We start from the raw sequence: 111086 nt of genomic DNA, 5'->3' as shown, positions 1-111086 counted from the left end.
GATTCGGCGAGATGCGTCTCGAAGTCCGGCGCGAATCGCTCGTTCGTGCTCACGTACACCTCGTCGATCCGATCGTCGTCCTCGAGCGATCGGAAGATCCGATCGATGACGGTCGAGTCGCCGATGGGGAGAAACATCTTGGGTCGATGTTTCGTGATCGGCCACATCCGGGTCGCGTACCCACCTGCCAAAACGACGGCCTTCATGCCCCGGAATTCAGTGGCAGTATGTAAGTCACTTACCCTTTCTTCGGCGGTCGATTGGCGACCCAGAGACCGAACAGCTATCCCTCATCGGGCGCTTTTGACGGGTATGCGAGAAGCCGACGAAACGACGCGACAGCGGCTTGCAGACGAACTGCGAGGCGAGGCCGCGACTCCGAGCGAACTGGCGGTCGCCCTCGATCTGACGCCCCACGCGGTCGTTCGACACGCCGAACACGTCGCTCGATCCGTCGATAGCACCGACGAGGAGTTCCTCGTCGCGCCGCCGACGTGTCGAGACTGCGGGTTCGACGGCTTCGACGACCTGCTCAACCTCCCCTCGAGGTGTCCCTCCTGCAAGAGTGAGGCGGTCGACGAACCGGTACTGACCGTCGAGTGATCGCCGCCACCCGCTCGACACGTCCGGATCCACGCGTACACGTCTCAGTCCACGCGCGAACGTTCGCGCGGCGGAACCGTCGCCAGCCCGTGACAGTACCAAGAAGCGGAACGAATTGCCGTCGTTTCGACACTCATATTTAGTATGCAGGCTAGGTCCAGAGACGTGAACCGCCGCGGTTCGAGGAATCCATGACTACGCCTGCTCACCCGTCGTCCGATTACGCCGAGTTAGCACTGGCAGCGCTCGAGTGGCTCGAGTCCCGGGACGAACTACCGGAGACGGTCGACGAGACGCTCGCGGTGCTCGCCGATCAGCGACGCCGACTCCTGCTCGAGGTGATGGACGAGTACGGCGAGTCCATCACGCTCCCGGACGCCGCAGAGGAGGTCGCAAAGCGGGAGGCGGGCCGGCCGGTCGCGGCGCTCTCGGCCGAGGAGGTTGCCAACGTCTACATCTCGCTGTATCACGACCACCTCCCGCGACTCGTCGGCGCGGACTTAGTCGAGTACAATCAGGATCGAGATCTCGTCTCGCCGGGCCCGCTTCGAAACGTCGAGTAACCGACTGCCGTCTCGAATGTACGACCGTTCGGTCAGAACTCGACGTTCGAGGTCGACGCTCGGTCGGCCTCGTCGGTCGGAATCGGTCCGGGACCGAGGAGGTCGTACCCCTCGTCGGTGAGGTAGACGTCGCCGTCCTCGACGGCCACCTCGAGGGCCGTGAGATACGCGCCCTCGCAGGGACCGAACGTGCAGACGCCCGAATCGGCCTCGAAGTACGCGCCGTGGTTCTCGCAGATTATTTCGCCGTTTCGCATCGCCGCGCCGGTCCCCTTGTCGAGTTTGATGTGCGTGAAGTGCTGGCAGTAGTTCAGCCAGCACTCGAGTTCGCCCGCCTGGCGAACGAGAATCGCCTCCTCGACCTCGTTCGCGTCGCCGTCGGTCTCGACCACGCGAAACACGAACGTCGATTCCTCGGGAACCGCCTCGAGTGCGGTGATTCGGCGTGTCGCGTCCATCGCCGGTGGCTTTCGCTCGAGTCGTGGTCAACGTTTCGAAGACCGGCGGGCGGTGACCGTTTCGAACCCGTCCGGAGGTCCGTGAGGAACCGGTCTATCGACGACGGGCGAGTCCGACACGCTTATTCGCCGAGGCCACCGAAAACGGTGTAGTGAGTACCGACACGCCCGACCCGACCGAAACCGAAGCGTTCGAGCGGGTCTGTGAAACGCTCGTCGAGCGGATCATCAACGGCGAGGTCGAGCGCGATGAGGTCGAGAAGGCCAAACTCGAGGCCTGCTCGGAGCACTCGGCACCGAAAGTGCCCAAAAACTCCGAACTGCTGGATTACGCCCCCCAGGAGTACCGCGAGGATTTAGAATCCGTCCTCCAGCGCAAACCGGTTCGAACCGCCTCCGGCGTCTCGCCGGTGGCGATCATGACCTCGCCCGAGCGGTGCCCGCACGGGAAGTGTCTATACTGTCCCGGCGGCCCGGACTCGGAGTTCTCGAGTTCCCAGAGCTACACGGGTGAAGAGCCGGCAGCCGCTCGCGGCGTGCAAAACGACTACGACCCCTACGGGCAGGTGACCCTCCGACTCGAGCAGTTACGCGAGATCGGTCATCCGATCGACAAGGTCGAACTGATCCTCATGGGCGGGACGATGACTGCCCGAAGTCACGACTACCAAGAGTGGTTCGTCAAGCGAGCGCTCGAGGCGATGAACGACTACGACGTGGACAAAGAACCCGAACCCGCCCAGGGCGTGAGCTTTGCAGAAGATCCCGAGGAGTACGAGTGGAAGTATCTCGAGGACGTCATCGCGGAGAACGAGACGGGCGACGTCCGGAACATCGGGACGACCTTCGAGACGAAACCCGACTGGTGCGATCCCGAGCAGATCGACCGAATGTTGGACCTCGGCGGCACGAAAGTCGAGGTCGGCGTCCAGACGACCTACGAGCGGATCAACCGCGAGATGCACCGCGGCCACGGCGTTCAGGCGTCGATCGAGGCGAACCAGCGCCTGCGAGACGCGGCCTTCAAGGTCGGTTTCCACATGATGCCGGGTCAGCCGGGCATGAGCAGGGAGATGTGTCTCGAGGACTTCCGGCGCATCTTCGAACAGGAGCAGTGGAAGCCGGATTACCTGAAGATCTATCCGACGCTGATCGTCCGCGGGACGGCGACTTACGACTGGTGGCACAAAGGCGAGTACGACCCCTTAGACAACGAGGAAGCCGCGGAACTCGTCGCCGAAATCAAGGACATGATCCCGCGATATACGCGACTCCAGCGGGTCCAGCGCGACATTCCGGCGGACTACATCGACGCCGGCGTCTGGAAGTCGAATCTCAGACAGCTCGCACGCAAGCGCATGGACGAACACGGCTGGGAGTGTGACTGTATCCGCTGTCGCGAGGCCGGGATGAACGAGGCGGAACCCGACCGCGTCGAACTCGACGTGATGACTTACGAAGCGAGCGGCGGGACCGAACACTTCATCAGCTTCGAGGACTTCGATCAGGACCTGCTGATCGGCTTCTGCCGGCTTCGATTCCCGAACGAACCCGTGCGGGACGAACTCAAGAACGCGGCGCTGGTCCGGGAACTGCACGTCTACGGCTCGGAGGTAACGATGGGCGAGGACGGCGAGACGGACCAGCACCAACATCGGGGCTACGGCCGCAAGCTGATGAACCGGGCCGAATCGCTGGCCGCGGACGCCGGCTACGACAAAGTGAGCGTCATCTCCGGGATCGGCGCTCGAGAGTACTACCGGAACAAGCTCGGCTACCATCAGGACGGGCCGTACGTGAGCAAACGGCTCTAACCCGCGACGACGGCCCGCCCGCTCGTTTTTGACTTCACTCGATTCGTCGACGGTTGTAGTCCGTCAAACATCGTCGAGAACCGCGACTTCCGGACGAAATTCGCACACCGATTGGCATAAAATTTATAACCGGTGGTGGAGTATTAGCAACTGCCGACGATCGTCGGGAAGCATTGTCATCCCCCCACAACGACAATGTGATCGCACATCCCGTTCACGGTCTGGGTGGGACACGCCCCGTGTCCCGCCTGAGAAGTGTTCACCGACTCGCTCGGGTCTCCCCCTGACCCGAGTGAACCGACCGTTTTCCCGTCCATACGCGAAGCGTCGTCACTGACGTCGCTCGTCGTCGATCGTTACCTCGAGTTCGAGCACGCCGAGGTAGGACGGTGCGCCGCCGCCACTCTCGCGAAATTCCTCCGGTGATGAGTCGACGTATCGGTAGAACTCCGACTGGGTCTGTGGGTAGTACGTCGAGCCATCGTCGTGATGTAACAGCGCCGGCGAGTCGGTCTCCTCGAGGTCGCTGGCGAACGAGTCCCACTCGAGTGACTCGTAGAAGAAGATGCCGAAAGAGAATCGACCGGCGCCGACCGCCGTGTCCTTCGAGGAGAAGTTTTTGGACTCCTCGAAGGCGAACTCCTCGTCGCTCACCCACGCGATGGCCGCGACGTCGTCCGCGGTGAGGAGGTAGGCGTCCCACTCCTTCGACGCGTCGAAGACGGCCCAGGTGCTCCGGGGACCGACCGCGTCGAGTTGGACGCTGAAGGCGGGATCGTCCCGCTCTGTGTCCGGTTCGCGGATGAAAGTCGCATCGTAGCCGGGGACCCGAATCCCCCGGTCGTGATAGACGACGCCGTCGATATCCATCCCGAGGTCGACCTCGAGTTCGTCGATCGCCTCTCGGACCGAAACCGCCTGCTGGTCGTCGATCCGGTCGAAAAACTGCGGGAGTCGGTAGATGTCCGACCAGCCGTCTCGATTTCCCGTCATCTGTCGCGAGAGCCTCCGTGACTTCGCTCGAGCGGGTGGTTTGCGAGTGCGCAGAGCGCTCCGTTCATGTGTTCCCAACGGAGACTGCGACTGATTAGCTTTCTGAATGCGAGACGAAGGACCCCGCGAGCACGGCCGTGTTTGGGTCGCGTCAGTGTATCGGTAGCCGACTCGGCTCACAGCGCTGGGTCCGAAGGGAACGGCTACTGAACGCTAATCGCGCCCATGCGTTCGTAGCGTCGGCCAACGGTAGAAGCGTGAGAACCAATCGTTTGGCTACTCGAGAGTGTTCGTAATGACAATACCGGGGTTTTACTCCCGCGTTCGGTGGGAATCAGGTGCTCCCCGCGAGCAGTGATACGAATGGACGAAACGAAGACAAGCGAGCGAGAACAGTCCCGGTATAACCGACGATCCGTGTTACGGGCGACAGGAATCGCCGCGGTGAGCGGCGCGCTGGTTACCGGATCCGCGACGGCACAGGTATCCGACGACGTTCCAGATTCGACGACAGAGAGCTACGAGGACACACTCGAACAGGCGGAGGCGGCGGAAACCGCCGCCGACGAATACGATTTCGACCCACCGGATCAACCGGACAATCCGACAGACGGCTTCTCGGACGACGGGGCGACGGAATACGATTCAAAAGAACTCTCACAAACGGTCACGAACGAATCGGTCCAAACGTCGAACGAGTCGGTAGAGATCTCCGACGTTACGTCGGACGACGAAACGGCAGTGACCGAAAACGTATCGACCGACCCGGCAGATACCTCGAGTTTCGCCTCCGACGAATTAGCCGCGCTCTCGGAGTTAGAGTTCGACCTCTGGTAACGGGTTCGGGGGCCACATCCCCACTGTTCGACCGCCACCGGACCAGCACTGTCCCGCTCGAGGCATCGTCGTACGGAACGACACGCCTTTTGGGCCGCACCAAGCAGGTTCGTGTATGGATCCGAAGCGGGAACTCACCAGCGTCGACCTCGCCGCTCTCGTGCGCGAACTGGGCGCCTACGAGGGTGCGAAAGTCGACAAGGCCTATCTCTACGGCGACGACCTCCTCCGACTGAAGATGCGGGATTTCGACCGCGGTCGCGTGGAACTCGTCTGCGAGGTCGGAGAGACGAAGCGCGCCCACACGGTCGATCCGACGCGGGTTCCGGACGCCCCCGGACGACCGCCGCAGTTCGCGATGATGCTCCGAAACCGGCTCTCCGGTGCCGACTTCGCGGGCGTCGAACAGTTCGAGTTCGACCGCATTCTCGAGTTCGTCTTCGAGCGCGATGACGGCACGACGCGGATCATCGTCGAACTGTTCGGCCAGGGCAATATCGCGGTGACCGACGGCGAGTACGAGGTGATCGACTGCCTCGAGACGGTCCGTCTCAAGTCCCGGACCGTCGTCCCCGGCTCGCGCTACGAGTTCCCCGACTCGCGGACGAACCCGCTTACGGTCTCCCGGGAGGCGTTCGACCTCGAGATGGAAGACTCAGACACGGACGTCGTCCGGACGCTCGCGACGCAGTTGAACTTCGGCGGCCTCTACGCCGAGGAAATCTGTACCCGCGCGGGCGTCGAGAAGGCACTCGATATCGACGACGCGACCGACGACGAGTACGACGCGATTTACGAGGCCATCGAGCGGCTCGCGCTCGACGTCCGGAACGGGAACTTCGATCCGCGAGTGTACCTCGACGCCGAAGAGAGCGCGGGGGGAGGCGACGCCACCGAAGACGAGGGCGACAACGGGGCGGGCGACCAGTCCGCAAACGGCGTCGTCGACGTCACCCCATTCGCGCTCGAGGAGCACGCGGCCCTCGCCGGCGAGTCCTACGACAGCTTTCTGACGGCGCTGGACGACTACTTCTTCCGACTCGAACTTGACGACGAAGAGCCGGACCCGACCACCCAGCGGCCGGACTTCGAGGAGGAGATCGCAAAGCACGAGCGGATCATCGAACAGCAGGAGGGGGCCATCGAGGGGTTCGAACAGCAGGCCGAGGCCCAGCGCGAGCGCGCGGAGTTGCTGTACGCAAACTACGACCTCGTCGACGACATCCTCTCGACGGTGCAGACGCAAAGAGAGCAAGACCGTCCGTGGGAGGAGATCGAGGAGCGATTCGAAGAGGGGAAAGAACGCGGCATCGACGCCGCCGAAGCGGTCGTCGACGTCGACGGCAGCGAGGGGACGATCACCGTCGATATCGACGGCGAACGGATCGACCTGGTGGCTCGAGACGGCCTCGAGCAGAACGCCGATCGACTCTACACGGAGGCCAAAGAGATCGCGGAGAAGAAAGAAGGAGCGCTCGCCGCCATCGAAGACACCCGCGAGGACCTGGCGGACGCGAAACGGCGGCGCGACGAGTGGGAGGCCGACGACGGCGACGAGGACAGCGACGAGGACGACGAGGGGAAGGACCGCGACTGGCTCGCGGAGCCGTCGATTCCGATCCGTGAGAACGAGCCGTGGTTCGATCGGTTCCGGTGGTTCCACACGAGCGACGACTTCCTCGTCATCGGCGGGCGCAACGCCGATCAGAACGAGGAACTGGTCAAGAAGTACATAGAGCGCGGCGACAAGGTGTTGCACACGCAAGCCCACGGCGGCCCCGTCACGGTACTCAAGGCGACCGATCCGAGCGAGGCCTCCTCGGGCGACATCGAGATCCCCGACTCGAGCATCGAAGAAGCCGCGCAGTTCGCGGTCTCCTATTCGTCGGTCTGGAAGGACGGTCGCTACGCTGGCGACGTTTACGTCGTCGACTTCGATCAGGTGACCAAGACCCCCGAGAGCGGCGAGTACCTCGAGAAGGGTGGCTTCGCCGTCCGGGGCGACCGGACCTATCACGAGAGCACGCCCGTTGGCGTCACGGTCGGGATCCAGTGTGAACCGTACACCCGCGTCATCGGCGGCCCGCCCGCAGCAATCGAACAGCGGGCGGTGACGACCATCGATATCGAACCCGGCAGGTACGCGCAAGCCGACGCGGCAAAGCGGCTCTACCGGCGGCTCCGAGAGCGGTTCGAGGACGAATCGTTCGTCCGAAAGATCGCCAGTCCGGACAAGATCCAACACTTCATGCCCCCCGGCGGGAGTCGGATCGCCGAGGAGTAGCCGTTTCGGAGACGGGCGGCGATACCGGATGGGACCGAACCGGTTCATGCTCACCGTTTATACGTGCTCGCGGCCCACTTCGTGATAGAATGTGCGCGGACCTCGACGACGTCGATCGAGCGATTCTGTACGCTCTCCAGCAGGACGCGCGAAACAATTCCAACGCCGATATCAGCGACCAGGTCGGCGTCTCTCCGAGTACGGTCGGAAAACGGATCACGAGTCTCGAGGAGCGAGGGATCATCCAGGGGTACAGCCCGGAAATCGACTACGAGAAAGCCGGCCTCCTCCTCGAGGTGCTGTTCATCTGTACGGCACAGATCGCCGAACGCGAGGCGCTCGTCGAGGCGGCCCACGAGATCGACGGCGTCGTCAACGTCCGCGAGATCATGACCGGAACGAAGAACGTCCACATCCACGTCGTGGGTGCGTCTAACGACGACATCACGCAGATCGCGGCGAGGCTCGACGAACTCGGATACGAGATCACTGACGAGATTCTGCTGCGGAACGAACGCGACTCGCCGGCCTCGGTCTTTCTCGAGTCGTCCGGCGAGGAGCACAGTATCGAACACGAAAGATAATCTTGTTTTAAACCGTTCAGTGAACGGATCGTTTCGATCGATCGCGGCTGAAATCCGGAATCGGTCGTATTCGCCTTGTTTACGAAGGTTTCGTGCTCGAGTATTCCCGAGTCTTTATGACGAATCGAGCCCTGGAACCGTAGCGATGGAAACAACACTCACCGGCACACTCGAGACGCGGTCCGACTCGGAGCCGCTCAGTGTCAAAGTGGTTCGAGAGGTTGCTCAAAAGGAAGGAGTCGATCCAACGGAACTCGACGCCCCGCTGTACGACGTCATCAACCCCGAAGCGCTCGACGAACTCTTCGAGCCGAGGCGGAACGGCGAACCGCGCTTCGGTGCCGTCACGTTCACCTACCACGGTTACGATATCGTCGTCGAACACGGCGACGACGACGGCGGTCTGACGATCACGCTCGAGGACTCCGGCGCGTCGCCGGGCTCTGCGAACGGGAGCCCCGATCGATCGGGCGGCGATTCGGCGCCGAACGCGAGCCACTACTGTCTGGACTGCGACTGGAAGCTCGACGACGAGGGGTATTCGACGAGCGAGCGGTCGGGGCTCGCCATCTCCCACCACGTCGAGACGGGACACACGGTCGAGGCGGCCGATTCCGACGAGCGAAGCGCCTCGAGCGATGCAGTCGAGGGGACTGCGAGTCCGGTCGACGCACTCGAGGACGCCGAAGACGAGCCCGCGGTGGCCGTGTCCGACGATTCGGTCGTCACGAACTGAGAACGGACCGACGACGCATTCACAGCGCGCTCGAGAATCTTCTGCAAGCGAGTACAACCTTTGTAGGGACGCGGTTCCTACCCCGAGTCGATGCAACAGGAATCGATCCCCGTCACGGTCCTGTCGGGAACTCTCGGGGCCGGAAAAACGACGCTGCTCAACCACCTCCTTCGCAACGCCGGCGAGAGGGACCTCGCCGTGGTGGTAAACGACATGGGGGCGGTCAACGTCGACGCCGAACGCGTCGCGGCGGACTCGGGGCTCGAGGTCGGCGGGGGCGTCGCCGAGCTATCGAACGGCTGTATCTGCTGTGAGCTTCGAGACGACCTCGAGTCCGCGGTCGTCAGACTGGCTCAAAACCGGGAGTTCGACCGACTGATCGTCGAACCCTCGGGCATCTCCGAGCCCGATTCGGTCGCGCGACTCTTCACGACGGCCTCGCGCGTCGCGGCCCGCTACGAGATCGACGGGCTGGTGACCGTCCTCGACACGCGGCGATTTCTCGACGCGTTCGAGGGCGAATCGACGCCCGAGCGCCGCGGACCCGATTCCGAGGCGGACGGAGACGACGCGGTTCGCCCGCTCTCCGATCTCTTCATCGAACAGATCGAAGCCGCCTCGACGGTGCTTCTCAACAAAACGGACCTGTGCGATCGAGCCGAACTCGAGCGCGCGGAGCGACTCGTGAACGCGCTCCAACCGGCGGCGGACCGGATCCGAACCGAGTTCAGTGCGGTCGATCCGGACCGACTCTTCGGCGGTGATCGGTTCGATCCCGCCGACTTCGGCGAGCGGGCCGGCTGGCGGCGCGCGCTCGCCGACGAGGATCGCAGCGAACACGATCACGACGCTGCCAACCACGGCAACGGTGAAATCGACCACGATCATCACCACCCGGACGACGTCTACGGCGTCGAGTCGTTCGTCTTCCGCGAGCGACGGCCGTTCCACCCCGGACGGTTTCGCGAGTTCCTTCGGTCGTTGCCGTCGAACGTCGTCCGATCGAAGGGGACCGCGTGGATCGCGGGCCACGACGTGAAAGTCGACATCAGTCAGGCGGGACCCTCGATTCGCTCGAGCGTCAGCGGGCCGTGGATCGCCTCCCTCTCCGAGGTCGACCGGGAACTGTACCGTTCGAACCGTCCGGACCTCGAGTGGGACGACGAGCACGGCGATCGGCGGACGGAGCTCGTCTTCATCGGCACGGATATAGAGTCCTCGAGCCTTCGAGCGGATCTCGAGTCGGCACTCGCCACCGACAAGGAACTGGAACGAGCGACGGGACTCGAAAATCCCTTCCCGAACGATTCGGACGACGAGTACGTGCTTCGCGAGCCGTAGCCCCCATCGAACCCCGACACAGTAACGACTAAGTGATCGACGGCCGCCAGTTGTGCCATGAGCGACGCGGACGACGACCGAGCCGGCTTTCGGGAGGGCCTCGAGTCCTCCCCGGGAGACCCGCGGGTCGTCGCCGTCCTGAACGCGATTCTGTCGATAACGTTCGCCTGGCTCCTCGTCTGGGGCGGGAGCGTCGTCGGCGTTCTCGAGTACGGACTCGCGACCGTCGGGCTGGTCGCCGCCGGACTGTTCGTGTTCACGTTCGTGATGAGCGACGCCTCGTCTTGACGGCTCGCGAGGTCCACGCGCTGGTTCGGAACCCGAGAGACTCACCCGCGATTCAGGTACTCGATCGCCTCCTCGTCGGTCACCTGCCCGAACGTTCGATAGTACTGGCCGACGGCGCGGAAGTCGGCGGGAGTTTTCAGCGCGACGACCTCATCGGCTTCGTCCTCGAGGTTGGCGAGTGAGTCGGGCGGGCCGACCGGAACGGCGAGGGTAACGCGGGCCGCGTCCGCTTCTCGGACCTGTCGAAGACAGGCGATCGCGGTCGCGCCGGTCGCCACGCCGTCGTCGACGACCACCACGTGTTTGCCCTCGAGATCCGGTAGTCCGGGCGTCTCGCGGTAGCGGTCGGCTTTCTCGCGCGCGTTCGTCGCCTCCTCGCTGCGGATCGACTCGAGGTACGAGTCGGAGACGCCGAGTCGCTCCACGAGCGGGTCGTTGAGCCAGACGCTCCCCTCGCTCGCGACCGCTCCCACAGCCAGTTCCGGGTTGTTCGGCGCGCCGAGCTTTCGAGCGACGACCACGTCGAGGTCCGCCTCGAGCGCGTCTGCGACCGGTCTCGCGACCGGCAGCGCGCCGCGGGGAATGCCGAGGACGATGTCGGCGTCGATCCCCCGGCGCTCGAGTTCCGCTGCGAGTCGGTCGCCGGCGTCGGTTCGATCCGCGAACATCGGATGGGCATACGACGCCATCGTACTAGGTTCTTGGGCCGGAACTGGCGTGCTCCTCGGGTCGGAACTGGCGCGCTCGTGAGACCCGTCGCTCGAGACCGAATCGTCACGAGCGGACCGGCCGGGTCGCGTTACAATCCCATCTCGTGACAGATATTATGTGGCTGGCCGTTCCTCGTTTTGGCGTGCCACCACAGATAACCGAAATCGAGTCAGTCGAATTTTCCTACGAACTGTCGGACGTCGGAACTGACGGCAACGGGTTCAACCTGGTCTACGAGCCCGGTTCGACGACGACGCGGAAACTGTTCGCACTCAGCATCGAAACCGACGCCGGGATCACCGGCGAGTACGTCGGCGGCAACTCGCCGGCGGCCGCACAGATCAACACGTTCGCGGACTACCTCGTGGGCGAGAACCCGCTCGAGCGCGAACGCCACTGGAGCGAGATCAAACGCGGCCTGCGAAAGTACGACCGGATGGGGATCGGACCGGTCGACATCGCGCTCTGGGACTTCGCCGGGAAGTACTACGACGCGCCGATCCACGAACTGCTCGGCACCTACACCACCCGGCTCCCGGCCTACGCCTCGACCTATCACGCCGACGACAACGGCGGGCTGGACTCGCCGGAAGCCTACGCCGACTTCGCCGAGGAGTGTCTCGAGCTCGGCTATCCCGGCTTCAAAATACACGGCTGGGGCGGCAGCGACGCAGCCAGGGACATCGACCGGGAGGTAGAGACGGTCCGCGCCGTCGGCGAGCGCGTCGGCGACGAGATGGACCTGATGATCGACCCTGCCTGCGAGTACCAGACCTACGGCGACGCGCTCAAAGTCGGGCGGGCTTGCGACGAACAGGACTTCTTCTGGTACGAGGATCCCTACCGTGACGGCGGCATCTCCCAACACGCCCACCGAAAGCTCCGGGAATCGCTCGAGACGCCGATCCTCCAGACCGAACACGTTCGCGGGCTCGAGCCTTTCACCGACTTCATCGCCACCGACGCGACGGACTTCGTCCGTGCGGACCCCGAATACGACGGCGGGATCACCGGCGCGATAAAGCGCGCCCGGATCGCCGAAGGGTTCGGGCTGGACGTCGAGTTTCACGCGCCTGGACCCGCCCAACGCCAGTGTCTCGCCGCGATTCGAAACGCGAACTACTACGAACGCGCGCTGGTCCACCCCGACTGTGCGAACACCCAGCCGCCGGTCTACCGCGGCGAGTACTCCGAAGCCCTCGAGTCGATCGACGACGACGGAACCGTGCCGGTACCTGACGGTCCCGGGCTCGGCGTCGAGTACGACTGGGAGTTCATCGAGGAGAACGCGATCGGACGCCGAGTGTACAACTAAGCTCTGCGGTCGGCGCGAGTTTCGAGCGTTCGCTCGACCGCCCCCGTGAGGAGTTCTCGATAGCGTTCGAAGTCGGCCTCGAGGGCGACGGAGCCGTTCGGTTCTCCGTCCGTGACGTCGGTCGCGTCACAGACGAGCGCGCCGCGATCGAGATCCGAGTCGGTGCCGACCTGCATGTGGTAGCGCTCAGTCTCGAGAACACTCTCGTCGACGAGCCCCGCGATCGCCAGCGCGTCGTGGATCGCCGTCGTCTCGTACTCGTACTGCTCGAGCTGGTCGCCCGAGTAGTAGGTGAACCACTCGACGACCGAGCGACCGAGGGCGGTCGATTCCGGCAGCGAGTCGATCCACTCGCCGGGGACGTTCGCGCCATTGGTCACGTCCAGGCCCACGATCGTCGGCTGCGCGTCTCGAACGACTCGCGCGGCCGCCTCCGGATCGGACCGGAAGTTCGCCTCCGCGAGCGGCGTGACGTTGCCGGGGACGAACGCCGCGCCGCCCATGACGATCAGTTCGTCGAGCAGGTCCGGGAGGTCGGGTTCGATCGCGAGCGCGAGCGCGACGTTCGTCAGCGGGCCGATCGCCGCGAGCGTCAGTTCGCCATCATACTCCCGCGCCTTCTCGACGATGAACTGCGCACTGTGTCGCTCGAGCGGCTCCGTCGCGCTCGTCGGCTCGGGCAGTTCGCCGCGGATCCCGCCCGCGCCGTGGATGTGCTCGGCCGTCTCGAGTTCGGCCGTGAGCGGCAGCGTCGCCCCCTTCGCGAGCGGGACGTCGGTCCGGTCGAAGCACTCGAGGAGCGACCGCGCGTTTCGCGTCGTATCGGCGAGCGACGCGTTGCCGTGGACGGTACTCAGACCGACGACGTCGAGTTCGTCGCGCTCGAGGGCGAGCAAGAGCGCCAGCGCGTCGTCGCACCCGGGATCGGTATCGATCAGGAGCGGCCGAGGCATGCCCGTACCGTCGAATCGACGAGAGTTAAAGGAACTGGACCGGGGATTCGTACCCTCCGACGGCGAGGAGCGCCAATCGCGCGACCACGCCCCTTTTTGGTGCCCTCCTCCAACAGGCCAGTGTATGGTCGATGTCCTCGACAACAAGCGGGCTGCGACGCGGTTTCGGATCCTCGTCCAGATCGCCGAGCGCCAGCCCGCGGTCAGCCAGGGAGAGATCGCAGCCGACGTCGGGGTGACGAGCCAGGCGGTCAGCGAGTATATCCGCGACCTCGTCGACGACGGCCTCGTCGAGAAGGAGGGGCGCTCTCGCTATCGCGTCACCAACGAGGGCGTCGACTGGCTCTTTACCACCGCCGACGACGTTCGACGGTTCGCGGATCACGTCACCGGCGACGTCCTCGACGCGATGAGCGAAGCCGCCTACATCGCGACCGACGATATCGAGGAAGGCGAGACCGTCACCCTATTCGTTCGGGATGGCCTCTTGCACGCGAAGGCGGGCGAGGAGGGGCCGGCAACTGGTGTCGCGACGACCGACGCCGAGGCGGGAACCGACGTCGGCGTCACCAGCTTCGAGGGCGTCATGGAACTCGAGCCCGGCTCCGTCACCGTGTTGCAGGTACCCGCGGTCCGCGCCGGCGGGAGCCGCGCCATCGCGGACGAGTTCGTCTCCGAAACCTGTGATGGCGCCGACCTCGTGGTCGCAACCGGTGTCGAAGCCGTCGTCGCCTGCCGACAGGCCGGCACCGATCCGGCCGTGAACTTCGCCGGCGGCGAGGTCGCCGCGGACGCCGCGGAACGCGGCCTCGAGGTGGTCGCCGTCGTGACGATCGACTCGGTCGGTCGGGTCACGGACGCGCTTCGAGACGCCGGTGTGGCGTACGAAGTGCTCGAGGGGTAACTCGCTTCCTCGCGTCGTCTGAGCTACGGGGTGTTGCCCACGATCACGTGCTGTAAGTGGACGTACTCCGCGAACGACATCGGGGCCCGACGTTCGACCTTCTGTTGGATCTCTTTGGGATCGAGGTCGATCGCCAGTTCGCTTTCGACCGCGTCCACGTCGAGGACGGCGGTCGACATCCCGAGAAGGAGGTGTTCGCAGGCCATCGTTTCGATCGTCTCCGGATCGGGCTCGTCCGCGCCCTGAGACTGTATCTGGGCCGCCTCCTCGAGCGACAGCGACGGCTGCTCGTCCGTCCCGATTGCCTCGAGGCGCTCCTCGTCGATACCCGTGAGCATCGAGACGTGCTCGAGGCCCGCGGTCTCGAGTATCTGGACGAACTCCTCGTCGTACTCCGCGCGAAGTTCCGCCGGCGAAGCCGGAACGGACATCCGCTGCTCGTAGAACATACCGGGTCGAACGGGAAACGCACCAATATGGGTTGCCATCGAGGCCGACCGGCGAGCACCACGCGGCCGCGTCTCGTCTGGGCGAAACCGGTCGCGAGCGAGACGTATTCGTTGGAGGAACGCGCGTCAATCACGAAAACAGCCCTCGAACCGCCTCGAATAGCGTTCTATCGCGCGATGTATCCGTATCGTCGTCCGCGCGTGACGACGTGCGTGCCGGCCCATCGGAACCGGTCGACGGCTGCTCAGTCGCGCCAGCAGTTCGTTTTGCGGAGGCGCGCCGACCTGGTTCGTCACCGGTCCCGGTGAGTTCGGCGAGTTGCGCTTCGATTCGACGGTGACCGGTAGTACTCGAGTCGTCGAGGGAGCGGCGGCCGGGGTTCGCGTCCGCTCGAGTCTGATCGTCGCTGCTGGCGACGAACCGTTGGTCGTCGTCGATGACCGGATCGAACGCCGGCGGGATGGGTTCGGACGTCACTCGCTGCTCGATCGCCGAATCCGAATCGGTATCGCGACCGGTTCCGCGTTCGGGTTTCGACTGGTAACGGCCCGCTTGCGAATCGCGGAGCAAGGCTCTCGAGACGACGAGAGTCGCCCCCGCGTCGGTTCGGGTATCCTCGAGCGCGTCGACGCGACCCTCGAGTCGGTCCACGGTCGCGACGGCGGCGTCGGCGCGCCGTTCGACGGCTTCGTTGACCGATCGGACGTTCCCCACGTACCCGCACAGCGCCTGCGTGCTCCCCTCGAGGCCGGCGACGCGGGCGCTGAGGTCGTCGATCCGATCGTTCAGACGTTCGACCTCGTCGGCCAGCGCGGCCCGCTCCGGGAGGTCGCTCACCGGCCGCTCCGCGTCCGCGAGTGTTCGTTCGACGGCCGTGAGTCGCCGCTCGACCCGCTCAAAATCGCTCATGGGCGCTCTGGCCGCGTCACGTTACTTAAACGTCCGCCCGATCGGCGCAGAGTCACCCCGCAACGTTCAACAGCCCTCCCCCGCATGATAGTCGTATGAAAGTTGCCCTGATCGGGGTGGGCCAGGCTGGTGGAAAGGTCACCGAACGGCTCGTCCGGTTCGATGCTGACATGGGGTTCGACGCGATTCAAGGTGGGTTCGTCGTCAACTCCGCGAAAGCAGATCTCCAGTCCCTCGAGTTCGTCGACACGCAGCTGATCGGTGCAGACCGCGTCAACGGCCACGGTGTCGGCGGCGATAACGAACTCGGCGCAGAGATCATGCAAAGCGACATCGACCAGGTGATCGGCGGTCTCGACGGACGGATCACCTCGAGCGCGGACGCGATATTCGTCGTCGCCGGGCTCGGTGGCGGCACCGGAAGCGGCGGCGCGCCAGTGCTCGTCAACAACCTCCAGCGGATCTACGACATTCCGGTCTACGCGCTCGGCATCCTCCCCGGGCGCAACGAGGGTTCGCTGTACCAGGCCAACGCCGGACGGTCCCTGAAGACGATCATCCGGGAAGCAGATTCGACGCTGCTGGTCGACAACGACGCGTGGCACGAACAGGGCGAGAGCGTCGAAGGCGCGTTCGAGACGATCAACGAGAACATCGCCCAGCGCGTGGGCTTGCTGTTCGCCTCGGGCGAGGGAATGGACGGCGTCGGCGAGAGCGTCGTCGACTCGAGCGAGGTCATCAACACGCTCCGGGGCGGCGGCGTCGCTGCGCTCGGATACGCGAGCGAGCTCGCGGCCGACAACAGCGAGGAGAACATCCGAACGGTGATGAACGTCTCGAGGCAGTCCCTGCTGACGGGGACGAGCCTTCCCGACGCGACGACCGCCGATTCGGCGCTGCTCGTCATCGCCGGCGATCCCGACGTGATTCCGCGAAAGGGCGTCGAAAAGTCCCGACGCTGGCTCGAGGACGAAACGGGCAGCATGCAGGTTCGGGGCGGCGACTTCCCCTTGCAGAGCGACCGAGTCGCTGCGCTCGTATTGCTGGGTGGCGTCGAACGGTCCGATCGCATCGACGAGTTCATGGAACGCGCCCGCGAGGCACAGAAACAACAGGACGAGCCGAACGAAGACCCCGCCGAACAGTTTGCCGACGACCGACTCGAGAACCTGTTCTAGACCGAATCGGGCCGTCTCGGTGTCCCGTTTGCCGAACCCGTCGTACGAGCGGGGCGGGACCGAGGGTCGGCGACGAGACCGATAATCGGTGGCGAAACCGATTACCGGCGGCGGTTCGTTCAAGCGCAGTGGTGGCCTTATCGAATCGTCGAACGGTCGTCGACCCCCTCGTCGCCGACGACGGTGATCGTGACCGCCCCGCACCGACACTCGTAGGCTCGACGCGTTCCCCCGTCGGTTCGCATCGAGAGCATCAGTCGATCGTCCTCGAGCGACTGATCGCAGCGTTCGCACGTGCAGGTGAGCTCGTCCAGCATACCAGATACTTCGCTGGAGCGTACGTTAATCCCCGTTAACAGGAGAGTGAAAGTGAAAGTGGAACGGATACCGATCGAACCGCGTTGCGTTCGGTGTTTCCAACGTCTGCTATCGAAGGTTGTCACACGTGAGCCGGCCTGACCTGACGAACAGTTAATGTAGGGCCTACGAAGTATGGCTTTAACGACAAATCTCCCGCTCGAGCTGCGTCCGTTTATATACAATTGCCCACCCCGTGGTAATACTCAACACACGATATGGGCTTCCTGCTAACGGTTTTCAGGGGGTGTTGCACCGGTACATTTAAATTACATGCGACAGTAGTTACGGGTACCAGAACGCCATCGGGGCGCGTATCGCTCGACGAACGATGACAGGAAATCTTATTCACCGAGATTTCGCAGGTCCTGAGCGAACGCTGTCGCCGATGCGGGAATGGCACAGAGGGTTTAGAAACACATGGTAGACGAATCCAAAAACATCGAACTCACAGAAGACGACCTCGAAAACAAATCGAAAGGCCAGCTCATCAAGATGGCCGGCCAGCTCCGAGATCGGCGAAACGATCTCAACCAGATGGCCTCCGAGCGGGCATCCAGCCGCGACGACCTGAACGCGAAGACACGCGAGAAGGTCGACGAGGCACAGGAACACCGCGAAAAACGCGACGAGCTCAACGAGAAGGTCCAAGAGCACAAAGAGAGCCGCAACGAGCTCAACGCGGAAGCGAACAAGCTCTTCGACCGCGTCGAGAAGCTCAAATCGGACATGGAACTCGACGAAGGAAAGGACCTCGAGGAGCTCGAAGAGGAGATCGAACAACTCGAGTTCAAACAGCAGACCGAAGTCCTCTCGAGTGAGGAAGAACAGGAGCTCATCGAGAAAATCGAGTCCAAGCGCGAGGAGTACGCAGAGCGCAAGGACAAACTCGATCAAAACGACGACCTCGAAGAACTCGTCGAGGAAGCAGAAGAAGTCCGATCGGAGGCCTCTCAGCACCACCAGAAGGTCACCGAACTCGCGGACAAGGCCCAAGAGCATCACAACGAGATGATCGAGGCCTATCGCGAGGCCGACGACATCCGCGACGAAGCCGACGAGATGCACGAGTCCTTCGTCGAGGCCCAGGAAGCGGCCGACCAGCACCACGAGGACTTCGTCCGCGTCCAGAAGCGCCTGCGCGAACTCGACAAGAAAGAGGAAAAAGAGCGCAAGTCCCAGCGGGACAAGAAAAAGGAGGAGGCCAAGGAGGAAGCCGAGGAGATCTACCAGAAGTTCAAGGAAGGAGAGACCCTCGACACCGAGGACCTGATGAAACTCCAGAAGACCGGCCTGCTCTAAGGACGTCTTCTTCCCGCGTTTCCGTTTTTCGACGCTCGATTCGTCTTTTTCGCGCCAGTTCGAGAGAGCGGCCGCTGTGGGGCTGTTGAAGCCTCTCTCGGGAGTGAGAACTCTCTCCCGGAATCGAGTTCTGTCAACGTCGGAACGGGGCTGTAACAAGAACGCGTCGCGCTAGGTGACACCTCGAGAACCCGACTACGCCCGACCCAGACACGTTGCCGTCGCCGACGTGTGGCCGCGGTTGAACGAGGTGATCTTGATCTCGATCGCGTCCGCGACGTCGACGTCCGACGGGAGGTCTTCGACGAAGACGACGAACCCCTCGACTTTGGTTACCGCCTGACGCTCCCCCGAATGGTGCTCGGTGAATTCCTCGACCCCCACCGTCCGTTCGTCGCCGATAGCGACCGGCGGCTCTCGCTCCTGAGCTTCGCGATGGCTCTCGAGCGAGTCCCGTCGATCGCTCGAGGGACCCCGGAACCGCTTGATCAGCCACGATCCGACGACGAGAACGGCGATGACGCCGAGCGCGAGCGATGCTAGGACGATCATACCACAACGAAGTGGGCTAGCACCTCTTTGCTGTTCTGATCGGGCGTGGCTCGTCCAGGAAGTCGACGACGAGAGCAAACCGGTGGGAGTCTGACAAAGCGACGATCAGGACCGATGAGACTTCGTCAGATCGATCGTCTCGACTGACTCGGGGAGCGCCTCGAGCACCCTCGCTGGCCAGTCCAGATGTCCCAATCCGAACTCGCTGTCCGGGTTGGACTCGACCAGTCGAGCGACGCCCGCCGCGGCGGCCTCGAGCGCGCCCCGGTCGACGCGCGTCGGTACCTCCGCGGTGAGCGGATAGCTCTTCGAAAGCGCCCGCGGGAACGGGCCGAACGGCGGTTTGACGCGCCAGGCAGCCTCGTATTTTTCGGGGCCGTCACCGTCGCCTTCTGTGAGAAACACCGAGTCGGGAACCGGGAGGCGCTCGAGTCGCCGCCGGTGGCGCAGCACTTCCGGCCGCCGAGCGCTCTCGTGAGAGGCGTAGAAAAAGGCCCCCTTCGAGACGGGGTCGGTCGCCTCGAGCTGGTCGGCGTGGTCCAGAAGCGTCCGGTAGCCGTCGAGCATCGTCGGGTGGGCGCGAGCGCGCTGTTCGACGAGCTCGAGGAGGTTCCCCGCTCGGATGGCCTGTTTGATCCGGCGGATCTCCCCGAAGGTCACGTGGAGGTTGTGAGCGGCCAGCGTCTCCTCTCGCTCTCGGTCCGGAAGCTCGCGCACGTCCGCCGGATCGTGGGACGAACAGACCGGACACGAACACGGGAAGTACTCGATCTCCTCGAGGTGCTGGGTCCCGCGGACGGTGAGATAGCGGTCGTCGCGGGCGTACAGCGCGTAGGCCGCCGAATCGAACAGGTCACAGCCCATCGCGACCGCGAGCGCGAACATCATCGGGTGGCCAGCCCCGAAGAGGTGAACCGGCGCGTCGGCGCCTAGACCGCGTTTGGCGGCGGCGACGACGTCGATCATGTCGTCGTAGCGGTACTCGTTCATGAGCGGGACGACCGCGCCGACGGGGAAGACGTCGAGGTCAGTCGAGTTGGCGTGCCGGGCGGCCGCCTCGCGGAGGTCCGGATGCGTCGACCCCTGGACGGGCGCGTTGATCAGCATGTCGCCGACGTCGACGGCGTCTGCGACCTCGAGTCGCTCCTTGGTCGTCTCGAGGTCTTCGGCTGCGCGCTCGCGGGAGACGTCCGGCGGGGTCGGAATGTCGACGGGCGTCCCGATATCGGAGCCGATGTCTGCCTGAAACTCGAGGATCTCCTCGGTCGTGACCGTAATCTCGCCGTACTCCGAGAGCTGAAACGAGCCCGAGTCGGTCATGATCGCGCCCGGGAACTCGAACATGTCGTGGAGGCCCTCCGAGAGCGCTCGCTCTCGAACGTCGTCGGTGTTGTAGATGATGTAGGAGTTCGTGATGAGTATCTCCGCGCCGAACTCCTCGGCGAGTCGACGAGGGGAGATCGTATCGAGATTCGGGTTGATAACCGGGAGCAGCGCTGGCGTTTCGACGGTGACGCCGGCTCGAGGAACCGTGAGTTCGCCGATACGTCCCCCCGCATCGCTGTTCCGGAGTTCGAAGCACTCGCGCATCTACCGTCTCTTTGCGAGCGAAGCGGTAAACGTTCCGTTCTAGCCCCAGAAAGTCCCGAGCACGAATCCGGCTCGACCGGCATCCGCCGGGTGCGGTCGATCGAACCGGCTCAGTCCCCGCGGTCGTCCGCGAAGAGCCGGTAGTACGAGAGTGCGAGCACGACGCGACCGTCGCGAATCGCACCGTCGGCGACGGCGTCGGTCAGTTCCTCGAGCGAGGTCGTCGCGACGCGGATGCTCTCGTCGCGGTCGAGTCGCTGGGCCGCCGTCGGCTGACAGCCGCGAGCGACGAAGAAGTTGACGACCGCGTCGGTGAAGCCGTTCGCCGGCTCGACGCTGACGAGCGACTCGAGGCGATCGGCTTCGTAGCCGGTCTCCTCGCGGAGTTCCCGTCGAGCGGCCGCCTTCAGGTCGTCGTCGCCGGGTTCGATCCCGCCGGCGGGGAGTCCGTAGTTGACTCGCGAGACCGCCTGTCGCCACTCTTCGATGCAGACGACCTCGCCGTCGGGCGTCAGCGGGAGGATGCAGACGCTCGGCGGCTCGGTGAGGTAATCGAACTCGGTTTCGGTCCCGTCGGGGAGCTGAACGGTCTCGTTAACGATATCGAACCCCGGACAGGAGTAGGCTACCGCGCTGTCTTTGGTCTCCCACGAGAGCGAATCGTCCGTCATATCGGCCGATAGGCTGGTCGACTGGAAAAAGACAGCGACGGCGACTCAGGGACGGTTCTCGATCGCAGCGCAGCCGGGCAGACAGCGGTGCCAATCGAACGAAACACCCTGTGCAGGGCGTACACGCTCTATAACAAAGCCGTAGACGAGTCACTGTCGATATTCAGAGGGTGATCCATGGACCAGCTTACAGGATTCCAACGCGACCTGTTGTACGTCATCGCGGGAATGGACCGGCCGTCCGGCCAGGAGATTCTCGACGACATCAACAGGTACATCGACCAGCCAGTGACACACGGTCGGCTGTACCCGAATCTCGATACGCTCGTCGAGTTCGAACTCGTCGAGAAGGGGGAAATCGACCGCCGGACGAACTACTACGCGTTGACCCCGAAGGGGCGACGCATTCTCGAGCAGCGCCAGGAGTGGATAGAACGGTACGTCGACGCCTGATCGCCAGCGTGTCGCCACTCCCCATTCATCCGGACACGACCAACGTAGGTCGGTACGGATCCAGTGGCACTGCCGCCCGCTGATGGAGATCGTTAGTAACCTGACTCAGCGGCCGTCGTTTCGTTGCCACTCGTCTCGCCGTCACCCGTCTCGTTCTCGGCAGATGTCGTCCCATCCGCGGCGTCTGCTCGGCCGTCCGAATCGTCACCGCCGGTCTCGTCGCTCGAACCAGCGTCGCCCGAAGAGCCGCTTTCTTCGGCCTCGGAGAGGACTGCCATCGGCCCGTCCTCAAGAACCGTCACGTCGAACGCTGTCTCGTCGTCTGTGGCCTCGAGGTAGCCGATCGCAGCCACGGTGTAGGCGCCGCCCTGCTCGAGCGTGACCTCGAGACTGGCGACCGCCTCGTCGGTCCGGCCGGAGTCGTCGCCTGTTTCCGCCGCGGTATCGTCGACGCCGGTCTCACCGTCGTTCGTTCCTGTTGCAGTCTCGTTGCCAGCAGTCGCGGTCTCGTTCCCATCGATTGCCGTTTCGTTGCCAGCAGCCACCGACTCGTTACCATCCGTTTCGGATTCGTTTCCGCCCACAGCGGTCCCGCCACCCGTCTCGACTCCCTCAACGGAGTCGTAATCGGGTGCCTCCCCACCGGCGTCCGGTTCGCCGTTCCCGTCCGCCGCGGGGAGAACGTCGAGCGCGTAACTGCCCGCGGGAAGCGCGACGTAGTTCGTCGCGGTGCCGAACGAAACGTTCTCGAAGAGCTCCATCGCGCCGTCGTTCCCGACGACGTCGACGGCTGGCGCGTCCGGCGACGCGTGGACGAGTCGAACGAGGGACGACCCGGCGTCGGTGAGAATCAGCGGACTGAACGACTCGTCCTCGAGTTCGCCGACCGCCGCGACCGTGTAGAACGCGCGTCCGAAGTAGACGCTGTCCTCGAAGACGACGGTCTCCGAGTCGCCGGCCGCAGTGATCGTTAGCTCCGCCGCTCCGGGTTCGATCTCGAGATACGGCGACACCTCGTCGTACGAGATCGACTGGAGGACTCGCTCCCCGTCGACGTAGACGTCGACGGCCGGTGCGTCCGGCGAGAAGTGAGCGATCCGGACCGCCGCGACCGCGTCCGGAACCTCGTCGCTTCCCTCGTCCTGCGCTCGCTCGTCGTCTTCGTGTTCGCCCACCGCAAGCGCCGATCCAGTCAGTGTCGCTCCCGCTCCCAGTGCGCCAATAGCCGCCATCGTCGCGCGTCGTGTTGTCGTCATAATGCACCGGATAGTGGGAACGACCGGTCCAAAAGGGAGCCAGACGGTTGCCGAAATTGTCCCGGCCTTTCCCCGGTGAATCTCGCGTAGGCCGAGACTGACGAGCGCCGGATTCGCCGTAAGCGACCCGTAAATCAGAAAGTCACTCCCTACTCGTCTTTCCGTATCGAGACGCGATCGAGATCCGCCTCGAGATCGGCTATCTCGTCGTTGAACGATTCGACGAACGCCTCGACGTCGGGCGCGAGTCGACGGAGTTCGGACGCCGAAGGCGGACCATACTGCGAGAGGAGATACGTCCCGTCCGACCCGCCGACCCGAAGGTAGGACACTTCGCTCCCGTCCCACTTGAGTTCCCAGCGGGTTCCCGAGATCGTCGTCGAATAGGTGCCGTACTCGCCGTCGTAACGCTGTAATTGGCCGGCCATCTCGGTCCCAACGTCGCGGATCTGCCGGACGATCCGATCCCGTTCCGCGACGAGGTCGGCAGCCGACTCGATCGCCGGAAACTCGTCTGGAACGTCCGCGAGCACGTCGTCGAACGACGCGACGTACTCGTTGTAGGCTTCGATGAACGTCCCGTAATCGTCCATCGCCCGCTCGAGCGCGTCGGGCGCCGGCGGCTGTTTGGTCGAGATGACGTACGTCTCCTCGCCCGAGTTCGGATCGAATCGGAGATACTGGATATCGCCCGCCTCGTACTTGACCGTCCACGTCGCGGCCGCAGTCTCGAAGGACTCCTGACCGTAGTCGCCGCCCTGTAACAGCGCGAGTTCCCGAGCGATCTGTCCCGCATGCGAGCGGACTCGAGCGACCACCTCGTCGCGTCGCTCCGTGACCCCCTCGGTCGTATCGACGTCTTTCTCAGTCCCATCAGTCATTCGTCTCGAGAGAGGTGGCCAGCGCCGGTAACGGTTGCGTTCGTCGTGGAATCGGCCGTCGTTCGCCGGCCAATCGCTTCTCGAGGACGCCCACGGTTCGCCGGCGTTTCCCAAGCCGCGCTCGAGCGGTACGACCTCGAGAACGCGGGTACGGCCAATCCGACGGCTGCCGCTCAACGATGACGAAATGAGAGTCGAAACGCCTCGCTGTCGCTCGGCGTTCGTTGAGTGCGGGAAAGGTAGTGGGCCGGCGCGAATTCGAATCGCGGTTACGGCCACCCGAAGGCCGAAGGATACCAAGCTACCCCACCGGCCCGCATTCGGTGGAAGTTCGTCCACGCGTTTAACCTTTCTGAATGGGTGACGGCACGGACTACCGGCGGACACGATACAGCCCCCGGAATACCGACGGCCGCGATACAGCACAGCGTTTCGTTTTTCGGTTCGACTATCGCTCCGACCGCTCGAGACTCCGCCGGACTCGAGCCGCTGTCCGATCGAGCGTACTCCTTCAAAAGCGCGTGTAGCCGTCGGTGTCGAGACAGTGGTGGGCCACGGTGATCGCCTGATCGGCGTGGAGCCGCGTCGGCCCGAGTCGGAGCCGCCGGTCCGCGTGTGCCTCGAGGAGTCGCTGTTCGGCCGCCGTGAAATCGTGGTGATCCGAGAGGACGAATACGGGGTCGGTCGGCACGGACGCGTCGACGACGGCCTCGCCGTCCTCGTGTAACTGAACGACCGTGCTGTCGCTCGAGACTGCCTCGAGCGTGGCTTCGAACCCACGTCGGTAGAGTTCGACGCCGGGGCTCGGTTCCGCGGGGAGCGAGCCGATCGCCTCCTCGCGGTGCTCGAGGGCCGTGCGGACGAGCGCGGCGGTCGATCGTTCGTCGGGGTGGAGGTTTCGGAGTTCGCTCCCGTCGAACGTGATCGTCAACTGGTCTCGGATCACGAGGTGGACGCGGACGTCCTCGCGGATGCCGTGGGAGGTCACGAACGAGGCGGTGATCGAGCGACACAGTGCGTCGAGTCGCCCGGCTCCGCCGGCGAGGTCGTCGAGCGAGAAGTCCGGGGTCGTCGGCACGTCGTGTCCGAGGAGGACGAACTGGCGCATACCGAAGGGGTGGACTGCCGGGTGCAAAGCCCCGGCGGTTCGGAACCGCAATCGCTGTGAGGAGACGGGATCGTTACGTGTGGGATTCCGATACTCGAAACCGGGCGAGAATCGACCGCACGTACACGAAGCCGGGTTTGCCGTCGGAGTACCAGACGACCGCCGCGAACGCGAACAGTCCGAACTGGAACAGTTCGTACGGGCCGAGGGTGTAGTACGTGAGGATCGCATCGAGCAGGCCGGCGACGGGCTCTTCCGGAGGCGGTTCGACGAACGGCCAGAGGAGGTACGCCAGCCCCGAGACCTCCCCACCGAAGACGGCCGGCGGGACGTCCGTCAGCAGGTGGACGACGTGTCCGACGAGGAACGCTATCGCCGCCTCGAGGCCCCCGAATCGATTCGCGATCGCGTAGACGACAACGGTGAGCACGATCGCGAACACCACGGAGTGACTCAGCGTTCGCCCGCCCGGGAGCACGTCGAAGTTCCAGGCCAGCGGTTTGTCTATGAGGTCGGGAAACTGCGAGCCGATCGCGAGTGCGATCGCGGGCGCGGCACGCGGCGGGCGGTCGAACCGGCGGTGCGCGAAGAGACTGTACAGCAGGTACGCGACGCCGAGGTGTCCCCAGGGCCACATGAGTCTCTCTCCACGTTCTCGAGGCACGGAAATAGCCGTGTCGACTCGTGTTCCGCCGCGCCGACTCCCGATACTCGAGTCGTTGGCCGGTTCCCGGCGACCACCTGCAGGTGCATGGCCAACGCCTTCCCTATCGACGGGCGGAGTCTCCCGATATGGCAACGACGCAATTCGATGGCAATCAGTTAATTGCCCAGCTCGAAGGCCGGACGTGTCCGTCCTGCGCCGACGGACGGCTCGAGCGTGGCCGGTACAAGGGAAACGAGGCGGTCGTCTGCGATACGTGCGAGACGCCTCGGGCGCAACTGTGGTAACATGACAGAACTCGAGATTCCAGCGGACGCCGACGAGCGAGAGGCGATGGAGTTGGTGGACGATCTGGTCGATATCGGCGACGTCGTCGAAGTCGAGAGCTACTCGATGACCGACAGCAAGCGAAAGCGATTGAGCGGCGAAGTCACGGGGAGTCACACACCCGACTCTGGGCCGGCGTACCTCGAACTCGACGGCCAACCGGTCGGCGAGGGAAGCATCCCCTACGAGGATATCGAAACCCTGACTCGAAAGACACAACGTTGACACGACCGCGACCGAGGACCCGGTCAACCGAGCGCTTCGACACGTTTTAGCCGTCGGTACCCCTCGAAACGAACACGTGGTGACGACCGTTCTCACTCCGCTCGTTGGAGCCGTCTTTGGAATTGCGCTTGCCGCCCCGCCGGGGCCGATGAACGCGATCATCGCCGAGGAGAGCGTGCTTCGCGGCTGGACGGCCGGGTTCAAGGCTGGGCTCGGCGCGATGCTCGCGGACCTCGTCTTTTTCGTCGGGACGCTCGCGGGCGTGGTCGCAATCATCGACCAGTACCCGATCGTCAGACCCGCGCTCTACCTCGTCGGCGGCGTGCTCATGGTCTACTTCGCCGTCGGCGCGTTTCGGGATGCGAGATCTGCCACCGGCTTCGTCGAAGACGCGGGCGAACCCTCGAGGGGATTCCGGAAGGCGTTCGCGCTGTCGCTGACCAACCCCTACCAGATCGGGTTCTGGCTCACCGTCGGCGTCGGCCTCCTTCGACCCGGCACGCTCGACGTCTTCGCTCACGTCCCGGGGATCGGCTCGATGCTTGCGGGCGCGCTGGTCGTCCAGACGGGGTCGGTCGGCCTGCTGGTCGGGTTCTTCGTCGGGATCGTTTGCTGGATCGTGAGCTATCCCGCGGCGCTGGTCTCGATCGGACGACGCGTCGACGCGTTCGCACCGACCGTCTCGCTGCTGAGCGGGGTGGTACTCGTCGCGTTCGGTGCTATCTTCCTCGCAGCGGGCGCTGGCGCGATCGTCTGAGATCGGCCGAGAAGCGGTGGCGGTGCTGGCGGTATCTGACTACACGCGACTCGAAATGTGAGTGCTCCCTCGCGCGAACGTGCGTACCCCTTCGAGCGACTCTCGGCTGGGACGCGCTCGAGAAAGCGATCGGCTCTCCCTAGCCGATGTACCGCAGATCGTCGTCGGTCGGCAGCTCCATCGACTGCTGTTGTTGCTGTTGTTCCATCTCCTGAATCTTGCCGATCACGTCTTCCATCTCGTCGGCGCGCTCGTCGAGCGAATCGTACGCGAGGTCGAGCCCGACTGCCTCCTCGAGCACCTCGAGCACCGCCCGGGCGCTTTTCGGGTCGACGAGGTAGCCGCTCGTTTCGCCCATCAGACACGCCGCGTCGAATCCGCGGCGCGCGCCCAGCCCGAGCAGGAGTCCGCTGACGCCGACGATGCCGCCCGCGGGTTCGTCCTCGCGGAACTCGACGCCGGCCTCCTCGAGCGAGTCGCGGCGGGCCTCGTCGGTGACCGCGCCGATGACCGCGTACTCCTCGATGAGCTCGCCCGTCGGAACGCCGCCCAGCGAGTAAATGTCCGTCGTCTCGAACTCGGCTGCGATGTCGAGAAACGCGCTGGTGAGCCCGTAGTGGCCGGCGTTGGTCTGTGCCTGGTGATCGCCAGTGAGGACGAGCAGATCTCGTCCGTCGGGGTTCGACACCGCGTGGATCGACGCGCAGGTCAGTTCGGCGATGCCGTCCTCGATCGTCACCTGCGGCGGGAACTCGCGCGAGTAGACGCGTCGAATCAGCGTGCTCTCTTCGTCGAGTTCCTCGAGAAGGTGTTCCGCTGCGAGCGTTCCGACGTGTCCGACGCCAGGTAGCCCTTCGACGAGAACGGGGTCGTCGACTTCGGCCTCGGCAACGACGTCGACCTCGAGTTCGTCCATACCGTATCAGCGACTGCGACGCTTAAGAGCGCGTCGGTACTCGCCGTACTGATCGGTCGGATCGAAGGGAGCCGGCGCGCTGTTGACGGCGTCTGCGCCACACTCGGGACAGGTCGTAGAAAGGGTGTAGATCGGGCGTTCGTGTGTCTCTTCCCACACCGAACAGACCCGAATATCTGATTTCATCGTTGTGTCCGTCGCTCGTGTGCCGGTCGATTACTCGTCGTCGCTCTTGCGTTCGCGGTGGTACTCGCCGCTGCCGCCGTGGTCTTCGATCGCCGCCACGGCGCGGTCCGCGCTCGCCTCGAGCTGTGACTCGGCGGTTTTGTAGTTCGGCGCGCGGACCTTGATGCGGTACTCGGGCGCGCCGACGTAGACGACCTCGAGTTCGACCTCGTCCGGGACGCCGCCGTTCCCCTCGGCGGCCTCGAGCGCGTCGCGGATGCCGTCGACGCCCGACTGGGAGGGATTCTCGAGATCGACGTAGCCGGTGACGTTGACGTACGGGACCGAGACGTTTTCGCGGGCGGTCTCGACGATCGCGTCGACCTCGTCTTCGGAGAGATCGGTGTCCTCGAGCGCCTCGGCGCCGTGAATCGCGGCCTGCTTGAATCCGTTGTAGAGGCTTCCGTGGACGCCGATCAGTTCGTTCGCGATCGCGGTGTAGGTCTCGTCGTCGCTGTCTTCTGCCAGCGCCAGGCCCATCCAGTTGTCGGCCTTCTGCTCGTTTTTCCAGTCCTGGATCTTGTCCGAGCGCTGGTGGTCGTTGACGTCTTTCAACGAGAGATCGATCTGTTCGTGGGACTCGTCGACGTCGAGGACCTTACAGACGACGATCTGGCCTTCGCGGACGTGATCGCGGACGTTCTTGATCCAGCCGCTTGCGACCTCGGAGATGTGGATCAGGCCACGTTTGTCCTGATACTCCTCGAGATCGACGAAGACGCCGAAGTCCTCTATCTCGTCGATCTTGCCGACGACGAGCTCGCCGGTGTCCGGCCAGCCACTGTATTTCATCGTGATTCGACTGTCTCGACGATCTCGTGGTCGATATCGGCCTTACCACCGGTCGGTCGAGCGAGCGTCGTTCCGCAGACGGCACACGCGACTTCCGTGGCGGCTTTGCCGAAGACGATCTGTTCGTTCTCGCAGTCTCCACAGCGGACGGTGTAGTATGATCCTGCCATCGTAATCACTCCTGGAACTCGATTCTGCCGGCTCGCCATCCCTCTCGGAGGTGGGCCTTGCCGCACTCGCCACAGCGGTACTTGAGGTCGGTCTTGTTCGTCGGTTTGTTCCCACTGGGAACCTTCGAGAACTTCCCGGAGTTACCGATCGTGGACGTCCGTCGTCGTCGCTGTCGGTCGGCAACCTTTTTCATTCCGGTCTGTCGGCCGGTTCGGACCTTCTCGACTTCGTGTTGATGGTGTTCGTTACAGTGCGGACAGTACGTATTGAATCGGCGTGGCATCTGCATGGTTAGTTCACTTGGAACGGGCTACGATTGCGCCGCTTAAAACCCGTTTGGTTCGTCGGCGCGAGATCGGACGACGGGACGCCAACGACTCGCAGTTCCGACTGCGAACCCGATCGCGGGAGGAGATCGGGTAGGTGTCGAAGGCGAACCGGTAGCTGACGCCGGCACCCTACCTTTTCGATTCATGTGATGGCCTCTGATTCATATTGTTCATACGCGCGTGGCCACCAATCGACCTCGAGCCGTCCATGAGTCTCGAGCCGACCTCGAGCCCTCACTGGCCCGATCGTCCGGAAGACGCCGCCCCTACGGACCGACCGCTTCGAAGCGTTTAATCCACCACCCGCCGAATCGCCGGGTATGAAGCGGCTGATCATCCACGGCGACCCCGGAATCCGAAAGGGGGCTATCATCGATTACGACGGGGAGGAAGTCGTCTGCTTCGGAATCAATCGCAACGGCGAGTGGAATGGCCCGGAGACGGTCCAGCTGTGGTGTACGATCGGCGACGAATCGGAGTACGGTGAGTTCGAGCGACGAGAGTTCCTTCCCCATTTCTTGGAGGTCGATCGCGTCGACGCCGAGACCGTCGACGTGATTCGTCCACAGGGCGATCTCGCCGTATAACGCCAGACCGACTGGCCATCGATCGGTGCTATCGGGTCCGAAAACAGATGACACAGCCGTCGGCTGACCGAAAGGCAGTTATTCTCGCTGGGCCCAGTACCCGAGACGGTCGAGTGCGACCGAAACGATGAGTAAATCGGTTACCGAGATTCTTCGAATGCGTCTGGCTGCCCTGCGCTCTCGAGCGCTGTTTGTACAGTTCGCTGGCGTCGGCTTGGTCGGAACAGCAGTCGATAGTGCTGTCTTCTACGGGCTCGTATCGCAAACAGCGCTCGGACTGGTCGCCAGTAAGGCCGTCGCCTGGACGCTCGCGATCGGGGCCATCTTCGCGATAAACGAGTGGTGGACGTTCGCCGCGTACGGAAAGACCGGCTCTCGAGCGTTCTTGCGTCGACTACTCACGTCGTATCTGGTCCGATCCGCGGGATTTCTCGTGACGCTTGCGGTGCTGGCCGTGCTGGTACGGTGGTTCGACGTCTGGTTCGTCATCGCGAACCTGATCGGAATCGGCGTCGGCTTTTTCGTCAACTACATCTGTGAGAGCATCTACACGTGGCGGGTCCACCAGAACTAAGCGAAAAACCCACAGACGGTAACCGAATCACAACCCTTAACTAGCCGACCCGGATATGATGTGATAGCGGGATGGGATAGCCAGGAGATTCCGGCGGGCTCATAACCCGCAGACCGGTAGTTCAAATCTACCTCCCGCTATGTTTTAGCGCGAACAAATTCGTGAGCGCTATCCATTGCATGAGTAGTTTGAGCCAGAGGAGTCGCAGCGTCCGAGCGAAGCGAGGATGACCGTCTCCTTGAGGTTCAAATCTACCTCCCGCTACTTTTCAGGGATTCAATATTGAACGCCGAGCGTAGCGAGGCGTGAGATGGAATCCCTGAAGATAGTATAGAGTAGATATGAAGTAGACAACGAGAGAGCGAAGCGATCGAAGTTGACGTAGTTCAAATCTACCTCCCGCTACTTTTCGACGTAAATCGCCTCGAGATTGACCCGGAGGCAGTTCTCAGGCCGTTACGTATCGAGGGACCGACGAGATCTCGCGCCGTTTCACGTCTCGCGCCGGTCAGTAATAGCGAGATAGGCCGTCTCAAATTACTTGCTCCGATCACACTCACGCGAGTTATTTTCCGATGATAGAGGGGAAATGAACTTCTGTATGAACGTCGTGACCGAACTGCGCGTGGGACCGACAGTCAATGACCGAGGCCATCCGGTCGCTCTCGAATGTGCATATATATGGGCCGATATGGGCTGATTTGAACATCAATACACAAGAAACTTCGGTCGAATTCTCTCGAGTTTTACGTAGACACCATGGACAGAATCAGTAACTATTGGGCTCGAATGCGAAGATCGACACAATAGAATCGGAAGAAACGATCGGTAATCGGTACTTATTTATACTCCCACAGAGGTACGTGTGTTGTAGTATAACATGAACGATTATGCTCTGTATGAATGACGGAGTTATGCTGATCGAATTAGCCAATAACACGATGGAATTCAGATAGAGCATCAAAGTGCAAACTTAACTGGAGAAATAACAGATGACCTCACAAATCGACTCACGCGAACCAGTACTCGACCGACGCCGCGTTCTCAGTGGGATTGCGGCGACAGGAATCGCCAGTGTCGCAGGCTGTCTGGGCGGCGACGGCGAGGAAGCCGACATCGACGAGGCCCTAGAGCGCAACGAAATCGATATCGACGAGATCGTCGAGGGGGGCACCCTCGAGTTCGCGATCCCGCGAAACGGTATTTCGGACTACGACCAGGCACAGAGCACCCAGGCCGAAGACACGGTCGTGCTAAACGCCGTCTACGACGGGTTGTTGAAGATCAACGCCGACGCCGAGGCCCAGCCGTGGCTGGCCGCGGAGTACGAAGCCAGCGAGGCCAACGACGTCAGCGTCGTCGACTATCAGGACTATATGATCGAGATCGAACCCGCCGAAGTCGAAGACGGTGTCCCAGTGTTCGAACTCGAGGACGACACCAACCTCGTCTTGATGCAACATCCGGACGATCTTCCCGCAGAATCGGGGGAATCGATTCGCGTGTTGACACGCAACGAGGCCGCCGCCGCCGTCGCGGACGGTGTCTTCGGCGTCCGAGTCGAGGGACGACTCCACGAAGGAATCGAGTTCCACAATGGCGAGGAACTCACCGCCGAGAACGTGGTTCGGTCCTACGACAGGTACGTCGGTTCGAACAATCAGGGGCAGTATTACGATAGTTTCCTGCACGCCGAAGCGCCCGACGGGGCCGACGGCTATCAGTTCGAACTCTACGCCCAGGAAGCCGACGCCGCAGCGTTCCTCGAGTTACCACCCGTGGTGTTCCCCTCGGAGCACTTCGACGTCCCGCCCGGCGAACTCGACCCGCGAATCAACGAAGACCGGGTGCCGATCGGCACCGGCCCCTACGAGGTCGCCGAGTTCGAGGGCGGTCAAGAACTGCGCCTCGAGCGGACGGACAACTACTGGGTCGAGTCGGTCGGCCTCGAGAACATCCCGTGGTACGACGGTCCGAGCGATTTCCCGGCGGGGCCAGTCATCGACGAGATCAACATCCGTTTCGTCGAGCAGGGATCCGGTCGATCCAACGCGCTCGAGGACGGCAGCATCGACGTCGCCTACGAACTCCCCTCCGAAGCCCGCAACAATTTCCAGACGTCGGACGAGTACGTCGTCTCCGCGACCGAGGCCCTCGGCTTCCAGTTCATGCAGTTCCCCATGGACGACACCGACCCCGGTGGCGCGTTTTCCGAACGGGCGGTTCGACAGGCGGTGAGCGCCCTTATCCCACGCCAGCAGATCGTCGATATCGTCGCGCAGGGGTGGGGCGACCCCGCACAGGTCCCGTTTCCGGAGCCCGCGGCCGATCTGGGGACCTCCCAGCCGTACAACGAAATCGTGGATTCGGACTGGGCGTACAACGTCGAACCGAACGTCGATGCCGCCCAGTCGCTTCTCGATGACGCCGACGTCGAGACGCCCGTCGACGTGGTTCTCGAGACGAACGCCGACGACGAAGCGCGGATCGACAAGGTGCAACTCATCGTCGATCAACTGGACGAGACCGACCTGTTCAACGCCGAACTCGAAACGCCGGCGCCGCTCGGCGACTGGACCGTCGACCTCTACCAGGAGGACGCCCGGACGGACAGTTCCGAGCGCAACGCTCCTGCCATAATCGGCCTCGCGGGGACGCCGGATCCACACGGGTTCGTCGAAGCGATCACCGACCCCGACAACTACAACGGCTGCTGTAACTTCTTCTTCGCGGAGGGAGTCCTGCCCGAGGACTTCGTCGATCAGATGCGCGGGTGTCGATACGGGGTCGAAGTCGCCGAGGATCAGGATGCTCGCCGACAGGCCTACGACGAGTTCTGGCCGGAGTACGCCGACATGATGGCGAACACGATCATCGACTACTCGTTGAACACCGGCACGACGAACACGGACGTCGTCGGATTCAACGCCCACCCGCAGACGCAGATGCTGCTGAGTTACGCGCTGTACAACCCCGCAGATGAACAGCTCATCTACCTCGATCGATAAGATGCTGGCGACCGATCAGAGGGGAGACGTATGAGTATGCAACGGTACATCGCACGGCGAATCGTAACCTCCATCCCGGTCCTCATCGGGGTTTCGGTGGTGACGTTTGGGCTCATGCACGCCGCACCGGGCGACGTCGTGAGCCAACTCGTCGCCTCTAACCCCAACGTATCGGCCGCGGAAGCCGTCCGTCTCCGCGAGGAGTTCGGCCTGAACGACCCGATCTGGGTGCAGTACATAGATTGGATGCGAGGCGTCTTGACCGGCGACTTCGGCGAGGTCTACTCCTCAGGTCGGGATGCCGGAGCGGTCATCTGGGCTCGACTGCCCGAAACGCTCGTTCTCGGGGCGTTCGGCTGGATATTCGCGATCGCGATCGCGATCCCGAGCGGGATCTACGCGGCGGTCAACAAGGACCAACTCGGCGACGCCGCCAGCAGATTCGTCGCGCTCTCGGGGATCTCCATTCCGAACTTCTGGCTGGGGCTCATGCTGATGGCTGTTTTCGCCGTCCAGTTCAACCTGTTTCCCACGCTGGACCCACAGACCGGGTTGCTCTCCCCACAGATGCTCTGGTGGTTGATCCTGCCGGGCGTGACGATCGGGACGGCTGCAGCGGCGAACGTGATGCGGATCATGCGCACGTCGATGGCCGAGGAACTGAACAAAGAGTACGTGACCGCCGCGCGTGCGAAGGGCCTCCCCGAACGGACCGTTATCCTCAAACACGTGCTTCGAAACTCGCTGATTTCCGTCACGACCGTTGCAGCGTTCCTGACCGCGGGGCTCGTCTCCGGGTCGGTCGTGGTCGAAAACGTGTTCTCCTGGCCGGGTCTCGGCCAGGAACTCGTGTCGGCGATCCAGCTCAGAGAGATGAACCTGATTATGGGGATCACCCTCCTGACCGGGGTCGTCATCGTACTCGCTAACTTGCTTGCAGACATCGTATACGCGGTGCTCGATCCGCGAATCAGGGACGAATATTAACAACCTATGTCAACAAAACGAGGACGAATACGGATCTCGGGATTCGAGACCGAACGCATCGAAGAACACGAATCGACGGGCGTTCGCGAGGACGAGTACACCGAACCGGAAGGGATACTCCACCGGATCGTCGGCCGACTCCTGCGGGACCGACTCGCGCTCGCGAGCATCGTGATCGTCGTGCTGATGGCGGTCGCCGCGCTGGTCGCTCGCCCGTGGACCGTCTTCGGAGTCACCGTGCAACCGCTCTCGCTCGCGCCGTTCGACCCGACGGAATCGGCGGTCGCCGGTCCCCACGAAATGCCGTCTGCGACCCACCTGATGGGGACCGATCGGCTGGGCCGAGACATCTTCTCTCGAGTGATGGTCGGCGGCCGGTACAGCATCTCGATCGGACTCGTCGTGACCGTGATCGCCTCGGTCGTCGGCGTGCTCTACGGAAGCGCCGCTGGATACTTCGGCGGCCGCGTCGATACCGTGTTGATGCGGGTGCTCGATCTGGTGTTCGCGTTCCCCGCGCTCGTGCTCGCGCTGGTTCTCGTCGCCCTGTTCGGCGGCGGGTTCTGGCCGCTCGTCGGCGCGTTCGTAGTGGTCGGCTGGGCGTCGTACGCACGTATTATCAGAGGGGAGATCCTCAAGGTCAAACAGAACGAGTACGTGATGGCTGCGAAAGCACTCGGGGCGCGAGACCGATCGGTGGTGTTGCGCCACATCATTCCGAACGCGATCGCACCGGTGGTCGTCCAGGCGACCCTCAGCGTCGGCACCGTCGTCATCGGCGTCGCCGCTCTCGGCTTTCTCGGCCTCGGGTTCGACCCCGGGACGCCCGAGTGGGGAACGATGCTCGACGGCGAGCGCGACACCCTCGCGACGGGCGCGGGCGGGACCTGGTACTGGTGGGCGACGGTCTTTCCCGGCCTGATGATCTTCCTGTTCGTCATGGCCATGAACGTCATCGGCGACGCGATCAACGACGCGCTCGACACGCAAGTCGGCGACGTCGGCCGCGGAGGTGGCGGCTGATGGCGCTGCTCGAGGTCGAGAGTCTAACGGTGTCGTTTTACACCTCGGAAGGCGTCGTGACGGCCGTCGACGACCTCTCCTACGAGATCGAAGCCGGCGAGAAGTTCGGCGTCGTCGGCGAGAGCGGCGCGGGAAAGAGCGTGACCGCACTGTCGCTATTGCGTCTCATCGAGAGCCCCGGCGAGATCGAGAGCGGCTCGATCAGGTTCTGCGATGGGGACACCGTCGAATCGCTCGAGGAGTCCTACCCGGACAGCGTCGTCGACGTCGAACGCCTTCGACGCGAGTCGTCGTTCGACGATGTCATCGACCGACTCGAGCAGCGCGGCGTTTCGGGGGCGGACCTGACCGGTAATCTCGAGCACGAGGGAGCCGACTTGCACCGACTCCACGCCGACGGCGAACTCGACATGCGAAACGTCGTCGACCGGGGGTACGCGGTCGACCTCGGGCTGATCGGCGAGGAGGACTTCATCGTACACGACGGGGAGACCCACTACGTGGAGTTGCTCCGCGCGCCGGAGGCGGCGGTTCGGCGACTCCGTGGAAACAACGTTGCGATGATATTCCAGGACGCCCAGACCGCGCTCAACCCTGTCTACACCGTCGGCGAGCAGATCGCCGAGGCGATCAGACACCACCTCGACTACGACGACGAAGCGGCGAAGACGCGGGGGATCGAGTTACTCGACACGGTCGGCATTCCGGACGCCGAAAACCGCTACAGCGACTACCCGCACGAGTTTTCCGGCGGCATGCAACAGCGGGCGGTCATCGCCATGGCGCTCTCCTGTGATCCCGACGTGATCATCGCCGACGAGCCGACGACGGCGCTGGACGTGACGACCGAAGCGAAGATCCTCGACCTGCTCGAGGAGTTGACCGACGAGTTCGATACCGCGGTCCAGCTCATCACGCACGACCTCGGCGTCGTCGCCGAGCTCTGTGATCGGGTGATGGTGATGTACGCGGGCCAACCGGTCGAGAAGTCGCCGGTCGAGGAGCTGTACTACGACCCGAAGCATCCCTACACCGTCGGCCTGATGAGTTCGATTCCGCGCATCGGCGACGACCGCGACCGACTCCAGACGATTCCCGGGACGATGCCAGACCTGATCGAGACGCCGTCGGGCTGTCGCTTCCACCCGCGCTGTCCATACGCGGAGCGAAGTTGCCAGCAGACCGAGCCCCGACTGGTCGAGTTCGACGACGCCGACGGGCGGGGACGGTCGGCGAAGTGTCTCGAGTACACGGGCGACTTAGAGGAGGGCCTCGAGTACAGCGTCACCGTCGAGAGCGAACACGTCCCGAACGAACGGATTCCGGGTGAACACAATGACTAACGAGCAGCGGCCGATCCTGCGGTCGACCGGACTGACGAAACACTACGAGAACACCAACGGCTTCGTCGACACGCTACTCGGCCGGTCGGAACTCGTCAAGGCGGTCGACGGCGTCGACCTCGAGTTGTACCCCGGCGAAACGCTGGGAGTCGTCGGCGAGAGCGGTTGCGGGAAGACGACGCTCGGCCGATCGCTCCTGCGACTCATCGAACCGACCGAGGGATCGATCACGTACACCAGACGGACGGAAACCGGCGAGCCGCGGGAGGTCGAACTCACGGATCTCTCGAGTTCCGAACTGCGCGACCTCCGGACGGACCTCCAGTACATCTTTCAGGACCCGTTCTCGAGTCTGAACCCGCGTCTCACGGTCGGGGACATCATCGGCGAACCGCTCGACATCCATGACATCGCCGACGGCGAGGCGCGCAACGAGCGCGTTCAGGAACTGCTCGAGACCGTCGGCCTCAATCCGAGCCACGTCCACCGGTATCCCCACGAGTTCTCCGGCGGACAGCGCCAGCGGATCGGCATCGCCCGAGCGCTGGCGGTCGATCCCGAGATCATCGTCTGTGACGAACCAGTGAGCGCCCTCGACGTGAGCGTCCAGGCCCAGATCCTGAACCTGCTCGAAGACCTCCAGGAGGAGTTCGACCTCTCCTATATCTTCATCGCCCACGACCTGAGCGTCGTCGAACACATCGCGGACCGGATCGCGGTCATGTACCTCGGCGAGTTCGCCGAAGTCGGGACCACCGAGGAGGTGTTCTCGGAGCCGTACCACCCCTACACCGAGGCGCTGCTCTCTGCGATCCCCGAACCGGACCCGCTCTGGGACGGCGAGAAGATCCTCCTCGAGGGACAGGTCCCGTCACCGATCGATCCGCCCTCGGGCTGTCGGTTCCACACGCGGTGTCCCCGGGTCATCCCGCCCGAGGAGTTCGACCTCGAGCAGTCGGCGTGGCGGTCGGTGCTAAGCTTCAAGCTCCGCGCCGAGGACGCAGACGCCGTCGACGAGCTCGTGACGATAACCGACGAGTCGGCCCGAGAGGACGTGACTGCGCTCTCGAGGGCGGACATCGACGAACTCGTTCGCTCGGAGTTCGGGATCCCGGACCCGCTATCGGACCCCGCCGCCGAGGAACTCCTCGCGAGTTCGATCGACGAGTTGCACTCGGTCGACAGCGCCGCCGCGGCGGCGACGCTCGAGGAGCGGTTCGTCTCGCCGTGTGAGACGACCGAGCCGTCGTCCGTCGACCTCTCGCGGACCCACGCGATCGACTGTCTTCGCTACGAGGACGGGGACGCGCACCGACAGGCGGGAACCGCCGGAGCCAGACAAGACGAAACACTCGCCGACGATTGAGACAGGATCGAGACGGCCTGCTTGCCAGTCTCGCCCGTCGAACCGCGATCGAACTGCGATCACGTCGGTCCCTCGCCGCCGGAAACGGTTGAACCCTCGGAAGGATTTTGCCTCCGGAGCTCCCTCTCACTGGTAATGCGTCGGATTTACGAGTCGAACGCGATCTCCCGGGACGACGATCAGTTCACGCCGTCCGAACGCTCGTCCGCGTCGGATCCGCAGGCCGCACGAACGATCAACGGATCGGCCTGGAGCAAGCGCCTCGTTCCCCATCGGCTCCGCCGCCGTGCCGTTTCGGTGGACGTTTCGACGCCGGTGACGACAGTTGCTCCCGAGACGCCGATTCCGTTCACGGTGACGATGAAAAACGCGTTGCCGATCCCGATCACGATCAGAACGCGCTCTCCGATCCGCTGGACGTGGTCTATCGACGACGCGCCGGAGGCCTCGAGAACGACGCGGCGGGAGCCGCCGGACAGGCCGGGTGAACTCCACTTCGACCGCGGCGAGCGGCGGCAGTTTCGCAGACGGTGGCCCCAGCGGTTCAAAGTCTCCGATCGGGAGTGGGCGCCCGCCGAGCCGGGCGAGTACACGATCGGCGCGGTCATCAACGTCGACGATCCGGACCGATGGGGCTTATCCGACGAGACGACGGTTCGGATCGAATCGTGAGAGTACCGTCCTCGACCGATGGCACCGTGTGTCGTTTTCCACTCGCTTGAGGTTCAACTCGCTTAGCAGTAGATAGTGTTCGATCAATTCATTCAGATTGGTACTTAAAAATACTTGAGTGATTCGGTAATTACGATGACTAGCAGTGACGTAAGTCACATACAGCAGAATCGGACTGTGAGCTAAGCAATTCTACGTGTGTAGCGATTTATCACTATCCATTAGAACCAATAAAGTATATTAGATTCCAAACATGACCATCTACTATAAGCATGGGATCAGACAGAAAACAATTCATTATAATCCTTTTATCATTCGCCCTTGTAGGTGGTGTGAGTATAGTACGTCTTATAGAAAGGAATTTGAGTTTAAATATGTGGGCCTTTATTGGAATGTTATTAATAGCCACTTTCCTTCTTACAGGGCCATTTGTATGGTTCGTACGTGATCAGATTTCTTCCGAACATCAATATTATCTTCGAGTTATTTCATTGGTCGTTGTATTCTTTGTCGCGGTCGTACTTAGCGTTGAATTATCTCTTAGGTCTCAGTCTGAGCTTCTCTATACGGTAATCCTTGGGACCGTTTTTGGGTATGCACTCAAGTTAATTGTAGAGCGGGTTGTTATATGATATCTGCAAATTATTATTGGTGTGAGAATGAATAAGGGAGATCGACCCTGTCCAGTTCTGCACCTCCTCGATCAGCGTCTTTCTGTCGAGCGTTCTGGCGAAACGCTCGACATGCTTATGTAGCGACCGATACGAGACAACAAGTTCAGGTTCTAACTAGCGGATACTCACGTTGAACTGGAGCAACGAATAGAACGCGAACATCAGTTGCTCGAGGCCGATCCTTGCGTTCGCGAAGATCGTGCCGGTCTTATCGTTGAACGTGCGTCCACAATTTTCACAGCGATACTGCTTACTCTCGATAGCTACCATACTTGATCACTGATTCAGACCGGCAGCGCGGGCCCTGAAAGCCCTCGTGCAAACGAACCTGCTGGAGCAGGTTCGCGGCGCTCGTCTCTGAGCAAAAGACTTCAACTGGGAACATAATCAGGTGATGCTATTGATCGATTGTCTCTTAGCCGTCAAAGGGCAACGAGACATCAGAATCATCTTGTTCACGTGGTCGGAAAGTACATCGACATCAACTCTTTTTCGGAACGAAAACGACGCTGTGGCGATAAACAAACCTATCGTGCTAAACTCACGCACTATATTCTGCAGGCGGTTTTTGGTATATTTCGTGTAGGTCGATAGCCTCTTCGGTAACTGCTTCCCCTGTACTTACCGTGTGTTTCATGCCAACTCTAAAGAAAGAAATCGTGCTCCCAACTACTGGTACTCTCCGACTGACCTAGTTCTCGACCGGTCCCTGGTCCGTATCAGTCTCGATATCTCTGTCTTCGCTAGAACTACCGTCTTCGCTGGCGACCCTGTCATCACTCGTGTAACTGCCGTCACTCGAGTCGGGGCTTTCACCTATATTCTCGTCAGGCGGTACTGTCCGCCGATCATCCTCCGCAGGCGGGCGCTCGTCGTCCGCGCTCCGAGTCGCTCCGATGCCTTTCAACGCGAGATCGACTGACGCATCGTCGTCGACGCCGGACGGGCGGGTCTCGAGCCGCCGGTGGACGCGATCCGGCAGCACGGTCTCGGTCAGCCGCGGCGTCCCCGGAACGAGATACCCGCGGAGGTAGATCGCCGCCCCCGAGACGGCCGCCAGCGCGGTTCCGAGGACCGCCGCGCCGACGCGGTCGGTCCTCGAGAGCGCGACCGTCGTGGCCGCGGCGACGAGGACGGCCGCGATCGCGACGTTCAGGAGCGTACAGGGAGTGCACCGATTCTCTCCGGTGTAGTCGGGCTGGCGGAGCCGATCGATCGAATCTCGGACCGTCATCTCCCCGGGATGGAATCGGCGGAGAACTCGAGGAATCGGCGATCGCACTCGCCGCAGCCGACCGTCACGACCTCGGTGTCGCCACAGCAGGACTCGACCGTCTCGTCGCCGATCGCCACCGGTCCCCCACAGAACGGGCAGTCGTCTCGAAAGGATCGCAGCGACTGCAACAGCCGGTGGCGCTGTCTGGGCGGGACCTCGTCCCACCGGTCGGTCTCCGAGCGCAGTTCCCTGTCCACCGCGACGTCTAGCTCGAGGGCGGCTTCCGACGGCCAGTTGCGAACCGTCGTTCGCGTCTTGTAGGCCGTGTACGGCCGATCCGCCACCGTCACGTTTTCTTCTGTCACGCCGAACATGTCCGCGATGTCGCCCGTCTCGACGCCCGTCGAGCGGACTTTCTCGAGCTGTCGGTCGACTCTCGAGACGAACGCAGGAGTGAACTGGAGGTTCTCGCCGTCCTCGGTCGGCTCGACGACCGCGAGTTCGCGGAGGAAGGCCTCGGGGTCGACGGCGTTTGCTCTGCGATAGGCGATTCGGTCCGCCGCCGATTCGTCGCGTGCCATACGTTGACGACCGAGGCGAGCACAAAAAATCATTCGCCGACCGGCTCACCGCCGCTCGAACCGCGCTCTCGAGTCGGTCTCGCGGGCGTCGAGGGCGTCGGTGATCGCGTCGCCGATCAGGTTTATCGACAGGACGAACGCGAAGATCGCGCCGCCCGGGAAGACCGTCACCCACCAGTGAATCCCGCCGCCGGGGCCCTGCACGATCGCGTCGCGAGCGCCCTCGAGCATCGTCCCCCACTCGGCGGTCGCAGGCGGGAGGCCGAGCCCGAGAAAGCCGAGCGACGCCACGCCGATGACGACCGTCCCGATGTTGAGCGTCGCGAGGACGACGACCGGCGGGACGGCGTTGGGAACGATGTGTCTGAACAGGACCGACCGGTCGCTGGCGCCCAGGGCCTTGGCCGCGACGACGTACTCCGTCTCCTTTACCTCGAGCACTTCCCCGCGGATGACTCGAGCGTAGCTCGCCCAGCCGAAAAGCGAGAACGCGAGGACCAGTTGCCAGTAGCCGTTGCCGAATAGCGCGACGACGACCAGCGCCAGCACGAGGCCGGGAAACGCGAGGATCATGTCGACGACGCGCATCAGGGCTTCGTCGACCCAGTCGCCGTAATACCCCGCGACGGAGCCGTACGCGATCCCGATGGCGCTCGTGATCGTCACGACGACGAGCCCGATCGAGATGCTGTACCGCCCGCCAACGAGGACCCGCGAGAACACGTCGCGTCCGTTGCCGTCGAGACCCATCGGATGGGCCGCCGACGGCGGGTCGTACGCCGAGACGTCCTGCGTGAGCCACAGCATATCCGAGGGGGGATACGGTGCCAGCGAGACGGGCTGGACGGGCACGCCCCAGAGTTCGATCGGGCGGGCGAGGATCGATGCGAGCGACATCGAGCAGACGATCAGGAGCCCCACGAGGGCCTCGCGGTTTCGAGCGAACCGCGAAAGGCCGCGCCGCCAGCGCGAGGCGTGTTCGGACCGGGCGTTCGAGTGCCGCTCGAGTGAGGTGTCTCGAGCGCTCCCCGTCCCATCGGCCGAATCGCCTCGAGTCTCGTCTCGCTCTGACTCGAAGCCGCGGATTCGAATCCGACCGCGGTCGGCGCGCCCCTCAGTCATATCTGATCCTCGGATCGAGCACGGCATAGATGATGTCCGCGAGGAGGTTACAGACGACGACGGCGACGGCGGTGAGCAGCGTGATCGCGACGACGAGGTTGATCTCGTGGCCGTGGATCGCCGCGACGAGTTCGCGGCCGAGCCCTGGCCAAGAGAAGACGACCTCGACGACGACGGCCCCGGCGACGATGCCCGCGGTCAGCGTCGCGACGACGGTGACGACCGCGCTCAGCGCGTTCCGGAGCGCGTGCTTGCAGACGACCTGACGTTCGGGGAGGCCCTTTGCACGCGCGGCGGTTACGTACTCCTCGTTCAGTTCCTCGGCCATCGACGTGCGGAGGACGCGCATGATCGACGCGCACGTCGCCGTTCCGATTGTCACGCCGGGTAACACCAGGTGCCACAGCGTTTCCGGGTGGGTGAGTGGTTCCCGCGGCGGCCGAACGTCCCACCACCCCGCCCAGAGGACGAACACGAGGACGAACAGGAGACCGAGCCAGAAGTTCGGGATCGACACTCCCGACAGCGCGAACACGCGGCTGACCGTATCGCCCACCGTCCCCTTTCGAACCGCGGCGTAGATCCCCGTAGGGATCGCGATTCCGACCGCGAACAGCCAGCCGAAGACGCCCAGCGCGACGGTCTCGGGCAATCGTCTCCCGACGACCGCGGAAACCGGGCGATCCGTCCCGTACACCACGCCGAAGTCGCCGGTCGCGACGTTCCCGAGCCAGGTGAGGTACCGCCGCCAGACAGGGCCGTCGAGGCCGTACTGGGCACGGAGCTGGGCCTCCTCGGCTGCGGTCACGCTCGGGTTCTGCGCGACCATTCGACTCACCGGATCGCCGGGCGTCAGCGAGACGAGCGCGAACGTGAGCATCGAGACGCCGAGCAGGACTGGGACGATCAGCAGTATCCGCCGCAGGACGAACCGTCGGAGCGTCATTGGACGTTCGAATCGTACCCCCGGTCGTCGATCACCGTTTCGATCAACTCGATCGCGGCCTCCGTATCGAAGGCGTTTTTCTCCCGGAGATCCGCCTCGAGGGCCTCGTAGTCCGCCGTCCCGGTTTCGCGCGCTATTTTCGGCAGCATCGTCCACGCGGGCTCGCCCCAGCCGTCCAGGAGCTCCTCGACGATCCGCTTTCGCGGAACGAGGTGATTGACGGCCCGGCGAAGTCGCGCGTCGTCCCACGGCTCGACGGTGACGGGGTACTGGAAAAACTGATAGCCCCCGCCCTGGATCGAGTCGACGACGTAGCCGTCGTCGTCCTCGTAGGCTTCGAGCGTCGAGGAGACGAGCCCGAACGTGAGGTCGATTTCGTCGTTCTGGAGCGCGACGGAGCGAGTCGAATCGCCCGAGATGATTTCGACGTCGACCGCGTCGACGACGGGGCCCGCCGGAAACGACTCGGGGCCGTCGTACCACTCGAGGGCGTCGATACCCTTCCGCTCGAGCCAGTAGTCGTCGGTTTTGCGGGCCCGGAAATACCGTTCGTCCTCGAAGGTCTCGAACTCGTATGGGCCGGTCCCGATCGGCGGCGTGTCCTGAAGCGGATCGATCCCGTTGGGGGGCAACTCCGCCTGCTCGAGGGTGTGAATCCGAAAGGTCGGGAGCTCCCGCTCGGCTTCGGCGTCCGGCACCTGCGCGTAGATGTCGACGACGTACTCGTCGACCGCCTCGACGTGGAGGACCGAGTCGAACGTCTGTGCGGCGACGTCGGAGTTCTCGTAGCGCTTTGCGGTCGCGACGACGTGATCGGCGGTCAGTTCCTCGCCGTTGTGGAACGTGACGCCCTCGTGTAACTCGTAGCGATACTGCATCCCGTAGACGCCCGCTTCGACTGCTTCGGCCGCGTCCGCGGGCGTGAGCACGCTAACCTCATCGTCCGCGATCCGGTCGTCGTCAGGGTGGACGACGATGGCCTGAACGTCGCCATCGCCGTCGAACTCGAGGACGCCCTCGTCGTCGGTCGGGACGGGGCGCATGTACGGTTCGTACGCGCGCCGGTCGATGTCCTGAACGTCGACTAACTCGTATCCCTTGGCGAGCCAGGGGAAGACGTTTCCCTCGGCGTCGAGGGTGGTCAGGCCCTCGAACAGCAGCGACTGTGCAGACGTGGAGTAAATATCCGTGCTGTAGGGCGGGTCGAAGGACTCGATGTTCGCGTCCATTCCGTATCGGAGCGTGCCGCCCGTTCGGTGGGCCGACCACTCGTCTCCGGTTGCGCCGGCGGCGTCTCGATCGATCCAGGTGAGGACGCGATCTGACGGCGAGTAAAGCGCGTAGTCGAGCGTCCCCTCTACGAACGGGTACGGCGAAAAACCACGGACGTCGGTGTTCCTGACGTACTCTTCGGTGATGTAGGTGATAACGGAACTGCCGCGGAACTCGGCCAGTTCGTGCCAGATCTCGTCGTACCGGCGCGCGCGAAGCGCCGGATTGTCGACGACCTCGGTGCCGAAGCGGGCCTGGTCGATCATCGCGTCGAGTTCGTCGTACCCCAGCCCGTTCAGGTTGCAACACTGCCCCTGATTTTCGGTTCCGTGAAGCGGATCGCAGTAACTCTCCGGGTTGAACGTCCCCGAGATGCTGAGAAACGGAACGTTACCCTTGGCCGCGTATTTCGGCTGGAAGATGCGCTCGAGGAAATCGTCGAGTTCGTACTCTTCGATCTCGACGTCGAAGTAGCCCGTCTGCTCCATCACCTGGGCGATCGCGGCGGTCCAGGCGATGCGATCGGTGTTGTCCGCGTCGACTTCGAGCCGGACCGAGAGCGGAAACGAAATCGCGTCGCTATCGTCGTCGAGACAGCCCGCCGCACTCGAGAGAAGCACCGAACCAGTGGCACCGAGCAGCTGCCGACGGGTCGGACGGTCCCCTGACCGATCGTTTTCTGAGTTCACGAACCAACCGCGTGACTCGCGTACACATCAAGGTGTTATCTCAGGCCGAATTAAAGATTGCGTCGGTCGCCGCTCGAGCGGTGCGATCAGTCGCCGTCTTCGTCGACGATCACGACCTCCCCGTCGACGACGTCGACGTTGACGAGGGTTTTGACGTGGTGATCGACGTCTTCGACCTTGTTCTCGCCGCCGACCTTCTTGATGACCGCGACCGTGTCGACGACCTCCGCGCCGATCTCGTCGAGCGCCTCGAGGACCGCGGCCAGCGTGCCGCCGGTCGAGAGCACGTCGTCGAGGACGAGGACGCGTTCGCCCTCGCGAACGTCGTTGATGTACATCTCGTTTTCCGAGTAGCCGGTCTGCTGGGAGATCGCGACTTCGTCTTCGAGTCCGTACTCTCGCTTTCGAATCACCGTAAGCGGGATATCAGTCATCAGCGAGACGGCGGTGGAGATGTGAATCCCCATGGCCGCCGGCGTGACGATGCGGTCGACCTCCTCGAGTTTCGCCTTTCGGATGATCCGGATGACGATCTCACGTAACAGGCCCGGATCGAGTTTCGGCACCCCGTCGCTGATCGGATGGACGAAGTAGTGGTAGCCGTCTTTCTCGATGATCGGGGCCTCGAGTAACGACCGCTGTAACTTATCCATGTCGTGGATGGGTCGGTTGGGGAGTAAAAGTTGACGATCCACGGATCGTCGGGCGGATTCGTTGCCGATCCGATAGTTCGAGACCGTCGAAACCGGTCGCCGTTAGCTCGAAGGGTCGTCCCCGAGCACGACGGCGAGCGAGTCGGCGATCTCCGCGCCGAGGTCGGCTTTCGTCCCCTCGTAGCGGGCCGCGTTCTCCTCGTGGACGAGCAGCGCCCGCGTTCGGTCGGAGCCCATCACGCTCGCGTCGTTGGCGACGACGAACGCCAGGCCCGCCCGCGCTAACGTCTCTCGAGCCGCTTCGATCATCGCCCCGTCGTCGCCGCTCGTTTCGGTCTTGAAGCCGACGATCGGCAGCGTCGGCTGGCTCTTTCTCACTTCGTCGATAACCTTCGCCGTCGGCTCGAGGTCGAGGGTTCGTTCCGCCCCCGAACGAAGCTTCTCCTCGCTTGGCTCGAGCGTGTAGTCGCCGATCGCCGCCGTCGAGACGAGCGCGTCGGCCGCCGAACACGCCTCGAGCGTCGCCTCGAGCAACTCCGCGGCGGTTTCGACCTGCTCGACGTTCGCATACGGAAGCGCCACCCCGTCCTCGCCCGCCGAGAGACCGGCGACCGGCGACGACCCCTCGAGCGAGTGTGGTCCGACGTGGCCGTGGACGAGCGTCACGTCCGCACCATGGACGTAACAGGCCCGCGCGACGGCCCGCCCCATCCGTCCCGACGATCGGTTCGTCAGCACGCGGACGGGATCGATCGGCTCGCTCGTCGCGCCGCTGGTGACGACGACGCGTTCGCCCTCGAGCGGCCGCTCGCCCGTGGCTCGAGCGGTCTCGCAGACGATGGCCGCCTCACTGGCGATCTTCGCTTTCCCCTCTTCGATCCGCGGATCGACGAACGAGACGCCCCAGTCTTCGACGGTGTCGATCGCCTCAAGAACCCCCGGGTGGTCGTACATCGGTTCGTGCATCGCGGGGGCGATCACGACCGGCGTGTCCGCGCCCAGGGCGGTGGTTGCGCAGGTCGTCACCGGCGTGTCGTCGACCGCCCCGGCGATCTTTCCGACCGTGTTCGCGGTCGCCGGCGCGATCAGCAGGACGTCGGCCCAGCCGTCGTAGCCGCAGAGGTCGACGTGCTCGACGCCGCCCGTGATCTCGGTGACGACGTCGCGATCGGTGGCGAACTCGAGCGCCCACGGGTGGACGATGCCGCGAGCGCTGTCGGTCATCACGGCGCGAACGCTCGCGCCCCGGCGTCGCAACTCGTGGGCGAGTTCGACCGTTTTGACGGCGGCGATCGATCCGGACACTCCGAGCGCGACGTTGACTCCCTCGAGCATTCGTTTGCCTTTCTCGGGGGAGGTATGTTAAGCGTAGCGAGGCTCCGCAGATGGTACCCCTCGATTGCTCGTCACAGCCGCCGATTCACTCGGCATGCGAATACAGGCGTCGATGGCAAGCGCGTTGGAGCCTGCGTCCGAGTGATGAATTCTATTCAACCGAGTCCAACGATGAACAGCGCCAAAACGCCCCTCGAGGAGCAAGTGATCGTGATCACCGGCGCGTCGTCGGGGATCGGACTGACGACCGCGCGGATGGCAGCGGATCGAGGGGCGCGCGTGGTACTCGCCGCGCGCAGTGAGGACGCGCTCGAGGCGTTGTGCGAGGAAATTATCGAGGACGGCGGCGACGCCGAGTACGTCGTCGCCGACGTGAGTGACCGCGACGACGTACGCGAGATCGCACGCGTCGCCGAGGACGTCTACGGCGGCTTTCACACCTGGATCAACGGTGCTGCGGTCCCTATCTACGGTAGACTCGAGGACATCCCCGTCGAGGAGATGCACGAACAGTTCGAGACCAACCTCTGGGGAGTCGTCTATGGCTCGCTCGAGGCCGTCGATCGACTGAAAGACCGCGACGGAACGATCATCAACATCGGCAGCGTCGTCTCCGACCGCTCCCTGTTGTTTCAGGGTAGTTACTCGGCGTCCAAACACGCCGTCAAAGCCTTCACCGACGCGTTACGGATGGAACTCGAGGACGCGGGCACACCCATCTCGGTGACGCTCGTTAAACCGGGTTCGATCGACACGCCGTACCCCGAGCACGCGAAAAACTACATGGACGACGCGGCGACGCTTCCGCCGCCCGTCTACGCACCGGAAGTCCCTGCACGAGCGATCCTCCACGCCGCGGAACACCCACAGCGCGACGTGACCGTGGGCGCGGGCGGGAAACAACTGTCCGTTCTCGGCCAGTACGCCCCGAAGCTGATGGACGCGCTCATGAAGGCGGTGTTCGCCGATCAGCAGCGAGCGGATCAGCGACCGCTACCGCGAGAGCACAACACGCTCGAGGAGTCGTCGGGCTCTCTCGCGGACTCCGCGGACGGTCTCGAACAACGGGGGAGATACGACGGCTATGTCGCCGACTCGAGCCTCTATACCAGAATTCGACAGCGAGAGAAAAATCGAACCTCGATACTGGGCGCGGCTCTCCTCGCCGGGATCGCGGCGTACGCGGGATACAAAAAGCTGCGAAAGGGGAGCCACCGGAGTTCCGACTGAACGTCGACAGAGCAGACAGGTCGCCGGTCCCGAACGCGATCACCGAAACGGCTCCGACAGCGCGAGTGGGGGCAAACAGAACACGACGATCGTCGAGCGTACCGGTGAGGGATTCAGACAGTCATCCCGCGAAATTGGTCCGTAGACAGGATTCCGTATTACTCCCGGTCGACGCTGGGATGCATCGTCGGTTTCTCCGCGAGCGGTTCCGCGAAGGCCTCGAGGATCGTCTCTCGGGCCGCTGCGTCACGTTCTCGTCGTTCCTCGTCGTCGATTTCCTCACAGCCCGGTGGCACGTCCCGACCGCGGCCGGTGAAATAGCCCTCGGGGACGACCCAGTCGTGATAGAAGTTGACGTCCGAATCGTGGATCGCCGAAAGCGCGACCTTCGCGCCGTGGCCGGCGGCGACGATCGTTTGGTGTGGCTCGCCGGCGACCCGTCCCGCCGCGTAGACGCCCTCGACGGCGGTTCGGCCGTCATCGTCGACGCTCACGTAGTGTTTGCTCCCGCGCTGGATACGGCCGACATCGAGGGGAACCAGGTACTCGCTGTCCGACCACGAGGCCGCGATCACCCGCTCGGCCTCGATCGGGTCCCCGCCGTCGGTTTCGAGGACGAACCCCGATTCTGGATCCGTCTCCTCGATCCGCTCGACGCTCGAGACGCGCCCGAGTTCGACGGTGACGCCCGCGCTCTGTGCCTGTTCGTGGACGAGACGCAGGTACCGCCGGGCGTCGACCCCGTCGGGAAAGCCCGGGTAGTTCTCGAGGCTGGCGTTGCGCGCGAGGATCGATTCTCCGCCGTCGACTACGATGGTGTCCAGTCCCGCTCGAGCGGTGAAGATCGACGCGGCGAGTCCGGCGACGCCGCCGCCGACGATACAGATGTCTCGCATGCGCCGGTGTTCTCGGCCGGCATATAGAAATGTAGTGAAACGGGCTGATCGACGGAATGGATCGCTCGAACTGACGGGCGCGGATAGCCAACTAACGGCGCAAACGACCGGTCGCGACCATTCGAAAATCCTTACGTTCGGCGGTGCCATAGCCGGATCGTGGACAGGATCCTCCTCAGCACCGTCGCCCACCGGCCGCCGGCGGACGTGTTCCCGTTCGTCGTCTCCTTTACCGACTATCACCGATACACGGAGCACCTCGAGTCCGTTCGCAAGCGCCGCGAGGGCGACGAGAACGGCGTTGGCTCGGTCTACGACCTTCGGCTCACCTGGTGGAAACTCGGGTACACCGCCCGCTCGGAGGTCGTCGCCGTCGACGATCCCCACACGCTCGAGTGGGAGCTTCGCAAGGACCTCGACGCCCGCGGCACGTGGCGGGTCGAGGCCGAGCCCGAGGCGGCCCCGGACGGGGTCGAAACGGCCAGCCGGATCTACTTCGAGGCGGTCTACGACCCTCACTCGGCTGACGGAAACGCGATCTCGCTGCCGCCGTTCGTCTCGCTCGATTGGGTCGTCGGGAAGGTACAGCCGCGACTTCTCGAGGAAGCACGCGGCGTCGTCAGGCGGCTGGTCGCCGATATCGAAGGGGAGCAACGAGACGTCGAACTGACGGTTCACGAGATGCCCTGACCGACCGGATTCGACCGATCGGTACCGTTCAGTACCGCTCGGAACCGACGAACCGGGACCTCGCGGCTCTCGTCAAGTCGACGAAATCCAACTCTTGTCGAGCCGACAAAATGCGACCTCGACGATGGAAACGGACTTACACCTCCGTCGAATAGCCGTTCGTATGTTGCAGGTGGCGCTCGCGTGCGCGTAATCATCGTCGGAGCGGGCGAAGTCGGTTCGAACATCGCGGCGGGGCTCGCTGACGACCACGAGGTCGTCGTCGTCGACACCGACGAAGAGCGCATCGAATCGCTCACGTACTCGCTCGACGTACTCGCCATCGAGGGCGACGGAACGACGCGGGGAACTCTCGTGGAGGCGGACGTCGAGGCAGCGGATATGGTCATCGCGAGCACCGACATCGACGAGACGAACATCGTCGTCTGCGGCGCGGCCAAAACCCTCGACGACCCGTTCACGATCGCTCGCGTGAAGGACACGACGCTGTTAGAGACCTGGGAGCACGCCGAGGGCGCGTTCGGCGTCGACTTCATGGTCTGTACGAACCTCCACACCGCAGAGACGATCGTGAAGATCGCCGGCCTCCCGAACGCACACGACGTCGATACCTTCGGGGACGGACTCGTCCAGATGGCGGAGTTCGAAATCGAGCCGGACAGCCCGATCGCCGGCGACACGGTCGCGAAGGCCGATCGATACGAATCGCTGACGTTCGCGGCGCTCTTTCGAAACGGCGACGTCGTTATCCCGACCGGCGAGACGGTCATCGAAGCCGGCGACGCCGTCGTCGTCATCGGCTCCACCGAGAGCGTGCGTCGCTTCGCCGGGTCGTTGACCCCAACGCCGACGCTCGAGGACGCGAGCGAGATCGTCATCGTCGGCGGCAGCGAGATCGGCTATCAAACCGCCCGACTGTTCGAGGAAGAGGGACTCTCTCCGCGGCTGATCGAGCAAGACCACGACCGCGCCCGCGAACTCGCAGAGTGTCTGCCGGACACGCTGGTGTTAGAGAGCGACGCGACAGACATCGACTTTCTCGTCCGCGAGCACATCGACGAGTCGGACATCGTCGTCGCGGCGCTCGACAGCGACGAGAAGAACCTGCTCGTCTCGTTGCTCGCAAAGCGCATCGGCGTCGAGCGAACCATCGGCATCGTCGAGTACGGCGAGTACGTCGACCTCTTCGAGACCGTCGGCATCGACGTCGCGGTCAACCCGCGGCTGGTCACCTCCGAGGAGATCACCCGGTTCACCCACGCACACCGCACCGAAAACATCGCGATGCTCGAGTCCGACCGGGCAGAGGTCCTCGAGATCGAAGTCGGTCAGGACAGTCTCCTCCACGACAACCGAATCCGCGACGTGATCGCGGATCTCCCGAACGGCGTGGTGATCGGGGCGATCGCTCGAGACGGCGAACTGATCACCCCGCGCGGCGAGACGACCGTGGAGGCGGGCGACCACGTCGTCGTCTTCGTCGAGACGGACGTACTCGGCGAGGTCTCCGACGCGCTCTGAGCCCGCGACTCGCGGGCCACAGGATTCTTTCTGGGGTAGGCGGGGTCGGCTCGTCTCCTTCTGGATCGGCTCTATTCGTCGATTAGTTCCGATCTCGAGACATACCGTGAACCCGAACGGTGGAGTAACCGCGGGATATTAACCCGTCGGTGCGGTAGAGTGTGTCATGAGCGAGGTACGAGTTGCGGGTGTCGGCCTGACGCCGTTCGGAAACGTGCCCGAGCGGACGAGTCGGGATCTCTTCGGGCAGGCGAGCATCGAAGCGTTCGACAAAAGTGGGGTGGCCCGGTCCGACGTCGACGGTGTGCTCTATGGAAATTTCATGGGTGAACTGTCCGAGCATCAGGGCCATCAGGGGCCGCTGATGGCCGAGGCCGCGGGGGTACAGGCACCGGCGACCCGGTACGAATCCGCCTGCGCCTCGAGCGGCGTCGCGGTCGCCGACGCGGTAAAGCGCATTCGAAACGGCGAGGACGACGTGCTCCTCGTCGGCGGTGCAGAGCGGATGACGAACCTCGGAACCGCAGGCGCGACCGAAGCGCTCGCCATCGCCGCCGACGACCTCTGGGAGGTCCGCGCCGGGACGACCTTCCCCGGCGCCTACGCCCTGATGGCCCAGGCGTACTTCGAAACCTACGGCGGCGAGCACGCGGACCTCGCACACATCGCCGTGAAGAACCACGACAACGCCCTCGAGAACGAGAAGGCCCAGTACCAGCGCGCGATCGAGGTCGAGGACGTACTCGAGGCCCCGCAGGTCTCCTCGCCGCTGGGGTTGTACGACTCCTGTCCGATCTCCGACGGCGCGGCGGCGCTCGTGCTCACCAGCGAATCATACGCCGAGGAACACGACATAGACGCTCCGGTCGCGATCACGGGCACCGGACAGGGCGGCGATCGGATGGCCCTGCACGATCGGGACTACCTCGCGCGCTCGCCCGCCGCTCGCGAGGCGGGCGAAGAGGCGTACTCAGACGCCGGAATCGACGCGAACGACATCGACTTCGCCGAGGTCCACGACTGCTTTACGATCGCGGAGGTGCTCGCCATCGAAGCCCTCGACATAGAGTCGATCGGCGAGGGGATCACCGCCGCTCGAGACGGACGCACGACCGCGGACGGCGAGACGCCGATCAACCTCTCGGGCGGTCTGAAGGCGAAGGGCCACCCCGTCGGCGCGACCGGGGCGTCCCAGATCGCCGAAGTCACGTCGCTGCTCGCGGACGAACACGCAAACAGCGACGCCGTCCCCGACGCGACGACCGCGCTCGCGCACAACGCGGGCGGAACCGTGGCGTCTGCGACGGTTCACGTACTGGAGGTGGTCGAATGAGCGAGATTAGAGACGCCGGATTCGACGACTGGCTCGACGCCGCCGAGGAGGGCGAAGCGTACTTCCTCGAGTGTGCCACCGGACACGGATCGCTTCCGCCGCGGCAAGTGTGTCCGGAGTGTGGGTCGACTGAACTCGCGCGCCAGCAGTTGCCCCAAACGGGGACGATTGAGACGTTCACCGTCACCCACGTCCCGACGCCGTCGTTCGAGGACGACGCTCCCTACGCGACCGCGATCGCGGATTTCGGCCCGGTTCGACTAACCGGGCAGGTCGCCGGGATCGATCTCGAGTCGATCGAAAACGGCCTCAAGGTCGAGATTTCGGTCGCCGTCTCCGAGACGACCGGTGAGCGAGTGCTGACGTTCGAACCGAGATAGAACGGGCGGCCGGCCGTTGGAGACCGACGCAGATCAACCGGACTTATTCCTCGAGGTACTCACCGGCTAACAGCTCGACGCGTTCGCGAGTCTCTGCTGGAATCGCTTCCGGCGGCGTGTTGATCGTGCCCTCGAGCGCCGACCAGGCGTGACTCTCGAAGTCGTCGGGCATCGTTCGGATCGCGCGCTCGATGACCGCGTTGATTGACTCCTGATTGGCCTCGGCGTTCTCGAGGACTTCCTCGAGGGTGACCTCGCTGTCTTCCTTCCAGACGTCGTAGTCGGTGACGCCGGCGACGGTGGCGTAGCTCAGTTCAGCTTCTCGAGCGAGTTTGGCTTCGGGGATCGCCGTCATCCCGACGACGTCCCAGCCCTGCTCGCGGTAGAACTCGCTCTCGGCTTTCGTCGAAAACTGCGGGCCCTCGATACAGACGTACGTGCCGTTCTCGGCGACCTGGGCATCCGTCGCCTCCCGCGCGGACTCGGCGAGGTGGGCGACCATTTCGGGGCAATAGGGCTTGGCGAAACCCATGTGGACGACCATGCCGTCCCCGAAGAACGTCGGCGAACGGTGTTTGGTGCGATCGAAAATCTGGTCGGGGACGACCAGCGTCTGGGGCGGCAGGTCCTCGCGGAGGCTGCCGACGGCGTTGGTGGCGATGACTCGATCGACGCCGGCCGCCTTGAGCGCGTAGATGTTCGCCCGGTAGGACACGTCGGTCGGCGTGTGCTGGTGGTCGCTCCCGTGTCGCGGCAGGAAGGCGACCTCACGCCCGCCGAGTTCGCCCAGCGTGACGTCGTCGGTCGGTTCGCCGTAGGGGGTCGAGATCGATTCGGTTCGCGTGTTCTCGAGAGGCAATGCCTCGTAGATTCCGCTGCCGCCGATGACGCCGATTGTCATGGCACAGCCTGCGGCGGGAGTCAACTAAACGATACGGGTTCATTGGGCTGCGATTGCACAGGCCCGCCTCGAGGCGAGAATCTCCGCGCTCAGAGGAAAACAGCACAGTTGTGATGCGGGTTGTTGCCAATGGCTACGAGCACTCATATAGGTGGCATGCGATTTCAGGTCGTAATGCTCTCCGACCGCTCCTCGAGCGAGAGCGATCTCACCGACGGGTCGCTCGTTCGTCCGATGTTCCACCTAGCGTGGCCGCTCGTGGTTATCCAGCTGTTGCAGGTCGCCTACAACGTCGGCGACACGTTCTGGCTGGGTGCACTCTCTCCGGACGCGGTCGGCGCGCTGAGTCTCGCCTTCCCGCTGATCTTCTTTCTGATCTCGATCGGCGGCGGGTTCACCGCCGCGGGCGCGATCCTCATCGCCCAGCACTCCGGCGCGGAAAGCGACGAGGGCGGCTTGATCGCGGGACAGACGATCTCGTTTATCACGCTAATCGCGATCGCCATCGCCGTGATCGGCTTTCTCGCGACCGACTCGATGCTGGCGCTGTTGCTGGCCGACCCCGAAACCGAGGCCGCGATCATCCCGCTGGCCAGCGAGTACATGCGCGTGTTCTTCCTCGGCATGCCCTTCCTGTTCGGCTTTTTCATCTTCGTCTCGCTCATGCGCGGGTACGGCAACACCCGCGCGCCGATGGTCGTGATGTTCGTCAGCGTCGTCTTCAACCTCGCGGTCGACCCCGTGTTTATCTTCGGCGTCGGCCCCGTCCCGCGACTCGAGATGGCGGGCGCGGCGGTGGCGACCGTCCTCTCGAGGGCCATCGCCACTGTAATCGGGTTCTACGTCCTGTTATACACCGACGTCGGACCCGAGATCGAAGCGAGTCACTTGCTTCCGCGAGCCGAATATATCTCCGAAATCACGCGACTCGGCGTTCCGACGGCCCTCGAGCAGTCGATGAGTTCGCTGGCGATGATCGCGATGACGGCGATGGTCTCGATGTTTCCGCCGGCGGTCGTGACGGCCTACGGCCTGGGTAACCGCCTGATCTCGCTCGCGTTTCTCCCGGCGCTGGGGATGAGCCAGGCGACGGACACCATCGTCGGCCAGAATTTGGGTGCGGGCAAGCCCGAACGCGCGGCGCGAGCGACGTGGCTCGCCGCGGGCGTCATCGCCGCGGTCATGGCCGTCGGCGGCGCGATCGCGTTCCTCGTCCCGGAACCGATCGTGTCCGTGTTCCTCACCGCGGACGTCGAGGGGCGGGCGGCGACCGTCGACTACGGGACGACCTACCTGCAGGTCGCCGCGCTGATGTTCGTCTTCATGGGCGTCATGCAGGTGTTCCTGGGCGCGTTCCGCGGTGCGGGTAACACGAAGACGGCGCTGGCGTTTTCGGTGATCGCGCTGTGGTTCGGCCGCGTGCTCGTCACCGTCTTCCTGCTGTTCGTCGCCGACTGGGGGACGACCGGCATCTGGGTCGGCGTCCTCGTCGGCGACGTGGTCGGCGCGATAGCGGCGGGTGTGTGGTTCACTCGAGGCACGTGGAAGCGGTCGCTGATCGACAGTAGCGACGACGGAGCAGAACAGACGGACTCGAGCGATGTGGAACCGATCGTCGAATAGCAAGGCGAACATGATCGGGTTCACACTAGCTAAATTTCTGTTGTAGATCCCGAAATACGGATCGAATATAATTTATAGAGCATACCGATGACGCCAACGCTTCCGAAGAGCAAAAATCCGAGAATTCCAATGGAAGAAAACCCCTGAGAGAGGAGTAACGCGCAGGCTGCAATCCAGACTGCCGACAAAAACAGCATAGTCCAATCAGACAAACCAAAGACATCCGTTGACGATTGATCCATCCAGTTAGCGAGTCTCGTTCCGAAATAGAACGTCAATAATAACATGCCAAGGACGACATCTACAATCCAGTTTCCGGTGGGGTCGCCCTGTAGAGCGCTCTCTATCCCTGGCTGCATTACTATCCCAGCCGTCGCTATGAGGAGAATTCCCCAAATGACGTTCTTTCGTCGATATAGAGAGTGTCTGATTTCATCTTCCATAGATACGATCTGATATTATGAAAACAATTGCAGGTATAATATGTAATAGTTACCCTCCATTTCCAAAACAGAAATATATGAATATAAAATATATTTATTTATATAAACTTTTATTTAGTACTGCCAAAAAGGAGCGAGAATTATTGTGAAGAGACGATCGGCGTTGTCGTTACGGGAGCTATTGGATTGACGTTCATTTCGATGACTACACCGCAACCGTCGTTTTCGATCCCAATCCAACCCATGTACGCGATAATTATCGCACCCACGATCGCAGCGACAGGACCTGCGAGAACTCCTGCGGAAATGACTCCCTTCTCGACGAGAAGGCCATAAACCGCTGCACCAGAACCGCCGATTTCGATCAGTCCTCTCACATCTTTTATAACACCATCAGAGATCCATAATTTCACCTCTTTATTAACTCCGGATACCTCGTTATCGATGTCATAGTCGTTCTTATTACATGGCATTATTCATCACCTCCAGCAATCTTAGACGGACTCGCTTGTATGTCAACGACTTTTGATTCTGTCTGATCGTTAGATGCTGTACTTATCCCTTCAGACGCGTTCCCCTCGAGACTGACATGACCGTTTTCGATTGCTTGATTGAATTCTTCAACAGTAGCAATCAATGCATTATACTTGTTTTTATCGAGGGCATCGTTGTCGAGATCAGTCTCAAACTGACCGTTTTCTACCCAGAGTTGCCTGTCTTGTGAAGCGGATGTATTGGCGGCAGCTACACCACTTCCACCGACCAGGGCACCGATGGACACTCCAGTTATTTTTAATATTCTTCTTTTGCTAAGTTTCTTTCTATCAGATATTACTAACTATACATTAATATTATACAATAAAAGTCCTTCTCCAAAGAGGTAAATAGATGGTCGGGATCAGTAGAATACAACACGTTTGTTTACGGACTCTCCCTTCCTGGTCGACTTCCTGTTTCGCTCGGTAGTAACGAGAGAGGGACCCTAGTTCGTGGTGCAAATACGGTAAAGATTAGAGTGTTCGATTTCATTGCACTTTACCGCTTCTTGGAGATGTTGACCAAGCAGAACAGGCCGACTTAGTGGCCGAATCAAGGATAGATTTTTCCACCCGTCATCGGCCTTTGCTGATACGAATCGTGGTTCTAACTGATTTCTCGTTTCGGCACTGACAAAACGCGCTGGATACGGTTTATATCCCAACGCTTGGGAATCCTCGCGATTTAGCGCGAGGAGGATGTCAACCGTTTAGTTGTCAGGACGTACCTGCCACTCGCCCGACGCGGTCATCTCGAGGAGGTCCCGACGCTCCATCTCGGTCAGGACCTCGGTCAGGCGGTTGGGCTGGGCGATCTCCATCTCGATGCGTTCGACGTCGTGAACGTGGTTGAGGTAGTGTCGAATGTCCGCTTTGTCGTAGGACTCCTGCTCGCCTTTCTCCATCGCGCTCGTGATCAGATCGATCATGTCCTCGATGAAGTTCCACGGGTAGACGACCCAGGTCCACTCCTCGAGTCGCTCGCCGACGTAGTCGGGGTCGAACTCGCTGGTGCCGAGCAACTGGAGGGTCGCGGTCCGGACGGTATCCGCGTCGCGGTCGGTGACGTACTCCTGGGCTCGCTTGATCGAGCCGCCGGTGTCGGCGATGTCGTCGATGATGAGAACGTCCTTGCCTTCGACGCTGCCTTCGGGCATCGGATATCGGACCGTCGGCTCGCCGCTTTTCTCGGCGGTGCCGACGTAGTGTTCCATCTTCAGGCTCGTCAGGTCGTCCAGTCCCAAAAAGTCACAGACACATCGGCCGGCGAACCAGCCGCCCCGGGCGAGCGCGACGATGACGTCGGGTTCGAACTCGTCGTTTCGAACGTCCTCGCTGACGTCTCGACACAGACTGTAGATGTAGTCCCAGTTCGTCACTGTACACTTGAAGTCGTCCGGCAAGTCGGACATTCTCTTGACTCCTCCTGGCCGGTGAGACGAAGCGCGCCCCCTTAAGTGAGGTGAAATGGCTGGCGTGCCGATCGAACCGGCAGATTCCCACTCGAGCTCCCGTCGTTGATTGAACCCATTTAAAGTCACCAAACAACTATATTCTCTCGGAACTAGCCATTGGTTATTGCAGAGCGTGACTCCATACCATGACAACGACCCAGGACTACGAGTACCTCCTCGAGTGCGAGAACGTGATCGGCGTCGAGTACGACGAGCAGGCGGACAGCGTAACAGTTTTCGTGTCACAGAAGGTTCCGCCCGAGGACCTCGACCCGAAAGACGACGTAAAAACCCGCGTGCGCGATTCCGACGGGGTCGACATCGACATCGAAATCGTCGACTGCGGATACGGTGAGACCAGGACCGGCTTCGACGCGCTGTCGGTTCTCGAGCCAAAGCCCGAGGCCGCCGAGAACAGACAGGACAGACATCGACCGGTACATGCCGGCGTCAGCGAGATCAACGCCGAATCGTCGGCGGCCACGGCCGGTCCGTATCCGGCGCGTCTCGAGGACCCGTCGGCGGCGATCTGGAGCGACCGCGCCGAACCCGGCGACCTCGTCCGGCTGTCGAACAATCACGTCTACGCACGCTCGAACGCCGCGCAACTGGGCGAACCGATCCTCCAGCCCTCGCCCCAGGACGGCGGCCAGTCCGGTGAAGACGAGGTCGGCGAACTGCTCGGCTACGTCGAAATCGGCGACGGCGCTCTCGTCGACGTGGCCGCGCGGTCCGTTCGCCCCGAGGACGAATCGAGGACCGCGTTCGGGCTCGAGGAGTCGTGGCCCACCGATATCCGGCGCGAGAACTACGACGAACTCCGGGGCGAGACGGTGATCAAGAGCGGCCGGACGACGGGCGTGACGAGCGCCGACCTCGAGGCGACGAGCGCGAGCGTTCGGGTGAACTTCGGCCCCGAGCACGGCCCGGTCCTGTTCCGAGATCAGCTCGTCGCGGGGTACATGTCCGAAGGTGGCGACAGCGGATCGCCGGTCTTCGCCGACGATAGCGGCGAACTCGTCGGGTTGCTCTTCGGCGGCTCCGCGGAGCGGACGATCCTGAACAAGATCGCAAACGTCGAGGCCGAACTCGGCGTCGAGGTGCTTACCGAGGAGCCGGCATCGGGCGGCGAGAGCGGCCGCGGCGACGACGAAGCCGACCTCGTGGACGAAGAGATCCCGATTTACACGACCACGTTCGATCGAACCCTCGAGTTCGAGTTCGTCGACGGCGGCCTCGAGCCCACCGCGATCACGTTCGACGAAAAACCGCGCGCCGGCGAGCCCGTCGAAGTCACGGTCACCGTCCTCGCGGCCGAGAGTGGCGAGTACTGGCTCGAGGTGAACGACGAACGGCAGACGTTCTCGCTCGAGGACCGAGAAGAAGTCACGAACGAGGCCATTCGAGGGGAGGTAACGACGACCGTGGCGGTTCCCTCCGAGAAGGACATGAGCCTCGACGTTCGATTGCAAGGCGGACTCATCCGTCGTTCGTGAAGCGTCAGGGCCGCAATTCAGGGTTGTCCGAAAGTGAGGTGGCCTCGGAGGCGCTCGCGTTCTGATTGGTTTCTCGAGAGTGAACGCTATCGGAGTGATATATCCACCAAGCAGTCTCAGGACAGCGAGAATGGGCAAACAGGTATTAGTCGACTGATTTGCGTCTCTCTCTCTCTCTCTCGAGCATCACCACAGCAATTTTATAACCTAGTAATATAATCTAGTTATCGATGCCGACGACCCAGCTTCAGAGAGCCCGCGATGGAACGATAACGCCCGAAATGAGACGCATCGCCGAGCGAGAGAACCGCGACCCGGAGTTCGTTCGCGAGCAGGTCGCCGAGGGACAGGCGGTGATCCCGGCGAACACGAACCACGAAACGCTCGATCCGATGATCATCGGACGCGAGTTCTCGACGAAGGTCAACGCGAACATCGGCAACAGCGAGACGACGAGCGATCTCGAGGAGGAACTCGAGAAGCTTCACACGGCGGTCCACCACGGCGCGGATACGGTGATGGATCTCGGCACCGGTTCCGACCTCGATCGCATCCGCGAGGCGAACGTCGAACACTCGCCGGTACCGATCGGGACGGTGCCGCTGTACGAGGCGGTCAAACGCGCCGGTAGTCCCGAGGAGCTGACGACGGACCTGCTACTCGAGGTGATCGAAAAGCAGGCTGCACAGGGCGTCGACTACATGACGATTCACGCCGGTATCCTCGCCGAGCACCTGCCGCTGACGGAGGGACGAAAAACGGGTATCGTCTCCCGCGGCGGGTCGATCATGGCGAAGTGGATGGAAACCCACGGCGAGCAGAACCCGCTCTTTCAGGTCTATGACGAGATTTGCGAGGTCTTCCTCGAGCACAACGTGACCTTCAGTCTCGGCGACAGCCTTCGGCCGGGAAGCATCGCGGACGCATGCGACGAGGCCCAGTACGCCGAACTCGATACGCTTGGTGAGTTGACCCGACGCGCCTGGGACCGCGGCGTGCAGGTGATGGTCGAAGGACCGGGACACGTCCCGATGGACAAGATCGCGGAGAACGTCGAGCGCCAGCAGGAGGTCTGCGACGGCGCGCCGTTTTACGTCCTCGGACCGCTGGTGACCGACATCGCGCCGGGCTACGACCACATCACGAGCGCGATCGGGGCGGCGATGGCCGCCAAGGAGGGCGCGGCGATGCTCTGTTATGTCACCCCGAAAGAACACCTCGGATTACCCGACGAAGCCGACGTCCGCGACGGACTCGCGGCCTACCGGATCGCCGCCCACGCCGGCGACGTCGGAAACGACCGACCGGGCGCTCGAGACTGGGACGACGCCCTCTCGGAAGCGCGATACGCCTTCGACTGGCGCGAGCAGTTCTCGCTCGCGCTTGATCCCGAACGAGCCCAATCGGCCCACGACCAGACTTTGCCCGAAGACAACTACAAGGAGGCCCGCTTCTGCTCGATGTGCGGGGTCGACTTCTGTTCGATGCGGATCGACCAGGATGCCAGGGAGGACGGCGACATGAAAGATCTCGAGCGAAACACGGATCTCGAGGCATCGGCGGCAGCAGACGTGAACTTGCCGCCGACCGGGACGCACCGATTCGACTCGGACGTATTATCGGAGGTCGAAGTCGGCGAGGAGTCGTCGGTTGAACACGCCGAAAACGACTGACTGCGCCGTCAGTTCGTTCTCTATCGTCCGGCGTTCGAAGATCGCGGGACCTCCCTCGAACCGTGAACTAACGCAGGTATCGACGATAGTCGCCACTGAAAGTCATTGTACGTCCGATCGCAAGATTGCTTCGCGATCGGTGTGTAAATCGTCTCAGTGGCTACTATAGCACCAACAAACGCCAGAAAAGTAGCGAACGGATAAGTTCCTCGGCAGGGTTCACGTACCAACCCGGTTCGATACTTTACGGGTAGCGACATCCACGCCAGTAGTAAACGAAACGATGAGGACGGCGGCCGGAAACATTACGTAGGGATATCCAACTAAGATATCCGACTCGCCACCTGTTCCCAGTAGTCCCCAAAACGTGAGGGCAGTCACAGCGAACAACCCGACTAACGCGCCCACATTTCCACGGGTTGCAAAAATGTACACCGGGACTCCGGCCTGAAGCGCCACCAGCGGAACGACGATCACGAAGACCCAGAGGAGATACTGGAATCCGAAGACACCGGATGCGAACGTATCATGTACGTATCGCGGGCTAAGATAAACCACAGAACAGATCACGACGTACCAGACACTGCCGGCTGCAGCGCCGCCTTCCGGAGTGTCGGCTCGTTTCTGAAGGAAATACAGTCCTAAGAGGGCAACGGATGCGAGCACGATCGAGACGGCCGCATTGACCGGCCTGCTTCCAAAGACCGGGTCAATACTTCCCTGCATACTATTTCAGTACTGTTGGCGTGCAGATAATTACTACGTTATACCGGACAGAAAGGAGGACATCCAATACTGCCACCATCGTCTTTGATATCGCCCTCGATATAATCGTAATTGCCGGAGGCGGAGTCGATATTTGCGTTTCCTGCGTATTTTGTTTTCACGTCTGTCCACTCGTCCGACACCTCCTCGCGTGTCTCCGACGCTCTCCAGTTGACACCACAGCCGATACCGACCCATTCGCAGCCCTGGTTGTGATCCGGCGGGTCTCTGTGGCCTGCACCGATAACCTCTAGATTGGCAACGCCGGAGAGATCATAGGCTCGAACGTGATACTGGGTCGGTACCGAACTAGGAGGAATATTCCTTTTTATGTGTTCGTCCTGTGCCTTGACCGTGTCTTCATCCTCGAAGACGTATTTGTCACTGGATGGCCATGGCGCTCCCCACCCTTCATCCTGCATATCATCCTGTATGTCCGACGCATCTTTTCCATTATCCCATGCAAGATTAATCGGTGCTGTTCGTTCGGCAAGGTCGTCCCGATCAGACGGGTTGTTTCCATTGTACGTATACTTCGAACAATCTGCAGCAAGTAGCGGATTCGATTCTGCCTGCGAGGAGAGAGAGTCGTCGGCTAAAAGTGCGTCCCGCATCCGCATCTCCTGGGCATAGTGTTGCTCGACAGTCCCCAGAATTGCTGTATCTTCATATTCAACCACGTCCGGATCGTCCGTTTCTGAAAGCTGAGATTTGGCTGCTTGTTCAGTATCTTTGAACATCTCTCCGTCAATCCTCATCTCGTCCCTCCCGAAGTCAACTGTATTGCCTGGCCTGACTTCGGGATTATAACTACCGGATTCGGTACTCATCGTAGTTGATTTACTTTCCGAATCCACTGATATCGGATCAGTTTCTTCAATCTCGAATTTGACTTCTCGAATGTATCCATCCGCTTGGGGAATCCGACGAATGGTACGCACCCCTCTGGCCCGAACAGGGAGACTCACAGCCTTTGTTCCCTGGACTGGTGTTGCTCCGAGAGACAGTAGGCCTCCCATCGCAACAGTTCCGAACAGTTTCAGTGCGTTACGGCGACTTCTATTTCCTATCGGCATAGGAACCAGTCACATAACCCAATTATTAAATTTTGATATTACTACAAAATATATATTGTAACTAGGATTGGTATCTATATAGTTTAAATTTTTAAAATATGGTTTAGTTTATATGTGGTCGCATAATGAGAGTGTCACGAGGCAGTTTATCGATCAAGAACGGTATTAGATATAGACTCCCCTGAGGGAAACCAGTGCGCCAGGACAGTCACAAATTCGTGACCGGTTGGAATTGGTCCAATGGATACTATATTGGTCACAGTCACGAAAAACTCGCAGTAAACCCATCTAACGAAACATGATTGGTCCGCTATCGATGACTACTCGACGAGGAACCGTACTCGCAATGGTATCGACGGCCTGTAGGTGAGTAGATAGCGTCGACCTGCGTGGTCGAGTGCCGGTATCGTGGCGACGGCGGTGGATTGATACGCCGCCTGCCCTACCGACTTCGTATGGAGACGATTCGGATCGTCCAGGTCGACGCCTTCACCGACGAACCGCTTTCCGGCAATCCCGCCGGCGTCGTGCCGGACGCAGACGGCCTCTCGGCCGCGCAGATGCAGTCTATCGCCGCCGAGATGGCCGTCAGCGAGACGGCCTTCCTGCACTCGAGCAACGATCCGGACGCCGACCGCCGCGTGCGGTATTTCACCCCAACGCAGGAGGTAGATCTCTGCGGGCACGCGACGATCGGCTCCTTCGCACACCTCCACGACGACGGACTTGAGCCCGGAACGACCGCCCTCGAGACGAACGTCGGCGTCCTCGAGATCGAGGTCGGGGAGGACGGCACAGTCTGGATGACGCAGGACGAGCCCCAAATTCGCGAGGCCGATGTCGGTTACGACCGCGTTGCCGACGCGCTGGGGGTAAGCCAGGCCGCGCTCGAGGGGGCCAGCGACGATATTCCGCTCGCGGTTTCCTCGACCGGCCTGCCGTTCTTGATCGTGCCGATCACCTACCTCTCGGACCTCGGCGACGCCGACCCGGACATGAACGCCGTCGAGGAACTCGCCGATTCGGTCGACGCAGCGGGCGTCTACTGCTTTACCTTCGACGCGCTCGACCGCGACTCGACGCTGCACGGCCGGATGTTCGCGCCCGGCGCGGGCGTCCCCGAGGACCCCGTTACGGGCACCGCGAGCGGCGCCGTCGCGGCCTACCTCGATCGGTTCAGCGCGTTCGACGACGACCTCCCCGAGGAACTGCACCTCGAGCAGGGCCACTACGTCGACCGGCCGGGGCTGGTCCGGGTCCGCCTCGAGGACGGCGTGCGTGTCGGCGGACGAGGCGTTACCGCGCTGGACGGAACGATCACCGTTCCCGACATCGAGGAAGACGACATCCTCGAGGCCTGAGTATTACGGCGGCGAGAAATGATCGGTGAGTTTCGGAGCGGAGACGACGGCGGGCGGTGGCGTCGTCGGTGATAGAACCGCGATCAGTTTCGGGGCTCGTCCGACTCCGACGGCGCGTCCTGGTCGTCCGCGTCGGTCGCATCCGGTCGATCCGTCTCGGTGGATGACGACGGCGCTTCGTTCTCGGTCTCGGTCGTCGTCTGTGGATCCTGTGGGTGTGATTCGCTCGGAGCCCGTTCGCCGGGCCGTTCCGAGTTCGAACCGTCAGGTGACGAAAACTCGAACCCGGATTCGGCCGGCTTACCGGATTCGGATGCGGAGCGCTCGGCCGGGTTGGACTGTGACTGACCGGTCGTTTCGGACCGATCCGTCGCCGACTGCTGACCGGTCGCCGCTGAACTGGCAGTCGCTCCCGGTTGCTGGGCAGTCGTCGCTGAACGGGCGGTCGACTCCGATCGTTGGACGGGCGTCGACTCGAGGGCGTCCTCCTCGTCGAAGGCGGCCGCGTGCTCGGTCCGTTTCAGTTCCTGGACGCTTCGGCGGGTCTCTGCGACGTCCTCTTCCATCTCAGCCAGTCGCTCGTCGAGCGCCTCGACGACCTCGCTCTTGAGTCGCCCGTGGTCGAAGCGCTTCGCGGCGGCTCGCCCGGACGCTCGAGGGAGCGACCAGAACAGCGCGTAGGTCTTGCCTATCTGCCAGACGATGAAGCCGACCGCTGCGAGCGCGAGCGTGAGTATCGGATTCGCGTTCTCGACCGCGGTCTGGACGTTCCTATCGACGACCAGCGTTTCGATCGATCCCCAGAACCCGAGGACGAAGCCGAGGAGGGCCAATCCAGTTCCGAGAACCATTGCGCCCGCCGTGAGCGCCCGATTGAATAGCGTCCACTTCGCAGCGTTGGAGAGTTCCATGGTCTGACCAGTAACTCGAGTTCTATAATCGCTGTGGGATACTGTTCAACGGTCGAACCAATACCGTCAGGGACAGATCGACCATTGTTGAAGCGGCGAAATCAGCGGGCCGCGGAGATACTCATTCGGTCCCGAGTAGTCTCTGTGAAGTATGTTCGCAACCTTCTTTATCGGACCTGCTGTCCACGCAAATAGAGATGGCTGTACTCTGGCTGGACGAGATCAGCGCCGACGACCTCGAGACGGTCGGCGGCAAAGGTGCTTCTCTCGGTGAACTCACGGGGGCGGGCTTGCCGGTCCCACCGGGATTCGTCGTCACGGCAGGTACCTACAGATCGTTTATCGAAAACGCCGATATCGACAACGAGCTCTTCGACGTCGTCGATGTCGACACCGACGACTCGAGCGCGCTCGCGGACGCGGCCGACCGCGCCCAAGAGCTCATTCTCGAGACGCCGTTCCCCGAGGCCCTCCGCGAGGAGATCCTCGAGGCCTACCGCGGGGTCGGCGACGGCGAGGCCTTCGTTGCCGTCCGCTCCTCGGCGACGGCCGAGGACCTGCCGGACGCCTCCTTCGCCGGCCAACAGGACACTTACCTGAACGTCACCGAAGACGAGTTGCTCGATCGCGTGCGGGAGTGTTGGGCCTCACTGTTCACCCAGCGGGCGATCTACTACCGCCAGGAGCAGGGCTTCGACCACTCCGCGGTCAACATCGCGGTCGTCGTCCAGCAGATGGTCGACGCCGAGAAATCGGGCGTCATGTTCACCAGCCACCCCTCGACAGGCGATCCGACGATGATCATCGAGGCCGCCTGGGGACTCGGCGAAGCCGTCGTCTCCGGCGCGGTCTCACCCGATAATTACGTCGTCTCGCGAACCGAGGACGACGTCGACGTCACCGTCGCAGAGAAGAAGGTCATGCACGTCAAAGACGAGGAGACCGGAGAAACCGTCGAACGCGAGGTTCCCGAAGACAAACGCACCGAGCGGGTGCTCTCGGACGACGAACTCTCTCGGCTCGTCGACCTCGGCGAGCACGTCGAGGATCACTACGACACGCCCCAGGACGTCGAGTGGGCGATGACCGACGACGAGGACTTCATGCTTCAGTCCCGTCCGATCACCACGATCGAGGAACCTGAAAACGCCAAAGTCGAGGCGGCCGATTCCGGAGCCGTCAACGCAGCCCAAGGCGTCACCGACGGAAGCGGGAGCGTCCAGACCGCCGAGAGCGGCTCCGAGAGGGGAAGTGACGCAGGCGAGGCGTCGGAGGCCACCGGCGAAATCATCGTCGACGGGCTGGGCTCGAGTCCGGGCACCGTCAGCGGGGCCGCACAGGTCGTCACGAAACTCGACGACCTCGCGAAGGTCGGCGAGGGCGACATAATCGTCACCGAGATGACCATGCCCGACATGGTCCCGGCGATGAAACGCGCCGCGGGTATCGTCACCGACGAGGGCGGCATGACCAGCCACGCCGCCATCGTCTCACGCGAACTCGGCGTCCCCGCCATCGTCGGCACCACCAACGCCACGACCGTGCTCGAAGACGGCCAACTCGTCACCCTCGACGGTGACAAGGGCGCGGTCCTCGAGGGCGAGACGGTCGACCCCGAAGAGGAGACCGAACCGGTCGAAGAGGTTCGCCCGCAGTCGCCGGTCAAACCGATGACGGCGACGGAAGTCAAGGTCAACGTCTCCATCCCCGAAGCCGCCGAACGCGCGGCCGCGACGGGCGCCGACGGCGTCGGCCTGCTGCGCACCGAGCACATGATCCTCTCGCTGAATCAGACCCCCGAGAAATTCATCGAGGAAAACGGTACCGACGCCTACATTAAGGAATTGATTCAGGGGATCCGAACCGTCGCCGACGAGTTCTACCCGCGGCCCGTCCGCGTGCGCACGCTCGACGCGCCCAGCGACGAGTTCCGCCAACTCGAGGGCGGCGACGACGAGCCGGTCGAGCACAACCCGATGCTGGGCTACCGGGGCATCCGTCGCTCGCTCGATCGAACCGACGTCTTCGGCCACGAACTCGAGGCGTTCGCCCGGCTCTACGAGATGGGCTACGACAACGTCGAGATCATGCTCCCGCTGGTCAACGACGCCGAAGACGTCTACCGCGCGAAAGAGCAGCTGAAAGCCGCCGGCATCGACCCCGAAAAGCGCAAGTGGGGCGCGATGATCGAGACGCCCGCCGCAGCACTGAGCGTCGAGGAACTGGCCGAAGCGGGTATCGACTTCGCTTCGTTCGGCACGAACGACCTCACTCAGTACACGCTGGCGGTCGACCGCAACAACGAGCACGTCGCGGATCGCTTCGACGAACTCCATCCCGCGATCTTGCGCCTGCTTGAGGACGTTATCGAGACCTGCCGCGAACACGATATCGAAACGAGCATCTGCGGCCAGGCCGGCTCGAAGCCGGATATGGTCCAGTTCCTCGTCAACCAGGGAATCAGCTCGATCTCCGCGAACATCGACGCCGTCCGCGACGTCCAACACGAGGTCAAACGCGTCGAACAGAAGCTCCTGCTGGATTCGGTCCGCTGACTCGAGCGAATTGGCCGCGACCTGGTCGCGGCCGCTGGTACTCCGCTCGTGATCGACTCGAAACCGCTCGCACGGTGGCCGACCACACGTTTCTGCGTGGAAACGCAACGAATAAATCGCTGAGAAACAGTTACAGTGTATATGCAGGTCGAGCCGCAGACGTTTGACCGGGTGCTGTCCTCGATGTGCACCGAACCGCACCCGGACGCGCGTACGGCGGCCGAACGCTTTCTCGCGACGAACCCCGGCGACCCGGGAACGTACCCGGCCATCACCGAACTCGAGGAGGAAGCGGTGTCGACGCTCGGCGAGATAGCGGGTCTCGACTCGCCCGCGGGCTACGTCGCGAGCGGCGGGACCGAAGCGAACATTCAGGCAGTTCGAATCGCCCGCGATCGGTTCGAGAGCCGAGACGCGGGTCGTCTATCGAACCGATCGGAAACGGAGATGCCGAACGTCGTGATGCCCGAATCCGGACACTTCAGTTTTCAAAAGGCCGCGAACGTCCTCGGCGTCAAGTTGCGGATCGTCCCCACCGACGAGGACCACCGGGCCGACCTCGAGGCAGTTCGCCACAGCGTCGACGAGCGGACGGCGCTCGTCGTCGGCGTCGCGGGAACGACCGAGTACGGTCGCGTCGACCCGATTCCGGAACTGGGCGAGATCGCCCGGTCGGTCGACGCGCTCTTTCACGTCGACGCGGCCTGGGGCGGATTCGTCCTCCCGTTTACCGACTACGAGTGGAACTTCTCGCACGCGCCGATCGATACGATGGCGATCGATCCCCACAAGATGGGACAGGCCGCGGTCCCCGCCGGCGGATTGCTCGCACGCGACGAGACGCTGCTCGACGAACTCGCGATCGACACGCCGTACCTCGAGTCGACGTCGCAAGCGACGCTGACTGGGACCAGATCGGGCGCCGGCGTCGCGAGCGCGGTCGCCGCGATGGAGGCGCTGTGGCCCGGCGGCTACCGGCGCCAGTACGCCCGGTCCCAGCGCAACGCCGACTGGCTCGCCGACGCGCTCGTCGCGCGCGGCTTCGAGGTCGTCGAACCGACGCTGCCGCTGGTCGCCGCCGACGTGCCGGTCTCGACGTTCGACTCGCTTCGACGCGAGGGGTGGCGAATCTCTCGGACGGCGACCGACGAGATGCGGATCGTCTGTATGCCCCACGTCACGCGGTCGATGCTCGAGGCGTTCATCGCGGATCTGGATCGGCTCCAGTGTCGCGCGAGCGTGCCGGTCATAAGCGACGACTGAGCGGAGCTGATCGGCAGTGACGAATGCGCCACCGTACTAACGGATCGATACACGTTTTTCGATCCGCTCGAGAAAGGTATCCAACAGAGAGCGATGGACCACTTCGACTGGATCGCGGTCGGCGGATTCGCGCTGTTGACAGCGAGTTCGCTCGCGATCGATGCGATCATCGTCGCGGCCGCCTTCGGCGGCTTTTTGCTCTCGCTCGCCTCGAGACGGCTCTACGACGGCCGACCGTGGGAGGCGCTCGGCTGGCTGTTTCTGGTCGGCTCTGCGCTCACGCTCGTCGTAGAGCCGGGGGGCGTCGCCTTCGTCGCCGGCTTCTTCGGGCCGATGGCCGTCGGCGTCGGGTTACTCTTCGCCGGTCGCCTCGAGTGGCTCCCGAACGTCTGGACCGTCGACGACCGGATGCCGGAGTAGCCCGCTGTGGCGAGCGAAACCGGAAACGATTGCCACACCCGCGAGCGGAAACCGGCGGGTTTTACGCCCTCGGCCGACTCAGCACACGTATGAGCCACGACGAGTTTCCGACGGAGCAGCCGGCGGTGGTGACCTGCGGGTTGCCCTACGCGAACGGCGACCTGCACGTCGGCCACCTGCGAACGTACGTGGGCGGCGATTCGTTCGCCCGCGCCCTCGAGACGCTCGGCCAGGAGACGGCCTACGTCTCGGGATCGGACATGCACGGGACGCCGGTCGCCGTCAACGCCGAGCAACAGGGCGTCGACCCCGAGGACTTCGCCCTCGAGTGGCACGAACAGTACGCCGAGACCTTTCCGAAGTTCAACGTCGAGTTCGACAACTACGGCCACACCCACGACGAGACGAACACGGAACTGACCCAGGAGATCGTCCGCACGCTCGAGGAGGAGGGCTACGTCTACGAGAAGGAGATTCGGGTGGCCTACGACCCCGTCGCCGACGATCACCTCCCCGACCGCTACGTCGAGGGGACCTGTCCGTACTGCGGCGCGAAAGCCCGCGGCGACGAGTGCGACGAGGGCTGTCAGCGCCACCTCGAGCCGGGCGAAGTCGAGGATCCCAAGAGCACGATCACGGGCAATCCGGCCGAGTACCGCGAGCGAACCCACAGGTTCTTCCGCGTTTCGGAGTTCTCCGAGTACCTCACCGAATTCCTCGACGGTCTCGAGGGCACCTCGAACGCCCGGAATCAGCCTCGCCAGTGGATCGAAGAGGGCCTGCAGGACTGGTGTCTCACCCGCGACATGGACTGGGGGATCGACTACCCGGGCAAAGCGGACGAGGACATCGTCCTCTACGTCTGGGTCGACGCGCCGATCGAGTACATCTCGAGCACAAAGCAGTACGCCGAGAGCGCCGAAGGCGAGGGGTACGACTGGGAGCGCGTCTGGAAGGACGACGGCGAGATCGTCCACGTCATCGGGCGGGACATCATCCAGCACCACACAATCTTCTGGCCGGCGATGCTCGAGGGGGCGAACTACAACGCGCCCCGCGGGGTCGCCGCGACCGGCTTCATCACCATCAATGGTAAGGGCCTCTCGACGAGTCGGAACCGCGCGATCTGGGCGAAGGAGTACCTCGAGGAAGGGTTCCACCCGGACCTACTGCGATACTACCTGATGACGACCGGCGGCCTCCAGCAGGACGTCGACTTCTCGTGGGACGCCTTCCAGGAGAAGGTAAACGGCGAACTCGTCGGCACGGTCGGCAACTTCTGGTATCGCAGCCTCCTGTTCGCCTACAGAAACTACGAGGGAACGCCCGAAGCCGAGGTCTCCCCGGACGTCGAGGATCGAATCGAGGGGGCCATCGGCGAGGTTCGCGAAGCGGTCAACGACTACTCGATCCGCGGGATCGGCCAGGCCGCGACGCGGCTGGCCCAGTTCGGCAACGAGTACATCCAGCGCAACGAGCCCTGGAAGCTCACGGACGACGACCCCGAGCGGGCCGCACAGGTCATCCGCGACTGCGTCCAGATCGCGAAAGCCGTCGGGGTCCTCGTCGCGCCGATCACCCCGGACAAGGCCCAGGCGCTCTGGGAACAACTCGGCGAGGACGGAGCCGTCGAAGACGCGAGCATCGAGGACGCGCTCGAGGCACCGCCGCGGCGCTTCGAGGAACCCGGCGAACTCTTCGAGAAGATCGAAGACGAGCGGGTCGCGGAACTGAACGAGAAGCTCGAGGCGCGCGTCGACGCCGCGGGAGACGATTCGGATGACGAGGCCGCAGACGACGCGGTTGGCGACGACGAGTCCGCCGACGAGGCGGACGACGACGCGACCAATGCCGCAGACGATCTCGAGCCCCTGCTCGAGGACCGAATCGGCTTCGGCGAGTTCCAAGATCTGGACATCCGCGTCGGACGGATCGAGGTCGCGGAGGGAATCGAGGGGGCGGACGACCTCGCGCGACTCGAGGTCGACATCGGCTTCGAAACCAGACAGGTCGTCGCGGGGATCAAGCAACTGCACGACTTGGATGAGCTTCCCGGCGAGAAGATCATCTTGCTGGCGAACATGGAGCCGGCCGAGTTGTTCGGCGTCGAGTCTAACGGGATGATCCTCGCGGCGGGCGACGAGGCGGACCTGCTGACGACCCACGGCGACGCCGAGATCGGCGAGAAGATCCAGTAACGGCTCGGTGGGCGATCTTTTACGGACAGTTTTTCGAGACGTCCCGCCCCGAAGCCACCCGCCGCGTTAGACCGGGAGTCGGACGAAGTTCCAGTAGTACAATAGCCAGCAGAAGCCGGCCATCGCACAGACGACGAGCGTGTAGTGGATCCGAGACCGCCGACTCCAGTATCCCTCGCGCCAGGCGGTGATCGCGTAAAACGCCGAAACTGCCGTTCCGGCGATCCCGAGCAGTGGGAGCGCGAACAACGCCTCGAACGCAAGCGGCGGATCGCTCAAAAGCGTGTACGGGTATACGAGCAACAGGCCGACGACGCCGAACACGAACCCGAACAGACACGCGATCGCCCCGCCGGCGGTCCAGCGCCCCCATCGGCGTGGATCCGTCAGCGAACTACTCTGTGTGGTCCGTTCGGACCCCCTCGAGGAGCCAGCCTCCTGTCTCGCCTGTCGCGTTTTCCCACCGGACGCTCCGCTTGCCTCCGTTCGTCCGACGGACTCGGCGACCGAACTCGAGTCGGCGTTCGACGGTCGGGGATCGTCCGAGTCCGTTTCTATCGCGGCATCCGGGTCCGCGTGACTAGTCGCTCCCGATTCACCGTCGCTTCGAAGCCACCGCCACCCTCGAGCGAGCGGCCAGCCAACGGCCCCGGAGACCATCCCGAGCGTCGTCGCGCCAGCAACCCCGGCATGGACGGACATCGACTCGTGCCACGAGCGCCGCTCGAACGCCTGAAAGCCGAGAAAGAGGTATCTGATCTCGCCGCCGTCTTCGCCGAACGCCAGGAAGTCGTCGCCGTCTTCCGCCCGAAAGAGGAGCGGTTCGCGTTCGATCCATCGCGTCTCGCCCCCGAGTTCGGTTACGAGCGCGCCGTCGTCGGCAATGGAAACGTCGATCGATCCGGCCTGTGCGACCGACCAGAGCTTCGCGGGCTCGGACTCCGAAGTCGAGACGCCGCGATAGCTGCCCTCGAGTTCGTCGGCGCGTTCGGGGCGACCGTCGGGACCCGGAACTGCAGCGTCCGCCGACTCCTCGAGCGGGAGGTATTCCTCCAGGAAGGCGTCGATGAAGGTGGTGCTCGCGTTGGCGGCGCTGTCGGTGTTGTACGAGAGAAACAGACCCAGATCGTGTTCGGGTGCGAGCAGGAGTCGGCTGTGGAACGATCCCGGTATCTGGCCGTCGTGCTCGAGGAGCCGGCTTTCGCCGCCAGTGGATGCGTTACCGGCACTTCTGCCGCCGGTGGAATCGTCATCATCAGCGCTTTCGCCGGTGGTGGATTCGCCATCGTCACTGGCGTTTCCGCCGATACCTCGAGATCGCTCGAGAAGTCCGAACGAGAGGCCGTCGAGTCGCTCGTGGTGGGTGAACCACCGCTCGTGCATCTCCGCGACGGTTTCGTCCTCGAGAATCCGATCGCCGTCGACGACGCCACCGTTGAGATGAGCGCGGACGAACTGTGCCATCTCCGTCGTCGTCGCGGACATCGACCCCGCGGGGGCGAGTTCGAAGTTGAGTCCCGGTGATTCCGTCGGCGTTCCGGTGAGAGTTGTGTATCCGGTCGCGACGGTGGTTCCGGATTCGTCGGGGACTGGCTGCTCGAACGTTGCGGTATCCATCTCGAGCGGGTCGAAGACGTTTTCTCGAACGTACCGTTCGAACGGGGTCCCGGTCACGTCGGCGACGACCTGAGCCGCGAGCGCGGCACCGTAGTTCGAGTACGAGACGATCGATCCGGGCGGTCGAACGCGGTCGGGCTGTTCTTCGCTCAGGACCGTCGGAAGCGATCGCACGTCGTCGGGGTCTCGAACCCACGTTCCGGCGTATCGCTGCTCGAAGCCGGCCGTGTGCGTGGCGAGGTGGGCCATCGTGATCGGCTCCCACTCCGTCTCGGGGAGCGGTACTGACTCGAGGTACGTTCTGACGTCTTCGTCCGGGTCGATCTGGCCGGCTTCGATCAGTTGCATCACCGCGGTCCAGACGATCGGTTTCGAGACGGAGCCGACCCGAAACCGCGTTTCGGCGGCGTCGACGGCCGGGCCGTCGATCGACGCGTCTCCGTACCCCTCTGCGAGCACGATTTCGTCGTCGTGAACGACGGCGACGGACGCGCCGACGACGTCGTGTTCCTCGAGGGTCCGTCGCATGGTTTCGTCGACGAAGGACTCGAGATCATCGAGATCCTGTAACTCGAGCGAACGACTCCGGCCCGACGACGGCGAGGTCGAGTCTGGTTCGTCCGGTTGATTCGGTGCGCTCGTATCGGACTCTGCGCGGCCGTTCCGCGGAACGCCGCCCGTGATCGACGCTGCGCCGAGAAGGGCGGATCCTGCGAGCACGCGCCGCCGAGAACGCGGGTTCGACATTGAGTGAGTCGATTCGTTGTGACCCCGGTGGCATATGTATTTGGAGCAATGATTTTCTCCCGAGCGACGTCCGATCCGTGGACGGCTTCGCCGACCGAAAACCATGACCAGCCAGCACCGAAAACGGGACGAACGGCCCGTCGATCCGTTCAAATCTCTGGGAAACGAAACCCGTCTCGAGATTCTACGGGCGCTCTACGAGCACCGCCAAACCGCCTCCGCCACGGGTGAGCAACTTCCGTATTCGACGCTCCGAGAGCGGGTCGGCGTGGAGGATAAGGGAAACTTCAACTACCATCTCAGACAGCTTCGCGAGCAGTTCGTCGAGGAAGCCGCTGAGGGGTATCGCCTGACCTTCGCCGGGTTTGAGATCGCGAAAGTGATCGATATCGACGCTTGGCGGTCTCACGAGAAACGCGGACCGGTTCCAGTCGGCGACGCGAGCGAGGGGAACGCTGCCGGAGACACGGGCGCTCCCCCTGCCGATACTGAGGCATCTGGTGAAACCCCCGACGCGCCCATGAAAGCAGTTTACGAGGACAGTATCGTCAAAATCGAGCGAGGTGAGACCACCCTGTTCGCACACGCCGTTCGACCGGTCGGCGCGGCGGATCGTAACATGTCCGATCTCCTCGACGTCGCCTCGACACTGTGGCGACACACGATTGAACAGATACTCGAGGGGATCTGTCCCTACTGTCATACGACAGTCGAGCGGTCGCTTACGATCGGATCTGAGGGGCCGTGGGAGTACTCGTTCGCGGTGGAGTGCCCCCAATGCGGCCCGATAGGAGGATCACATGCCGGAACTGCGCTCCTCACACATCCCGCGGTCGTTTCGTTCTATTGGGACCACGACATCGACCTGCGGAACCGCCGATTCTGGGAGGTTCCGTTCATCGGCGACGAGGCCGTTACCGTTCTCGACGAGGAGCCACTCGAGTTGCGGATCGACCTCGAACTCGACGGCGATACGCTCGCCGTCATACTCGACGATGACGCACGCGTCGTCGACACGAAGCGTTCGAACTTGTAGACGTGACGGTCGAGTTCGCCGATGTAACGTCTGCGCTCGCCGATGTGAGCGAGAGACGCGGACTACCCGTCCCGAACGAGGGCGTTTTCGCTCAGACCTCGTCGACGAGCTGTGCGAACTCGTCGGTGTCGACGATTTCCATCGTCTCGGCCTCGAGGCCGTGTCTGCGAAGCGTCAGCGCGGACTTGAACGCGCTCTCGCGGTCGGGCGCCTCGAAGATGACCAGAAAGTCGTGGCTCCCGAGCATCGCGTAGGAGTCGACGAGCTCGGCCTCGTGTTCGGCGAACTCGCCGCGTACTTCGCCCCAGATCGAGGCCAATTCCTGAACGTTCTGTACGTCTCGATCGGCGACGTTGACGAACGCGGTGTAGCTGGGCATCGTTGGCGCTACTGGCGGCCGGTAGAAAACGCTTTGGCCGAAACAAACACTGGCACATAGTCAATCTCATCACCGGCATTAGCCTTCAACAGGAAATTGAGTAGTCGCTAGATGTTGTGGAACAGCACCGCGAGCACGAAGTAGAACAGCCGCACACGGTAATCCTTAGAAGAGGTCTCTGGCAGGAAGTCATCCCTGATACTCGTATACTCGTTCTCTATTTGCCAGCGCCAGCTGTAACGCCGGCAGAACGCTTCAGCCTCGCCCGGCCCAACCTCGAAGTTCGTCCACTAAAATTCAACGACCTCGCCGCGTTGGTTCGGTACATCGAGATTCATCCCCACGAGGTTTTGTCTGAGATTGGCACGCGATCTTAGTAAACGAGCTAAAAACTCACTTTCCGCAATAAGTGCTGCTAATTTCAACCATATTGCTATCTGATATAGTAACATATATCTCGTCCTCCATTTTTGAGACCGAACTGCAAGTACTCTTGTAATGATATTCTTGTTCTATCGCCTCATTTGAAGCCGTCACAGAGTATTCTCCTGGGTTAAGAGCGTTCTCCTCAGTGACTGACGTTACAGACCCTTCTTGAGGTGCAGATAGTTCAAAGTTCTGCCTAAATACAGATTCACCTTCAGATCTTACTATAATCTCTACATCTTGCTTAGAGTTTGTTCTATTAATGGTAGTTATGTTGACGACATTATCACTATTTTGGCTAATGTCTAAACAGCCACTAAGAGATCCAGCAACGCTTATCCCGCTTATTTTGAGATATTGGCGTCGTAGCATGATATGCTTAGGGAGACCTTTGTAAGATGGTACGTACTATAATCGTTTGTAGGTGTGTGAACGTAAATACACTTCCCATCAGTACAGATACACCTTACGAAAAGTTCGATCTGTTCGAGGGTAAAAACAGTCTGAATCACCTTCAGATGTATTGATATTTGTTTGAGTCCGTAAGTTTCATCCTGCGATGTCTTCATCAGAGGGCTTAATGTCACTTCTCGCTCCACAAACTCCAAGTCAATCTGTATAGGCACCTATTGAAGCTAGCGTTTTCGGGCATGAACACTCAGAAAACGCGACGCCTCATCCTTCAGCCTTATCTGAAAAACGCAAACAAATCGGGTGGAATGGGTGGGTCGAAAATAGACTCGAGTTCGAGTAAGTCACCACAGCTTTTTTGCGGTGCTCGCGCTACCTCCGGGCATGAGAAACGCAAAGATCGTCTGCACGCTCGGTCCCGCGACGGACGACCGGGCGACGATCGCCACGCTCGCGGACGCGGGGATGTCGGTGGCGCGGCTCAACGCCAGCCACGGAACGCTCGAGGACCGAGCCGAACTGATCGATCGCGTGCGGGCCGTCGACGAGGAGAAAGACCGACCGGTGAGCGTCATGCTCGACATGAAGGGCCCGGAGATCCGAACCGCGCCGTTGCCGGACGGCGAGAGCGTCACGCTCGAGGCCGGCACCGAGATCCGGTTCGTCGAGGGCGACGACGCGACGAGCGAGGAGGTCGGACTGTCGCTTTCGATCGATACCGTCGAAGCGGGCGACCGAATCCTGCTCGACGACGGCCTGATCGAGACGACCGTCCTCGAGCGTGACGACGACGGCATTCGGGCGCGAGTCGAAACGGGCGGCGAACTCGGCGGTCGGAAGGGCGTCAACATCCCCGGCGTCGATCTCGGACTCGACATGGTCACCGGTGGCGACCGCGCCGATCTCGAACTCGCGGCGGAGAAAGACGTCGACTTCGTCGCGGCGAGTTTCGTTCGCGACGCGGATGACGTCTACGAGGTGAACGAAGTGCTTGAGGAGGCGGGTGCCGACATTCCGATCGTCTCCAAGATCGAACGCGTGGGCGCGGTCGAGAACTTGGACGAGATCATCGAGGCGTCCTACGGCGTGATGGTCGCCCGCGGCGACCTCGGCGTCGAGTGCCCGATGGAAGACGTGCCGATGATCCAGAAACGGATCATCCGGACGTGTCGGGAAGCCGGCTGTCCGGTCATCACGGCCACGGAGATGCTCGATTCGATGGTCCACGCGCGCCGACCCACTCGAGCGGAGGCCTCGGACGTCGCGAACGCCGTCCTCGACGGCACCGACGCGGTCATGCTGTCGGCCGAGACCGCCGTCGGCGATTTCCCGGTCGAAGTCGTCGAGACGATGAGCAGCATCATCAGGGAAGTCGAGAACTCCGCGGAGTACGCGGAGGTCCTAGAACAGCGCGTCCCGGCCGCTGGTGAGGCTCGCACCGACGCGCTGGCTCGCTCGGCCAGGTTCCTCGCACGAGACATCGGCGCGGACGCCATCGTCGCGGCGACCGAGTCCGGCTACACCGCGCTCAAGACGGCGAAGTATCGGCCCGGCGTGCCGGTCGTCGCGTCGACGCCGAGTCACGACGTGCGTCGGAAACTCGCGCTCTCGTGGGGCGTCACCCCGCTTTATGCCAGCGTCTCCGACCAGGGTGCCGACGCGGTCGTCGAGCGGGCGGTGCAGGCGGCGCTCGATGCGGGCGTCGCCGACAGCGGCGATACCGTCGTCGTCCTCTGTGGCATGATGACCGAACTCGAGGGGGCGAACACGACCAACATGCTGAAAGTCCACGTGGCCGCCGAGTCGCTTGCGACCGGACGGGTCGTCGTCGACGGGCGCGTTTCCGGCCCGATCGAGCCGATTACAGACGGCGATCTCTCGACGATACCCGACGGGGCCATCCTCGCGATTCATCCGGAGTTCGACGACGAACTCTCCGGCGACCTCGAGAAGATTGGCGGGATCATCGACGCGAGCCCGGGCATGACCGGCTACCCCTCGCTCGTCGCTCGCGAGCTCGACATCCCGATGGTGAGCGGCGCAGATCTGACGGACCTCGAGCGAGGGACCACGGTGACGATCGACGCCGAGCGCGGCGTCGTCTTCCAGGGGACCGTCCGGGGACGGACCGACCGACCGGCCTAACCTCGACCGCGGCTTTTTGACGACGCGGCGTCTAGAGGGGAGTATGACCGAGGAGCCGTCCGACACCGATCCGGACGACCGCCCCGACCAGTCCCGTGACGACCGGACGCCGGACGGCGACGGATCCACCACCGACGCCGACCCGTTCGAGGACACGTTCGTCGTCAAGGAGACGAAAGCGGTCGACCCGTCCGACAGCGACGATGACGCTTCCGAACCGTCCGACCGCTCGAGCGGTCCGGGGGACGACGACCGAAGCGACGATGGACGCGACGAGGGCCAACGGATCGGCAGTCGGTATGACGACACACAGCAGGACGATGGCGGGCACGACGAGTGGGGACGCATCCCGATCGATCTCACTGACGATGACGACGGCGCGAGCGTCGAATCGACTGCTGGCGCCGAGGATACCGAGGACGACGAAGCGGTTCCGGAGCCGAGTTCGACGCCGATCGTCTCTGAGAGCCCGTCCCTCGAGGGGGCGGTGTTCGTCGCATTGGGCGCGATCGCGACGATTCTGGTGATGTTCCGTCTCGGTTCGATGCTGTTCGCGTGAGCGGCGGTAAACATTTAATCGGAGCGAGACCTTAGCAGGACGCATGGTGGAACCCCTCCTCAGTAATATTCCGCTGTTGTTGTTCACGGCGGGCCTCGTGTTGATGGTCCTCGAGGCGCTCTCTCCCGGCGCGCACCTCGTCGTCATCGGCGTCGCGCTGGCCGGTGCCGGACTCATCGGGTTGCTCGTTCCCGGCGGGCTCGACGTTCTCGTTCTCGCGGGACTCACGCTCGCGATCGGCGCGTTGGCGGCCTACGTCTACCGGGAGTTCGACTTCTACGGGGGCAAAGGCACCGCACAGACGAAAGACTCCTCGTCGCTCGCCGGATCGACCGGATACGCGACCGAGACGATCACGACCCGCGGCGGCGAGGTCAAACTCGAGGGCGGCGGGTTCACGCCGTTTTACAGCGCTCGGACGACCAGCGGCACCATCGAGGAGGGCGAGGAGATCATCGTGCTCGATCCCGGCGGCGGGAACGTGCTGACGGTCGAGGCCATCGGTTCGATCGAAGCGGACGAGATCGATCGCGCGCTCGCCCGCGAATCGGACGCCGATGGCTCGGACGACACTGGCACTGACACCGATTCGACCGCTATCGAAGCCGACGACACCGAAATAGCTGGGAGGGAGCCGGTCGACGAGACGACCGACGATACGACGGGCGACGACGATACCGACGACTCGATAACCGAAACCGAATCGAACTGACGCCGCGACCGGAGAAATGTCGATCGGACAAGGGAACGCTTTTTATCTCACCGACAAAAGCCCATGTTATGCTTCCGGAACTTATCCCGCTGCAGGGAGCAGCCACCGTCGGATTGGTAATCGGTGCCCTCGTTCTCGTGGTCGTAATCGCCTCGCTTCTGAGTGCAGTCGAGATCGTCGACGCGTACGAAAAACGCGCGCTGACTGTCTTCGGCGAGTACCGCAAACTCCTCGAGCCGGGTATCAACATCATCCCCCCGTTCGTCTCGCGGACCTACCGGTTCGATATGCGGACCCAGACGCTCGACGTCCCGCGACAGGAGGCGATCACGCGGGACAACTCGCCGGTGACCGCCGACGCCGTCGTCTACATCAAGGTCATGGACGCGAAGAAGGCCTTCCTCGAGGTCGACGACTACAAAAAGGCCGTCTCGAACCTCGCCCAGACCACCCTTCGGGCCGTCCTGGGTGACATGGAACTCGACGATACGTTGAACAAGCGCCAGGAGATCAACGCGAAGATCCGCAAGGAACTCGACGAGCCAACCGACGAGTGGGGGATCCGCGTCGAGAGCGTCGAAGTCCGCGAGGTCAACCCGTCCAAAGACGTCCAGCGCGCGATGGAACAGCAGACCTCCGCCGAGCGGAAACGCCGCGCCATGATCCTCGAGGCGCAGGGCGAACGCCGCAGCGCAGTCGAGAAAGCGGAAGGTGACAAGCAATCCGAGATCATCCGCGCGCAGGGTGAGAAACAGAGCCAGATCCTCGAAGCACAGGGTGACTCGATCTCGACCGTGCTCCGTGCTCGCTCGGCCGAATCGATGGGCGAACGCGCCGTCATCGACAAGGGGATGGACACCCTGACCGAGATCGGCCAAAGCGAGTCGACGACGTTCGTGTTACCCCAGGAACTCACCTCGATGGTCGGTCGGTACGGTAAACACCTCTCGGGAAGCGACGTCGAATCCGACGGCACCGAACTCGACAGCCTCGAGTTCGACGAGGAGACCCGCGAACTGATCGGCCTCGACGACATCGCCGAGATCATCGGCGAGATAGATCAGGAAGCCGAGATGGACCTAGAAGAGATGGAAAAACAGGCACAGGCGATCAAGGAAGGGAAAGACGCCGGAACGATCAGCGACCCGGACGACGTCATCGAGGAGATGGATCAGTCGTTCGAGGGCGGGGAGGGACAGACCCAGACTCAGACGGAGACCGAGTCCGAGACCAAGACGGAGACCGACTCCTAGCCCGCAGTGAACGACGCGGAGCGAAACGCGTTTTACCGTTCGGCCCGTTTCGAACTGTAGATTGTTATGACAGCACCCGAGGGTGTCGACGAGGAGAAGCGATCGACCCTGCGTCGATTCGCCGCCGTCGGCGCCGCCTCGCCGCTGGCCGGATTCTCGGACTCCGCGGACGCCGACACCGGCGAAAGCAAAACCCGCGACGCGATCGCTGGCTACCTCTCGACGACCCCCGGGGCGCACTTTTCGAAGATCCGCGACGACCTCCAGCTCGGGACCGGCGAGACCCAACACCACCTCAGACGGCTCGAGGAACGCGACGCCGTCGAACGCTACAGCGACGGCGACTACAAGCGATTCGTGCTCGCGGGTCGGTTCGACGAGTTCGAGAAGAACGCCCTCGGCTACCTGCGCCGGACGACCCCCCGCGGGATGTTGATCGAACTGCTTCGCGACCCGGACGCCGGCGCGGGCGATCTCGCCGACTCCCTCGAGGTTTCAGCGCCCACTGTGAGCAAGTACGCGGGTAAACTCGAGTCGGCGGGGCTCCTATCGCGCGAGGACGGCTACAGCGTCGAACGCCCTACGACGGTCCTGTTGTTGTTGATCCGACACGCCGATTCCTTCGGCGACCGGGCGACGGCGCTCGCGCGCGAGTCCGACGAACTGCTCACCTACGACGGTTGATCGTCCGACCGAGTTTGTCCACACCGGCGGGCCGCCTCGGGAAGGGCTGGACCGACTACCGAGATCAGTGCGAGTCGACAGTCTCGAGTAACTCGAGCAGTTCGGTAAGTGATTCGAGTTCGTACTCGGGCTCGGCGGGGAGGTCGACCGAGCGGTTGTGCGGGCGTCGAACGAACGCGGTCTCGAGCGACGCCTTCTGCCCGGCGACGACGTCGACGCCGGAGTCGCCGACGTAGAGGCCGCCGTCGACGCCGAGTCGGTCGAGCGTTTCCTCGAGGTAGGCGGGATTCGGTTTCCGTCGCTGGTAGCCGGCCATCGACGGGTCGCGCCCGCGGACGGTCTCGAACCCGAATTCGAAGTAATTGTCGACGAACTCCGCCGTCCTGTGGCGGTTGTTCGTCACAAGGGCGGTCGTCGTCCGCTCGGCGAGTTCGGACAGCGTCTCGGCGTCGTCGTAGACCGCTCGGTCGCCGGACCGAACCCGTTCGTGTGTGAGTTCGGACGCGCGGTCGTCTCGCAGTTTCCAGAATTCGTCGGCGTCGAACCCGTGTGCGGCCGCACGCTCCCTGATGCCGTCGGGGTCGAATTCTCGAAACGCCTCGCGCTCGTCGTCCGTCGGTTCAATTCCGAGTTCGGAGAGGGCGTAGTCGGTCGCGTCCGCGTAGACCTGCGGGTCGGTCCGCGGCCCCTCGAGAATGACGCCGTCCATGTCGAAGAGGATCGCCTGCATCGTCTCCGCTATCGGGCCGGCGAGTGAAGTGCCATTCGGAGTCGGAAACCGAAAGTTTCGCGCCGTAAGCAGCAGTTTCGCGAAGTAATATTCACGTTCGGTGACCGGAAGCGACCGGGAGACGACAGAGCGCTCGAGCGAAGCGACAGCACCCGATCGAAGCGGCTACGATTGGGATACCCGTCGATCGGCGCGAAGAACTCGAGTCGCGAACGCGGTGACGTCGACCGTTCAAACGTTCACTTTCCAGGTCGTACTCGAGGAGTAGCCCCACTTCTCGATGTCGACGTCGTACTCGCTGTTCTGGAGCGCGGTGATGTTCGAGCCGACCTCCTTGGCCGTCATCCCGAGTTCCTTGCCGATTAGTCGCGACTTGAAGTACGTCTTCGTTGCGGCGTTCTCGCGGAGGTACTGCAGGATCTGGCGCTGTTTGCTCGTGAGGTCGGAGGCCATTGCAGTGCTCATACCCGTGCGAACGGCCGCATCGACCTTAGGGGGTTTGGTACGTGCGGTTAATGAGCCGCAGTCGGGCGGTTTTCGGGGCCGGTAATGGATCGATACTCCAGTGGAAAGGGCTCGTTGGTACGGCCGGTTAATACATCCAAGCGGACGACACTCAGAAAACGCGACCGGTTGTCGAGGAAAACCGCGACTACCGGCGACCGACTCGACCGCCTTCGTAGTGTGTCGTGACGAACGGACCGAACGCACACGCGACCGCTTCGGAAAGCGCCCGCGCTCGAGACGTCAGACCGCCGGTGAGCGCGCCGGCGGCGCCCTCGGCTTCGGCGACGTTTTCCGTCCCGAGTCGATCGTCCATGATCGGACCGAGTTCCTCCCCGGCGTCGAGACGAGCGCCGACGGAGTCCGGAAGCCGAAGCGACGGGCCGCCGGCGACCTCGAGGCGCTCCCCGTCGGTGACGCAGGCCCACATGACGAGTCGCGCGCCGGGCGCGTACTCGAATCGTGTCGCGCCGCCCTCGAGGCCCACGCCGTAGTCCGCGTCGGTCTCCTCGAGCGCGCCTCGAGCGCGGTTTTTCGCGCCGGTGATGGTCTCCTCGACGGACGAGGGCTGTTCGCTCACGCCGGAGTCGACGGCGACGGGAACGACGTCCGCGTCGAACTCCGCGAGCGTTCGTTCGACGGCGCGTTGCTTGACAGGGTTCGTACTCCCGACGGCGACGTGCATACTCGAGAAGGGCGCGTGATCGTTGTGTACTTTACTCTCCGCGGGGCGAACCGAGCGGATCGTCGAGACGTCGTCGACGCGACGGCCGATCCTAATTTGAATGTTTTGATAATTCATACCACTTCCGACGAATTACCTGTTTTCGAGCGTTGTGAGCTACGGATTCCGAAACTCTTATCTCTCGAGTCTCAGAACGAGAAAGGTAACGAATCCGTCCGGCTTTTCCGTGTCGTTTCGCCGGGCCGTATCCGCCATCGTATGACCAACGCAACCTCAAACACGAGAGTACGTCGTAGCGAACAAGAAACAACCGAGGAGACGGACGAAGCCGAGCAGAGCACGCTCGACTGTCCGGAGTGTACGGGCAACCTCGTCGTCGACGACGAGCACGGCGAGACGGTCTGTGAGGACTGTGGCCTCGTCGTCGAGGAGGACTCGGTCGACCGCGGCCCCGAGTGGCGCGCGTTCGACGCCGCCGAGAAGAACAAGAAGTCCCGCGTCGGTGCGCCGACGACCAACACCATGCACGACAAGGGGCTGTCGACGAACATCGACTGGCGCAACAAAGACGCCTACGGCAACTCGCTGGGCTCCCGACAGCGAGAGAAGATGCAACGGCTTCGCAAGTGGAACGAACGGTTCCGGACCCGCGACTCCAAAGAACGCAACCTGAAGCAGGCGCTCGGCGAGATCGACCGAATGGCCTCGGCGCTCGGCCTGCCGACGAACGTCCGCGAGACGGCCTCAGTCATCTACCGGCGCGCGCTCAACGAGGACCTGCTCCCCGGTCGCTCGATCGAGGGCGTCTCGACGGCGTGTGTCTACGCTGCCGCGCGACAGGCGGGCGTCCCCCGGAGTCTCGACGAGATCGCGGACGTCAGCCGCGTCGAGAAAAACGAGATCGCACGCACCTACCGCTACGTCGTCCGCGAACTCGGCCTCGAGGTTCAGCCGGCCGATCCCGAAAGCTACGTGCCGCGGTTCGCCTCGGGCCTCGAGCTCTCGGACGAAGCCGAACACCGCGCGCGGAGTCTGCTCCAGAACGCCAAGGAGAAGGGCGTCCACTCGGGCAAGTCGCCGGTCGGTCTCGCCGCCGCCGCCGTCTACGCCGCCGCGCTGTTGACAAACGAGAAGACGACCCAGGCGGCCGTCAGCGACGTCGCCGACATCTCCGAAGTGACGATCCGAAACCGGTATCACGAACTGCTCGAGGCCGAGGAAACGCTCGGAACGGCCTGAGAGACGGTCCGAGGCAGCGTCGCTCTTTCTCGATCGGATCGTCGACACTCCGCGGACGGTCCAGGGACCGTCTGGTTGTAGGGAATCCGGTACGTTAAGTGGCCGTCCCACCGAGAACAACCCACAGCTATGACCTGGATCCGTGCGATATCCGCTGCGATCCTCTCGATTATTCTTCCCGGCGCGGGACACGTTTTACTCCGTGATTGGGCTCGCGCCCTCCTGTTCGGCGGGTTATTCACGCTTGGCGTCTACTTCTTCGTCCCGATGGAACTGCTCATGTCGGCCGAGTCGATGGCCGCCATGATGGAGACGATGGAAGCGGAGACGAGCATGGTCGATCAGTTCTTCCTGATGTTCATCGTGTTGTTCGCGACGGTCGATTCGACGTTTCGCGCGCTCGGACTCCCGCCGACCGGTTCCGGACAGAGCGACGAGCCGACCTGTCCGGCGTGTGGGAAGGAACTCGACGAGGACCTCTCGTTTTGTCACTGGTGTACGACGCGACTCGAGCGGCCCGAAGAAGACTCTGACATGCTCTGAAGGCGATTTCGATGTCGACAGGTACGCACCGCGCTGACCCGCTACTTCTCGATGATGCTCTCCTCGACGGCTTCGCCGAAGTGCCGGGCCGTATCCTCGTAGTACAGCAAGAGGTGATCGCCGGCCTCGAGATCCGTCACCGCCGTTCGGCCCTCCGCGGTCGGCACTTTGATCGTCTCCGCGTTCTGGAGTAGCGTCTCGATGTGGTCGCCGTCGTCGGTTTCGAGGGCGACCCGGAACATCGGTCGCTTTTCGATCTTGACGCGGCCGACGATCGCTTCGCGGGTGTTGCCCTCGAGGTCGACCAGTTGGACCTCGTCGCCGCTCTGGAGTTCCGAGAGGTACTTCGTCCCGCCGTCCGGCGTCCTGACGTAGGCGTGGACCGCGCCGGCGTTGACCCGGAACGGCCGCGAGGCGACGTACGGCGATTCGGCGGTTTCGGCGTGGACGAACACCAGCCCGCGGCTCATCGAGCCGACGAGCATCCCCTCGTCGTGCTCGAGTAGGCTGCCGGTATCGACGCAGACGCGATCCGCGCTGCCGATCTGTTCGATGTCGACGACCTCGGCGTACTCCAGATCGAGGTTCTCCCGCTCCGCCTCGTCGCGGACTTCGACGGTGCGGCGGATCTCGTCGGGGTCGTCCGAGTCAAGCAAGACGGCGTCCGCGCCGATCTCGAGCGTCTCGAAGGCGGTCTTGGCTTCGTCGGCGCTCGTGACGCCCGCGACGAGCGTCGTCTCCTCGCCGATCCTGGCGATCAGGTTCTCGAGCGGGATGATCGTCCAGTCCTCACCGGCGACGATGGTGTACTCGGCCTCGGTCGCAGCCGTCTCTGCGAACTCCTCGTAGTCCTTGCCGAGAATGCGCACGTACGATCCCCAGTCGACGTTTCCGTTCCGCCGGAGCGTCGAGAGGTCTGCCGATCCCGAGAAGTCGTTGGGGAGGTCGACGGTGCCGTCGCCCTCGCCTTCCTTGCCGACCACGACGGTGTCGGGCTTTGCGGTCGACGTCTCGTCCTCGGCGTCGTCGATGAGCGTCACGTCGCCGTCGGTGCGAAACGCCGCGACGTTGATGTCGCCGAGTTCGCGGACGCGTTCGACGTCGTCTTCGTCGACCAGTACCCAGTCGGCGCCCGCCTCGAGCGCGGTGGTGATCCGCTCGCGGCGGTCGTCCCAGTCGCCGACCGTGTCGTCGGCTTTGATCCAGACAGCTCTCGTCATAACTCGACCCTCGAAGGGAAGTGGCTTGAACGTGGCGGATTCGACAGTCGTCGCCGGAGTATCGATTCCGGCGAAAGGTTCAGGGTGTCGACGCCGCTAGACGAGATAGATGTCGTACGAGGCCATCTGTTTCGACCTCGATAGCACCCTCTGTGAGCCCATCGAGGATCGAGCGGCGCTGCTCGAGGCCACCTTCGAACGGGCCGGCGTCGAGCAGTTCTGTACCCCGGCCCAGCTACGCCACGCCTCGCGGGACCTCCCGACCGCAGACACCGACCGCGAGTTCTTCGAACACCTCTTCTCGAGAGCCGCCGAGCGGGCGGGAGTGGATCCAGCGGTCGCCCCGGATCTCGCCGAGGCCTCCATCGAGACGGTCGATCCCGCGCGGGTTCGCTTTCGCGACGGCGCTGAGACTGCACTCGAGCGCGCGGCCGAGCGCGGGCCCGTCGGACTGATCACGAACGGGGGCGAGCAGACGCAGACGAAAAAGCTCGAGGCGCTCGGACTTCTCGATGCGTTCGACGCCGAGGTGTTCGTCGACCCGACGAACGGCGTCCCGCCGAAACCGGACTCGACGCCGTTCGAACTGGCGCTGTCGGCGCTCGAGGTCGATCCCACGGAAACCATACACATCGGCGACAACCTCCACGCCGACGTCGCCGGCGCGAACGCGATGGGCATGGATTCGGCGTGGATCGATCTCGGCCACGGCACCGAACTCGAGCACCAGCCGACCTACCGGCTGACGTCGCTCGAGGAGTTCGACTCGATCGTCTGAACGCGGTCGTTCGGAGACCATACCGACGGATCCGGGAAAGGCACGTGCGCGTGTGAAAATTGGTCGGCAGCGACAGGTCTTGGATCTGCTTGGCGGCCGTCGGCGAGCGGTCTGGAACCCGCTTTGCGACCGTCAGCTCAGGTCCGGAACGTAGTCCCTGTTGACGACGACGCGGTTTTCCGGCCGGTCGCTCGCCCGCCTGATCTTCGTGAGCACGCTCGCGGCGGTCTCGATGTCGTCTGGGAGTTCGAACGGATCGTGCTCTTGCTCGGCCCGTTTGCGACACGTCTGAAAGAACGCCGCGAACGCCGACTCGGTTTCGACGGGGAGGTAGACGATCTCGACCGGCGAGGCGCCCTCGCGATCCGACGCACTGGCGTCCGTTCCGGTCGCGTCGTCCCCCGCATCTGAGTCGGCCGCCTCGGTGGCCTCGCTCGAGCCCGCTCCGTCGCCAGCGGGGTCGGCCTCGTCGACGAGTTCCAGCCAGCGCTCGAGCACCGGTTCGACCGTCTGTCGGGGCGCTTGCATCCGTTCGATCCACGCGTCCGCATCGATCGCCTCGCCCTCGAGGACGGACTCGAGCGACGCCGCGGGCGATTCCTCGTCATCGTCCGCGTAGGGCGTCTCGCGCTCTAGGTCGACCAGATCGGCGAATGCCTCGAGTTCGGCCCGACGGACCGGAACAGCGTAGGCGATCTCGTGACTGTCCGCTGAGACGGTGTAGGTCACGTCGTAGCGATCGCTCGTAAAGCGCGCCGGATCGCCGTCGGCGTCGTCGCCGTCCCGGCCGAGCATCAGATCGAGGACTCTCATACCGGAAGGAGACGAACGAGCAAATAAAGTCTTGTGAGAACGGTCGTCGCGTTCCTCGTCTGACCAGTCACCACTCCTCCTCGAGTGCGGCCTTCGCGCCGCCATACCCGCCCGCGGAGTCCCAGGTGCGCCCGCTCGCGACGTGTTCAACCTCGTAGTCGCCCCCGCAGTCACCACAGCGGTAGTTGTCCGGCGCTTTCACGGGGCTGGACGCGCGGTGGCGATGGGCCTCCCAGTCGCAGTCCGGAGCGAGACAGCGGATCACGTACCGCGGTTCGGCGAACGTTTCGCAGTGTCGCGGCGCGTCGAGTTCGGCGGCGCGGGCTCGAAACCGCTGACCGTGGCCCGATTCGCCGAACTGCTGGAACTCCCAGGCGTGGACGAGTTCGTGGCGCACGACGGCGGCGAACTCCTCCCAGTCGTAGCGCTCGTAGGCTCGCCGGGTGAGGGCGATCGTCGCAACCTCGCGCTCGCGGTCCCAGCGACAGGCCCCCGCGCGGCGGCGCGCTCGCGTCGAGACCTCCCACTCGACGCGTCCCAAGTCGACGGCGATATCGACATCTCTCGCGTGGATCCGCGCTCGAGCGAGCAACTCGTCGTCGATCGTCAACGCCTCGCCGTCGGTCACGGCCGGGGCAAACGAACGGGGGTACCGTAGTGATTTCGGTCCCGCCCGTTCGCCCGGCGAACGCGCCGCTGCTCGAGCGGAGAGACGGCCAAAACGGATTCGAGACTCAGGCCTCGAGCGCGAGCCCGGCGGTTTCTAAGGCCTCGTCGACCGAGAGATCGTCGTGAACGACCCCCGCGACGGCCGTCGCGATGGCCTCGGGGTCCTCGTGCTGGAAGATCGAGCGCCCCATCGAGATGCCCGCACCGCCCGCGTCCATCGCGCCCCGGACCATGCCGATCGTCTCTCGGTCTGTTCCCTTCGATCCGCCGGCGATGACGACCGGGAGCCGGGTCGACTCACAGACGTGTTCGAAGCTGTCGGCGTCGCCGCTGTAGCCGGTCTTGACGACGTCCGCACCGACCTCTTCGGCGAGTCGAACCGCGTGGCCGAGGGCCTCGGGATCCGCGCCGTCGACGTCCGGGCCGCGCGCGTAGGCCATCGCGAGGACGGGAATTCCGTAGCGTGCGGCCTCGGAAGTTACCTCCGAGAGTTGCGTTATCTGGTCGGGCTCGTGGTTCGATCCGACGTTGATGTGAAAGGAGACGGCGTCCGCGCCGACCCGAATCGCGTCTTCGACGGTGCCGGTGAGGCGTTTGTCGTTCGAATCCGGGCCGATAGAAGTAGAGGCGTTGAGATGGACGATGTATCCCTTCTCGTTTTTGTTCTCGTGGACGCGGGGGGCGATTCCCTTCTGTGTCAGGACGGCGTCCGCGCCGCCGCGTGTCACCGCGTCGATGGTCGATTCGATGTCTTTGAGGCCCGTCACCGGACCCAGTGTGATGCCGTGGTCCATCGGGACGATGACGTAGTTGCCGTCCGTCCCGATCCTGTCGAGTCGCGCGTCAGTTCCGGTAGTCATTGTGGTTCTGTAGCAAGCTTCGAGTTATGGATGTTCTGGTTCTGGCAGGCTTTCCGCGCCGCGGCGCGCGCCCGCCTTGAGTTCTCGAGCTTTCTCCTCGAGTCGAGCCGCGGTCTCCTCGACGGGGCGGTCGTCTTCGTGGCCCTCGGCGACGATGTCGACGAGCGCGCTCCCGACGATGATCCCGTCGGCACCGGCCGCGGCGATGCGTTCTGCGTGCTCGCCGGTCTTGATCCCGAACCCGACCGCCTTCGGGATCTCCCAGTCTGCGAGTCGCTCGAGGCTCTCGCCGGTCTGGTCGGAGACGTCGTCGCGCGCGCCGGTCGCGCCGAGTCGGGCCTGCACGTAGACGTATCCCGAGACGCGTTCCATCATCCGCTCGAGACGGTCGCCGCGGGTCGTCGGCGCGACGATGAAGATCAGGTCGAGTCCGAACTCGTCGCAGGCCTCCCGGAGCGGCCCGGCCTCCTCGGCGGGCAGGTCGGGAACGACGAATCCCTCGAGGCCGACCTCGGCGGCGCGTTCGACGAACGAGCGCGGGCCGTCGGAGGAGCCGTACTGATAGATCAGGTTGTAGTAGGTCATACAGACCAGCGGCACGTCGACGTCGAGCTCGGAGACGAACTCGAAGAAGCGGTCGGGCGTCATCCCGGCCTCGAGCGCGCGCGTCACCGCTCCCTGAATCGTCGGCCCTTCGGCCATCGGCTCCGAGAACGGCAGCCCGAGTTCGATCAGGTCCGCGCCGCCCCGGGCCAGCGCCTCGACGTACTCGAGGGAGGCCTCGTAGCTCGGGTCGCCGACGGCGAGGTACGGGACGAACGCCCTACCGCCGTCGAACGCCGTCGCGATGGCGTCCGCTCCGGTTCGAGAATCGCCGCTGCCGGACTCGCCGGTCGCGTCCGCGGAATCGTCTCCCATCAGATCCCACCTCCGGTTTCGAAGACGGACATGTCGGGGGCGCTCTCGAGGCCCCGCTTTTCGGTCTCCTCGATCACGGTCTCGAGATCCTTATCGCCCCGTCCGGAGACGTTGACGACGACGGTCTCGCCGAGGTCCCCGCCCGACTCGAACGCCTCGTGGAGATAGCCGAAGGCGTGGGAGGTCTCGAGGGCAGGGATGATCCCCTCGTCGGTCGAGAGCCGGTGGAACGCCTCGAGGGCCGCCGTATCGTCGACGGTGACCGGCGTCACGCGACCCTCGTCGACGAGGTGGGCGAGTTCGGGGCCGACGCCCGAGTAGTCGAGGCCGGCGCTCACGCTGTGGGACTCCATGATCTGTCCATCCGAATCCTGCAGGAGCGTCGTGCGCGCGCCGTGGAGGACGCCCTCGTCGCCGGTCGACAGCGTGGCGGAGTTGGGCGCGACGCCCGCCTCTTCGTCGACCTCGAGCGAGGAGCCGCCGGCCTCGACGGCGTAGAGGTCGACCGAGTCGTCCGGTACGAAGTGGTGGAACGCGCCCATCGTGTTCGAGCCGCCGCCGGCACACGAGACGACCGCATCCGGCAGGCCGCCGAGTTGCGATCTCGCCTGTTCGCGGGCTTCCTCGGAGATGACGGCCTGGAAGTCCCGAACCATCGCCGGGAACGGGTGCGGGCCGACGACGCTGCCGATCACGTAGTGGGTCCGCTCGACGGTTCGGGACCACTCGCGCATCGTCTCCGAGATCGCCTCCTTGAGCGTTCCGCGCCCGATGTCGACGGGATTGACTTCGGCTCCGTTGATGCGCATCCGAAAGACGTTCGGCCGCTGGCGGTTCACGTCGGTCCGGCCCATGTAGACCTCACAGGGCATGTCGAGGTGGGCCGCGGCCATCGCCGTCGCGGTGCCGTGCTGGCCCGCGCCGGTCTCGGCGATGACCCGCTCTTTGCCCATGTACTTCGCGAGCAGGACCTGCCCGAGCGCGTTGTTGAGTTTGTGCGCGCCGCCGTGGACCAGATCCTCCCGTTTGAGGTAGATCTCGCTGTCGTAGCGCTCGCTTAACCGATCGGCCCGGCCGAGCGGCGTCGGTCGGCCGCCGAAGTCCCGGATCCGGCGTTCGAACTCGTCCATGAAGCCGTCCTCGTTCTCGAGGACGTACCGCTCGTAGGCGTCCTCGAGTTCCTCGAGTGCGGGCATCAACGCCTCGGGGACGTACTGTCCACCGTAGCGGCCGAACTGGCCGTCGGCCGTCGTTCGATCCGCTCGTTCTCCCTCTCGTCCGCGTTCAGTTTCGCTCATGTTCGTGTCAGTCTCCGGGTGTTCTCCGCGATGTCGACCTCGCCCGCGTTCGCGTGATCCATGATCGCGCTGCCGATCAACAGCGCGTCGGCACCCGCCTCGCGCATCCGGCGGACGTCCGCCGGGTCCGAGACGCCGCTTTCTGCGATCAGCGTCACGTCCTCCGGAACCGCGGGCGCAACTTCTTCGAACGTGCCGAGATCGACCTCGAGTTTCGTCAGGTCGCGGTTGTTCACGCCGACGATCGATGCGTCGGCCTCGAGGGCCGCCTCGAGTTCCGCGGCGTCGTGGACCTCGACAAGCGGCTGAAAGCCGCGGTCGCGGGCCGCTTTGACCAGCGCCGACAGGTCGTCGACGAACCGCGCGATCAACAGGACGAGGTCGGCTTCGACCACGTCCATCTGTTCTTCTCGAAGGACGAAATCCTTCCGAAGCACGGGGACGTCGACGGCCTCGCGGACCCGCCGTAGCGACTCCGGCGACCCCTCGAAATGAGTCGGTTCGGTCAACACCGAAATCGCGCTCGCGCCGCCCTCGACCATCGCTTCGGCCAGTTCGACGGGGTCTTCCGCTCGTGTCCCGTCGCTGGTCGGACTCGTCGGCTTGACCTCGGCGATCACCGGCACTCGACCGTCGCGTTCGGCCCGCTCTATCGCGTCGGGCAGCGAACGCGCCTCGACGGAGATTCGACCGTCGCTGGCGGACGGTTGCCCGCCGGATGACCGCGTCCCGTCGTCGCCCTCGCCCCGGCCTCGCTCCCGGGCGGCCTCGAGGATGGACTGGACCGCGGGTGCGACGTCGCTTTCGGAGTTCATTATTGTACACCGACGTACTGATGTGTACATAAGGCTTGCGCCATTGCGCCGTGGCTGGCGAATATTCAAGTCCACCCCGCTACGAAGGGAACGTATGAAGGACGTCACTGACGCGGGGATCTACGCGCGCGAGTCGCCGTATCTCGAGCGATTCGTCCAGATTGGGGTCGCGAGCGGGCGCGTGTTGCGGGTCACGTTTCCGTCGACGCCCGACGAGGACGCCGAATCGGACCACCCGATACTCGAGGAGATCGACGCGTACCTCGACGGGCTCGAGGAACCGGACTTCTCGGACGTGACCGTCGCGCTCACCGTTCCGACCGACCAGCGCACGGTGTTAGAACAGGTCGAGACGATCCCCTACGGGGAGAGCATCGACGTGGCTGGACTCGCTCGAATGACTCCCGACCTCGATCCGGAAGAACAGGAAGATCTGACCCTCGTTCGAACCGCGCTGGCGGAGAACCCGGCTCCGATTCTCATCCCCGACCACCGGATCAGGGACGGTCCGAGCGCCGCGCCGCCGGACGTCGAACAGAAGCTTCGGTCACTCGAGAACCTGTAAGCGAGAGGGGACGAACCGAACCGAGCCGAACTTATTCCGGGCTCGCCTGCGGCGCATTCCACACCAGAAACAGGTAGAGTCCGATGCCGATCGTCACCAGCAGCGACGCGAGCAGGTTGAGTAGCTGTTCTCCCGAGAGCAACCAGCCGAACTGCGCGAGGCCGCCGGCGATCAGCGCCCCCGCGGCACCCGCAATCAGCCGCGAGTGGCTCGCCTGTCGCGCCAGAAGCGCGCCGATCCCGATCGCGATCGCGCCGAACACCACCTGTGCGGCGACGAGCGCCAGCGCAACGTTCCCGACCGATCCGACCACGAGCAACAGAAAGTAGAGCCCGACGCCGACCGCGACCGGCCGGGACGCGCCCTCGAGTTCCACCATGGCTCACTCGAGGGACGCCGCCGCCTTAGCTTTCGAGGGTTTCGTGGGGCTATCGCCGCGGGCGCGGAGCCGTCAGCCGCCGCGCTCGAGCACCGCGGCCCACTCGAAGTCGAGCCCCTCGTGGACGACGAACTCGAGTGCGTTGATCAGGTAGTGGGCGACGACGACGACAAGCAGGTTTCCGGTGAGGACGAACGCCGCCGCGAGCGCGAACCCCAGCGCGCCGGTCACGAGGATGCCGACCGACCCCTGCATGCCGTGACCGAGGCCGAAGGCGATCGAAGAGACGACGGCGAGCAGCCACGGCGAGATATCGAATCCCGCCTCGAAGACGCCGATCAGCGCTGCCCGGAAGAGCAACTCCTCGAAGACGGCGATGATCGGCAGGACGAACGCCAGGAGGGCGATCCAGTCGGCGATCGAATCCGGCCCCAGCATGTCCCGGAGGTCCTCGTCGTGCTCGAAGCCGACCCACGTCGAGACCGCCGCGGCGATCTCGTTTCCGACGTAGAGTGCGATTCCAAAGCCCGTACCGAGGGCGAGCCCGGCAAACAGCCACGAGCGAGAAATCTCGAGCCCGAGCGCCTCGAGCGGAATGTCGGTGTAGATAGCGGCTCCGACCAGCACGACCGCGAAGAGCCCCTGCGAGAGCGCGACGTTGGCCAGGAGCATTCCCGTCGACAGCTCCGACGGATCGGACGGCGTCGACTCCGTCGCGGGCGGCTCGCCTCTCGGTGACTCCGCTTGCGACGGTTCAGCGCGTTCCCGAGATGATTCAGCGCTTCCCCGCGACGACTCCGCATCTCCTCGAGATGCCTCCGAGCGTCGTCCGGCGGTGGGCCGGTCGTCAGCGCTCGAGGACGACCCGTCCTCGGTCCCGAGGGCGTTCGGCCTCGTGCGATCTTCGCCGGTATCGGTCAGCCGGTCGGCGGCGGTGCGATCGTCGTGGACGCCGCTCGAGGGCGTCTCGCGTTCGATCGGTTCGCCGACGAACTCCTCGCCGTCGTCGCTCGAGTCGGTCGAAAAGTCCGATCGATCGGTCGCTTCCGCGGAATCCGTCGTCTCCTCGAAGGCGGACTGCGTGAGGTGCGAAAGAATCAGCAACACGACGAGGACGGCGATCGTTCCGCCGGCGAACGCCGTCCAATTGGGCATCTATTGGGGATTCGGGTTCGAGCTGCCGGTCTGGGAGACCTGCGGATCGAACGCCGATTCGGTGATCTGCTTGAGGCGGTTGAGCAGCGAGTCCTTCTCGGGCTGGCCGATCAACGCGACCTCGAGCACTTCGCTGATGTTCGAGCACGGGATGATCTCGATCATGTCCTCGTACTCGTCTTCAATCATCACGTCCTGTTCGTTCGTCTCGGGGATGATGACCTTGTCACAGCCGGCTTTCGCGGCGGCCTCGATCTTGTGGGTCACGCCCCCGACCGGGAGGACGTCACCGCGGACCGAGAGCGACCCGGTCATCGCAACGGTCTGGTCGACCGGGATGTCCTCCAGAGCGGAGATGACGGCCGTCGCCACCGTGATGGAGGCGGAGTCGCCGTCGACGCCCTGCTGGCCGGCCTGGACGAACTGGATGTGAACGTCCTTCTCCGAGAGGTTGACGTCGGAGAACTTCTTGATGATCGCCGAGACGTTCTGGACCGATTCCTCGGCCATCTCCTTCAACTGGCCGGTCGCGATGACCTGTCCCGGCCCCTGGGCCGGCGCGATTTCGGCCATGACGGGGAGCATGATACCCGAATCCTGGCCCATAACCGCGAGGCCGTTGACGCGGCCTTCGACGCCGTCTTCGGTGACCTGCAGTTCGTAGTCCTTGCGCCGTTCGATGTAGTCGTCGGCGAGTTGCTGTTCGATCGAGCGCGAGCGGTCTTTGGCCTGCAGGACGTCCTCGCGGTTGGTGAACTCGCGGTCGTCCGCACGGGCGATGTCACCCGCGACGCGGACGAGGCCGCCGAGTTCTCGCATGAGCAAGGAGAGGTGGTCCTTGCGACCCGCGCGGCGTTTGGCCTCGAGGATGACCTCTTTTGCGGCTTCACGGTTGAAGTGCGGAAGCCGGCCGTCGCGTTCGATCTCCTGGGCGATGAATCGGACGTACTTGCGACGCATTTCGGGCGTCTCCTCGATGGTGTCGTCCATGTAGACCTCGTATCCGTACCCCTTGATACGGGACCGGAGCGCTGGGTGCATGTTCTCCATCGCGTCCATGTTCCCTGCGGCGACCATGACGAAGTCACAGGGGACGGGTTCGGTCTGGACCATCGCGCCCGAGGAGCGCTCGGACTGGCCGGTGATCGCGAACTCGCCCTCCTGGATCGCCGTCATCAGCTTCTGCTGGGTCCGGACGTCGAGGGTGTTGATCTCGTCGACGAACAGCACGCCCTTGTTCGACTTGTGGATCCCGCCGGGTTCCACGCGGTCGTGGCTCGGGGTCTCCATGCCGCCGGACTGGAACGGGTCGTGGCGAACGTCGCCCAGCAGCGCGCCGGCGTGAGCGCCCGTCGCGTCCTCGAACGGAGCGGTTCGCTGGTCGCTGTTGTCGACGATCATGTTCGGCACCATCGCGTCCGTGCCGCGGGAGGTGTACCTGAAGAACAGCCAGATGACCACGGCCGCGATGATCCCGAGCAGGGGACTCGCGCCGGAGAGGATCGTGTACCCGATGACGATCGCGATGATGATCCACATCAGGATCGACCGCATCTGGTTGCGCTTTCGGGCTTCTTCCTTGTGCGCGTCGATGATCTGTTCGCCCTTTCCGGCCGGCACCGTCCGGACCTTCGGCTCGTTGCCGTCGTCGGGGTTGTGATAGACGAGAACGTCCTGGAGATCCTCTCGAGGCAGCAACTGACTCATCGCCTTCGCCAGCATGGACTTGCCGGTCCCGGGCGAGCCGATCATCATCACGTGCCGGCGCTGTTTGGCCGCCTTGATGATGATGTCCCGCGCTTCGTCCTGCCCGATCACCTGATCGACCAGTCGATCGGGAACCTCGATGTCGGCGGTCGACTCGATCTGGAGCCCGCCGAGCAGGTCGTCCTCCGCGATCGATTCGTCGATCTCGACGCCGGGGTCGACGTCGACCGAGCTCCCGAGGTCTTCGACGGTCTCGATGTCGTCTTCCTCGTCGGTCTGTGTCCCGTCGCCATCCTCGCCGAAGCCGCCGCTCCCGTCGCCGGGCCCGCTCTGATCGGAGCGATCGCCTCGGTTTTCGTCGTTTGTGTTGATTCCCCCACCCGTCGAATCGCTGGTGTCGCGAACGTCCGCGGGGTCCCCGTCGGGATCGTCGCCGCTCCCCTCGAGCGACTCGCCCGCTCCCTGATCGTCCGCCGTCGGCGGTTGCAGGGGTTCTTCGGGAGGGTCGTCAACATTCGTGTCGTTACTCATAGAATGCTATTCAGTACCTGTTTCGAAGGGATTGGCACTGATATACTTTCTCCATACGGTAGCTGGCACAGTCGGTACCGAGACGCGCTCTCCCCGCCGTTTTCTCGAGAAGAGTCCACCCCAGAAAGCGGTCTCGAGAGGTGGCGCTGTCAGATCCGTCCTCACCCACCGTGCGAACTCGACGATGGGCGCGCGTCGTCGGCGACGACTCACTCTCCCGACGGCGACTCAAACTCTCCCGACGACCCACACTCGAGGGGAAATCGTCGAAACTCGCCACGCTTAAGCACGGCGGTCTGGCACTATGGGTATGACTCGGGGGTTCTACATCGGCCGGTTCCAGCCGTTTCACAACGGCCACTACAATATGGTCGAACGGATCGCGGAGGACGTCGACGAACTCGTTCTCGGGATCGGAAGCGCCGGCGACTCGCACTCGACGCGGAACCCGTTCACCGCGGGCGAGCGCATCATGATGATCACGAAGTCCCTCGTCGAGTTCGACCTCGTGACCTACGCGGTGCCGATCGAGGACCTAGAGCGCAACTCCGTCTGGGTGAGCCACGTCCAGAGCATGAGTCCGGACTTCGACATCGCCTACTCGAACAACCCGCTCGTAATCCAGCTCTTTCGCGAGGCGGGCGTCGACGTCCGCCAGTCGCCGATGTTCAACCGGGACGTCCTCGAGGGGACCGAACTGCGCGAGCGGATGATCGCAGACGAGAACTGGGAGCGACTGGTTCCCGACCCCGTCGTCGACGTCGTCGAGGAGGCCAACGGGATCGAACGGCTTCAGATGGTAAACGACTCCGATTCGAACGGCCAGTAGACGGATGCTGACGCTCAGTTCCGATTTCGGCTCGCCATATCCGGCGGCAGTGAAAGGCGTCCTCTCGCAGAAGACGACCGCTCGAGTCGTCGATATCGGCCACGACTTTCCGCGCGGCGACGTCGGAGCTGCCGCCTTCTGGCTCCGAGAGATCCTCCCCTACTATCCGCCGGCGACCCACCTCGCAGCCATCGACCCCGGCGTCGGAACCGACCGCCGCGCGATCGTCGTTCGCGCGGGCGAGCACGCGCTCGTCGGCCCGGACAACGGCGTCTTGTACCCGCCCGCTCGAGCCCTCGCCGTCAGTACCGACGGTGACCTCGAATCGTTCGAAATCGACGAGTCGGCGACCGAAACCGACCTGCTCGAGATCCCACGCGGTCCGGCGACGACGGACGGGAATCGGACGAACGATCGAAGCGTGACGTTTCACGCCCGAGACGTGTTCGCGCCGGCCGCCGCGACGGTTCACGAAACGCCGCCTGACCGACTGGACTCGATCGCGGGGCTCTCGCACGTCGACATGGAGTCGCTGGTAAAAGAGACGATTCCGACGGCCAGCGTCGAAACCGACCCCGACCGAGCGCGCGGGGAGGTGCTCGTCGTCGACGACTTCGGCAACGTCATCACCAACGTTCCCGGCGCGTTTCTGGCCGATCGCGAGTCGATCGAGGCGAACGGCCGCCGGATCCCCGTCGAAGCCGCGTTCGCGTCCGTTCCCCCCGGCGACCGACTCGCGACCGTCGGGGAACACGGCTACGTCGAACTCGACGTCAACGACGGGCGCGGCGACGAGGCGTTCTCGCTCGAGCGGGGCGACGACGTGGTGCTCGAGCCCTGAGAAATCGGTTCGGAACTCGTATCAGAGCCGGAACGGGCGCTACTGCTCGAGCACGTCTCGGGCACGAGGATGTGGGTCGATGATTATCTCGCCGTCCGCGTGGACCGTCACGTCACAGCGAGAGAACGAAAAGGACACGGAGCCGTCTCCGATCCGCGGTTCGTCGCCGCGCCAGTGGACGAAAATAGCGTTCAACGCGTCAGGGTCGATACACTCGCCGAGCGCATCGAGATCCTCGGGCTCGACGCCGAAAACCGACGACACCGTCACGAGAAGCGCCGTGCTCACCGGTTCGGATTCGTCATTGTCACACCACGTGTGATAGGTCCCCTCGTTTTCGTCGTAGTAAACGACCTGTCCAGTCGCCTCACCGACCTCTCGCAATCGGTCCGACGGCGGGCTCCCCGGCATAGATAAAACGTTTTCGATTGGTAAGACTTAACAATAGTGGCCAATTCGAGTGTCACTCTCCCGGGAGAAGTACCGATACCGAGCTAATTCGGTCGGAAACGAAATAGTCGAATTCGGTCTCGATCGCGACGGTTCGACGTCGTTACTCCGCGGAGATGACGTCGTCAATTCGCGCGATCATCGTCGCCGCTTCGGTCGCGCTCTCGATGGCTTCGCGCTTGACGTCGGCCGGGTCGACGACGCCGTGCTCGAGCGGATCGCCGATCGTGACCTCCTCGTTGTCGGTGATCAGGCCAGCGCGGCCGTCGGATTCGTGGGCGGCCCGCAGATCGACGAGCGAATCGATCGGGTCCTGGCCGGTGTTCGCGGCGAGCGTGCGCGGCACGATGTCGACCGCGTCGGCGAACGACGTGATCGCGAGCTGTTTTCGGCCTTCGATGCCGGCGGCCTCCGAGCGGATCTTGTCCGCGATGGCGATTTCGGTCGCGCCCGCACCGGGGACGACCTCGCCGGACTCGAGTGCGGTCGCGACGACGTCGAGCGCGTCGCCGATGGTGCGCTCGAGTTCGTCGACGACGTGTTTGGTGCCCCCGCGGACGAAGACGGTGACCGATTCGGCGGCCGAACCGCCCTCGATGAAGGCGAGCTCGTCGTCGTTGTAGCTCTCGGTTCGGACGTGCTCTGCGTGGCCGAAGTCGGCTTCCTCGAGGTCCTCGAGAGCGCCGACGCGGCTGACGCCCGTCGCGGATGCGACGTTTTTCGCGTCCGAGCTGCCGATGTTCTCGAAGACGAGGACGCCTTCGTTCGCGAGTTTGGCGGCGACGCGGTCGTCGACGCCGTCGGTCGTGAACACGACGTCGACGCCGCTGTCGACGATCGCGTCGGCGTAATTGTCGAGTTCACCCTCCTCCGCGTCGATCGCGGCGTTGAGCTGATCGATCGAGTCGATCGCGTACTCGGCGTCGACCTCGCCGGTCTGAAGCTCGAGTTCGACGTCTAAGAGCGCGATCGACGCGTCTTCGACATCCGTCGGCATCGCGTCGTGGGCGGGCTCTTCGTCGATGACGATGCCGGGGACGAGTTCCGTCGCGTTCGAGGAGGCACCGACCTGCGTGTGGACGGAGACGTTCTCGCGAGCGACGCCGTCGTCGGTTTCGACGTGTCGAATCGTTTCGACGACCGTTTCGCCGAGTTCCGCGGCGGTCAGTCCGCCGGTTCCCTTGCCGGTCATGCTCGATTCGGCGACCTGACCGAGAATGTCGTCGTCGACGGCGACCTCGCTCACCTGCTCGTCGATCGCCTCGAGGGCGATGCGGGCGGCCTCGTGATACCCTTCGACGATGGTCGTCGCGTGGACGTCCTGTTCGATGAGGTCCTCCGCCTCGCCGAGGAGGTTCCCGGCGAGCACCGACGCCGTCGTGGTGCCGTCGCCGACCTCGTCCTCCTGGGACTCGGCGACTTCGACGATCATCTGTGCCGCCGGGTGTTCGATGTCCATCTCGTTCAAGATGGTCGCGCCGTCGTTCGTGATGACGACGTCGCCGCTCGAGCCGACGAGCATCTTGTCCATGCCGCGGGGACCGAGTGTCGTCCGTACCGACTCGGCAACCGCTTTGCCGGCCATGATGTTCGACGACTGGGCATCGCGGCCCTGCGTTCGCTGGCTATCCTCGCTCAAAACAAACATCGGCTGTCCGCCCATGCGTCGCTGTTGTGCCATAGTTGAATCCTCACTAACTATGTCATCAGCACTTCTATATAACCTTTTCCCTCGAACGTCGCTCCCCTCTGGCGATTGGTCGTGCGAGGGGGAGTCACGCACCGGAAACGTTCTTTCGATAGGAAAATATGGGACGGTCGACAACTACGGGCAGGGATGCTGGAGTTGGAACACGGGTTTCGCATCGTGGACGTCTATACACGACTGACACCCGGTGGCGAACCGAGTGGGGGACCACAGACGATTTCGCCGGATCGCCTCGAGCGGGAGATGCACCAGGCCGGGATCACGCGAGCAGTCGTCTTCCCGCGCGCGACGCCGGAGACGAGTTACGTCGCCGCGAACAACGGCGTCGCCCGTCGGAGCGTCGACAGGCCCTTCGTCGCGTTCGCCCGAATCAACGGCTCCGAAGGGGACGGGTCGACGGCCACGAGTCGACTCCGAAACGCCGTCTCCAGTCGCAAGTCGTTCCACACGACGCCGGAAGACGTCGAGCAGTACGCCTACGACGACCGCTTTCACGGGTTCGTCCTCGATCCGGCCACCGACGGATATCCGGATGCGGCCGTCCTCGACGTGCTCGAGGACGTCGGCCATCCAATCATCGTCTCGGGCGGGCAGAACGCCCCGCCGGCCCGGATCGCGGAAACGTTCCTCGAGCGCTCGATCCCCGTCATCGTTTCGCACTTCGGCGGCCACCCGCTCGACCGCGACCTGATGAACGAGATGATCGACCTCCTCGAAACGTACGACGAGTGCTATCTCGAGACGAGTTTCGTTAGGTATCGTGACGTCCTCGAGCGCGCGCTGCTCGAACACCCCGATCGGGTCCTGTTCGGCAGCGGCGCACCGGACTGTCACCCCGACGTCGCCGTCATGGAGATTCTGACGCTCGACGTCTCCGAGGACAAACTCTGGCGCGCCTTCTCGAAGAACACGTGTCGCGTGATCGAGGCGCTCGCGCCGGATCACGACTGAGAATCGGCCCGTCTCATCTGTGTCGAAGTGCTACTCCGACGAACCGCGTCTGTCGTAGACCTGCACCGCGCGATCGTGTCGCACCGAAATCCCGTGTGGGTTCCGGCGGGGCGATCGGTCGGCGAACCGAGCGCGGACGCCGTCCGCGAAGCCACGAAGCAGGTTCTTCGTCACCGCGAGTCCGTCGTCGAACCAGCCGGTCGGGGTCGTCTCGCCGGCCACGATGGCTCGAACGGCCGCGACGCCGTCTCGAATCGCGCTGCAACCGACCCGTCCCGCGACCGACGGCCGCGGCCCGTAGTTCTTCGACAGCCGGTAGGCGAGCGACCGGTAGGTCGCCCCCCACTCGCGGCGGCCGCCGTCGGTTTCGACGTCACAGCGCGTCGCCATCTCGTCGTCCCAGCTCACGTCGAATCCGAGCGCGTCGACGCGATGGGCGCAGTCTCGAGAGCCGTCGAGGGAGAGGTACTCGTCGAACCCGTCGAGCGCTTCGAGCACGGTCGAATCGAACGCGACGTTGTCGCAGTCAAACGGCGTCACCGCGCGTCCGTCGATCGTTTGCGACGGTTTCAATTTCCCGTCCGGGCGGCCCGCCACCGGGCCGGCGACGACGTCGTCGCCGGCCCCGATCGCGCGTTGGATCGCGTCGTACCAGTCGTCCCCGACGACGTACTTCCCGTCCAGAAACGCGACGGCGTCGCTCGAGGCGACCTCGAGGCCGGCGTTTCGGGAGACGTTCGTGTTTCGTTCCGAGATCTCGACCAGCACGTCGACGTCTGCGCGTTCGCGGACGGCTCCGGTCGTTCCGTCCGATGACGGGCCGTTGACGACGACGATCTCGGTCGTCTCCGGCGTTCGATCGCCGAGGGCGTCCAGACTGGAGAGCAGTTGCTCCCGGTCGTTGAGCGTCGAGACGACTACCGAGAGCTCCATACGAATACGTAGAGTCACCCGATACTAAAAATAGAATGGGGTTCTTCTCGCCGCAGGTCAGAGAAAGTGACAGGTCAGGCGTCGATCGTCGACTATCGAATTCGCGTGTTCCAGTAGGAGACCGACGAGAGGTGATCGGTGACCGGAAGCTCGCCGACGAGCGAGTCGAGTCGTCGGATCGGCGCGGCGAGGGCGTTGGGCATCGATCGATAGAAGCCGTAGGGAACGATGAAATCGTCTTCGACCCCCTCGAGCGTGAGCCCCGCCTTTGCCAACAGAACGCTCACTTCGCTCTTCGAGTACAGCCGCGAGCCCATCGGGAGCGCCCAGTTGTAGATGCTCCGCGAGGAGAACCTGTTGAACGTATCGAAGACGATCTGATCGCGCGAGACGCGTCGCATCTCCTGTAAGAACCCTTCGGGGTCGTCGGCGAGGTGGAAAAACCGCATCGCGACGACCGTATCGAAGTGGTCGTCGGGAAACGGGAGCCGTCCCGCGTCGCCGCGGAGGAAATCGAGTTCGCCGGCGACGTCCGCGCGCTTTGCTTTCTGCCGTCCGTGCTGTAACATCGCAGCCGAAATATCGAGTCCCACGACGTTCGCACCGTGTGCCGCGAGCATCACGGTAAATCGCCCGGTACCACAGGCGATCTCGAGTACGTCTTTGTCCTCGAGGGGGGCAATCGCCTCGAGTACGGCCTCCTTTTCACGCTGATCGATAAGTTCACCGCCCTGAGAGAACCGTTTGTCGTCGTACTCCTCGGCGACATCGTCGGCCTGGTACCACTCCTGTCCTTTCACGCTGGGCGAAACTACAGTAGTGGGAGGATAAAACGGTACTGGAAGGCGTCGGAACCGAACGCGGGCGGCAACGTCGCGTTCGAACGGTTAATACTCCTGAGAGAGCGTCGCTACCGGACGAATGACACTTCACTGTCAGTCGACGGCGCGGACTCGGTGCGTAGACTCGCTCGGGATGGGAGAGGATGAGATGGAACGGAGACGGCGACGAACTCCTTCGACTACATCTGTCCGCCGTCACTGCCCCGCGATGACTCGGTCGGGACGGATGCGGACGATCACCCGGTCGCTCTCCTCGTCGTCGTGATAGGGGTACTCCTCGACGTCCATGTACCGCTGCGCGAGTCGATCGATGTGGTCGACCGCGCCTTCGGTCGTCATCTCCTCGACGGCGCCGCGAATCGAGAGGTACCGATACGGGTCGTCGGGATCGGTGATCGACAGCCCCACCTTGGGGTTCTCCGAGAGGTTCTTGGCCTTCTGTCGATCGCGAACGGTATTGATGCAGACGTAACCCTCGTCGTCGACGTCGACCCAGACCGGCGTGACCTGCGGGGTGCCGTCGGGCATGAGCGTCGAAACGTGGGCGATGCTCTCTTTATCGAACAGATCCTCGTACGCCGCTGGGATGGACTCCATACGGAACCGAACGGTTGCGAGCGGGAAGAACGGTTTGCAAAGAGAATATATATGCCACTAATACACCTATTATAAACTGGATTATTCGTATCCACATATAGGGAAGCTTTACCATCGCTCATTCGGTCGATATCGTATGAGCACGAGCACGGCCGACGAGCAGGCGACTGCCGCCGAAGAGCCACTGACCGAAACCGAGTACAGAGAACGGCTGCGCGAGCTCCCCCCGAGTGCGAAACTCGTCGCGAAAGTCCTCGAGACCGATTCGCCGCTCTCGCAGGGGCAACTCGCCGAAGAATCGCTGCTTCCCGACCGGACCGTTCGCTACGCCCTCAACCGCCTCGAGGACGTCGACCTCGTCGAATCGCGTTACAGCTTCCGCGACGCGCGAAAGCAAGTGTACTCTCTCAACCACTGAACCGGCGTCCGTACTATTCCAACCACTGGAGCGACGTGAACGACCGCGGATCGGGCGACCCGTCGAATCCTCGCAGTCTTCTTTCGCTGATCGCTCCCCGGGACGCCGCCGGCTTTCGATACGCATTTTCTCCCTCGGGCGAACCGTCTCCTATGGACAGTCGCCGCTGCCCAGTCGCGGTCGAGACAGCCGCGCCGGGCGGAACGACGAACGCGTACCTTCTCGGCACCGATCCTGCGGTGCTCGTCGATCCCGCGGCCCGAACTGACGACCTCGACGAACTCGTCGGGGCGCGTAACGTCGAACACGTCGTCGTCACTCACACGCATCCGGACCACGTCGGAGCAGCGGCCGCGTACGCCGATCGAACCGACGCCGCGCTCTGGGCCCACCGCGCTCACGTCGATCGGTTCCGCCGGTCGGTCGGGCGCGATCCGGACCGGCTGCTGTGGCCCAGAACGACGATTTCGATCGGCGACGGGTCGGGAGCGACCGACGTGGTTACCGTCCTCGACGCGCCCGGTCACTCGAGCGACCACGTCGCGCTGGTCGTCGGCGACGGCGGCCCGATCGTCTGCGGCGATTGCGCGATGGCCGAGGGCAGCGTCGTCGTGGGTGCGCCGGACGGCGACATGCGAGCGTACATGACCACGCTCAGACGGTTTCGAGCGACCGATCCGCCCGAGCTACTCCCCGGCCACGGCCCGGTCATCCAGCAGCCTCGAGCGACGCTCGAGCGGCTGCTCGAACACCGAAACCGCCGGGAGCGAAGCGTGCTCGCGGCGGTCGATTCCGGGGCCGAAACGCTTCCGGGGATCCTCGAGACCGCCTACGACAAAGACCTGACGGGGGTTCGAGGGATGGCTCGAGCGACGGTGCGTGCCCACCTCGAGAAACTCGCGGTCGAAGGACGACTCGAGTGGGACGGCGAGCGAGCTCGGGCGTCTAATTCGGCTTGATCGCCCCGAGCCGTTTCGCAATCTACTCGCGCCGGCAGTCACCGACAGCAACTCACTTTTCCGCCTCGGCGACGAGTGTGAGGTGTGCAGTCTCTCGAAGCGGAGCTTGAGCAGGCCCGCGGGCTCTCGGTGAGCGAACTGGCGGACGCGATCGAATCGATCGGGTTCGAGTGTACGCGCTGTGGCGCGTGCTGTACCGCCGAAACGAACGACGACGGCGCGGGGTCCAACACCGACGCCGGGACGACCGAAGCCCACACCGCGACGGTGTTTCCCGACGAGGTCAGGACGCTGCTCGAGGGCGCAGGCGAAGAGGACTCCGACGACGAGCCGCGGGAACTGGCGGCCGACGGCGCGACCGCAGACGAGTGGCGAGACGTCGCTCGGCCGATGCCGTACGGGCTGGCCGAGGGCGAGGACGGCGACCTCGAGGGCGAGACGTTCGAGTGGGCGCTGCAGACGACCGGTTGCGGCGATTGCGTGTTCTACGAGGAAGACGAGCAGGGAGTCGGAGGGTGCGTCGCTCACGAGGATCGGCCCCTGATCTGTCGGACCTACCCGTTCAGCGTCGCGCTCGCAGGGACGAGCCAGCCGATGGGCGAGGCCGTCGACGAGGAGGGTCTCGTTCGGGCCCACGAGTGCGAAGGATTGGGCCGAGACATCTCTCGAGCAGACGCGGAGGACCTCGCCGCCGCGCTGAAAGAACGCGCGGTGCGAGAACTCGAGGAGGCCATCGGCGTCCGAGACAATTACGAGCCCGCATCGCCCGACCGCGGCGAGGTAGTGGTTCACGACTCCGAAGGCGCGAAGCGGCCCGACGGGACGCCGGTCGAGGAGTAGCCGCGATTGGGTGCGTTTTCTACCGCGTGTGGCGAACCGCAATGGTGCGTGGCGAACGCGATAGCACGAGCAAATAGCAACAGTGCGTGGCGAACGCGAGCAACCAGCAACGATAATATGCAGGTAACCAAACCGTCACACACACACACATGGATATCGACTGGGACGACTGCAGCCACATCACGAAGGTCGATCCGGCGAAGCCCCTGCCCGCTGACCTCGAGATCCTTCAAGAGACGGACCTCGTGATGGTCGGCGGCTCGGACGGCGTCACCGAAGACAACACGCTCAAGACGATTCGCGCGATCGCGGCCGCCGCACCCGACGTCCCGGTCTTGCAGGAACCCTACGACGCGAGCCAGGTCTCGAGAGAGACGATCGATCGAGCCGATCTCCTCGCGGTTCCGGCCGTCTACAACGGCGACTGGGACCATTTCGTCGGCAAACACGTCGACCTCTTTACGGAGCTCGGCCGGAAGCCGAGCGAAACGCTCGGCTCGAGCGTGCCGCTCGTCGGGGACGTGATCGAATCGAGGGGGCTCGACGCGATTTCGAACCTCGCGTCGAACCTCGTCGGCGAAGGGTACGTCGTCCAGCACCTCGAGTCTGCGGCTGCCGACGTCTCAGGCGTCGACGCCGTCTACACGCCCGAGGAGGTCGCCGGCGCGGCGCTCGCCACCGAGGCGTTCTACGGGTTTCCGATCTTCTACGTCGAGTACTCGGGCGCGTACGGCGGTCCCGAAGACGTCGAAGCGGCGTCGCCGCATCTCTCAGAGACGACGCTGCTCTACGGCGGCGGAATCGACAGCCACGAGAAAACGACCGAAATCCTCGAGGCGGGCGCGGACGCGGTCGTCGTCGGCGACAGTTTTCACGACGATCCCGCGATCTACCTCGAGACGATCCCAGAACAGTAGTCCCGACCCAGCCGGCGCTGTGTGGGACTCGGAAGCGAACGCGATCGACGGTCTCGAGCGAGGACGGCGGTCGACGCGCTCGGACGAGGACAGCGATCGGCGGCCTCGAGCGGTTAGAAGGTTTCTTCGATTACTTCGCCGACGGCGAAGTTGGACTTGACCTCGCTGACTTCGACCTTCACCCGTTCGCCGACGTCCGCGCCGGGCACGATGATGACGTACCCTCGCTCGACGCGGGCGATGCCGTCGCCTTGCTTGCCGATGTCCTCGATTTCGACGTACCGGGTTTCACCGACGTCGACCGGCGGCTGCGGTTCGGACGGCGCGCTCGACTCCTCGGGCGCGACCGTCGTCTCCGTATCCGCCTCGTCTCGAGAGATGAGTGCGACCTTGTAGATCTCCCCCGGTTCGACCCCGCCGGTGTCGACTTCCTGTCGCGGGACTTCGATGACGTATCGATCCTCCTCTTCCGAAACGGCTGTACTGAACAGACACAGGAGTTTTTCAGATATCTCCACAGTTAGACCCTCACGTTTCTGTCTGAATCGCATGCATAATAGAACTACCGACCACAGGTCGCGTTTTCTGGACCGTCGACGGCCAACTCCGGCGAGTTCGGGCGTGTCCGTTTCGCGAAACCGCAAGCAGCGAGGGCGATAGTGCGTCAGTGTTCACCAATCGCATGATCGGAACGGTCGATCGCCCTCGAGTCGACCATCGGCGAAAACTCGAGCGAGTCGAACTACTTAGTCAGCCTGATTCGGCCCGTTCACCGTCGCGAACCGGGTCAGGTCCGCGTCGGGGCCGGTTTCGGCTTCGGCGACGGAATCGTACGGGCGGTCGACGACGATGTCGCCCGCGCGACTCGAGCCGATACCCGGGATCGCCTCGAGTTCGTCCATCGACGCGCTGTTGATGTCGAGCGGGTACGGCACACCGGAGACGGACCGGTAGCCGTGGTCGACCACCGCGACGTCTAGGGTCCGACCCAACTCGAGTTCGCCGGGGATGCCGACGAGCAGCGGGTAGGTTCCCAACTGGCGACCGAACGTCGTTCCGTCCTGGTGGTACTCGAGGTGGACGTCCGGCAGAACGGTCCCCACCGGCGTGACCCGTCGCAGCATCGGGTTGTCGATCTCCTCGCGAACCTGTTTCTTGTAGCGTTTGAACAAGTCCTTGTGCTCGTTGGCGATGGTCGCGCCGGTGTCCGACATCTCGGTCCCGTCGAAGGACATGACCTGCCGGATGTTGATCCGACGCAGCATGTACCCCTCGTCGTAGACGCGTCTGAGGAACTCGAGGTTCCGTTCGTAGGTCTCCTCGCGCTCGCCTTTGAGCCCGTGTAAGAGGTTGATTCCGGGTAGCAGCTTCGGAAGTCGAGTCGGTGACCCGCCGGGTGTTGCCGCCTGCGGGTGTTCTGCGGGCCGAACCGCTTCCGAGTTCCCGTCGGGCCGCCAGCCCGCTTCCTCGTTGACGATTTTGACCGCCTCGAAACACTCCTCGGCGCTGACGTTCAGGTTGTTCTCCTCCTGTACGAGCGGGTCCGCCGATTCGAGGCCGAACGCGGCCGTATCCCCTGGCGTGTTGTGTTCGGCGATGATCCGGATCCCCTCCCGGCTCTTCTCGGGCCAGTTGACGATCGTGATGGGGTTCATGTTGTCGAGGTGGAGCGTCTCGAGGTCGGGTGCGACCTCGCGGATCCCGCCGTAGAGTTCGCGAAGCGCTTCGGGGTTCGGCGCTTCGCCGTCGCCGCCGTAGGCGAGGATGTCCGCCTGGCGACCGATCCGGAAGTGCGCCACGCCGTGGTTCGAGAGCGCGTCCACCTCGCCGACGACGGTCGGCGGCGGCCGGAACGTGGGATTCCCGTACAGCGGCTCCGTACAGAACGAACACCGGTAGGCACAGCCACGGGAGGTCTCGAGTTCGCAGATCAGGTGGTCGGGATGGTTCGGATGTTGCTCGACGACGAACGCGCCCTCCTGGGCCCACCGGGAGACCTCGTCGACGTCTCGCATCCGGTTGTTGAATCCCTCGAGGCCACTCTCGACGAGGTCGTAGACCGCCGCCTCGACGTCGCCTTTCGCGACGAAGTCGAAGTCGAGATCGCGGCGTTCGGTCTCGGTCGCGCCGGCGTTTTCCTCGCCGACGCCGAACTTGACCGGCCCGCCCATCAGGGTCGTCCCGCCGGCCGTCCAGGCGAGTTTGCGGACCTCGTCGGGCTCCGCGGGGGTTCCGCCGACGTACTTTCCGGGAACGGTCATCCCGCCGAGGTAGACGAGGAGGTCGGCCTCGTCGACGTCGCGCCAGCGGTCGGGTTCGTCGCGCAGACCGTCGATCGTGTGGTAGGTGATCCGCTCGCGCGGGACGCCCGCGTCGACGAGCGCGCCGGCCGCGTATCGCGGATACGTCGACATGTACGGGGGGACCCCGAAGTGGGCGGGTTCGTCGACGTAGCCGTCGACGATCGTCACCGAGAGCGTTTCGGGGACAGTCATGACACAGTGGTAGCGCCTCGAGGCCTAAAACGGTGACTACACGGACCGATGCTCGCGTCGCGACGGCATTATGCACTCACCCGTGTGCGGAGAGGGGACTCCCGGTTCCGTAACCCAATGGTTCTTACTCGCACTCGCGTTAGGTGGGCGTATGCCACCGACTGAGGAGATTAAGTGCACCGACGACGATTGCTTTCTCGACCTGTTCGAGAACCACTACACCTACGACGTCCCCGAAGACTATTCCGTTTCGGAGCTGTCGTGTCCGGTCTGTGGCGGGACCGATTGCCTCGAGCGCGTCGAACTGTAACACTGGCGTCGGCCCAGACGGTCGCAGCTGTTGGCGATTTCCGATCCGTATGGCCCGACTGCGCCGGGATCGCGTCAGACGTTATTTTCCATTCAGCAAAACCAATATCAACGAGCGACTCGTAGTCCCCGTCGTGGGTATGTACGTAAACGAGTCCCCGTGTGTAACCTCCCCTCGTGGTGGTGTGCCGTGACGCTCAGAGACATCGGCGGTTCGGTCGGAAACGCGCTGTATCGCCAGATCGGCCGCGTGAGCAGTTACATCCAACGCTCCCGATCCCTCCCGTCGGACGTTCTCGAGAACGACACGTCCTATCTCGTCGTCTTCGACGCGCCCGGAGCCGACGCC

General features: G+C 63.5%; 115 protein-coding genes, 2 tRNA genes and 2 pseudogenes (2 of these 119 cut by a window edge). 58 read left to right on the top strand and 61 right to left on the bottom strand.

Annotated features, from left to right (window positions below):
* On the bottom strand, positions 1-206 hold the 5' portion of the coding sequence (locus BM348_RS10885) for a sugar phosphate nucleotidyltransferase (protein WP_092904811.1). Its footprint begins 769 nt before the window's first position; 206 of the gene's 975 nt are visible here — the first part of the coding sequence; its start codon is at positions 204-206; the stop codon falls past the left edge of the window.
* 106 nt (positions 207-312) lie between these two features.
* On the opposite strand from BM348_RS10885, the gene BM348_RS10880 reads away from it, so the two are divergent.
* Together BM348_RS10880 and BM348_RS10875 are read left to right on the top strand one after the other, a co-directional pair.
* Positions 313-603, top strand: coding sequence for a transcriptional regulator (locus BM348_RS10880; RefSeq protein ID WP_092904809.1), 291 nt, complete (start codon positions 313-315; stop codon positions 601-603).
* 191 nt (positions 604-794) lie between these two features.
* Positions 795-1166 carry a DUF7344 domain-containing protein gene (locus BM348_RS10875; protein ID WP_092904807.1) on the top strand — a complete coding sequence of 124 codons (372 nt, stop codon included), beginning with the start codon at positions 795-797 and terminating at the stop codon, positions 1164-1166.
* 32 nt (positions 1167-1198) lie between these two features.
* On the opposite strand, the gene BM348_RS10870 is transcribed toward BM348_RS10875, so the two are convergent.
* Positions 1199-1624 carry a Rieske (2Fe-2S) protein gene (locus BM348_RS10870; protein WP_092904805.1) on the bottom strand — a complete coding sequence of 142 codons (426 nt, stop codon included), beginning with the start codon at positions 1622-1624 and terminating at the stop codon, positions 1199-1201.
* Between the two features lie 152 nt (positions 1625-1776).
* On the opposite strand from BM348_RS10870, the gene BM348_RS10865 reads away from it, so the two are divergent.
* Entirely contained in the window at positions 1777-3438 is a 1662-nt protein-coding gene (locus tag BM348_RS10865; protein WP_092904803.1) for a tRNA uridine(34) 5-carboxymethylaminomethyl modification radical SAM/GNAT enzyme Elp3, read from the top strand.
* Between the two features lie 330 nt (positions 3439-3768).
* Here BM348_RS10865 and BM348_RS10860 read toward each other — a convergent pair whose 3' ends face one another.
* Positions 3769-4431, bottom strand: coding sequence for a hypothetical protein (locus tag BM348_RS10860; protein ID WP_092904801.1), 663 nt, complete (start codon positions 4429-4431; stop codon positions 3769-3771).
* Positions 4432-4794: 363 nt separating this feature from the next.
* Here BM348_RS10860 and BM348_RS10855 point away from each other — a divergent pair, with 363 nt between their 5' ends.
* The 6 genes from BM348_RS10855 (at position 4795) to BM348_RS10830 (ending at position 10501) form a co-directional block, all read left to right on the top strand.
* The gene (locus tag BM348_RS10855) at positions 4795-5268 is read left to right on the top strand and encodes a hypothetical protein (RefSeq protein ID WP_092904799.1); all 474 of its coding nucleotides are present in this window, start codon (positions 4795-4797) and stop codon (positions 5266-5268) included.
* Between the two features lie 115 nt (positions 5269-5383).
* Positions 5384-7552, top strand: a complete 2169-nt coding sequence (gene rqcH, locus BM348_RS10850; RefSeq protein ID WP_092904797.1) for a ribosome rescue protein RqcH — start codon at positions 5384-5386, stop codon at positions 7550-7552.
* 89 nt (positions 7553-7641) lie between these two features.
* Positions 7642-8136 carry an Lrp/AsnC family transcriptional regulator gene (locus BM348_RS10845; protein WP_092904795.1) on the top strand — a complete coding sequence of 165 codons (495 nt, stop codon included), beginning with the start codon at positions 7642-7644 and terminating at the stop codon, positions 8134-8136.
* 145 nt (positions 8137-8281) lie between these two features.
* The gene (locus BM348_RS21660) at positions 8282-8872 is read left to right on the top strand and encodes a HalOD1 output domain-containing protein (RefSeq protein WP_217642012.1); all 591 of its coding nucleotides are present in this window, start codon (positions 8282-8284) and stop codon (positions 8870-8872) included.
* Positions 8873-8962: 90 nt separating this feature from the next.
* Positions 8963-10213, top strand: coding sequence for a CobW family GTP-binding protein (locus BM348_RS10835; protein WP_092904793.1), 1251 nt, complete (start codon positions 8963-8965; stop codon positions 10211-10213).
* A gap of 57 nt (positions 10214-10270) precedes the next feature.
* Positions 10271-10501, top strand: a complete 231-nt coding sequence (locus BM348_RS10830; protein WP_092904791.1) for a hypothetical protein — start codon at positions 10271-10273, stop codon at positions 10499-10501.
* A gap of 41 nt (positions 10502-10542) precedes the next feature.
* On the opposite strand, the gene BM348_RS10825 is transcribed toward BM348_RS10830, so the two are convergent.
* Positions 10543-11169 (bottom strand): phosphoribosyltransferase, encoded by a 627-nt coding sequence (locus BM348_RS10825; RefSeq protein ID WP_092904789.1) that lies wholly within the window; start codon positions 11167-11169, stop codon positions 10543-10545.
* 185 nt (positions 11170-11354) lie between these two features.
* Between BM348_RS10825 and BM348_RS10820 the strand changes: the two genes are divergently transcribed.
* Positions 11355-12527, top strand: a complete 1173-nt coding sequence (locus BM348_RS10820) for an enolase C-terminal domain-like protein (RefSeq protein WP_092905547.1) — start codon at positions 11355-11357, stop codon at positions 12525-12527.
* Here the strand turns inward: BM348_RS10820 and BM348_RS10815 are convergent.
* On the bottom strand, positions 12524-13480 hold the full coding sequence (locus BM348_RS10815; protein WP_092904787.1) for a nucleoside hydrolase: 957 nt from the start codon (positions 13478-13480) through the stop codon (positions 12524-12526). The two genes, BM348_RS10820 and BM348_RS10815, sit on opposite strands and share 4 nt — an antisense overlap.
* Positions 13481-13604: 124 nt before the next feature.
* Between BM348_RS10815 and BM348_RS10810 the strand changes: the two genes are divergently transcribed.
* Positions 13605-14384, top strand: coding sequence for a DUF7839 domain-containing protein (locus BM348_RS10810; RefSeq protein ID WP_092904785.1), 780 nt, complete (start codon positions 13605-13607; stop codon positions 14382-14384).
* 23 nt (positions 14385-14407) lie between these two features.
* Here BM348_RS10810 and BM348_RS10805 read toward each other — a convergent pair whose 3' ends face one another.
* On the bottom strand, positions 14408-14833 hold the full coding sequence (locus BM348_RS10805; protein ID WP_092904782.1) for a DUF5791 family protein: 426 nt from the start codon (positions 14831-14833) through the stop codon (positions 14408-14410).
* A 130-nt stretch (positions 14834-14963) separates the two neighbouring features.
* Positions 14964-15743, bottom strand: coding sequence for a DUF7310 family coiled-coil domain-containing protein (locus BM348_RS10800; protein WP_092904780.1), 780 nt, complete (start codon positions 15741-15743; stop codon positions 14964-14966).
* A gap of 95 nt (positions 15744-15838) precedes the next feature.
* Between BM348_RS10800 and BM348_RS10795 the strand changes: the two genes are divergently transcribed.
* Positions 15839-16921, top strand: coding sequence for a tubulin/FtsZ family protein (locus BM348_RS10795; RefSeq protein WP_092904778.1), 1083 nt, complete (start codon positions 15839-15841; stop codon positions 16919-16921).
* Positions 16922-17058: 137 nt separating this feature from the next.
* On the opposite strand, the gene BM348_RS10790 is transcribed toward BM348_RS10795, so the two are convergent.
* A complete protein-coding gene (locus BM348_RS10790) occupies positions 17059-17238 on the bottom strand; it encodes a hypothetical protein (protein ID WP_092904776.1) in 180 nt (59 codons plus the stop codon).
* Positions 17239-17698: 460 nt separating this feature from the next.
* On the opposite strand from BM348_RS10790, the gene BM348_RS10785 reads away from it, so the two are divergent.
* A complete protein-coding gene (locus BM348_RS10785) occupies positions 17699-18580 on the top strand; it encodes a coiled-coil protein (protein ID WP_092904774.1) in 882 nt (293 codons plus the stop codon).
* A gap of 195 nt (positions 18581-18775) precedes the next feature.
* Here the strand turns inward: BM348_RS10785 and BM348_RS10780 are convergent, their stop codons facing one another.
* From BM348_RS10780 to BM348_RS10770, 3 genes are all read right to left on the bottom strand, one after another.
* The gene (locus BM348_RS10780; protein WP_092904772.1) at positions 18776-19132 is read right to left on the bottom strand and encodes a TRAM domain-containing protein; all 357 of its coding nucleotides are present in this window, start codon (positions 19130-19132) and stop codon (positions 18776-18778) included.
* A 105-nt stretch (positions 19133-19237) separates the two neighbouring features.
* Complete coding sequence (tgtA, locus tag BM348_RS10775) at positions 19238-20722, bottom strand: tRNA guanosine(15) transglycosylase TgtA (RefSeq protein WP_092904770.1); 1485 nt, start codon at positions 20720-20722, stop codon at positions 19238-19240.
* Between the two features lie 110 nt (positions 20723-20832).
* The gene (locus BM348_RS10770; protein WP_092904768.1) at positions 20833-21393 is read right to left on the bottom strand and encodes an NUDIX hydrolase; all 561 of its coding nucleotides are present in this window, start codon (positions 21391-21393) and stop codon (positions 20833-20835) included.
* A gap of 177 nt (positions 21394-21570) precedes the next feature.
* Here BM348_RS10770 and BM348_RS10765 point away from each other — a divergent pair, with 177 nt between their 5' ends.
* Positions 21571-21846, top strand: coding sequence for a PadR family transcriptional regulator (locus BM348_RS10765; RefSeq protein WP_092904766.1), 276 nt, complete (start codon positions 21571-21573; stop codon positions 21844-21846).
* Between the two features lie 92 nt (positions 21847-21938).
* On the opposite strand, the gene BM348_RS10760 is transcribed toward BM348_RS10765, so the two are convergent.
* From BM348_RS10760 to BM348_RS10740, 5 genes are all read right to left on the bottom strand, one after another.
* Positions 21939-23102, bottom strand: a complete 1164-nt coding sequence (locus BM348_RS10760; RefSeq protein ID WP_245779435.1) for a DUF4397 domain-containing protein — start codon at positions 23100-23102, stop codon at positions 21939-21941.
* 149 nt (positions 23103-23251) lie between these two features.
* Positions 23252-23983 carry a hypothetical protein gene (locus BM348_RS10755; protein ID WP_092905543.1) on the bottom strand — a complete coding sequence of 244 codons (732 nt, stop codon included), beginning with the start codon at positions 23981-23983 and terminating at the stop codon, positions 23252-23254.
* Between the two features lie 243 nt (positions 23984-24226).
* Positions 24227-24299, bottom strand: a tRNA-Pro gene (locus tag BM348_RS10750).
* 195 nt (positions 24300-24494) lie between these two features.
* Entirely contained in the window at positions 24495-25091 is a 597-nt protein-coding gene (trmY, locus tag BM348_RS10745) for a tRNA (pseudouridine(54)-N(1))-methyltransferase TrmY (protein WP_092904764.1), read from the bottom strand.
* A gap of 73 nt (positions 25092-25164) precedes the next feature.
* Positions 25165-25728, bottom strand: a complete 564-nt coding sequence (locus BM348_RS10740) for a metal-dependent hydrolase (protein WP_092904762.1) — start codon at positions 25726-25728, stop codon at positions 25165-25167.
* A gap of 155 nt (positions 25729-25883) precedes the next feature.
* Between BM348_RS10740 and BM348_RS21330 the strand changes: the two genes are divergently transcribed.
* The 3 genes from BM348_RS21330 (at position 25884) to BM348_RS10730 (ending at position 27064) form a co-directional block, all read left to right on the top strand.
* Positions 25884-26042 carry an HVO_A0556 family zinc finger protein gene (locus BM348_RS21330; protein ID WP_175507162.1) on the top strand — a complete coding sequence of 53 codons (159 nt, stop codon included), beginning with the start codon at positions 25884-25886 and terminating at the stop codon, positions 26040-26042.
* A gap of 1 nt (position 26043) precedes the next feature.
* Positions 26044-26307: a hypothetical protein gene (locus tag BM348_RS10735; RefSeq protein WP_092904760.1), complete on the top strand. Its 264-nt coding sequence runs from the start codon at positions 26044-26046 to the stop codon at positions 26305-26307.
* A 76-nt stretch (positions 26308-26383) separates the two neighbouring features.
* Positions 26384-27064: a LysE family translocator gene (locus BM348_RS10730; protein WP_092904758.1), complete on the top strand. Its 681-nt coding sequence runs from the start codon at positions 26384-26386 to the stop codon at positions 27062-27064.
* Between the two features lie 139 nt (positions 27065-27203).
* On the opposite strand, the gene BM348_RS10725 is transcribed toward BM348_RS10730, so the two are convergent.
* From BM348_RS10725 to BM348_RS10705, 5 genes are read right to left on the bottom strand one after another with little or no spacing between them, the layout of a single operon-like run.
* Complete coding sequence (locus BM348_RS10725) at positions 27204-27980, bottom strand: proteasome assembly chaperone family protein (RefSeq protein ID WP_092904756.1); 777 nt, start codon at positions 27978-27980, stop codon at positions 27204-27206.
* Positions 27981-27986: 6 nt separating this feature from the next.
* The gene (locus BM348_RS10720; protein WP_092904754.1) at positions 27987-28166 is read right to left on the bottom strand and encodes an RNA-protein complex protein Nop10; all 180 of its coding nucleotides are present in this window, start codon (positions 28164-28166) and stop codon (positions 27987-27989) included.
* Positions 28167-28196: 30 nt separating this feature from the next.
* The gene (locus BM348_RS10715) at positions 28197-28997 is read right to left on the bottom strand and encodes a translation initiation factor IF-2 subunit alpha (RefSeq protein WP_092904753.1); all 801 of its coding nucleotides are present in this window, start codon (positions 28995-28997) and stop codon (positions 28197-28199) included.
* Positions 28994-29167, bottom strand: coding sequence for a 30S ribosomal protein S27e (locus BM348_RS10710; protein ID WP_050051341.1), 174 nt, complete (start codon positions 29165-29167; stop codon positions 28994-28996). Before BM348_RS10710 ends, BM348_RS10715 begins: the two co-directional genes overlap by 4 nt.
* Before the next feature lie 5 nt (positions 29168-29172).
* Complete coding sequence (locus BM348_RS10705; RefSeq protein ID WP_092904751.1) at positions 29173-29457, bottom strand: 50S ribosomal protein L44e; 285 nt, start codon at positions 29455-29457, stop codon at positions 29173-29175.
* Between the two features lie 360 nt (positions 29458-29817).
* Between BM348_RS10705 and BM348_RS10700 the strand changes: the two genes are divergently transcribed.
* The 9 genes from BM348_RS10700 (at position 29818) to BM348_RS10660 (ending at position 39057) form a co-directional block, all read left to right on the top strand.
* Positions 29818-30084 (top strand): HAH_0734 family protein, encoded by a 267-nt coding sequence (locus BM348_RS10700; RefSeq protein ID WP_092904749.1) that lies wholly within the window; start codon positions 29818-29820, stop codon positions 30082-30084.
* Positions 30085-30211: 127 nt separating this feature from the next.
* Positions 30212-30658: a GtrA family protein gene (locus tag BM348_RS10695; RefSeq protein WP_092904746.1), complete on the top strand. Its 447-nt coding sequence runs from the start codon at positions 30212-30214 to the stop codon at positions 30656-30658.
* 65 nt (positions 30659-30723) lie between these two features.
* Positions 30724-30798, top strand: a tRNA-Met gene (locus tag BM348_RS10690).
* 852 nt (positions 30799-31650) lie between these two features.
* Positions 31651-33666 carry an ABC transporter substrate-binding protein gene (locus BM348_RS10685; protein ID WP_092904744.1) on the top strand — a complete coding sequence of 672 codons (2016 nt, stop codon included), beginning with the start codon at positions 31651-31653 and terminating at the stop codon, positions 33664-33666.
* A gap of 30 nt (positions 33667-33696) precedes the next feature.
* Positions 33697-34653, top strand: a complete 957-nt coding sequence (locus BM348_RS10680; RefSeq protein WP_175507161.1) for an ABC transporter permease — start codon at positions 33697-33699, stop codon at positions 34651-34653.
* Between the two features lie 6 nt (positions 34654-34659).
* A complete protein-coding gene (locus BM348_RS10675; RefSeq protein WP_092904742.1) occupies positions 34660-35676 on the top strand; it encodes an ABC transporter permease in 1017 nt (338 codons plus the stop codon).
* Positions 35676-37019 (top strand): oligopeptide/dipeptide ABC transporter ATP-binding protein, encoded by a 1344-nt coding sequence (locus BM348_RS10670; protein ID WP_092904739.1) that lies wholly within the window; start codon positions 35676-35678, stop codon positions 37017-37019. Before BM348_RS10675 ends, BM348_RS10670 begins: the two co-directional genes overlap by 1 nt.
* Entirely contained in the window at positions 37012-38385 is a 1374-nt protein-coding gene (locus BM348_RS10665) for an ABC transporter ATP-binding protein (protein WP_092904737.1), read from the top strand. The genes BM348_RS10670 and BM348_RS10665 overlap by 8 nt, the downstream gene beginning before the upstream one ends.
* 135 nt (positions 38386-38520) lie before the next feature.
* Positions 38521-39057: a hypothetical protein gene (locus BM348_RS10660; protein ID WP_092904736.1), complete on the top strand. Its 537-nt coding sequence runs from the start codon at positions 38521-38523 to the stop codon at positions 39055-39057.
* Positions 39058-39761: 704 nt separating this feature from the next.
* Here BM348_RS10660 and BM348_RS10655 read toward each other — a convergent pair.
* The 8 genes and pseudogenes from BM348_RS10655 to coaBC form a co-directional block, all read right to left on the bottom strand.
* Positions 39762-40116 (bottom strand): annotated as a pseudogene (locus BM348_RS10655) (transposase); the annotation flags it as partial.
* 306 nt (positions 40117-40422) lie between these two features.
* Positions 40423-40965 carry a hypothetical protein gene (locus BM348_RS10650; RefSeq protein WP_175507160.1) on the bottom strand — a complete coding sequence of 181 codons (543 nt, stop codon included), beginning with the start codon at positions 40963-40965 and terminating at the stop codon, positions 40423-40425.
* The gene (locus tag BM348_RS10645; RefSeq protein WP_092904734.1) at positions 40962-41528 is read right to left on the bottom strand and encodes a hypothetical protein; all 567 of its coding nucleotides are present in this window, start codon (positions 41526-41528) and stop codon (positions 40962-40964) included. The genes BM348_RS10650 and BM348_RS10645 overlap by 4 nt, the downstream gene beginning before the upstream one ends.
* A gap of 45 nt (positions 41529-41573) precedes the next feature.
* Positions 41574-42650, bottom strand: a complete 1077-nt coding sequence (locus tag BM348_RS10640) for an ABC transporter permease (RefSeq protein WP_092904732.1) — start codon at positions 42648-42650, stop codon at positions 41574-41576.
* Positions 42643-43596, bottom strand: a complete 954-nt coding sequence (locus BM348_RS10635) for an ABC transporter permease (protein ID WP_092904730.1) — start codon at positions 43594-43596, stop codon at positions 42643-42645. The genes BM348_RS10640 and BM348_RS10635 overlap by 8 nt, the downstream gene beginning before the upstream one ends.
* Positions 43593-45356, bottom strand: coding sequence for an ABC transporter substrate-binding protein (locus tag BM348_RS10630; protein ID WP_092905539.1), 1764 nt, complete (start codon positions 45354-45356; stop codon positions 43593-43595). Before BM348_RS10630 ends, BM348_RS10635 begins: the two co-directional genes overlap by 4 nt.
* A 287-nt stretch (positions 45357-45643) precedes the next feature.
* Complete coding sequence (gene hpt, locus BM348_RS10625; RefSeq protein ID WP_092904728.1) at positions 45644-46210, bottom strand: hypoxanthine/guanine phosphoribosyltransferase; 567 nt, start codon at positions 46208-46210, stop codon at positions 45644-45646.
* Between the two features lie 102 nt (positions 46211-46312).
* Positions 46313-47545: a bifunctional phosphopantothenoylcysteine decarboxylase/phosphopantothenate--cysteine ligase CoaBC gene (gene coaBC, locus BM348_RS10620; RefSeq protein WP_092904726.1), complete on the bottom strand. Its 1233-nt coding sequence runs from the start codon at positions 47543-47545 to the stop codon at positions 46313-46315.
* 171 nt (positions 47546-47716) lie between these two features.
* Between coaBC and BM348_RS10615 the strand changes: the two genes are divergently transcribed.
* A complete protein-coding gene (locus BM348_RS10615) occupies positions 47717-48775 on the top strand; it encodes an SDR family oxidoreductase (protein ID WP_092904724.1) in 1059 nt (352 codons plus the stop codon).
* A gap of 158 nt (positions 48776-48933) precedes the next feature.
* On the opposite strand, the gene BM348_RS10610 is transcribed toward BM348_RS10615, so the two are convergent.
* Positions 48934-49671 carry an NAD(P)/FAD-dependent oxidoreductase gene (locus tag BM348_RS10610; RefSeq protein ID WP_092904722.1) on the bottom strand — a complete coding sequence of 246 codons (738 nt, stop codon included), beginning with the start codon at positions 49669-49671 and terminating at the stop codon, positions 48934-48936.
* A gap of 159 nt (positions 49672-49830) precedes the next feature.
* Here BM348_RS10610 and BM348_RS10605 point away from each other — a divergent pair, with 159 nt between their 5' ends.
* From BM348_RS10605 to BM348_RS10590, 4 genes are all read left to right on the top strand, one after another.
* Complete coding sequence (locus BM348_RS10605) at positions 49831-50361, top strand: SRPBCC family protein (RefSeq protein ID WP_092904720.1); 531 nt, start codon at positions 49831-49833, stop codon at positions 50359-50361.
* A gap of 183 nt (positions 50362-50544) precedes the next feature.
* Complete coding sequence (gene trkA / locus BM348_RS10600; protein WP_092904719.1) at positions 50545-51882, top strand: Trk system potassium transporter TrkA; 1338 nt, start codon at positions 50545-50547, stop codon at positions 51880-51882.
* A gap of 166 nt (positions 51883-52048) precedes the next feature.
* On the top strand, positions 52049-53215 hold the full coding sequence (locus tag BM348_RS10595; protein WP_092904717.1) for a thiolase C-terminal domain-containing protein: 1167 nt from the start codon (positions 52049-52051) through the stop codon (positions 53213-53215).
* Positions 53212-53595 (top strand): Zn-ribbon domain-containing OB-fold protein, encoded by a 384-nt coding sequence (locus tag BM348_RS10590; RefSeq protein WP_092904715.1) that lies wholly within the window; start codon positions 53212-53214, stop codon positions 53593-53595. Before BM348_RS10595 ends, BM348_RS10590 begins: the two co-directional genes overlap by 4 nt.
* A gap of 43 nt (positions 53596-53638) precedes the next feature.
* On the opposite strand, the gene mtnP is transcribed toward BM348_RS10590, so the two are convergent.
* Positions 53639-54496: an S-methyl-5'-thioadenosine phosphorylase gene (gene mtnP / locus BM348_RS10585; RefSeq protein ID WP_092904713.1), complete on the bottom strand. Its 858-nt coding sequence runs from the start codon at positions 54494-54496 to the stop codon at positions 53639-53641.
* Between the two features lie 174 nt (positions 54497-54670).
* Between mtnP and BM348_RS10580 the strand changes: the two genes are divergently transcribed.
* Positions 54671-56119 (top strand): MATE family efflux transporter, encoded by a 1449-nt coding sequence (locus BM348_RS10580; RefSeq protein ID WP_092905536.1) that lies wholly within the window; start codon positions 54671-54673, stop codon positions 56117-56119.
* A gap of 29 nt (positions 56120-56148) precedes the next feature.
* On the opposite strand, the gene BM348_RS10575 is transcribed toward BM348_RS10580, so the two are convergent.
* The 4 genes from BM348_RS10575 to BM348_RS10565 all read right to left on the bottom strand — a co-directional run bounded on the left by BM348_RS10575 (position 56149) and on the right by BM348_RS10565 (position 58510).
* Positions 56149-56562 carry a hypothetical protein gene (locus BM348_RS10575; protein ID WP_092904711.1) on the bottom strand — a complete coding sequence of 138 codons (414 nt, stop codon included), beginning with the start codon at positions 56560-56562 and terminating at the stop codon, positions 56149-56151.
* Positions 56563-56702: 140 nt separating this feature from the next.
* Positions 56703-57035: a hypothetical protein gene (locus BM348_RS10570; RefSeq protein ID WP_092904709.1), complete on the bottom strand. Its 333-nt coding sequence runs from the start codon at positions 57033-57035 to the stop codon at positions 56703-56705.
* On the bottom strand, positions 57035-57343 hold the full coding sequence (locus tag BM348_RS20630; RefSeq protein ID WP_139231180.1) for a hypothetical protein: 309 nt from the start codon (positions 57341-57343) through the stop codon (positions 57035-57037). The genes BM348_RS10570 and BM348_RS20630 overlap by 1 nt, the downstream gene beginning before the upstream one ends.
* A gap of 465 nt (positions 57344-57808) precedes the next feature.
* The gene (locus BM348_RS10565; protein ID WP_092904707.1) at positions 57809-58510 is read right to left on the bottom strand and encodes a phosphoribosyltransferase; all 702 of its coding nucleotides are present in this window, start codon (positions 58508-58510) and stop codon (positions 57809-57811) included.
* 188 nt (positions 58511-58698) lie between these two features.
* Between BM348_RS10565 and BM348_RS10560 the strand changes: the two genes are divergently transcribed.
* Complete coding sequence (locus tag BM348_RS10560) at positions 58699-60048, top strand: hypothetical protein (RefSeq protein WP_092904705.1); 1350 nt, start codon at positions 58699-58701, stop codon at positions 60046-60048.
* 230 nt (positions 60049-60278) lie between these two features.
* Complete coding sequence (gene thiC, locus BM348_RS10555) at positions 60279-61721, top strand: phosphomethylpyrimidine synthase ThiC (protein WP_092904703.1); 1443 nt, start codon at positions 60279-60281, stop codon at positions 61719-61721.
* A 219-nt stretch (positions 61722-61940) separates the two neighbouring features.
* Here the strand turns inward: thiC and BM348_RS10550 are convergent, their stop codons facing one another.
* Entirely contained in the window at positions 61941-62447 is a 507-nt protein-coding gene (locus BM348_RS10550) for a hypothetical protein (RefSeq protein WP_092904701.1), read from the bottom strand.
* Positions 62448-62485: 38 nt separating this feature from the next.
* Entirely contained in the window at positions 62486-63316 is an 831-nt protein-coding gene (locus tag BM348_RS10545) for a hypothetical protein (protein ID WP_245779434.1), read from the bottom strand.
* A 701-nt stretch (positions 63317-64017) separates the two neighbouring features.
* On the opposite strand from BM348_RS10545, the gene BM348_RS10540 reads away from it, so the two are divergent.
* Positions 64018-64923: a PhzF family phenazine biosynthesis protein gene (locus tag BM348_RS10540; protein WP_092904699.1), complete on the top strand. Its 906-nt coding sequence runs from the start codon at positions 64018-64020 to the stop codon at positions 64921-64923.
* An 83-nt stretch (positions 64924-65006) separates the two neighbouring features.
* Here the strand turns inward: BM348_RS10540 and BM348_RS10535 are convergent, their stop codons facing one another.
* Positions 65007-65834 (bottom strand): hypothetical protein, encoded by an 828-nt coding sequence (locus BM348_RS10535; protein ID WP_092904697.1) that lies wholly within the window; start codon positions 65832-65834, stop codon positions 65007-65009.
* Positions 65835-66031: 197 nt separating this feature from the next.
* On the opposite strand from BM348_RS10535, the gene ppsA reads away from it, so the two are divergent.
* From ppsA to metG, 4 genes are all read left to right on the top strand, one after another.
* A complete protein-coding gene (ppsA, locus tag BM348_RS10530; RefSeq protein ID WP_092904695.1) occupies positions 66032-68389 on the top strand; it encodes a phosphoenolpyruvate synthase in 2358 nt (785 codons plus the stop codon).
* Positions 68390-68530: 141 nt separating this feature from the next.
* Positions 68531-69652: a tyrosine decarboxylase MfnA gene (mfnA, locus tag BM348_RS10525; RefSeq protein ID WP_092904692.1), complete on the top strand. Its 1122-nt coding sequence runs from the start codon at positions 68531-68533 to the stop codon at positions 69650-69652.
* A 93-nt stretch (positions 69653-69745) separates the two neighbouring features.
* Complete coding sequence (locus tag BM348_RS10520; RefSeq protein ID WP_092904690.1) at positions 69746-70072, top strand: hypothetical protein; 327 nt, start codon at positions 69746-69748, stop codon at positions 70070-70072.
* Positions 70073-70161: 89 nt separating this feature from the next.
* On the top strand, positions 70162-72270 hold the full coding sequence (gene metG, locus BM348_RS10515) for a methionine--tRNA ligase (RefSeq protein WP_092904688.1): 2109 nt from the start codon (positions 70162-70164) through the stop codon (positions 72268-72270).
* Between the two features lie 66 nt (positions 72271-72336).
* Here metG and BM348_RS10510 read toward each other — a convergent pair whose 3' ends face one another.
* Entirely contained in the window at positions 72337-74607 is a 2271-nt protein-coding gene (locus BM348_RS10510) for a serine hydrolase domain-containing protein (RefSeq protein WP_245779433.1), read from the bottom strand.
* Between the two features lie 130 nt (positions 74608-74737).
* On the opposite strand from BM348_RS10510, the gene BM348_RS10505 reads away from it, so the two are divergent.
* Positions 74738-75670, top strand: a complete 933-nt coding sequence (locus tag BM348_RS10505) for a winged helix-turn-helix domain-containing protein (RefSeq protein ID WP_092904684.1) — start codon at positions 74738-74740, stop codon at positions 75668-75670.
* 91 nt (positions 75671-75761) lie between these two features.
* Here the strand turns inward: BM348_RS10505 and BM348_RS10500 are convergent, their stop codons facing one another.
* Together BM348_RS10500 and BM348_RS22420 are read right to left on the bottom strand one after the other, a co-directional pair.
* Complete coding sequence (locus BM348_RS10500; RefSeq protein WP_092904682.1) at positions 75762-76049, bottom strand: GYD domain-containing protein; 288 nt, start codon at positions 76047-76049, stop codon at positions 75762-75764.
* Between the two features lie 8 nt (positions 76050-76057).
* Positions 76058-76336: pseudogene (locus BM348_RS22420) on the bottom strand (transposase); the annotation flags it as partial.
* Between the two features lie 934 nt (positions 76337-77270).
* On the opposite strand from BM348_RS22420, the gene pyk reads away from it, so the two are divergent.
* From pyk to BM348_RS10470, 5 genes are all read left to right on the top strand, one after another.
* The gene (pyk, locus tag BM348_RS10490) at positions 77271-79031 is read left to right on the top strand and encodes a pyruvate kinase (protein ID WP_092904680.1); all 1761 of its coding nucleotides are present in this window, start codon (positions 77271-77273) and stop codon (positions 79029-79031) included.
* 43 nt (positions 79032-79074) lie between these two features.
* Positions 79075-79590 carry a DUF7312 domain-containing protein gene (locus BM348_RS10485; protein ID WP_092904678.1) on the top strand — a complete coding sequence of 172 codons (516 nt, stop codon included), beginning with the start codon at positions 79075-79077 and terminating at the stop codon, positions 79588-79590.
* Between the two features lie 43 nt (positions 79591-79633).
* A complete protein-coding gene (locus BM348_RS10480) occupies positions 79634-80302 on the top strand; it encodes an NfeD family protein (RefSeq protein WP_092904676.1) in 669 nt (222 codons plus the stop codon).
* Between the two features lie 68 nt (positions 80303-80370).
* Positions 80371-81555 carry an SPFH domain-containing protein gene (locus BM348_RS10475; protein ID WP_092904674.1) on the top strand — a complete coding sequence of 395 codons (1185 nt, stop codon included), beginning with the start codon at positions 80371-80373 and terminating at the stop codon, positions 81553-81555.
* Between the two features lie 66 nt (positions 81556-81621).
* Positions 81622-82239 (top strand): winged helix-turn-helix transcriptional regulator, encoded by a 618-nt coding sequence (locus BM348_RS10470; protein WP_092904672.1) that lies wholly within the window; start codon positions 81622-81624, stop codon positions 82237-82239.
* Between the two features lie 64 nt (positions 82240-82303).
* On the opposite strand, the gene BM348_RS10465 is transcribed toward BM348_RS10470, so the two are convergent.
* The 3 genes from BM348_RS10465 to BM348_RS10455 all read right to left on the bottom strand — a co-directional run bounded on the left by BM348_RS10465 (position 82304) and on the right by BM348_RS10455 (position 84158).
* Positions 82304-82969: an HAD family hydrolase gene (locus tag BM348_RS10465; protein ID WP_092904668.1), complete on the bottom strand. Its 666-nt coding sequence runs from the start codon at positions 82967-82969 to the stop codon at positions 82304-82306.
* Between the two features lie 231 nt (positions 82970-83200).
* The gene (locus BM348_RS10460) at positions 83201-83434 is read right to left on the bottom strand and encodes a DUF7123 family protein (protein WP_084568913.1); all 234 of its coding nucleotides are present in this window, start codon (positions 83432-83434) and stop codon (positions 83201-83203) included.
* A 187-nt stretch (positions 83435-83621) separates the two neighbouring features.
* Positions 83622-84158, bottom strand: coding sequence for a DUF84 family protein (locus BM348_RS10455; protein WP_092905532.1), 537 nt, complete (start codon positions 84156-84158; stop codon positions 83622-83624).
* A 258-nt stretch (positions 84159-84416) separates the two neighbouring features.
* Here BM348_RS10455 and BM348_RS10450 point away from each other — a divergent pair, with 258 nt between their 5' ends.
* Positions 84417-85397: a transcription initiation factor IIB gene (locus BM348_RS10450; protein ID WP_050050777.1), complete on the top strand. Its 981-nt coding sequence runs from the start codon at positions 84417-84419 to the stop codon at positions 85395-85397.
* A 129-nt stretch (positions 85398-85526) separates the two neighbouring features.
* Complete coding sequence (locus BM348_RS10445; protein ID WP_092904666.1) at positions 85527-85940, top strand: DUF7575 domain-containing protein; 414 nt, start codon at positions 85527-85529, stop codon at positions 85938-85940.
* 41 nt (positions 85941-85981) lie between these two features.
* Here the strand turns inward: BM348_RS10445 and BM348_RS10440 are convergent, their stop codons facing one another.
* Positions 85982-87160, bottom strand: coding sequence for a 3-dehydroquinate synthase II (locus BM348_RS10440; protein ID WP_092904664.1), 1179 nt, complete (start codon positions 87158-87160; stop codon positions 85982-85984).
* Between the two features lie 109 nt (positions 87161-87269).
* Between BM348_RS10440 and BM348_RS10435 the strand changes: the two genes are divergently transcribed.
* A complete protein-coding gene (locus tag BM348_RS10435) occupies positions 87270-87938 on the top strand; it encodes an HAD family hydrolase (protein WP_092904662.1) in 669 nt (222 codons plus the stop codon).
* A 132-nt stretch (positions 87939-88070) separates the two neighbouring features.
* On the opposite strand, the gene BM348_RS10430 is transcribed toward BM348_RS10435, so the two are convergent.
* From BM348_RS10430 to trpC, 6 genes are all read right to left on the bottom strand, one after another.
* Positions 88071-88751, bottom strand: coding sequence for a hypothetical protein (locus BM348_RS10430; RefSeq protein WP_092904660.1), 681 nt, complete (start codon positions 88749-88751; stop codon positions 88071-88073).
* Positions 88752-88818: 67 nt separating this feature from the next.
* Complete coding sequence (locus tag BM348_RS10425) at positions 88819-89379, bottom strand: SprT-like domain-containing protein (protein WP_092904658.1); 561 nt, start codon at positions 89377-89379, stop codon at positions 88819-88821.
* Positions 89380-89485: 106 nt separating this feature from the next.
* Complete coding sequence (locus BM348_RS10420; protein WP_092904656.1) at positions 89486-90280, bottom strand: 2-amino-3,7-dideoxy-D-threo-hept-6-ulosonate synthase; 795 nt, start codon at positions 90278-90280, stop codon at positions 89486-89488.
* 24 nt (positions 90281-90304) lie between these two features.
* Entirely contained in the window at positions 90305-91198 is an 894-nt protein-coding gene (trpA, locus tag BM348_RS10415) for a tryptophan synthase subunit alpha (protein WP_092904654.1), read from the bottom strand.
* A complete protein-coding gene (gene trpB, locus BM348_RS10410; protein ID WP_092904652.1) occupies positions 91198-92496 on the bottom strand; it encodes a tryptophan synthase subunit beta in 1299 nt (432 codons plus the stop codon). The genes trpA and trpB overlap by 1 nt, the downstream gene beginning before the upstream one ends.
* Complete coding sequence (trpC, locus tag BM348_RS10405) at positions 92493-93311, bottom strand: indole-3-glycerol phosphate synthase (RefSeq protein ID WP_092904650.1); 819 nt, start codon at positions 93309-93311, stop codon at positions 92493-92495. Before trpC ends, trpB begins: the two co-directional genes overlap by 4 nt.
* Positions 93312-93405: 94 nt before the next feature.
* Between trpC and BM348_RS10400 the strand changes: the two genes are divergently transcribed.
* A complete protein-coding gene (locus BM348_RS10400; protein WP_092904648.1) occupies positions 93406-93876 on the top strand; it encodes an MGMT family protein in 471 nt (156 codons plus the stop codon).
* Positions 93877-93907: 31 nt separating this feature from the next.
* Here BM348_RS10400 and BM348_RS10395 read toward each other — a convergent pair whose 3' ends face one another.
* The 3 genes from BM348_RS10395 to lonB all read right to left on the bottom strand — a co-directional run bounded on the left by BM348_RS10395 (position 93908) and on the right by lonB (position 97648).
* Positions 93908-94255: a hypothetical protein gene (locus BM348_RS10395; RefSeq protein WP_092904646.1), complete on the bottom strand. Its 348-nt coding sequence runs from the start codon at positions 94253-94255 to the stop codon at positions 93908-93910.
* A gap of 72 nt (positions 94256-94327) precedes the next feature.
* A complete protein-coding gene (locus tag BM348_RS10390) occupies positions 94328-95410 on the bottom strand; it encodes a CPBP family glutamic-type intramembrane protease (RefSeq protein WP_092904644.1) in 1083 nt (360 codons plus the stop codon).
* Complete coding sequence (gene lonB / locus BM348_RS10385; RefSeq protein ID WP_092904642.1) at positions 95411-97648, bottom strand: ATP-dependent protease LonB; 2238 nt, start codon at positions 97646-97648, stop codon at positions 95411-95413.
* A gap of 310 nt (positions 97649-97958) precedes the next feature.
* Here lonB and BM348_RS10380 point away from each other — a divergent pair, with 310 nt between their 5' ends.
* A complete protein-coding gene (locus tag BM348_RS10380) occupies positions 97959-98477 on the top strand; it encodes a nicotinamide-nucleotide adenylyltransferase (protein ID WP_050050803.1) in 519 nt (172 codons plus the stop codon).
* A gap of 4 nt (positions 98478-98481) precedes the next feature.
* Positions 98482-99318, top strand: coding sequence for an SAM hydrolase/SAM-dependent halogenase family protein (locus BM348_RS10375; RefSeq protein ID WP_092904640.1), 837 nt, complete (start codon positions 98482-98484; stop codon positions 99316-99318).
* Between the two features lie 39 nt (positions 99319-99357).
* On the opposite strand, the gene BM348_RS10370 is transcribed toward BM348_RS10375, so the two are convergent.
* Positions 99358-99729: a HalOD1 output domain-containing protein gene (locus BM348_RS10370; RefSeq protein ID WP_092904638.1), complete on the bottom strand. Its 372-nt coding sequence runs from the start codon at positions 99727-99729 to the stop codon at positions 99358-99360.
* Positions 99730-99871: 142 nt separating this feature from the next.
* A complete protein-coding gene (gene thsA / locus BM348_RS10365) occupies positions 99872-101416 on the bottom strand; it encodes a thermosome subunit alpha (RefSeq protein ID WP_092905530.1) in 1545 nt (514 codons plus the stop codon).
* Between the two features lie 189 nt (positions 101417-101605).
* On the opposite strand from thsA, the gene BM348_RS10360 reads away from it, so the two are divergent.
* On the top strand, positions 101606-102427 hold the full coding sequence (locus tag BM348_RS10360; RefSeq protein ID WP_092904636.1) for an amidohydrolase family protein: 822 nt from the start codon (positions 101606-101608) through the stop codon (positions 102425-102427).
* Positions 102428-102457: 30 nt separating this feature from the next.
* Here the strand turns inward: BM348_RS10360 and BM348_RS10355 are convergent, their stop codons facing one another.
* From BM348_RS10355 to BM348_RS10345, 3 genes are all read right to left on the bottom strand, one after another.
* On the bottom strand, positions 102458-103360 hold the full coding sequence (locus tag BM348_RS10355; protein WP_092904634.1) for a glycosyltransferase family 2 protein: 903 nt from the start codon (positions 103358-103360) through the stop codon (positions 102458-102460).
* Between the two features lie 92 nt (positions 103361-103452).
* Positions 103453-104160: a class I SAM-dependent methyltransferase gene (locus BM348_RS10350; protein WP_092904632.1), complete on the bottom strand. Its 708-nt coding sequence runs from the start codon at positions 104158-104160 to the stop codon at positions 103453-103455.
* 237 nt (positions 104161-104397) lie between these two features.
* Entirely contained in the window at positions 104398-104799 is a 402-nt protein-coding gene (locus BM348_RS10345; protein ID WP_092904630.1) for a PPOX class F420-dependent oxidoreductase, read from the bottom strand.
* A gap of 136 nt (positions 104800-104935) precedes the next feature.
* Here BM348_RS10345 and BM348_RS10340 point away from each other — a divergent pair, with 136 nt between their 5' ends.
* From BM348_RS10340 to BM348_RS10325, 4 genes are all read left to right on the top strand, one after another.
* A complete protein-coding gene (locus BM348_RS10340) occupies positions 104936-105217 on the top strand; it encodes a helix-turn-helix domain-containing protein (RefSeq protein WP_092904628.1) in 282 nt (93 codons plus the stop codon).
* 152 nt (positions 105218-105369) lie between these two features.
* The gene (locus BM348_RS10335) at positions 105370-106176 is read left to right on the top strand and encodes an MBL fold metallo-hydrolase (protein ID WP_092904626.1); all 807 of its coding nucleotides are present in this window, start codon (positions 105370-105372) and stop codon (positions 106174-106176) included.
* A gap of 84 nt (positions 106177-106260) precedes the next feature.
* Complete coding sequence (locus BM348_RS10330; RefSeq protein WP_092904624.1) at positions 106261-107016, top strand: YkgJ family cysteine cluster protein; 756 nt, start codon at positions 106261-106263, stop codon at positions 107014-107016.
* Positions 107017-107165: 149 nt separating this feature from the next.
* The gene (locus BM348_RS10325) at positions 107166-107933 is read left to right on the top strand and encodes a heptaprenylglyceryl phosphate synthase (RefSeq protein WP_092904622.1); all 768 of its coding nucleotides are present in this window, start codon (positions 107166-107168) and stop codon (positions 107931-107933) included.
* A gap of 113 nt (positions 107934-108046) precedes the next feature.
* Here BM348_RS10325 and BM348_RS10320 read toward each other — a convergent pair whose 3' ends face one another.
* Positions 108047-108451, bottom strand: coding sequence for a TRAM domain-containing protein (locus BM348_RS10320; RefSeq protein WP_050050755.1), 405 nt, complete (start codon positions 108449-108451; stop codon positions 108047-108049).
* 228 nt (positions 108452-108679) lie between these two features.
* Positions 108680-110428, bottom strand: a complete 1749-nt coding sequence (locus BM348_RS10315) for a radical SAM protein (RefSeq protein ID WP_092904620.1) — start codon at positions 110426-110428, stop codon at positions 108680-108682.
* A 151-nt stretch (positions 110429-110579) separates the two neighbouring features.
* Between BM348_RS10315 and BM348_RS21325 the strand changes: the two genes are divergently transcribed.
* A complete protein-coding gene (locus BM348_RS21325; protein ID WP_175507158.1) occupies positions 110580-110738 on the top strand; it encodes a DUF7559 family protein in 159 nt (52 codons plus the stop codon).
* A 189-nt stretch (positions 110739-110927) separates the two neighbouring features.
* Positions 110928-111086, top strand: the 5' portion of a protein-coding gene (locus tag BM348_RS10310) for an Hsp20/alpha crystallin family protein (RefSeq protein ID WP_092904618.1). The gene runs 354 nt beyond the window's last position; 159 of the gene's 513 nt are visible here — the first part of the coding sequence; it begins with the start codon at positions 110928-110930; its stop codon lies off the right edge, out of view.

This window comes from Halostagnicola kamekurae, from assembly GCF_900116205.1.
GTDB classification, from domain to species: Archaea; Halobacteriota; Halobacteria; order Halobacteriales; family Natrialbaceae; genus Halostagnicola; species Halostagnicola kamekurae.
The sequence above is the reverse complement of the archived record's forward strand: the minus strand, read 5'-3'. Positions and strand labels throughout refer to the sequence as shown.

What these genes read in the sequence shown, in the direction of transcription:
- BM348_RS10880 (WP_092904809.1), top strand. Translation starts at nt 313, where the DNA reads ATGCGAGAAGCCGACGAAACGACGCGACAGCGGCTTGCAGACGAACTG.
- BM348_RS10875 (WP_092904807.1), top strand. Translation starts at nt 795, where the DNA reads ATGACTACGCCTGCTCACCCGTCGTCCGATTACGCCGAGTTAGCACTG.
- BM348_RS10870 (WP_092904805.1), bottom strand. Translation starts at nt 1,624, where the DNA reads ATGGACGCGACACGCCGAATCACCGCACTCGAGGCGGTTCCCGAGGAA.
- BM348_RS10860 (WP_092904801.1), bottom strand. Translation starts at nt 4,431, where the DNA reads ATGACGGGAAATCGAGACGGCTGGTCGGACATCTACCGACTCCCGCAG.
- BM348_RS10855 (WP_092904799.1), top strand. Translation starts at nt 4,795, where the DNA reads ATGGACGAAACGAAGACAAGCGAGCGAGAACAGTCCCGGTATAACCGA.
- rqcH (WP_092904797.1), top strand. Translation starts at nt 5,384, where the DNA reads ATGGATCCGAAGCGGGAACTCACCAGCGTCGACCTCGCCGCTCTCGTG.
- BM348_RS10845 (WP_092904795.1), top strand. Translation starts at nt 7,642, where the DNA reads ATGTGCGCGGACCTCGACGACGTCGATCGAGCGATTCTGTACGCTCTC.
- BM348_RS21660 (WP_217642012.1), top strand. Translation starts at nt 8,282, where the DNA reads ATGGAAACAACACTCACCGGCACACTCGAGACGCGGTCCGACTCGGAG.
- BM348_RS10835 (WP_092904793.1), top strand. Translation starts at nt 8,963, where the DNA reads ATGCAACAGGAATCGATCCCCGTCACGGTCCTGTCGGGAACTCTCGGG.
- BM348_RS10830 (WP_092904791.1), top strand. Translation starts at nt 10,271, where the DNA reads ATGAGCGACGCGGACGACGACCGAGCCGGCTTTCGGGAGGGCCTCGAG.
- BM348_RS10825 (WP_092904789.1), bottom strand. Translation starts at nt 11,169, where the DNA reads ATGTTCGCGGATCGAACCGACGCCGGCGACCGACTCGCAGCGGAACTC.
- BM348_RS10815 (WP_092904787.1), bottom strand. Translation starts at nt 13,480, where the DNA reads ATGCCTCGGCCGCTCCTGATCGATACCGATCCCGGGTGCGACGACGCG.
- BM348_RS10810 (WP_092904785.1), top strand. Translation starts at nt 13,605, where the DNA reads ATGGTCGATGTCCTCGACAACAAGCGGGCTGCGACGCGGTTTCGGATC.
- BM348_RS10805 (WP_092904782.1), bottom strand. Translation starts at nt 14,833, where the DNA reads ATGTTCTACGAGCAGCGGATGTCCGTTCCGGCTTCGCCGGCGGAACTT.
- BM348_RS10800 (WP_092904780.1), bottom strand. Translation starts at nt 15,743, where the DNA reads ATGAGCGATTTTGAGCGGGTCGAGCGGCGACTCACGGCCGTCGAACGA.
- BM348_RS10795 (WP_092904778.1), top strand. Translation starts at nt 15,839, where the DNA reads ATGAAAGTTGCCCTGATCGGGGTGGGCCAGGCTGGTGGAAAGGTCACC.
- BM348_RS10790 (WP_092904776.1), bottom strand. Translation starts at nt 17,238, where the DNA reads ATGCTGGACGAGCTCACCTGCACGTGCGAACGCTGCGATCAGTCGCTC.
- BM348_RS10785 (WP_092904774.1), top strand. Translation starts at nt 17,699, where the DNA reads ATGGTAGACGAATCCAAAAACATCGAACTCACAGAAGACGACCTCGAA.
- BM348_RS10780 (WP_092904772.1), bottom strand. Translation starts at nt 19,132, where the DNA reads ATGATCGTCCTAGCATCGCTCGCGCTCGGCGTCATCGCCGTTCTCGTC.
- tgtA (WP_092904770.1), bottom strand. Translation starts at nt 20,722, where the DNA reads ATGCGCGAGTGCTTCGAACTCCGGAACAGCGATGCGGGGGGACGTATC.
- BM348_RS10770 (WP_092904768.1), bottom strand. Translation starts at nt 21,393, where the DNA reads ATGACGGACGATTCGCTCTCGTGGGAGACCAAAGACAGCGCGGTAGCC.
- BM348_RS10765 (WP_092904766.1), top strand. Translation starts at nt 21,571, where the DNA reads ATGGACCAGCTTACAGGATTCCAACGCGACCTGTTGTACGTCATCGCG.
- BM348_RS10760 (WP_245779435.1), bottom strand. Translation starts at nt 23,102, where the DNA reads ATGACGACAACACGACGCGCGACGATGGCGGCTATTGGCGCACTGGGA.
- BM348_RS10755 (WP_092905543.1), bottom strand. Translation starts at nt 23,983, where the DNA reads ATGACTGATGGGACTGAGAAAGACGTCGATACGACCGAGGGGGTCACG.
- trmY (WP_092904764.1), bottom strand. Translation starts at nt 25,091, where the DNA reads ATGCGCCAGTTCGTCCTCCTCGGACACGACGTGCCGACGACCCCGGAC.
- BM348_RS10740 (WP_092904762.1), bottom strand. Translation starts at nt 25,728, where the DNA reads ATGTGGCCCTGGGGACACCTCGGCGTCGCGTACCTGCTGTACAGTCTC.
- BM348_RS21330 (WP_175507162.1), top strand. Translation starts at nt 25,884, where the DNA reads ATGGCAACGACGCAATTCGATGGCAATCAGTTAATTGCCCAGCTCGAA.
- BM348_RS10735 (WP_092904760.1), top strand. Translation starts at nt 26,044, where the DNA reads ATGACAGAACTCGAGATTCCAGCGGACGCCGACGAGCGAGAGGCGATG.
- BM348_RS10725 (WP_092904756.1), bottom strand. Translation starts at nt 27,980, where the DNA reads ATGGACGAACTCGAGGTCGACGTCGTTGCCGAGGCCGAAGTCGACGAC.
- BM348_RS10720 (WP_092904754.1), bottom strand. Translation starts at nt 28,166, where the DNA reads ATGAAATCAGATATTCGGGTCTGTTCGGTGTGGGAAGAGACACACGAA.
- BM348_RS10715 (WP_092904753.1), bottom strand. Translation starts at nt 28,997, where the DNA reads ATGAAATACAGTGGCTGGCCGGACACCGGCGAGCTCGTCGTCGGCAAG.
- BM348_RS10710 (WP_050051341.1), bottom strand. Translation starts at nt 29,167, where the DNA reads ATGGCAGGATCATACTACACCGTCCGCTGTGGAGACTGCGAGAACGAA.
- BM348_RS10705 (WP_092904751.1), bottom strand. Translation starts at nt 29,457, where the DNA reads ATGCAGATGCCACGCCGATTCAATACGTACTGTCCGCACTGTAACGAA.
- BM348_RS10700 (WP_092904749.1), top strand. Translation starts at nt 29,818, where the DNA reads ATGAAGCGGCTGATCATCCACGGCGACCCCGGAATCCGAAAGGGGGCT.
- BM348_RS10695 (WP_092904746.1), top strand. Translation starts at nt 30,212, where the DNA reads ATGAGTAAATCGGTTACCGAGATTCTTCGAATGCGTCTGGCTGCCCTG.
- BM348_RS10685 (WP_092904744.1), top strand. Translation starts at nt 31,651, where the DNA reads ATGACCTCACAAATCGACTCACGCGAACCAGTACTCGACCGACGCCGC.
- BM348_RS10680 (WP_175507161.1), top strand. Translation starts at nt 33,697, where the DNA reads ATGAGTATGCAACGGTACATCGCACGGCGAATCGTAACCTCCATCCCG.
- BM348_RS10675 (WP_092904742.1), top strand. Translation starts at nt 34,660, where the DNA reads ATGTCAACAAAACGAGGACGAATACGGATCTCGGGATTCGAGACCGAA.
- BM348_RS10670 (WP_092904739.1), top strand. Translation starts at nt 35,676, where the DNA reads ATGGCGCTGCTCGAGGTCGAGAGTCTAACGGTGTCGTTTTACACCTCG.
- BM348_RS10665 (WP_092904737.1), top strand. Translation starts at nt 37,012, where the DNA reads ATGACTAACGAGCAGCGGCCGATCCTGCGGTCGACCGGACTGACGAAA.
- BM348_RS10660 (WP_092904736.1), top strand. Translation starts at nt 38,521, where the DNA reads ATGCGTCGGATTTACGAGTCGAACGCGATCTCCCGGGACGACGATCAG.
- BM348_RS10650 (WP_175507160.1), bottom strand. Translation starts at nt 40,965, where the DNA reads ATGACGGTCCGAGATTCGATCGATCGGCTCCGCCAGCCCGACTACACC.
- BM348_RS10645 (WP_092904734.1), bottom strand. Translation starts at nt 41,528, where the DNA reads ATGGCACGCGACGAATCGGCGGCGGACCGAATCGCCTATCGCAGAGCA.
- BM348_RS10640 (WP_092904732.1), bottom strand. Translation starts at nt 42,650, where the DNA reads ATGACTGAGGGGCGCGCCGACCGCGGTCGGATTCGAATCCGCGGCTTC.
- BM348_RS10635 (WP_092904730.1), bottom strand. Translation starts at nt 43,596, where the DNA reads ATGACGCTCCGACGGTTCGTCCTGCGGCGGATACTGCTGATCGTCCCA.
- BM348_RS10630 (WP_092905539.1), bottom strand. Translation starts at nt 45,356, where the DNA reads ATGGAGCAGACGGGCTACTTCGACGTCGAGATCGAAGAGTACGAACTC.
- hpt (WP_092904728.1), bottom strand. Translation starts at nt 46,210, where the DNA reads ATGGATAAGTTACAGCGGTCGTTACTCGAGGCCCCGATCATCGAGAAA.
- coaBC (WP_092904726.1), bottom strand. Translation starts at nt 47,545, where the DNA reads ATGCTCGAGGGAGTCAACGTCGCGCTCGGAGTGTCCGGATCGATCGCC.
- BM348_RS10615 (WP_092904724.1), top strand. Translation starts at nt 47,717, where the DNA reads ATGAACAGCGCCAAAACGCCCCTCGAGGAGCAAGTGATCGTGATCACC.
- BM348_RS10610 (WP_092904722.1), bottom strand. Translation starts at nt 49,671, where the DNA reads ATGCGAGACATCTGTATCGTCGGCGGCGGCGTCGCCGGACTCGCCGCG.
- BM348_RS10595 (WP_092904717.1), top strand. Translation starts at nt 52,049, where the DNA reads ATGAGCGAGGTACGAGTTGCGGGTGTCGGCCTGACGCCGTTCGGAAAC.
- BM348_RS10590 (WP_092904715.1), top strand. Translation starts at nt 53,212, where the DNA reads ATGAGCGAGATTAGAGACGCCGGATTCGACGACTGGCTCGACGCCGCC.
- mtnP (WP_092904713.1), bottom strand. Translation starts at nt 54,496, where the DNA reads ATGACAATCGGCGTCATCGGCGGCAGCGGAATCTACGAGGCATTGCCT.
- BM348_RS10580 (WP_092905536.1), top strand. Translation starts at nt 54,671, where the DNA reads ATGCTCTCCGACCGCTCCTCGAGCGAGAGCGATCTCACCGACGGGTCG.
- BM348_RS10575 (WP_092904711.1), bottom strand. Translation starts at nt 56,562, where the DNA reads ATGGAAGATGAAATCAGACACTCTCTATATCGACGAAAGAACGTCATT.
- BM348_RS10570 (WP_092904709.1), bottom strand. Translation starts at nt 57,035, where the DNA reads ATGCCATGTAATAAGAACGACTATGACATCGATAACGAGGTATCCGGA.
- BM348_RS10565 (WP_092904707.1), bottom strand. Translation starts at nt 58,510, where the DNA reads ATGTCCGACTTGCCGGACGACTTCAAGTGTACAGTGACGAACTGGGAC.
- BM348_RS10560 (WP_092904705.1), top strand. Translation starts at nt 58,699, where the DNA reads ATGACAACGACCCAGGACTACGAGTACCTCCTCGAGTGCGAGAACGTG.
- thiC (WP_092904703.1), top strand. Translation starts at nt 60,279, where the DNA reads ATGCCGACGACCCAGCTTCAGAGAGCCCGCGATGGAACGATAACGCCC.
- BM348_RS10550 (WP_092904701.1), bottom strand. Translation starts at nt 62,447, where the DNA reads ATGCAGGGAAGTATTGACCCGGTCTTTGGAAGCAGGCCGGTCAATGCG.
- BM348_RS10545 (WP_245779434.1), bottom strand. Translation starts at nt 63,316, where the DNA reads ATGAGTACCGAATCCGGTAGTTATAATCCCGAAGTCAGGCCAGGCAAT.
- BM348_RS10540 (WP_092904699.1), top strand. Translation starts at nt 64,018, where the DNA reads ATGGAGACGATTCGGATCGTCCAGGTCGACGCCTTCACCGACGAACCG.
- BM348_RS10535 (WP_092904697.1), bottom strand. Translation starts at nt 65,834, where the DNA reads ATGGAACTCTCCAACGCTGCGAAGTGGACGCTATTCAATCGGGCGCTC.
- ppsA (WP_092904695.1), top strand. Translation starts at nt 66,032, where the DNA reads ATGGCTGTACTCTGGCTGGACGAGATCAGCGCCGACGACCTCGAGACG.
- mfnA (WP_092904692.1), top strand. Translation starts at nt 68,531, where the DNA reads ATGCAGGTCGAGCCGCAGACGTTTGACCGGGTGCTGTCCTCGATGTGC.
- BM348_RS10520 (WP_092904690.1), top strand. Translation starts at nt 69,746, where the DNA reads ATGGACCACTTCGACTGGATCGCGGTCGGCGGATTCGCGCTGTTGACA.
- metG (WP_092904688.1), top strand. Translation starts at nt 70,162, where the DNA reads ATGAGCCACGACGAGTTTCCGACGGAGCAGCCGGCGGTGGTGACCTGC.
- BM348_RS10505 (WP_092904684.1), top strand. Translation starts at nt 74,738, where the DNA reads ATGACCAGCCAGCACCGAAAACGGGACGAACGGCCCGTCGATCCGTTC.
- BM348_RS10500 (WP_092904682.1), bottom strand. Translation starts at nt 76,049, where the DNA reads ATGCCCAGCTACACCGCGTTCGTCAACGTCGCCGATCGAGACGTACAG.
- pyk (WP_092904680.1), top strand. Translation starts at nt 77,271, where the DNA reads ATGAGAAACGCAAAGATCGTCTGCACGCTCGGTCCCGCGACGGACGAC.
- BM348_RS10485 (WP_092904678.1), top strand. Translation starts at nt 79,075, where the DNA reads ATGACCGAGGAGCCGTCCGACACCGATCCGGACGACCGCCCCGACCAG.
- BM348_RS10480 (WP_092904676.1), top strand. Translation starts at nt 79,634, where the DNA reads ATGGTGGAACCCCTCCTCAGTAATATTCCGCTGTTGTTGTTCACGGCG.
- BM348_RS10475 (WP_092904674.1), top strand. Translation starts at nt 80,371, where the DNA reads ATGCTTCCGGAACTTATCCCGCTGCAGGGAGCAGCCACCGTCGGATTG.
- BM348_RS10470 (WP_092904672.1), top strand. Translation starts at nt 81,622, where the DNA reads ATGACAGCACCCGAGGGTGTCGACGAGGAGAAGCGATCGACCCTGCGT.
- BM348_RS10465 (WP_092904668.1), bottom strand. Translation starts at nt 82,969, where the DNA reads ATGCAGGCGATCCTCTTCGACATGGACGGCGTCATTCTCGAGGGGCCG.
- BM348_RS10460 (WP_084568913.1), bottom strand. Translation starts at nt 83,434, where the DNA reads ATGAGCACTGCAATGGCCTCCGACCTCACGAGCAAACAGCGCCAGATC.
- BM348_RS10455 (WP_092905532.1), bottom strand. Translation starts at nt 84,158, where the DNA reads ATGCACGTCGCCGTCGGGAGTACGAACCCTGTCAAGCAACGCGCCGTC.
- BM348_RS10450 (WP_050050777.1), top strand. Translation starts at nt 84,417, where the DNA reads ATGACCAACGCAACCTCAAACACGAGAGTACGTCGTAGCGAACAAGAA.
- BM348_RS10445 (WP_092904666.1), top strand. Translation starts at nt 85,527, where the DNA reads ATGACCTGGATCCGTGCGATATCCGCTGCGATCCTCTCGATTATTCTT.
- BM348_RS10440 (WP_092904664.1), bottom strand. Translation starts at nt 87,160, where the DNA reads ATGACGAGAGCTGTCTGGATCAAAGCCGACGACACGGTCGGCGACTGG.
- BM348_RS10435 (WP_092904662.1), top strand. Translation starts at nt 87,270, where the DNA reads ATGTCGTACGAGGCCATCTGTTTCGACCTCGATAGCACCCTCTGTGAG.
- BM348_RS10430 (WP_092904660.1), bottom strand. Translation starts at nt 88,751, where the DNA reads ATGAGAGTCCTCGATCTGATGCTCGGCCGGGACGGCGACGACGCCGAC.
- BM348_RS10420 (WP_092904656.1), bottom strand. Translation starts at nt 90,280, where the DNA reads ATGACTACCGGAACTGACGCGCGACTCGACAGGATCGGGACGGACGGC.
- trpA (WP_092904654.1), bottom strand. Translation starts at nt 91,198, where the DNA reads ATGGGAGACGATTCCGCGGACGCGACCGGCGAGTCCGGCAGCGGCGAT.
- trpB (WP_092904652.1), bottom strand. Translation starts at nt 92,496, where the DNA reads ATGAGCGAAACTGAACGCGGACGAGAGGGAGAACGAGCGGATCGAACG.
- trpC (WP_092904650.1), bottom strand. Translation starts at nt 93,311, where the DNA reads ATGAACTCCGAAAGCGACGTCGCACCCGCGGTCCAGTCCATCCTCGAG.
- BM348_RS10400 (WP_092904648.1), top strand. Translation starts at nt 93,406, where the DNA reads ATGAAGGACGTCACTGACGCGGGGATCTACGCGCGCGAGTCGCCGTAT.
- BM348_RS10395 (WP_092904646.1), bottom strand. Translation starts at nt 94,255, where the DNA reads ATGGTGGAACTCGAGGGCGCGTCCCGGCCGGTCGCGGTCGGCGTCGGG.
- BM348_RS10390 (WP_092904644.1), bottom strand. Translation starts at nt 95,410, where the DNA reads ATGCCCAATTGGACGGCGTTCGCCGGCGGAACGATCGCCGTCCTCGTC.
- lonB (WP_092904642.1), bottom strand. Translation starts at nt 97,648, where the DNA reads ATGAGTAACGACACGAATGTTGACGACCCTCCCGAAGAACCCCTGCAA.
- BM348_RS10380 (WP_050050803.1), top strand. Translation starts at nt 97,959, where the DNA reads ATGACTCGGGGGTTCTACATCGGCCGGTTCCAGCCGTTTCACAACGGC.
- BM348_RS10375 (WP_092904640.1), top strand. Translation starts at nt 98,482, where the DNA reads ATGCTGACGCTCAGTTCCGATTTCGGCTCGCCATATCCGGCGGCAGTG.
- BM348_RS10370 (WP_092904638.1), bottom strand. Translation starts at nt 99,729, where the DNA reads ATGCCGGGGAGCCCGCCGTCGGACCGATTGCGAGAGGTCGGTGAGGCG.
- thsA (WP_092905530.1), bottom strand. Translation starts at nt 101,416, where the DNA reads ATGTTTGTTTTGAGCGAGGATAGCCAGCGAACGCAGGGCCGCGATGCC.
- BM348_RS10360 (WP_092904636.1), top strand. Translation starts at nt 101,606, where the DNA reads ATGCTGGAGTTGGAACACGGGTTTCGCATCGTGGACGTCTATACACGA.
- BM348_RS10355 (WP_092904634.1), bottom strand. Translation starts at nt 103,360, where the DNA reads ATGGAGCTCTCGGTAGTCGTCTCGACGCTCAACGACCGGGAGCAACTG.
- BM348_RS10345 (WP_092904630.1), bottom strand. Translation starts at nt 104,799, where the DNA reads ATGGAGTCCATCCCAGCGGCGTACGAGGATCTGTTCGATAAAGAGAGC.
- BM348_RS10340 (WP_092904628.1), top strand. Translation starts at nt 104,936, where the DNA reads ATGAGCACGAGCACGGCCGACGAGCAGGCGACTGCCGCCGAAGAGCCA.
- BM348_RS10335 (WP_092904626.1), top strand. Translation starts at nt 105,370, where the DNA reads ATGGACAGTCGCCGCTGCCCAGTCGCGGTCGAGACAGCCGCGCCGGGC.
- BM348_RS10325 (WP_092904622.1), top strand. Translation starts at nt 107,166, where the DNA reads ATGGATATCGACTGGGACGACTGCAGCCACATCACGAAGGTCGATCCG.
- BM348_RS10315 (WP_092904620.1), bottom strand. Translation starts at nt 110,428, where the DNA reads ATGACTGTCCCCGAAACGCTCTCGGTGACGATCGTCGACGGCTACGTC.
- BM348_RS21325 (WP_175507158.1), top strand. Translation starts at nt 110,580, where the DNA reads ATGCCACCGACTGAGGAGATTAAGTGCACCGACGACGATTGCTTTCTC.